Annotated in this window: 105 protein-coding genes, 3 tRNA genes, 1 pseudogene and 1 riboswitch (2 of these 110 running past the window's edge); of the genes and pseudogenes, 30 read left to right on the forward strand and 79 right to left on the reverse strand. The window is 72.1% G+C overall.

Annotated elements, in window-relative coordinates; translation table 11 throughout:
• From OG900_11235 to OG900_11250, 4 genes are all read right to left on the reverse strand, one after another.
• On the reverse strand, nt 1-1309 hold the 5' portion of the coding sequence (locus OG900_11235; GenBank protein ID WUH90613.1) for a site-2 protease family protein. 8 nt of this gene lie to the left of the window's left edge; only the first 1309 of its 1317 coding nucleotides appear in the window; its start codon is at nt 1307-1309; its stop codon lies off the left edge, out of view.
• Nucleotides 1306-2559, reverse strand: a complete 1254-nt coding sequence (dxr, locus tag OG900_11240; GenBank protein ID WUH90614.1) for a 1-deoxy-D-xylulose-5-phosphate reductoisomerase — start codon at nt 2557-2559, stop codon at nt 1306-1308. Before dxr ends, OG900_11235 begins: the two co-directional genes overlap by 4 nt.
• Nucleotides 2560-2638: 79 nt before the next feature.
• Nucleotides 2639-4561 (reverse strand): acyl-CoA dehydrogenase family protein, encoded by a 1923-nt coding sequence (locus OG900_11245; GenBank protein ID WUH90615.1) that lies wholly within the window; start codon nt 4559-4561, stop codon nt 2639-2641.
• Nucleotides 4562-4685: 124 nt separating this feature from the next.
• The gene (locus OG900_11250) at nt 4686-6140 is read right to left on the reverse strand and encodes an aldehyde dehydrogenase family protein (protein WUH90616.1); all 1455 of its coding nucleotides are present in this window, start codon (nt 6138-6140) and stop codon (nt 4686-4688) included.
• Nucleotides 6141-6368: 228 nt separating this feature from the next.
• Here OG900_11250 and OG900_11255 point away from each other — a divergent pair, with 228 nt between their 5' ends.
• Entirely contained in the window at nt 6369-6788 is a 420-nt protein-coding gene (locus OG900_11255; GenBank protein ID WUH90617.1) for a hypothetical protein, read from the forward strand.
• 30 nt (nt 6789-6818) lie between these two features.
• Here OG900_11255 and OG900_11260 read toward each other — a convergent pair whose 3' ends face one another.
• Both OG900_11260 and OG900_11265 read right to left on the reverse strand, forming a co-directional pair.
• On the reverse strand, nt 6819-8369 hold the full coding sequence (locus OG900_11260; protein ID WUH90618.1) for a PucR family transcriptional regulator: 1551 nt from the start codon (nt 8367-8369) through the stop codon (nt 6819-6821).
• 88 nt (nt 8370-8457) lie between these two features.
• Complete coding sequence (locus OG900_11265; GenBank protein ID WUH95707.1) at nt 8458-10590, reverse strand: ATP-binding protein; 2133 nt, start codon at nt 10588-10590, stop codon at nt 8458-8460.
• Between the two features lie 265 nt (nt 10591-10855).
• Between OG900_11265 and gabT the strand changes: the two genes are divergently transcribed.
• Together gabT and OG900_11275 are read left to right on the forward strand one after the other, a co-directional pair.
• Nucleotides 10856-12187, forward strand: coding sequence for a 4-aminobutyrate--2-oxoglutarate transaminase (gene gabT / locus OG900_11270; GenBank protein ID WUH90619.1), 1332 nt, complete (start codon nt 10856-10858; stop codon nt 12185-12187).
• Nucleotides 12188-12582: 395 nt separating this feature from the next.
• The gene (locus OG900_11275) at nt 12583-13251 is read left to right on the forward strand and encodes a phosphatase PAP2 family protein (GenBank protein ID WUH90620.1); all 669 of its coding nucleotides are present in this window, start codon (nt 12583-12585) and stop codon (nt 13249-13251) included.
• Here OG900_11275 and OG900_11280 read toward each other — a convergent pair.
• The 7 genes from OG900_11280 to OG900_11310 all read right to left on the reverse strand — a co-directional run bounded on the left by OG900_11280 (nt 13210) and on the right by OG900_11310 (nt 21213).
• A complete protein-coding gene (locus OG900_11280) occupies nt 13210-14718 on the reverse strand; it encodes a CoA-acylating methylmalonate-semialdehyde dehydrogenase (GenBank protein WUH90621.1) in 1509 nt (502 codons plus the stop codon). The genes OG900_11275 and OG900_11280 overlap by 42 nt on opposite strands.
• Nucleotides 14719-14983: 265 nt before the next feature.
• Nucleotides 14984-15433: a hypothetical protein gene (locus OG900_11285; GenBank protein ID WUH90622.1), complete on the reverse strand. Its 450-nt coding sequence runs from the start codon at nt 15431-15433 to the stop codon at nt 14984-14986.
• A gap of 137 nt (nt 15434-15570) precedes the next feature.
• Nucleotides 15571-16968, reverse strand: a complete 1398-nt coding sequence (locus OG900_11290) for an FAD-binding oxidoreductase (protein ID WUH90623.1) — start codon at nt 16966-16968, stop codon at nt 15571-15573.
• Nucleotides 16969-17017: 49 nt separating this feature from the next.
• The gene (locus OG900_11295; protein WUH95708.1) at nt 17018-17809 is read right to left on the reverse strand and encodes an ABC transporter permease; all 792 of its coding nucleotides are present in this window, start codon (nt 17807-17809) and stop codon (nt 17018-17020) included.
• Between the two features lie 14 nt (nt 17810-17823).
• Nucleotides 17824-18762: an ABC transporter permease gene (locus tag OG900_11300; GenBank protein ID WUH90624.1), complete on the reverse strand. Its 939-nt coding sequence runs from the start codon at nt 18760-18762 to the stop codon at nt 17824-17826.
• Complete coding sequence (locus OG900_11305; protein WUH90625.1) at nt 18759-19964, reverse strand: ABC transporter ATP-binding protein; 1206 nt, start codon at nt 19962-19964, stop codon at nt 18759-18761. The genes OG900_11300 and OG900_11305 overlap by 4 nt, the downstream gene beginning before the upstream one ends.
• Nucleotides 19965-19980: 16 nt before the next feature.
• Nucleotides 19981-21213, reverse strand: coding sequence for a spermidine/putrescine ABC transporter substrate-binding protein (locus OG900_11310; protein ID WUH90626.1), 1233 nt, complete (start codon nt 21211-21213; stop codon nt 19981-19983).
• A gap of 278 nt (nt 21214-21491) precedes the next feature.
• Between OG900_11310 and OG900_11315 the strand changes: the two genes are divergently transcribed.
• Both OG900_11315 and OG900_11320 read left to right on the forward strand, forming a co-directional pair.
• A complete protein-coding gene (locus OG900_11315; protein ID WUH90627.1) occupies nt 21492-22529 on the forward strand; it encodes an adenosine deaminase in 1038 nt (345 codons plus the stop codon).
• Nucleotides 22520-23239 carry a glycerophosphodiester phosphodiesterase gene (locus OG900_11320; GenBank protein ID WUH90628.1) on the forward strand — a complete coding sequence of 240 codons (720 nt, stop codon included), beginning with the start codon at nt 22520-22522 and terminating at the stop codon, nt 23237-23239. The genes OG900_11315 and OG900_11320 overlap by 10 nt, the downstream gene beginning before the upstream one ends.
• Before the next feature lie 97 nt (nt 23240-23336).
• On the opposite strand, the gene OG900_11325 is transcribed toward OG900_11320, so the two are convergent.
• Complete coding sequence (locus OG900_11325) at nt 23337-24770, reverse strand: gamma-aminobutyraldehyde dehydrogenase (protein WUH90629.1); 1434 nt, start codon at nt 24768-24770, stop codon at nt 23337-23339.
• A gap of 220 nt (nt 24771-24990) precedes the next feature.
• On the opposite strand from OG900_11325, the gene OG900_11330 reads away from it, so the two are divergent.
• From OG900_11330 to OG900_11350, 5 genes are all read left to right on the forward strand, one after another.
• Entirely contained in the window at nt 24991-25452 is a 462-nt protein-coding gene (locus OG900_11330) for an Lrp/AsnC family transcriptional regulator (GenBank protein WUH95709.1), read from the forward strand.
• Between the two features lie 2 nt (nt 25453-25454).
• Nucleotides 25455-26816, forward strand: coding sequence for an aspartate aminotransferase family protein (locus tag OG900_11335; GenBank protein ID WUH90630.1), 1362 nt, complete (start codon nt 25455-25457; stop codon nt 26814-26816).
• 169 nt (nt 26817-26985) lie between these two features.
• Nucleotides 26986-27714 (forward strand): ATP-binding cassette domain-containing protein, encoded by a 729-nt coding sequence (locus OG900_11340; protein WUH90631.1) that lies wholly within the window; start codon nt 26986-26988, stop codon nt 27712-27714.
• Between the two features lie 103 nt (nt 27715-27817).
• On the forward strand, nt 27818-28945 hold the full coding sequence (locus tag OG900_11345) for a hypothetical protein (protein WUH90632.1): 1128 nt from the start codon (nt 27818-27820) through the stop codon (nt 28943-28945).
• Between the two features lie 26 nt (nt 28946-28971).
• On the forward strand, nt 28972-30084 hold the full coding sequence (locus OG900_11350) for an LOG family protein (GenBank protein ID WUH90633.1): 1113 nt from the start codon (nt 28972-28974) through the stop codon (nt 30082-30084).
• A 21-nt stretch (nt 30085-30105) separates the two neighbouring features.
• On the opposite strand, the gene OG900_11355 is transcribed toward OG900_11350, so the two are convergent.
• The 7 genes from OG900_11355 to OG900_11385 all read right to left on the reverse strand — a co-directional run bounded on the left by OG900_11355 (nt 30106) and on the right by OG900_11385 (nt 37656).
• Nucleotides 30106-30585, reverse strand: coding sequence for a VOC family protein (locus tag OG900_11355; GenBank protein WUH95710.1), 480 nt, complete (start codon nt 30583-30585; stop codon nt 30106-30108).
• Between the two features lie 145 nt (nt 30586-30730).
• Entirely contained in the window at nt 30731-31747 is a 1017-nt protein-coding gene (locus OG900_11360) for an ABC transporter ATP-binding protein (protein ID WUH95711.1), read from the reverse strand.
• A 71-nt stretch (nt 31748-31818) separates the two neighbouring features.
• Complete coding sequence (locus tag OG900_11365) at nt 31819-33426, reverse strand: iron ABC transporter permease (GenBank protein WUH95712.1); 1608 nt, start codon at nt 33424-33426, stop codon at nt 31819-31821.
• 130 nt (nt 33427-33556) lie between these two features.
• Complete coding sequence (locus OG900_11370; GenBank protein WUH90634.1) at nt 33557-34672, reverse strand: thiamine ABC transporter substrate-binding protein; 1116 nt, start codon at nt 34670-34672, stop codon at nt 33557-33559.
• Nucleotides 34666-34795: riboswitch (TPP riboswitch) on the reverse strand. It overlaps the preceding gene by 7 nt.
• A 63-nt stretch (nt 34796-34858) precedes the next feature.
• Nucleotides 34859-35965: a 23S rRNA (adenine(2503)-C(2))-methyltransferase RlmN gene (gene rlmN / locus OG900_11375; GenBank protein ID WUH90635.1), complete on the reverse strand. Its 1107-nt coding sequence runs from the start codon at nt 35963-35965 to the stop codon at nt 34859-34861.
• Between the two features lie 348 nt (nt 35966-36313).
• A complete protein-coding gene (locus OG900_11380) occupies nt 36314-36829 on the reverse strand; it encodes a hypothetical protein (GenBank protein ID WUH90636.1) in 516 nt (171 codons plus the stop codon).
• A complete protein-coding gene (locus OG900_11385; GenBank protein WUH90637.1) occupies nt 36826-37656 on the reverse strand; it encodes an IS5 family transposase in 831 nt (276 codons plus the stop codon). The genes OG900_11380 and OG900_11385 overlap by 4 nt, the downstream gene beginning before the upstream one ends.
• A gap of 185 nt (nt 37657-37841) precedes the next feature.
• On the opposite strand from OG900_11385, the gene OG900_11390 reads away from it, so the two are divergent.
• From OG900_11390 to OG900_11405, 4 genes and pseudogenes are all read left to right on the forward strand, one after another.
• A complete protein-coding gene (locus OG900_11390) occupies nt 37842-38402 on the forward strand; it encodes a hypothetical protein (GenBank protein WUH90638.1) in 561 nt (186 codons plus the stop codon).
• Between the two features lie 149 nt (nt 38403-38551).
• Nucleotides 38552-39609, forward strand: a pseudogene (locus tag OG900_11395) (IS3 family transposase).
• Between the two features lie 153 nt (nt 39610-39762).
• Nucleotides 39763-41400: an IS1182 family transposase gene (locus tag OG900_11400; protein WUH90639.1), complete on the forward strand. Its 1638-nt coding sequence runs from the start codon at nt 39763-39765 to the stop codon at nt 41398-41400.
• 323 nt (nt 41401-41723) lie between these two features.
• Entirely contained in the window at nt 41724-42263 is a 540-nt protein-coding gene (locus OG900_11405) for a hypothetical protein (GenBank protein WUH90640.1), read from the forward strand.
• A 711-nt stretch (nt 42264-42974) separates the two neighbouring features.
• Here the strand turns inward: OG900_11405 and OG900_11410 are convergent.
• The 5 genes from OG900_11410 to rpsB all read right to left on the reverse strand — a co-directional run bounded on the left by OG900_11410 (nt 42975) and on the right by rpsB (nt 47488).
• Nucleotides 42975-43970 (reverse strand): phosphatidate cytidylyltransferase, encoded by a 996-nt coding sequence (locus OG900_11410; protein ID WUH90641.1) that lies wholly within the window; start codon nt 43968-43970, stop codon nt 42975-42977.
• Nucleotides 43971-44051: 81 nt separating this feature from the next.
• Entirely contained in the window at nt 44052-44609 is a 558-nt protein-coding gene (gene frr, locus OG900_11415) for a ribosome recycling factor (GenBank protein ID WUH95713.1), read from the reverse strand.
• A gap of 34 nt (nt 44610-44643) precedes the next feature.
• Nucleotides 44644-45426 carry a UMP kinase gene (gene pyrH, locus OG900_11420; GenBank protein ID WUH90642.1) on the reverse strand — a complete coding sequence of 261 codons (783 nt, stop codon included), beginning with the start codon at nt 45424-45426 and terminating at the stop codon, nt 44644-44646.
• A gap of 186 nt (nt 45427-45612) precedes the next feature.
• Nucleotides 45613-46449 carry a translation elongation factor Ts gene (gene tsf / locus OG900_11425; protein WUH90643.1) on the reverse strand — a complete coding sequence of 279 codons (837 nt, stop codon included), beginning with the start codon at nt 46447-46449 and terminating at the stop codon, nt 45613-45615.
• Between the two features lie 112 nt (nt 46450-46561).
• Nucleotides 46562-47488 (reverse strand): 30S ribosomal protein S2, encoded by a 927-nt coding sequence (rpsB, locus tag OG900_11430; GenBank protein ID WUH90644.1) that lies wholly within the window; start codon nt 47486-47488, stop codon nt 46562-46564.
• A 292-nt stretch (nt 47489-47780) separates the two neighbouring features.
• Between rpsB and OG900_11435 the strand changes: the two genes are divergently transcribed.
• Nucleotides 47781-48311 (forward strand): peptidoglycan DD-metalloendopeptidase family protein, encoded by a 531-nt coding sequence (locus tag OG900_11435; GenBank protein ID WUH95714.1) that lies wholly within the window; start codon nt 47781-47783, stop codon nt 48309-48311.
• 45 nt (nt 48312-48356) lie between these two features.
• Here the strand turns inward: OG900_11435 and OG900_11440 are convergent, their stop codons facing one another.
• From OG900_11440 to proS, 17 genes are all read right to left on the reverse strand, one after another.
• Nucleotides 48357-48938 (reverse strand): TetR/AcrR family transcriptional regulator, encoded by a 582-nt coding sequence (locus OG900_11440; GenBank protein WUH90645.1) that lies wholly within the window; start codon nt 48936-48938, stop codon nt 48357-48359.
• A 30-nt stretch (nt 48939-48968) separates the two neighbouring features.
• Nucleotides 48969-49805, reverse strand: a complete 837-nt coding sequence (whiG, locus tag OG900_11445; protein WUH90646.1) for an RNA polymerase sigma factor WhiG — start codon at nt 49803-49805, stop codon at nt 48969-48971.
• A 283-nt stretch (nt 49806-50088) separates the two neighbouring features.
• Nucleotides 50089-51402 carry a DNA-processing protein DprA gene (gene dprA / locus OG900_11450; GenBank protein WUH90647.1) on the reverse strand — a complete coding sequence of 438 codons (1314 nt, stop codon included), beginning with the start codon at nt 51400-51402 and terminating at the stop codon, nt 50089-50091.
• A complete protein-coding gene (locus OG900_11455; GenBank protein WUH90648.1) occupies nt 51399-53051 on the reverse strand; it encodes a YifB family Mg chelatase-like AAA ATPase in 1653 nt (550 codons plus the stop codon). Before OG900_11455 ends, dprA begins: the two co-directional genes overlap by 4 nt.
• Nucleotides 53051-53413: a YraN family protein gene (locus tag OG900_11460; GenBank protein ID WUH90649.1), complete on the reverse strand. Its 363-nt coding sequence runs from the start codon at nt 53411-53413 to the stop codon at nt 53051-53053. Before OG900_11460 ends, OG900_11455 begins: the two co-directional genes overlap by 1 nt.
• 227 nt (nt 53414-53640) lie before the next feature.
• Nucleotides 53641-53967 (reverse strand): DUF2469 domain-containing protein, encoded by a 327-nt coding sequence (locus OG900_11465; protein WUH90650.1) that lies wholly within the window; start codon nt 53965-53967, stop codon nt 53641-53643.
• Nucleotides 53968-54016: 49 nt separating this feature from the next.
• On the reverse strand, nt 54017-54793 hold the full coding sequence (gene lepB, locus OG900_11470) for a signal peptidase I (protein WUH90651.1): 777 nt from the start codon (nt 54791-54793) through the stop codon (nt 54017-54019).
• A 33-nt stretch (nt 54794-54826) separates the two neighbouring features.
• On the reverse strand, nt 54827-55828 hold the full coding sequence (gene lepB / locus OG900_11475; protein ID WUH90652.1) for a signal peptidase I: 1002 nt from the start codon (nt 55826-55828) through the stop codon (nt 54827-54829).
• Nucleotides 55818-56972: a signal peptidase I gene (gene lepB, locus OG900_11480; protein WUH90653.1), complete on the reverse strand. Its 1155-nt coding sequence runs from the start codon at nt 56970-56972 to the stop codon at nt 55818-55820. Before lepB (OG900_11480) ends, lepB (OG900_11475) begins: the two co-directional genes overlap by 11 nt.
• Nucleotides 56965-57684 (reverse strand): signal peptidase I, encoded by a 720-nt coding sequence (gene lepB, locus OG900_11485; GenBank protein WUH90654.1) that lies wholly within the window; start codon nt 57682-57684, stop codon nt 56965-56967. Before lepB (OG900_11485) ends, lepB (OG900_11480) begins: the two co-directional genes overlap by 8 nt.
• A 45-nt stretch (nt 57685-57729) precedes the next feature.
• Nucleotides 57730-58080, reverse strand: a complete 351-nt coding sequence (gene rplS, locus OG900_11490) for a 50S ribosomal protein L19 (GenBank protein WUH90655.1) — start codon at nt 58078-58080, stop codon at nt 57730-57732.
• A gap of 131 nt (nt 58081-58211) precedes the next feature.
• Nucleotides 58212-59033: a tRNA (guanosine(37)-N1)-methyltransferase TrmD gene (gene trmD / locus OG900_11495; protein WUH90656.1), complete on the reverse strand. Its 822-nt coding sequence runs from the start codon at nt 59031-59033 to the stop codon at nt 58212-58214.
• Between the two features lies 1 nt (nt 59034).
• The gene (gene rimM, locus OG900_11500; protein WUH90657.1) at nt 59035-59622 is read right to left on the reverse strand and encodes a ribosome maturation factor RimM; all 588 of its coding nucleotides are present in this window, start codon (nt 59620-59622) and stop codon (nt 59035-59037) included.
• A 130-nt stretch (nt 59623-59752) separates the two neighbouring features.
• Nucleotides 59753-59992, reverse strand: a complete 240-nt coding sequence (locus OG900_11505) for an RNA-binding protein (GenBank protein ID WUH90658.1) — start codon at nt 59990-59992, stop codon at nt 59753-59755.
• Between the two features lie 2 nt (nt 59993-59994).
• A complete protein-coding gene (gene rpsP, locus OG900_11510; protein ID WUH90659.1) occupies nt 59995-60438 on the reverse strand; it encodes a 30S ribosomal protein S16 in 444 nt (147 codons plus the stop codon).
• 148 nt (nt 60439-60586) lie between these two features.
• Nucleotides 60587-61177 carry a hypothetical protein gene (locus OG900_11515; GenBank protein ID WUH90660.1) on the reverse strand — a complete coding sequence of 197 codons (591 nt, stop codon included), beginning with the start codon at nt 61175-61177 and terminating at the stop codon, nt 60587-60589.
• Nucleotides 61178-61417: 240 nt separating this feature from the next.
• Entirely contained in the window at nt 61418-62830 is a 1413-nt protein-coding gene (gene proS / locus OG900_11520; GenBank protein ID WUH90661.1) for a proline--tRNA ligase, read from the reverse strand.
• Nucleotides 62831-63025: 195 nt separating this feature from the next.
• Between proS and OG900_11525 the strand changes: the two genes are divergently transcribed.
• On the forward strand, nt 63026-63868 hold the full coding sequence (locus OG900_11525) for an SAM-dependent methyltransferase (protein ID WUH90662.1): 843 nt from the start codon (nt 63026-63028) through the stop codon (nt 63866-63868).
• Between the two features lie 58 nt (nt 63869-63926).
• The gene (locus OG900_11530; protein WUH90663.1) at nt 63927-64430 is read left to right on the forward strand and encodes a DUF402 domain-containing protein; all 504 of its coding nucleotides are present in this window, start codon (nt 63927-63929) and stop codon (nt 64428-64430) included.
• 31 nt (nt 64431-64461) lie between these two features.
• Here the strand turns inward: OG900_11530 and OG900_11535 are convergent, their stop codons facing one another.
• From OG900_11535 to OG900_11560, 6 genes are all read right to left on the reverse strand, one after another.
• Nucleotides 64462-64977, reverse strand: a complete 516-nt coding sequence (locus OG900_11535; protein WUH90664.1) for a GNAT family N-acetyltransferase — start codon at nt 64975-64977, stop codon at nt 64462-64464.
• A gap of 36 nt (nt 64978-65013) precedes the next feature.
• The gene (gene ffh / locus OG900_11540; GenBank protein WUH90665.1) at nt 65014-66576 is read right to left on the reverse strand and encodes a signal recognition particle protein; all 1563 of its coding nucleotides are present in this window, start codon (nt 66574-66576) and stop codon (nt 65014-65016) included.
• 127 nt (nt 66577-66703) lie between these two features.
• Nucleotides 66704-69133 (reverse strand): [protein-PII] uridylyltransferase, encoded by a 2430-nt coding sequence (locus tag OG900_11545; protein WUH90666.1) that lies wholly within the window; start codon nt 69131-69133, stop codon nt 66704-66706.
• A gap of 28 nt (nt 69134-69161) precedes the next feature.
• Entirely contained in the window at nt 69162-69500 is a 339-nt protein-coding gene (locus OG900_11550; protein WUH90667.1) for a P-II family nitrogen regulator, read from the reverse strand.
• On the reverse strand, nt 69497-70828 hold the full coding sequence (locus tag OG900_11555) for an ammonium transporter (GenBank protein WUH90668.1): 1332 nt from the start codon (nt 70826-70828) through the stop codon (nt 69497-69499). Before OG900_11555 ends, OG900_11550 begins: the two co-directional genes overlap by 4 nt.
• 234 nt (nt 70829-71062) lie before the next feature.
• Nucleotides 71063-72520 carry a hypothetical protein gene (locus tag OG900_11560; protein ID WUH90669.1) on the reverse strand — a complete coding sequence of 486 codons (1458 nt, stop codon included), beginning with the start codon at nt 72518-72520 and terminating at the stop codon, nt 71063-71065.
• A gap of 351 nt (nt 72521-72871) precedes the next feature.
• Between OG900_11560 and OG900_11565 the strand changes: the two genes are divergently transcribed.
• Entirely contained in the window at nt 72872-73594 is a 723-nt protein-coding gene (locus tag OG900_11565; GenBank protein WUH90670.1) for a bifunctional DNA primase/polymerase, read from the forward strand.
• A gap of 133 nt (nt 73595-73727) precedes the next feature.
• Here the strand turns inward: OG900_11565 and ftsY are convergent, their stop codons facing one another.
• From ftsY to OG900_11590, 5 genes are all read right to left on the reverse strand, one after another.
• A complete protein-coding gene (gene ftsY / locus OG900_11570) occupies nt 73728-74933 on the reverse strand; it encodes a signal recognition particle-docking protein FtsY (GenBank protein ID WUH90671.1) in 1206 nt (401 codons plus the stop codon).
• 119 nt (nt 74934-75052) lie between these two features.
• Nucleotides 75053-76468, reverse strand: coding sequence for a sugar porter family MFS transporter (locus tag OG900_11575; protein ID WUH90672.1), 1416 nt, complete (start codon nt 76466-76468; stop codon nt 75053-75055).
• Nucleotides 76469-76562: 94 nt separating this feature from the next.
• Nucleotides 76563-80219 carry a chromosome segregation protein SMC gene (gene smc / locus OG900_11580; protein ID WUH90673.1) on the reverse strand — a complete coding sequence of 1219 codons (3657 nt, stop codon included), beginning with the start codon at nt 80217-80219 and terminating at the stop codon, nt 76563-76565.
• Nucleotides 80220-80441: 222 nt separating this feature from the next.
• Nucleotides 80442-80642 carry a hypothetical protein gene (locus tag OG900_11585; protein WUH90674.1) on the reverse strand — a complete coding sequence of 67 codons (201 nt, stop codon included), beginning with the start codon at nt 80640-80642 and terminating at the stop codon, nt 80442-80444.
• 365 nt (nt 80643-81007) lie between these two features.
• Nucleotides 81008-81289, reverse strand: coding sequence for an acylphosphatase (locus OG900_11590; GenBank protein ID WUH90675.1), 282 nt, complete (start codon nt 81287-81289; stop codon nt 81008-81010).
• A 138-nt stretch (nt 81290-81427) separates the two neighbouring features.
• On the opposite strand from OG900_11590, the gene OG900_11595 reads away from it, so the two are divergent.
• Together OG900_11595 and OG900_11600 are read left to right on the forward strand one after the other, a co-directional pair.
• Nucleotides 81428-82300, forward strand: coding sequence for a CAP domain-containing protein (locus tag OG900_11595; GenBank protein ID WUH90676.1), 873 nt, complete (start codon nt 81428-81430; stop codon nt 82298-82300).
• 111 nt (nt 82301-82411) lie between these two features.
• Nucleotides 82412-82819: a helix-turn-helix transcriptional regulator gene (locus tag OG900_11600; protein WUH90677.1), complete on the forward strand. Its 408-nt coding sequence runs from the start codon at nt 82412-82414 to the stop codon at nt 82817-82819.
• On the opposite strand, the gene mutM is transcribed toward OG900_11600, so the two are convergent.
• From mutM to OG900_11645, 9 genes are all read right to left on the reverse strand, one after another.
• Nucleotides 82792-83658, reverse strand: coding sequence for a bifunctional DNA-formamidopyrimidine glycosylase/DNA-(apurinic or apyrimidinic site) lyase (mutM, locus tag OG900_11605; protein ID WUH90678.1), 867 nt, complete (start codon nt 83656-83658; stop codon nt 82792-82794). The genes OG900_11600 and mutM overlap by 28 nt on opposite strands.
• Nucleotides 83659-84128: 470 nt before the next feature.
• On the reverse strand, nt 84129-84878 hold the full coding sequence (gene rnc, locus OG900_11610; GenBank protein WUH90679.1) for a ribonuclease III: 750 nt from the start codon (nt 84876-84878) through the stop codon (nt 84129-84131).
• Between the two features lie 19 nt (nt 84879-84897).
• Nucleotides 84898-85071, reverse strand: a complete 174-nt coding sequence (rpmF, locus tag OG900_11615; protein ID WUH90680.1) for a 50S ribosomal protein L32 — start codon at nt 85069-85071, stop codon at nt 84898-84900.
• Nucleotides 85072-85073: 2 nt separating this feature from the next.
• A complete protein-coding gene (locus tag OG900_11620) occupies nt 85074-85697 on the reverse strand; it encodes a DUF177 domain-containing protein (protein ID WUH95715.1) in 624 nt (207 codons plus the stop codon).
• Between the two features lie 150 nt (nt 85698-85847).
• The gene (locus OG900_11625) at nt 85848-86999 is read right to left on the reverse strand and encodes an ATP synthase F0 subunit B (protein WUH90681.1); all 1152 of its coding nucleotides are present in this window, start codon (nt 86997-86999) and stop codon (nt 85848-85850) included.
• Nucleotides 87000-87009: 10 nt separating this feature from the next.
• Complete coding sequence (coaD, locus tag OG900_11630; GenBank protein ID WUH90682.1) at nt 87010-87489, reverse strand: pantetheine-phosphate adenylyltransferase; 480 nt, start codon at nt 87487-87489, stop codon at nt 87010-87012.
• A gap of 23 nt (nt 87490-87512) precedes the next feature.
• Nucleotides 87513-88094 carry a 16S rRNA (guanine(966)-N(2))-methyltransferase RsmD gene (rsmD, locus tag OG900_11635; protein WUH90683.1) on the reverse strand — a complete coding sequence of 194 codons (582 nt, stop codon included), beginning with the start codon at nt 88092-88094 and terminating at the stop codon, nt 87513-87515.
• Between the two features lie 98 nt (nt 88095-88192).
• Nucleotides 88193-90403, reverse strand: a complete 2211-nt coding sequence (recG, locus tag OG900_11640; GenBank protein ID WUH90684.1) for an ATP-dependent DNA helicase RecG — start codon at nt 90401-90403, stop codon at nt 88193-88195.
• A gap of 39 nt (nt 90404-90442) precedes the next feature.
• A complete protein-coding gene (locus tag OG900_11645; protein ID WUH90685.1) occupies nt 90443-92821 on the reverse strand; it encodes a DAK2 domain-containing protein in 2379 nt (792 codons plus the stop codon).
• Between the two features lie 407 nt (nt 92822-93228).
• Here OG900_11645 and rpmB point away from each other — a divergent pair, with 407 nt between their 5' ends.
• Nucleotides 93229-93414 (forward strand): 50S ribosomal protein L28, encoded by a 186-nt coding sequence (gene rpmB, locus OG900_11650; GenBank protein WUH90686.1) that lies wholly within the window; start codon nt 93229-93231, stop codon nt 93412-93414.
• Nucleotides 93415-93535: 121 nt separating this feature from the next.
• Here the strand turns inward: rpmB and thiD are convergent, their stop codons facing one another.
• Nucleotides 93536-94348: a bifunctional hydroxymethylpyrimidine kinase/phosphomethylpyrimidine kinase gene (thiD, locus tag OG900_11655; protein ID WUH90687.1), complete on the reverse strand. Its 813-nt coding sequence runs from the start codon at nt 94346-94348 to the stop codon at nt 93536-93538.
• Complete coding sequence (locus OG900_11660; protein WUH90688.1) at nt 94345-95310, reverse strand: thiamine-phosphate kinase; 966 nt, start codon at nt 95308-95310, stop codon at nt 94345-94347. Before OG900_11660 ends, thiD begins: the two co-directional genes overlap by 4 nt.
• Nucleotides 95311-95468: 158 nt before the next feature.
• Between OG900_11660 and OG900_11665 the strand changes: the two genes are divergently transcribed.
• Nucleotides 95469-95702, forward strand: coding sequence for an Lrp/AsnC ligand binding domain-containing protein (locus OG900_11665; protein ID WUH90689.1), 234 nt, complete (start codon nt 95469-95471; stop codon nt 95700-95702).
• Between the two features lie 20 nt (nt 95703-95722).
• Nucleotides 95723-96205: a DUF3515 domain-containing protein gene (locus OG900_11670; GenBank protein ID WUH90690.1), complete on the forward strand. Its 483-nt coding sequence runs from the start codon at nt 95723-95725 to the stop codon at nt 96203-96205.
• Nucleotides 96206-96253: 48 nt separating this feature from the next.
• On the opposite strand, the gene OG900_11675 is transcribed toward OG900_11670, so the two are convergent.
• Genes OG900_11675 through OG900_11685 form a run of 3 tightly spaced genes read right to left on the reverse strand, consistent with a single transcriptional unit; the run spans nt 96254 to nt 99174 of the window.
• Nucleotides 96254-97441, reverse strand: coding sequence for a D-alanine--D-alanine ligase (locus OG900_11675; protein WUH90691.1), 1188 nt, complete (start codon nt 97439-97441; stop codon nt 96254-96256).
• Between the two features lie 12 nt (nt 97442-97453).
• A complete protein-coding gene (locus OG900_11680) occupies nt 97454-98455 on the reverse strand; it encodes an NAD(P)-dependent glycerol-3-phosphate dehydrogenase (GenBank protein ID WUH90692.1) in 1002 nt (333 codons plus the stop codon).
• The gene (locus OG900_11685) at nt 98452-99174 is read right to left on the reverse strand and encodes a 1-acyl-sn-glycerol-3-phosphate acyltransferase (GenBank protein WUH90693.1); all 723 of its coding nucleotides are present in this window, start codon (nt 99172-99174) and stop codon (nt 98452-98454) included. The genes OG900_11680 and OG900_11685 overlap by 4 nt, the downstream gene beginning before the upstream one ends.
• Before the next feature lie 128 nt (nt 99175-99302).
• On the opposite strand from OG900_11685, the gene cofC reads away from it, so the two are divergent.
• Both cofC and OG900_11695 read left to right on the forward strand, forming a co-directional pair.
• A complete protein-coding gene (cofC, locus tag OG900_11690) occupies nt 99303-99929 on the forward strand; it encodes a 2-phospho-L-lactate guanylyltransferase (protein ID WUH95716.1) in 627 nt (208 codons plus the stop codon).
• A 256-nt stretch (nt 99930-100185) separates the two neighbouring features.
• On the forward strand, nt 100186-100404 hold the full coding sequence (locus OG900_11695) for a hypothetical protein (protein ID WUH90694.1): 219 nt from the start codon (nt 100186-100188) through the stop codon (nt 100402-100404).
• Nucleotides 100405-100527: 123 nt separating this feature from the next.
• Here the strand turns inward: OG900_11695 and OG900_11700 are convergent, their stop codons facing one another.
• From OG900_11700 to leuC, 4 genes are all read right to left on the reverse strand, one after another.
• Nucleotides 100528-101133 (reverse strand): HU family DNA-binding protein, encoded by a 606-nt coding sequence (locus OG900_11700; protein ID WUH90695.1) that lies wholly within the window; start codon nt 101131-101133, stop codon nt 100528-100530.
• Between the two features lie 132 nt (nt 101134-101265).
• The gene (locus tag OG900_11705; GenBank protein WUH90696.1) at nt 101266-101490 is read right to left on the reverse strand and encodes a hypothetical protein; all 225 of its coding nucleotides are present in this window, start codon (nt 101488-101490) and stop codon (nt 101266-101268) included.
• Nucleotides 101491-101679: 189 nt separating this feature from the next.
• Nucleotides 101680-102273, reverse strand: a complete 594-nt coding sequence (gene leuD, locus OG900_11710; GenBank protein WUH90697.1) for a 3-isopropylmalate dehydratase small subunit — start codon at nt 102271-102273, stop codon at nt 101680-101682.
• A 5-nt stretch (nt 102274-102278) separates the two neighbouring features.
• The gene (gene leuC, locus OG900_11715; protein ID WUH90698.1) at nt 102279-103703 is read right to left on the reverse strand and encodes a 3-isopropylmalate dehydratase large subunit; all 1425 of its coding nucleotides are present in this window, start codon (nt 103701-103703) and stop codon (nt 102279-102281) included.
• Nucleotides 103704-103852: 149 nt separating this feature from the next.
• Here leuC and ndgR point away from each other — a divergent pair, with 149 nt between their 5' ends.
• Nucleotides 103853-104569, forward strand: coding sequence for an IclR family transcriptional regulator NdgR (gene ndgR / locus OG900_11720; GenBank protein ID WUH90699.1), 717 nt, complete (start codon nt 103853-103855; stop codon nt 104567-104569).
• A 136-nt stretch (nt 104570-104705) separates the two neighbouring features.
• Here the strand turns inward: ndgR and OG900_11725 are convergent.
• From OG900_11725 to OG900_11755, 7 genes are all read right to left on the reverse strand, one after another.
• Nucleotides 104706-104778, reverse strand: a tRNA-Glu gene (locus OG900_11725).
• A 67-nt stretch (nt 104779-104845) separates the two neighbouring features.
• Nucleotides 104846-104918: transfer RNA gene (locus OG900_11730), tRNA-Glu, on the reverse strand.
• A 16-nt stretch (nt 104919-104934) separates the two neighbouring features.
• Nucleotides 104935-105006, reverse strand: a tRNA-Gln gene (locus OG900_11735).
• Nucleotides 105007-105089: 83 nt separating this feature from the next.
• Nucleotides 105090-105809, reverse strand: coding sequence for an HAD family hydrolase (locus OG900_11740; protein WUH90700.1), 720 nt, complete (start codon nt 105807-105809; stop codon nt 105090-105092).
• Nucleotides 105810-105847: 38 nt separating this feature from the next.
• Complete coding sequence (gene gltX / locus OG900_11745) at nt 105848-107332, reverse strand: glutamate--tRNA ligase (protein WUH90701.1); 1485 nt, start codon at nt 107330-107332, stop codon at nt 105848-105850.
• Complete coding sequence (locus OG900_11750; protein WUH90702.1) at nt 107325-108134, reverse strand: fumarylacetoacetate hydrolase family protein; 810 nt, start codon at nt 108132-108134, stop codon at nt 107325-107327. The genes gltX and OG900_11750 overlap by 8 nt, the downstream gene beginning before the upstream one ends.
• A gap of 76 nt (nt 108135-108210) precedes the next feature.
• A complete protein-coding gene (locus tag OG900_11755) occupies nt 108211-108414 on the reverse strand; it encodes a hypothetical protein (GenBank protein ID WUH90703.1) in 204 nt (67 codons plus the stop codon).
• Nucleotides 108415-108999: 585 nt separating this feature from the next.
• Between OG900_11755 and OG900_11760 the strand changes: the two genes are divergently transcribed.
• The 4 genes from OG900_11760 to OG900_11775 form a co-directional block, all read left to right on the forward strand.
• A complete protein-coding gene (locus OG900_11760; protein ID WUH90704.1) occupies nt 109000-113115 on the forward strand; it encodes a nitrate- and nitrite sensing domain-containing protein in 4116 nt (1371 codons plus the stop codon).
• Nucleotides 113116-113124: 9 nt separating this feature from the next.
• The gene (locus OG900_11765) at nt 113125-113538 is read left to right on the forward strand and encodes a roadblock/LC7 domain-containing protein (protein WUH95717.1); all 414 of its coding nucleotides are present in this window, start codon (nt 113125-113127) and stop codon (nt 113536-113538) included.
• Nucleotides 113539-113633: 95 nt separating this feature from the next.
• Complete coding sequence (locus OG900_11770; GenBank protein WUH90705.1) at nt 113634-114047, forward strand: DUF742 domain-containing protein; 414 nt, start codon at nt 113634-113636, stop codon at nt 114045-114047.
• Nucleotides 114028-114600, forward strand: partial view of an ATP/GTP-binding protein gene (locus OG900_11775; protein ID WUH90706.1) — the 5' portion only. 33 nt of this gene lie beyond the right edge of the window; only the first 573 of its 606 coding nucleotides appear in the window; its start codon is at nt 114028-114030; its stop codon lies beyond the right edge, outside the window. Before OG900_11770 ends, OG900_11775 begins: the two co-directional genes overlap by 20 nt.

Consider the following 114600-nt stretch of genomic DNA (forward strand, 5'->3'; position numbering starts at 1 on the left):
TCAGTTTGACCGGGTTGACCACATCCGCGATCAGTACCAGCAAGGTGAAGGACACAAAGATTCCGGCCACGACATAAGCGACCGGCATGAGCTTGGCCACGTCGAAGGGACCGGGGTCGGGCTTGCGGAAGACCCGGGCGGTGTGGCGCCTGACGGACTCCCACAGGGCGCCGGCCACGTGGCCTCCGTCCAGCGGCAGCAGCGGCAGCATGTTGAACAGGAACAGCGACAGGTTGAAGCCCGCGACGAGCATCACCATCGTGGCGATCCGGTCGATGGCCGGCTCCTTGAGCGAGAAGACCTCGCCGCCGACCCGGGCCGCGCCGACCACGCCCATCGGGGAGTCCGCCTTGCGCGGGGCGCCGTCGAAGGTGGCCCGCCACAGGTCGGGGATGCGCTGCGGCAGCCGCAGCAGCGAGTCGAGGCCCTGCCGGGCCATGTCGCCCATGTGGCCGACCGAGCTGGTGAAGCCCTGCGGCTGGATGTGGCTGGCCGGGCTGAAGCCGAGGAATCCGGCGGTCACGGTGCCGTCCTCGACCTCGCCGTGGCTGTCGGTCTTCGCCACCACGTTCCGCGTGATGACCGGGTGCAGGGTGACCTGCTTGCCGGCCCTCTCCACCACGATGACGGCAGGGCCCACGCCGGTCCTGATGTCCTTGGACAGCGCGGCCCAGTCCTTGACCGGCCTGCCGTTGAAGGACACGAACTTGTCGCCGGGCTGGAAGCCGGCGGTCTTCGCGGGCGCGACCCGGTCGGTGGGCAGGCAGGGGTTGTCCGGGTTGCGCTTGGCGGTGTCGGCCTGCGAGATCACGCAGTCGCTGACCGAGCTGACGACGGTGGTCTGCTCGGCGATGCCGATGCCCATGAAGACCGACAGGGCCAGCGCGAAGGCCAGGATCAGGTTCATGAAGGGCCCGGCGAACATCACGATGACGCGCTTCCAGGGCTTGCGCGTGTAGAACAGCCGCGTCTCGTCGCCGGGCTGCAGCTCCTCGAAGGCCGCCGAGCGGGCGTCCTCGATCATGCTGCGCCAGGGCGAGGTGGAGCGGGCGGTGATCCTGCCGTCCTCACCGGGCGGGAACATCCCGATCATGCGGATGTATCCGCCGAGCGGGATGGCCTTGAAGCCGTATTCGGTGTCGCCCTTCTTGCGGGACCAGATGGTCGGGCCGAAACCCACCATGTACTGCGGCACGCGGATCTTGAACAGCTTGGCCGTGGAGAGGTGGCCCAGCTCGTGCCAGGCGATGGAGACCATCAGGCCCACGGCGAAAACCACTATGCCGAGGACCGTCATGAGAGCGGTCATACGCCTGTTGCCTCCGATGTCCTGGCCAGTTCCACGGCCCGAGCGCGTGCCCAGGCCTCCGCTTCGAGGACGTTCTCGACCGTCAGGGAAGTTCCCGGCTCGGGTGTGCCGTGTTCCTCGACGACCTTCGCGACCGTGTCCACGATCCCGGTGAACGCCAGCCGGCCGGCGAGGAAGGCGTCGACGCACTCCTCGTTGGCCGCGTTGAACACCGCGGGCGCGGTGCCCCCGAGGCTACCCACATGGCGGGCCAGCGCGACCGACGGGAAGGCGTCCTCGTCGAGCGGGAAGAACTCCCACGTCGACGCCTTCGACCAGTCGAAGGCCGGCGCGGCGTCCGGCACCCGGTCCGGCCAGCCCAGGCCCAGCGCGATCGGCATCCGCATGTCGGGCGGGCTGGCCTGCGCGATCGTGGATCCGTCGGTGAATTCCACCATGGAGTGGATGTACGACTGGGGGTGCACGACGACCTCGATACGGTCGAAGGGGACGTCGTAGAGCAGGTGCGCCTCGATCACCTCAAGACCCTTGTTGACCAGGGTCGCGGAGTTGACGGTGATGACCGGGCCCATGTCCCAGGTGGGGTGGGCGAGCGCGTCGGCGGGGGTGACCGAGGCCAGTTCAGCCCTGGTGCGGCCGCGGAAGGGGCCGCCGGACGCGGTGACGAGCAGCTTGCGCACCTCCTGGCGGCGGCCGCCCAGCATCGCCTGGAAGAGCGCGGAGTGCTCGGAGTCGACGGGCACGATCTGGCCGGGCTTCGCGAGGGCCTTCACCAGCGGGCCGCCGACGATCAGCGACTCCTTGTTGGCCAGGATCAGCACCCGGCCGGCCCGCAGCGCGGCCAGCGTGGGCCGCAGGCCGATGGAGCCGGTGATGCCGTTGAGCACGGAGTGGCACTCGAAGGCCGCCAGTTCGGTGGCGGCGCCGGGTCCCGCGAGGATCTCGGGCAGTGCGGCACCGGGCCCGTAGACCTCGGCCAGCGTCTCGCGCAGGGGGCCGACGGCGGCCTCGTCGGCGACGGCGACCGTGGTCACCCGCAGCTGGTGGGCCTGCTCGGCGAGCAGCCTGACCCGGCTGCCCGCGGCGGAGATCGCGGTGACGCGGAAGCGGTCCGGATTGCGGAGCACCACGTCGATGGCCTGGGTGCCGATCGATCCGGTGGAGCCGAGGATCACGATGTCGCGGGGGCCGCCCGCCGGGTCGCCGGCGAGGAGCGGGCGGTAGTGCGGGTCTGCGAGAGCGTCCGTCATGGAGCCATTGTGTCGTGCGGATGCCGTGCGCCGTCCACTGCCCCGCGAGGGCTGTGGACGGCGCATCACGCGCTGTGCCTCAGTGCACGGGCCGGTGCACGTCGGCGGTCTGCGACGGGCCGGGCTCGGCCTCGGCGATCCAGGGGCCCTCCCTGCTGGGGTCGATGATGCCCGCCTCGAGCCATTCGGCGCTGCCGCCCATCACCGCCTTGGTCAGTGAGCGGTCGGCGCTGTCGGTGTTGGTCCACAGCCGGGCGAAGAGCTCGTCGGTGCGCACCCGCGCCTGCCGGCAGAAGGTGTCGGCGAGCTGCCGCGCCTGCGGGCCGTGGTCGCCGCTGGACCCGAGGTGCTGTGCCCTGACGCAGGCGGCGCTCATCGCGAACAGCTCGGCGCCGATGTCGACGACGCGCGCGAGGAAGTTCTGCTTGGTCTCCATCCGGCCCTGCCAGCGCGACATGGCGTAGAAGGTGCAGCGGGCGAGCTTGCGCGCGCTGCGCTCCACATACCGCAGGTGGGTGGCGAGGCCGTCGAACTCGGCATACGAACTCGGCAGCTGCCCGGGTCCCGCGACGAGTTTGGGCAGCCACTTGGCATAGAAGCCGCCGGCCTTGGCTCCGGCCCTGGCCTTGTCGCCGAGGGAGGCGTCCGGGTCGATGAGGTCGCCAGCCACCGACAGGTGGGCGTCGACGGCCTCCCGGGCGATCAGCAGGTGCATGATCTCGGTGGAGCCCTCGAAGATCCGGTTGATCCGCAGGTCGCGCAGCAGCTGCTCGGCGGGTACGGCCCGCTCGCCGCGGGCGGCCAGCGAGTCGGCGGTCTCGAAGCCGCGGCCGCCGCGGATCTGCACCAGCTCGTCGGCGATCCGGCAGGCGGCCTCCGAGCCGTAGAGCTTGGCGAGCGCCGCCTCGATCCTGATGTCGTTGCGCTCCTCGTCGGCCATCTGCGAGGACAGGTCGAGCACCGCCTCCAGGGCGAAGGTGGTCGCCGCGATGTACGCGATCTTGGAGCCGACGGCCTCGTGCTGGGCGATCGGCTTGCCCCACTGCTCGCGGGCCGCGGACCACTCCCGCGCGATCTTCAGGCACCACTTGGCGGCGCCGACGCAGCCGGCGGGCAGCGAGAGCCGGCCGGTGTTGAGCGTGGTCAGGGCGATCTTGAGGCCGGCGCCCTCGGGGCCGATGCGGTTCGCGGCCGGCACCCGCACCTGGTGGAAGCGGGTGACGCCGTTCTCCAGGCCGCGCAGGCCCATGAAGGCGTTGCGGTTCTCGACGGTGATGCCCTCGGAGGCGGCCTCCACCACGAAGGCGGTGATGCCGCCCTTGTGGCCCTCGGAGGCGGGCACCCGGGCCATCACGACCAGCAGGTCGGCGACGACGCCGTTGGTGGTCCACAGCTTCACGCCGTCCAGCACGTAGTCGTCGCCGTCGGGGACCGCCGCGGTGGCGAGCCTGGCGGGGTCGGAGCCGACGTCGGGCTCGGTCAGCAGGAAGGCGCTGATGTCGCTGCGCGCGCAGCGCGGCAGGAACTCCTCCTTCTGCTCCTTGGTGCCGAACATCTTCACCGGCTGCGGTACGCCGATCGACTGGTGCGCGGACAGCAGCGCGCCGATCGCGGGGCTCGCGGTGCCGACCATGGCGAGCGCCTTGTTGTAGTACACCTGGGTGAGGCCGAGGCCGCCGTAGGCGGTGTCGATCTTCATCCCGAGGGCGCCGAGCTCCTTCAGGCCCCGGATCGTCTCGTCCGGGATGCGCGCTTCCCGGTCGATCCTGGCGCCGTCGATGGAGGTCTCGCAGAAGTCCCGCAGCCGGGCGAGGAATTCCTCGCCCCTGGCCGCCGCCTCGGGCGTCGGCATCGGATACGGGTGGATCAGGTCCAGCCGGAATCGGCCGAGGAAGAGCTCCTTCGCGAAGCTCGGCCTGTGCCAGTCCCGCTCGCGGGCGGCCTCAGCCACCTGGCGTGCTTCGCGTTCAGAGACCTTGCGTGTTGCAGCGGGTGCGGACACGGTTGCGTCACCTCCGGGTAGCCGGTTACCGACCGGTGCTACTTGTCCGTACTACCCGAATTCCGGCGACCCCACCAGACGAGCCGTCAGCGCCGGGCCCCTCGCGGCGGTCTGCGACCGCCTCTCACAGGTCGAGGCCGGTGAGCACCAGCACCCTCTCGTAGGTGTAGTCCTCCATCGCGTACTTCACACCCTCGCGCCCCGAGCCGGAGTCCTTGACGCCGCCGTAGGGCATCTGGTCGGCCCGGTAGGAGGGGGCGTCGCCGATGATGACACCGCCCACCTCCAGGTCGCGGTGGGCGCGGAAAGCGAGCTGCAGGTCGTGGGTGAAGACGCCGGCCTGCAGGCCGAAGCGGGAGTCGTTGACGGCCGCGAAGGCTTCCGCGGCGCCGTTGACCCGTTGCAGTGACAGGACGGGCCCGAAGGCCTCCTCGGTGGCGAGCACCGCGTCGGCCGGCAGGTCGGCCAGCACGGTGGGCGCGTAGGAGGCCCCGTCGCGGGCGCCGCCGGCCAGCAGCTTGGCGCCCTTGGCGACGGCGTCGTCCACCCACTGCTCCACGCGTACGGCCGCGGCCTCGTTCACCAGCGGGCCGACGTCGGTGGCCTCGTCGGCCGGGTCGCCGGTGGCCTGCGCGCGGACCGCCGCGACGACGCGCTCGGCCAGGGCGTCGTAGACCGCCGCGTCGGCGATGACCCGCTGCACCGAGATGCAGGACTGGCCGCCCTGGTAGTTGGCGAAGGTCACGATCCGGCTCGCCGCCCAGTCCAGGTCGGCGTCCGAGGACCAGTCGGCGAGCACCACGGCCGCCGCGTTGCCGCCCAACTCCAGGGTGACGTGCTTGCGCGGCACCGAGTCCGCGATGGCGTGGCCCACGGTGTCGGAGCCGGTGAAGGAGATCACCGGCAGCCGCGGGTCCTGCACCAGCGCCGGCATCCGGTCGTTGGGCACCGGCAGGACGCTCCACGCGCCGGCCGGCAGGCCCTCGGCCCCGGCCAGGATCTCGCCGAGCAGCAACGCGGACAGCGGGGTCGCGGGCGCGGGCTTGAGGATGATCGGCACACCGACCGCGAGGGCCGGGGCGACCTTGTGCGCCACCAGGTTCAGCGGGAAGTTGAAGGGCGCGATGCCCAGTATCGGGCCGCGCCCGAAGCGCCGGGTCAGCGCGAGCCGTCCGACCCCGCCCGGGTCGGTGTCGAGGCGCTGAGCCTCGCCGGAGTTGAAGCGGCGGGCCTCCTCGGCGGCCCAGCGGAAAACCGACACCGCCCGGCCGACCTCGCCCCGCGACCATTTCAGCGGCTTGCCGTTCTCCGCGGTGATGAGCCGGGCTATCTCCTCGGCGCGCTCGGCCAGCCGCTTCGAGACGTGGTCCAGCGCGGCGGCCCGCACATGCGCGGGCGTCGCGGAGAATTCCGCCTGCGCCGCGGCCGCCGCCGCGACGGCCGCCTCGACCTGCGCCTCGTCCGGCACGCTCACCCGGCCGACCAGGGCGCCGTCCCAGGGGCTGGTCACGTCGAAGGAGTCCGTGCCGGCGGCCTGCCGGCCGGCCAGCCAGAACGCGTACGGGGCTGCGGTCGTCACGGTTCTTCCGCCCATCTGTCGCGGGTCTGTCGCGGGTGTCGCTCCCTGCCACGGTAGGCACGGGCGGCACCCTGCCGAGTTGTCCACGGCGGAGCAGGCGTCGGCCCGCGCGCTACGCAATGGCCAGCGCCGCCGCCATGGGCCGGATGGGCCCGGTGGTCCGGAAGCCGCCCCGCCGGGCGCCCGGCGGCCCTATCCTGGCGCCCCGGCACGGGGAGGGACGGGCGGATGGCGCAGACGGTCACGATCGCACTGGACGACGGCTCGACGGTGGAGGCGGAGATCGTGGGCGAGGTGCCCTTCCAGCACCCCGACGACTCGGAGGGCTACGACGACGTCGGCGTACGCTCCCGGGCCGCGTCCATGGGCTCCGCCGTCACCCTGACCCTGGAAGGCGTGCGCGACACCGTGCGCAGCGTCGGCCGCTGGGCCGCGCAGACCATCACCGAGGGCGGCGCCGCCGGCTCCCCCGACTCCTTCGAGGTGGAGTTCGGCCTCAAGCTCGCCGTGAAGTCCGGCCAGCTGCTCGGCGTCATCGCGGAGGCCGGCACCGAGGCGGGCCTGACCGTGCGGATGTCCTGGGACCTCGCCGCCCGCCGGGCCGCCACCCCGCCGCCCGGCGGCACGGGGGCGCCACCGGCGCCGTAGGCGTCACCGCGAGGGCCTTCACCGCGAGGCTCAGGCGCCGGCCTCGGCCTCGGTCTTGAGGGCCAGCCACAGCTCCATGCGCACGTCGGGGTCGTCCAGGGAGCGGCCGAGGATCTCCTCGACCCGCCGCATCCGGTAGCGCAGCGTGTGCCGGTGCACCCCGAGGTCGGCCGCCGCCGCGTCCCACTGGCCGTGGTGGGACAGCCAGGCGTGCAGCGAGGCGACCAGGTCGCCGCGCGAGGTGGCGTCGTGCTCGCGCAGCGGCCGCAGCAGGCCCTCGGCGAAGGCCCGTACGGCGTCGTCGGCGAGCAGCGGCACCACCGACCCGGCGCCGACCTCGCCGTGCTCGACCAGGTTGCGGCCCCTGCGGACCGCGACCGCCAGCGCCCGCTCGGCCTGCCGGTTCGCCTCGGGCACCTCCTCGGGCGGCACCGCCGCCGACAGCCCCGCGGCCAGCGCGTCCTCGGCCTCGGCCAGGTCGGCCGCCGCCGCCAGCGCGGTGGCGTCCTGCGCGGCCAGCACGATCAGCCGGGCGTCCTCCTGGATCACCAGCAGCGGGTCGCCGGAGCGGGCGGCGGCCGAGTCCACCCGCTCGGCCAGCCGGGACAGCGCCTCCGGGCCGCGCTGGGCGTCGCTGGGCTCGGCGATCAGCACCCGCACCGGGTGGTCGAGCAGGCTGCGGTAGAGCGCGCCCGCGACACTGCGGGCATGGCCGGCCTCGCCGGCGAGCAGCATCCGCAGCAGGGCGGCGGCCAGCCGGGTGTGCGCGTCCTGGAGGGTGCGGGACTGCTCCAGCGACAGCGTCAGCAGGGCGACGGCGGCGTGCACCACATAGCGCGCCGAAGTGTCGAGGCGCTCCTCGGTGCCGACCGCGAGATAGCCGCGCGGGCGGCGCCCGGTGCCCAGCGACTGGATCTCGACCCGGTCCTCGCTGCCCGCGGGCCCCGCGACGGCGGCGCCGGCCGGCCCCTGGATCTCCCGCAGCCGGTCGATCTCGCCCGTCAGCCGGGCGGCGCGGCGGCCCGCCCAGTCGGGCGCGGCGGCCACCACGGCGCCCGAGGCGTCGTAGAGCGCCGCCCAGCCGTCGAGGTGGGCGGCGAGCCGGGCCAGCAGCGCGGCCGTGCCGTCAGGGGCGAGCGCCGCCCGGGTCAGCTCGCGCTGGGCGTCGAAACCCGCGGTCACCGCCTTGTAGCGCTCGGCGGCGAGCGCGGCGGAAACGGTCTTGCTGATCGCGATGAAGGGTGTCCTGCGCGGCACCTCGACCAGCGGCAGCCCGCCCCGCTCGGCGGCCGCCACCAGGGCCTCGGGCACCGTGTCGTGCCCGACCCCGACGCCGAAGCCCAGCCCGACGACCTTCGCGGCGGTCAGCCGCCGCACATAGCCGCGCATCGCCTCCGCGTCGCCGACCTCCAGCTTGAGCCCGGTGGTCAGCAGCAGCTCGCCGCCCTCCAGATACGGGCCCGGATCGTCCAGTTCGCTGGTGTGCACCCAGCGGACCTCCGGATCCAGCCGGTCCTTGCCGGCGAGGACGGTCAGCTTGAGCGCCGAGTGCTGCACGAGGGAGGCGAGGGTGAGCGGCATACGGACCAGATACCGGCAATCGCTGGATTTTGGCCGACCGGGAGTGGTCGCCCCCTCCAATTGTGCCGCACCGTACAGCCCGCCCCCCTCACCCCCGCAGATCCACCAGGATCGGCGGCGCGTGCTCCCCCGTCGTCGCCGTCAACGACACCACCGCATGCCCGGCGGGCACGGCATGGGCCAGATCCGAAGCGGACCACCGCTCCCGCTCGACCTCGCGGACGGTGACCGACTCGGTGGTGACCGCCTCACCGGTGAAGAGCTTCCGCACCCCGCGGCTGAGCCGCCGCGGAAGGCCGCCGGACTGGTCGGGGGTACGGGTGACGTCCCTGGTCTCCACCCAGGTGGTCCCCCACGCCTCCGCGAAGCGCTTGCCGTCCCAGGTGGTCACCCCGGACATCGCCATCCGGCAGCCCATCGCGCCGAGCAGCGCGGTGCGCAGGTCGTCGGGCACCTCGTCGAGCGTCCGCAGGGTCATGACGACCCCGGCGTTCGCCGAGCGCAGCCGGGCCAGCCCGCCGACCGACTCGGCGGTGACGGTGTGGGCCGCGTCGTCCAGGACCAGGCAGGCGAAGAGCGTCCGGTCGCGCCGCGCGGTGACGGCGGCCGTGAACTGCGCAAGCAGCAGGCGCACCAGGATCCTGGACGCCTCGATGTGTCCGTGCTCGGGCAGGTCGACGCGGACCCGCACCGGGTGTTCGAGCGCCCGCATCGAGAACGGGCGGGTGCGGCCTGTGACGTCGAAGAAGCCGGCGAAGGCCGGCCGGTCGAGCAGGGCGATCCGGTCGGCGAGCAGCGGGCCGATGTCGCCGCGCTGGCCCGTCTGCCGTTCGCGGGCGTCCAGCTCCCTGGCCAGCCCGGGGGCGCCGGCCGCGTCGAGCGCGTCCCGCAGTGCGGCGAAGGCGTGCGGGGTGCCGTCGAGCAGTTCGCGCAGCTCGGGGACCGCGGGGAAACGGCCCCGTGCGGTGCGGAAGGGGCCGAGGATCTGCCGCAGGGCGCTCGTCGCCCGGCGGGTGTCGGCGGCCCCGCTGTGGGCGTCGAGCAACGCTTCCGCGAGCGTTCCCGCCGCCACCTCCGGATCGTCGGTTCCGTAGAGGTCCAGGTCGTAGCGGGACGCCGGGTCGGCGAGTGCGATCACGACGTCGTAGGCGTCGGAGGGCCCGAGGTAGGAGCCCGCGGAGCCGACCGCCACCACCGCGGCCTGCCCCGCCAGCGCCTGAAGGCACAGCGATTCGGCGACGGGCCGCACCACCTGGCGGGTCTTGCCGGATCCCGAGGGGCCGACCACCACGAGCCCGGTGCCCAGCAGCGTCGGGTCGAGCGCGATGCCGGACCCTCGGTGCTGGTAGGGGTTGCGGTCGTCCTCGGTGCCGCGGCCGATCCGCACCTGGCGGGCCACCAGGTCATGCGGGGCGCCGCGGTGCGGCAGGTCACGGGCGCCGGACGGGTGGCCGCAGGCCGCGCCGCCGTCGCGCAGCACCCCGTCGGTGAAGGCGTCGAGCCGGCCGGGGTCGGTCACCGCGTTGCGCCACGCACTGCGGATCCGGGCGTAGTCGACGTCGTTCATCCGGCCGGTGCGCACCTCGGTGGTGAGCCGGTCGGCGAGCGCGTGCCGCTGGGCCGCCCGCAGCTCGGGCCAGACGACCGGGTCCTCGTCGGGGTCCGCGGGCGCGGCTCCCGGTTCCGGGGCGTCCACGAGCTTGCGCATCGCGGGCTCGCCGTATCGGCGCCAGACCTCCAGCCACTGGCCTTTGCGTCCGAGCATGAGCCCCAGCAGGAAGAGCACCACGGCGTATCCGGAGTAGCCGAAGACGGTCTCGAAGAAGAGGGTGTGTGTCCAGCTGTCGGGCAGGAAGATCCGCAGGATGTCGATGACCAGCTGGTAGGCGAGGTCGCCGCCGTTGAAGAAGAGCGACCAGAGGAATATCGCGGACAGCCCGGTCAGTGCGGCGAGCCCGAGCAGGTGGCGGCCCGACAGGCGGTTCGGGTCGGGCTTGGGGCGCGGGGTGTGCCCGAAGCCGTAGATGCCGGGCGCGTCGGCCGCACGGGGGGTGCGCAGCCAGATTTCCAGGGCCGACGCGGGCGGCGCCTTGGCAGGCATCGGCGGCGGCGCGGTGGGCCGGGGTACGGGGCTGGTGGGTTGGGGCGGTGCGGCCGAGGGGGTGGGCGGGCCGGTGCCCGCACGCCCGTGGCCGTAGCTCTGCGTGCCCTCGTGATCCATGGCATCCATGGCGCGTCTGCCCCTCGTCGCCGCCGATGCGCACAATGTAGTCGAGCCGCTACACCCAAAGAAAGGATCTTGGCCGGACGCCCGCCCCGGCCGGGCCGGGGGGCCCAGTGCGCCCGGGGCGTCGGCACTGGCCGATCCGGCGAAGAGGTGCCGGTCAGTGCGACCGATCGGCGTATGCGGGGGGTGGTTGGGGCGGCCTAGCCTCGGGGAAGGTCCGGATGGAGCTGGGTCGAGGAATTCGAGGAGAATGCCCGTCATGAGCGAATTGCCGCAGGAGCGCAGGCTGGTCACCGCCGTGCCGGGGCCGAAGTCGCAGGAGTTGTCGGCCAGGAAGTCGGCGGCGGTCGCGGACGGGGTGGGGGTGACGCTGCCGGTGTATGTCACGCGGGCCGGCGGCGGGATCGTCGAGGACGTGGACGGGAACCGGCTGATCGACTTCGGGTCGGGCATCGCGGTGACGTCGGTGGGGAACAGCGCGCCGGCGGTGGTCCGCCGGGCCACCGCGCAGCTGGCCGACTTCACCCACACCTGCTTCATGATCACGCCCTACGAGGGCTACGTGGAGGTCGCCGAGCAGCTCAACGCGCTCACGCCCGGCGACCACGCGAAGAAGTCCGCGCTGTTCAATTCCGGCGCCGAGGCGGTGGAGAACGCGGTGAAGATCGCCCGCTCCTACACCAAGCGCCCGGCGGTGGTGGTCTTCGACCACGGCTACCACGGCCGCACCAATCTGACGATGGCGCTGACGGCGAAGAACATGCCGTACAAGGAGGGCTTCGGCCCCTTCGCGCCCGAGGTCTACCGGGTGCCGCTGGCGTACGGCTACCGCTGGCTGACCGGTCCCGAGCACGCGGCGGAGGAGGCCGCGGCGCAGGCGATCGACATCATCACCAAGCAGATCGGCGCGGAGCACGTCGCGGCGATCGTGATCGAGCCGATCTCGGGCGAGGGCGGCTTCATCGAGCCGGCGAAGGGCTTCCTGCCGCGGATGGCGCAGTTCGCCAGGGACAACGGGATCGTCTTCGTCGCCGACGAGATCCAGACCGGCTTCTGCCGGACCGGGCAGTGGTTCGCGTGCGAGGACGAGGGTGTGGTGCCCGACCTGATCACCACCGCCAAGGCGCTCGCGGGCGGGCTGCCGCTGGCGGCGGTCACCGGTCGGGCCGAGATCATGGACGCGGCCCACACGGGCGGCCTGGGCGGCACCTACGGCGGCAACCCGGTGGCCTGCGCGGCGGCGCTGGGCGCGATCGAGACGATGAAGGAGCTGGACCTGGCCGCGCGGGCGCGGCGGATCGGCGAGGTCATGACGCCGCGGCTGCGTGCGCTGCAGGAGAAGTACCCGGCGATCGGCGAGGTCCGCGGGCGCGGCGCGATGATCGCGGTGGAGCTGGTGCGGCCCGGCACCAAGGAGCCGGACGCGGCGCTGACGTCCGCGGTGGCCAAGGCGTGTCATGCAAACGGCCTTGTGGTGCTCACCTGTGGGACGTATGGCAACGTGCTTCGGTTTCTGCCGCCGCTGGTCATCGGGGAGGATCTGTTGAACGAGGGCCTCGACATCATCGAGGAGGCCTTCGCCGGAGTGTGACCGACGGCAGGAGGCGGGGGCTCGTGAAGAACGTGTGGGGGCCTGATGGCGGAGGGGTGAGTGGACGCCTCGCGGCCTCCGGGGTGACGTACGGTTTCACCGGAACACCCCGCTCGCGGTCGGCTCTGTCGGAGTCGGCATCGAGTGACAACGGGCCGGTGATTCCCCATCACCGGCACGGCAGTGCCCTCGCGCACGCAACCACCGGGTCCGATGGTGGCCCCGGTACACCTCGCCGATCGATCGGCCGTTCGTCCCACACCCCCCGGGACGGGCGGCGCGGCGATCGACATGGCCGCCCCGGAACTGTCCCCCCTGTTCCGGGGCGGCGTTCTGCTGCCCGGCCGCTCAGCGCGCTGGGTGCGGTCTTCGCCGCCGGTGTCGCCCTTTTCGTCGTGCTCACCCGGCAGGTCTCTGACGGCGGTCCTCTGGTGGACCGGGACTGGTCGGTGCTCGGCTGGTTCCAGCGCGCCTCGGCGGCGCATCCGGCGCTGCGCGACCCGGCCCAGGTGCTGTCCGACGTGGGCAATGTGCAGGTCGCGGTGCCGCTGCTGCTGGCCGCGGTGGTCTTCGCGGCGCTGCGGGGCAGGGCCGCGAGGCGGCCGCTGTGGTGGCTGCCGCCGCTGACGGCCGCCCTGGCCATGGCGGTGCTGCCGCTGGTGGTGGGCGGGGTGAAGTCGGCGGTGGCCAGGCCGGCGCCCGGCAAGGTGCATCTGGGGCCGAACGGCTACGCGGGCTTCTTCCCCTCGGGGCACACCGCGACCTCGGCGGTCGCGATCGGTGCGGCGGCGCTGCTGGTGCTGCCCTTCGTGCGGTGGGCGGCGGTGCGCGCGGTGCTGGCCGCGGCGGCGGTGCTGCTGGCCGCCGCGGTGGGCGCGGCCCTGGTGTGGCACGGCTACCACTGGCCGCTGGACGTGCTGGCCAGCTGGTGCCTGGCCGGGGCGCTGCTGTCGGTGGTGGCGGCGGCGGGGGTGCTGGAGCGCGTGGTCGCGGGACGGCGTCCCCCCGCCGCCGGTGCCGGGTCAGCTGTTGGTGGGGAAGCCGAGGTTGATACCGCCGTGTGAGGGGTCGAGCCAGCGCTGGGTGACGGCCTTGCCGCGGGTGAAGAACCTCACGCCGTCCTCGCCGTAGGCGTGCGTGTCGCCGAACAGCGAGGACTTCCAGCCGCCGAAGGAGTAGTAGGCGACCGGCACCGGGATGGGCACGTTGATGCCGACCATGCCGACTTCGACCTCGTGCTGGAAGCGGCGGGCGGCGCCGCCGTCGTTGGTGAACAGCGCGGTGCCGTTGCCGTAGGGGTTGGCGTTGATCAGGGCCAGGCCGTCGTCGTAGGACGGGACGCGCACCACGGAGAGCACCGGGCCGAAAATCTCGTCGTCGTAGACGGACATGCCGGGCCTGACCCGGTCGAAGAGCGTCGGGCCGAGCCAGAAGCCGCTGCCTGCCGCGTCGTCGGACAGCGGGTGCTTGCGGCCGTCGACGGCCAGTTCGGCGCCGTCGGTGACGCCCGAGTCCAGGTAGGAGCTGACCTTGTCGCGGTGGACGCCGGTGACCAGCGGGCCCATCTGGGAGTCGGGGGCGCTGCCGGGGCCCACGGTGAGGCGGGCGATGCGCTGCTTGATCCGCTCGACCAGGTCGTCGCCGACCGGGTCCACGGCGACCAGCACCGACACGGCCATGCAGCGCTCCCCCGCGGCGCCGAAACCGGCGTTGACGGCGGCGTCCGCGGCCAGGTCCAGGTCGGCGTCGGGCAGGACGAGCATGTGGTTCTTGGCGCCGCCGAGCGCCTGGACGCGTTTGCCGTGCCGCGTCGCGGTCTCGTAGACGTAGCGGGCGATCGGGGTCGAGCCGACGAAGGACACCGCCTTGATGTCGGGGTGCTCGAGGAGCCGGTCGACGGCTGGCTTGTCGCCGTGGACGACGTTGAAGACGCCGTCGGGCAGCCCGGCCTCGCGCCACAGGGCGGCAAGGAAGTTCGCCGCGGAGGGGTCCTTCTCCGACGGTTTGACGACCACGGTGTTGCCGGCGGCGATGGCGAGCGGGAAGAACCACATCGGGACCATCGCGGGGAAGTTGAACGGCGAGATCACCGCGACAGGGCCGAGCGGCTGGCGCAGCGAGTAGACGTCGATGCCGCTGGAGGCCTGCTCGGTGAAGCCGCCCTTGAGCAGGTGCGGGATGCCGCAGGCGTATTCGACGACCTCCAGGCCGCGGGCGATCTCGCCGAGGGCGTCGGAGTGCACCTTGCCGTGCTCGGAGACGATGATCGCGGCCAGGTCCTCGCGGCGGGCGTTGAGCAGTTCGCGGAAGGCGAAGAGCACCGTGGTGCGCTTGGCGACCGAGGCGTGCCGCCACTGGCCGAAGGCGTCGAGCGCGGCGCCGACCGCCTGGTCGACGACGCCCGAGTCGGCGAAGTCGACCTGCCCGCCGACCTCGCCGGTCGCGGGGTCGTAGACGTCGCCGCGCCGCTCCGCGGTGCCGGTCCAGGGGCGGCCGGCGATCCAGTGGGTGATGTGCTGGGGGCTCGTCACGGGCTGACCCTTCCGTCGTCGTCCCGCAAGTGTCACCACGGGGGCCCCGGGCCACAAGCACCGCGCCCTCCGCGGGTGGCAGTGCTGTGACCGCAGAGGTTCGCCGGAAAGCTCGCGACGTCCGGTGCGGTGCATCGCAAGGCGCCGGATCAGCCTCGTAGCGGGCCTGCTCGGCCGATTCGGCAACGCCGCGAAGTTCCGCCTTCGGCGGGAGGTGTCCCCAGTGCCGGGCGTCGCGAGCCGGCGGACCTGTGCGGTCACCGCACTAGCCATCCGCCAGCTGCGCGGCCGCCTCGTGCATGGCCAGTTCGAGGACGACCGGGTCGGTGAGGTGGCCGGTGCCGTCCGGCGGGACCAGCCAGCGCACCCCGCGGGTGGGCCGGCCGGGGTAGGGCACCACGATCCAGGTGCCGCGGCCCACCGCCCGTACACCGGTGCCCAGCCAGCGGGCGGCGGTGCCGGGCGGCACGAAGAAGCCGATCCGCGCGTCGCCGAAGTCGGCGAGCACCGGTCCCGGCCGGTCCACCAGCCGGCTGAGGACGTCCAGGGTCGGGTAGCCCAGCGCGCTGCCGAGGACCAGCACGTCCCACTTGCGCCCGGCGGGCAGCAGCGTCACCCCGAGCGGGTTGTCCTCCCACTCCCGGCGGACGCCCTCCGGATCGTGCGCCACCGACGCCAGCCATTCGACCGCACTCATCGCCCCGGCGCTGCCCATGCCGACCCCTCCTTCTGCCCAGTGAGCACTGCTGTCACGGGGGAGAGGGCGCAGGCGGACGGTTATTACGCGGGTTTCGCCACTCGTCGGTAGTGAGACGGCTCACGCAGCACGGCCCGCACGCCCCCGGCGAGGGGTCAGCTGTCGAAGCCGAGCCCTGCCCGGTCCATGGCGCGCAGCCACAGGTTGCGCCGCCCCTGGGCGCGGTCGGCGCGGGCCAGCGACCACTTGGTCAGGCCGATCCCGGCGGAGGCGAGCGGCTCGGGCGGGAAGGGCAGCGGTTTCCTGCGCACCATCTCCAGCCGGGTGCGCTCGGTGTCGGCGCCGGCCAGCAGGTCGAGCACCACCTCGGCGCCGAATCTGCTGGCGCCGACCCCGAGCCCGGTGTAGCCGGCCGCGTAGCCGACCCGGCCGGAGCAGGCGGTGCCGAAGAAGGCCGAGAAGCGGGTGCAGGTGTCGATGGCGCCGCCCCAGGCGTGGCTGAAGGCGAGGCCTTCGAGCTGCGGGAAGCAGGTGAAGAAGTGCCGGGCCAGGGTGCGGTAGGTGGCGGGGCGGTGGTCGTAGTCGGCGCTCATCCTGCCGCCGCGGGGATATACCGCGTCGTAGCCGCCCCACAGGATGCGCTGGTCGGCGGTGAGCCGGAAGTAGTGGAAGCGGTTGGCGCTGTCGCCGAGGCCCTGCCGGCCGCGCCACCCGACCGCCTGGCGCATGGCGTCGGTGAGCGGCTCGCTGACCAGGGCGTAGTCGTAGACCGGGACGGTGTAGGGGCGGACCCGGCGGACCAGGGAGGGGAAGGCGTTGGTGCCGAGCGCGACCCGGTGGGCCAGCACCCGGCCGTAGGGGGTGCGTACGGCCATGCCGGCGCGGTGCCTGACCATGGCGGTGGCGGGGCTGCGTTCGTAGATCCGTACGCCGGCTTCCTCCGCGGCCCGCTGGAGGCCCCAGACGAGCCGGGCGGGGTTGAGCATCGCGACGCCGTGCCGGTCGTGGAGGCCGCCGTGGAAGGTGGGCGAGTCGACCTCGGCGCGGACCTGGTCGCGGTCGAGCAGTTCGACGTCGAGGCCGTTCGCCGTGGCAATTGCCGCGGCTTCGCGGAGCTCGGCATATTGGTACGGCTCGGTGGCCACGTCGATCTCGCCGGTGCGCTCGAAGTCGCAGTCGATGCCGTACCGCGCGACCGCCGCCTCGATGGCGTCGAGGTTGCGGTCGCCGAGGAGGCGGAGCGCGGCGAATTCCGCCGGCCAGCGGGCCAGGCCGTTCATGGCGCCGTGGGTGAGGCTGGCGGCGCAGAAGCCGCCGTTGCGGCCCGAGGCGGCCCAGCCGACCCTGGCCCCCTCGACGAGCACCACGTCGCGGTCCGGGTCGCGCTCCTTGGCCAGCAGCGCCGTCCACAGCCCGGTGTAGCCGCCGCCGACGACGAGCAGGTCGCAGTCCTCCTCGCCGGTCAGCGCCGCCCGCGCCGGGGGCCGCGCGGGGTCGTCGAGCCAGTAGGGCGTCTGCTCGGCGCCGGCGAGCGAACGGGCGGCCGGGTCCATGGCTCCTCCGGTGGAAGGTGGCGGCGGTGTCGGTGGTCCGGTGGCCGGGTCAGGTGCGCGCCCCTCTGCGGCGGCCGCCGACGAATTGCCCGGCCACCACCAGCAGCACCGCGACCGCGAACATCGCCGTACCGATGACGTTGACCTGCACCGGGGTGCCGCGCTGCGCGGAGCCCCAGACGAACATCGGGAAGGTCACGGTGCTGCCCGCGTTGAAGCTGGTGATGATGTAGTCGTCGAAGGACAGCGCGAAGGACAGCAGCGCGCCGGCCGCGATGCCGGGTGCCGCCAGCGGCAGGGTGACCCGCAGGAAGGTCTGGGCGGGGGTGGCGTAGAGGTCCTGGGCGGCCTGTTCCAGGCGCGGGTCCATGCTCATGATGCGGGCCTTGACCGCGACGACCACGAAGCTCAGGCAGAACATGATGTGCGCGATCAGGATCGTCCAGAAGCCGAACCGGATGCGCATGTTGAGGAAGAGGGTGCCGAGCGAGGCGCCCATCACGACCTCGGGCATCGCCATCGGCAGGAAGATCAGCATGTTGGTGGCGGCCCTGCCGCGGAAGCGGTAGCGGGCCAGCGCGAAGGCGGTCATGGTGCCGAGCACGGTGGCGCCGATGGTGGCGTAGACCGCGAGCCGCAGGCTCAGGGTGAGCGAGCCGCACATGTCGGCGACGCCGCAGGGGTGCTGCCAGGCGTCGGTGGAGAAGTGGTTCCAGGTGTAGTTGAAGCGGCCCTTGGGCTTGTTGAAGGAGAAGGCCAGGACGACCAGGTTGGGCAGGATGAGGTAGCCGAGCGCGAGGACTCCCGCGAGCACCACCACGTTCCTGCGCAGCCAGCGCATCGGACGCGTCTGCATCAGACCAGCTCCTCCGTCCCGGCCCTGCGGATGTAGACGGTGACGATCGCCAGGATGGCCGCCATCAGGATGAAGGACAGCGCGGCGGCCGTCGGGTAGTCGAGCACCCGCAGGAACTGCGACTGGATGACGTTGCCGATCATCTTCTGGTTGGTGGAGCCCAGCAACTCGGCGTTGATGTAGTCGCCGGTCGCCGGGATGAAGGTCAGCAGCGTGCCCGCGACCACCCCGGGCAGCGACAGCGGGAAGGTCACCTTGCGGAAGGTGGTGAAGGGCGTGGCGTACAGGTCGCCTGACGCCTCGTGCAGCCGCCCGTCGATCCGTTCGAGCGAGGTGTAGAGCGGCAGGATCATGAAGGGCAGGAAGTTGTACGTCAGCCCGCAGACCACCGCCAGCGGGGTGGCGAGCACCCGGTCGCCCTGGGTGACGTGCAGCCACGAGGTGACGTCCAGGACGTGCACGGTGTTCAGGAACGACACCACGGGCCCCTGGTCGGCCAGGATCGTCTCCCAGGCCAGGGTGCGGATCAGGAAGCTGGTGAAGAAGGGCGCGATCACCAGGACCAGCACCACGTTCCGCCAGCGCCCGGCCCTGAAGGCGATCATGTACGCCAGCGGGTAGCCGATCGCCAGGCAGGCCGCGGTGGCGATACCGGAGTAGAGCAGCGACCGCAGGAAGTGCGGCCAGTATTCGCGCAGCGCGTCCCAGTAGGTCGCGAAGTGCCAGGTGACCTTGAAGCCCTTGTCGAGCGACCCGGTCTGCACGGAGGTCGAGGCCTGGTAGACCATCGGGGCGACGAAGAAGACCAGCAGCCAGGCGGCCCCGGCGAGCAGCAGCAGATACGGCGTCAGCCGGCGCCGCCCGGCGGCCCGGCGCAGCGCCGCGGGTACGGCCGCCGGCCCCGGGGCGGTCGGCGGGGGCGCGGTGGCGGCGGTCATACGGCGGCCTCCGCGGCGGTGCCCGCGCCGTCCGGGGAGAGCGCCGCCTCGACCGCGTCGGAGTCGAGCCCGGCGTCGATGTCCTGGGTGGCGTCCAGGCCGAAGGTGTGCGCGGGGTTCCAGTGCAGGACGACGGGGGCGCCGGGGACGAGCCGGCCGTCGCGTTCGACGTTCGGCACGAAGACCTCGAGCTCCGGGCAGACCGGGCTGTCGATCACGTACTGCGTGGACACCCCGATGAAGCTGGAGTCGACGATCCGTCCCGGCACCCGGTTGCGCCCCTCGGGTATCGCGTCCTCGTCGTCCCGGTGGGCCAGCGCGATCTTCTCCGGGCGGACGCCGGCGAGCACCGTGCCGCCCGCGGTGACCTTGGCGCCGCACCTCGCGGCGGGCAGGGTGAGCCGCTGTCCGGCGGAGACCAGCTGGATGTCGCCGCCCGAGGTGCCGGTGACCTCGGCCTCGATGAGGTTGGAGGTGCCGAGGAAGTTCGCCACGAAGGTGGAGCCGGGGTTCTCGTAGAGGTCGGCGGGGGCGCCTAGCTGCTCGACGCGTCCCCCGTTCATCACCGCGACGGTGTCGGCCATCGTCATGGCCTCCTCCTGGTCGTGGGTGACGTGGATGAAGGTGATGCCGACCTCGGTCTGGATGCGTTTCAGCTCCAGCTGCATCTGGCGGCGCAGCTTGAGGTCGAGGGCGCCGAGCGGCTCGTCGAGCAGCAGCACCTCGGGCTTGTTGATCAGCGCCCTGGCCACGGCGACCCGCTGCTGCTGGCCGCCGGAGAGCTGGTGCGGCTTGCGGCGGGCCATGCCGCCGAGCTGCACCAGGTCCAGCATGTCGCCGACCTGCTGCTTGACCGACTTGATGCCGCGGCGGCGCAGCCCGAAGGCGACGTTCTCGTAGACGTCCAGGTGCGGGAAGAGCGCGTAGTTCTGGAAGACCGTGTTGACCGGGCGCTTGTAGGGCGGCAGGGCGGTGACGTCCTTGCCGCCGAGTGCGACGGAGCCCGTGCTGGGGTCTTCGAGGCCCGCGATCATCCGCAGGGTGGTGGTCTTGCCGCAGCCGGACGCGCCGAGCAGCGCGAAGAAGGACCCGGCGGGGACGGCGAGGTCCAGCGGGTGGACGGCGGTGAAGGACCCGTAGGTCTTGCTGAGCCCGGAGAGGCGGACGGCGTCGCCGGGCACTGCGGTGGGTTCGGTCGTCATGGCAGTTGTCCTCGGGTCAGGCGCCGATGAGCTTGGAGAACTTCTCCTCGTAGCGGGTGTCCTCGTCCTCGCTGAGGGAGCGGAAGCTGTGCGACTTGGCGTCCATCGCGGCGTCCGGGAGGATCAGCGGGTTGGTGGCGAGCGACGGGTCGATCTTCGCCAGGTACGGCTTCACCCCGGCCACCGGGCACACGTAGGCGATGTACGCCGACACCTGGGCGGCGACCTGCGGCTCGTAGTAGTAGTCGATGAGGCGTTCGGCGTTGGTCTTGTGCCGCGCCTTGGCGGGGATCAGCAGGTTGTCGGTCGAGAAGAGGAATCCGGCGTCGGGGAAGACGTACTCGATGTCCGGGTCGTCGATCCGCAGCTGCACCAGGTCGCCCGCCCAGGCCACGCAGGCCGCGATGTCGCCCTTGCTCAGGCCGTCGGTGTAGTCGTTGCCGGTGAATTTGCGGATCTGCTGGCTGTCGACGGCCTTCTGCACCCGGGCGAGCGCCGCGTCGTAGGTGTCGTCGGTGACCGTCTCCGGCTTGTGGCCCATGTCGAGCAGCGTCATGCCGATGGTGTCGCGCATCTCGGACAGCATCGCGACCCGGCCCTTGAGCGAGGGGTCGTCGAGCAGCTGCGAGATCGAGGTGACCGCCCGGCCCTTGGTGGCCTTCTTGTTGTAGGCGATGCAGGTCGCGATGCCCTGCCAGGGGTACGAGTAGGCGCGTCCCGGGTCCCAGTCGGGGCTGCGGAAGCGCTGTTCGAGGTTGGCGAAGGCGTGCGGCAGGTGCGCGGGGTTGAGCTGCTGCACCCAGCCGAGCCGGATCATCCTGGCCGCCAGCCAGTCGGTGAGCACCATCAGGTCGCGCCCGGTGTCCTGGCCCGCGGACAGCTGCGGCTTGATCTTGCCGAAGAATTCGACGTTGTCGTTGATGTCCTCGGTGTACTTGACCTTGATCCCGGTGCGCTTGGTGAAGGCCGCCAGGGTCGGGCGGTGCTTGCCGTCGTCGGAGACGTCGATGTATTCGGTCCAGTTGGAGAAGTCGACCGTCTTCTCCTGCGCCGAGTGGTCGGTGGACGCGGTGCCGTCGCCGGTGCGGCCCGCCGCGGGTATCCCGCAGGCGGCCAGGCCCGCCGCGCCGACCGCGCCGAGGCCGGCGGCGCGCAGCAGCGTCCGCCGGCCCATCGCGGCACGTCCGCCGCTCATACTGCGCCGCAGGGCCGCCCGCAGCGGCGGGGGCAGGGGCTCGTACTGCTCCATGGATGACGCCCTCCGGTCTCGGGGCCTTCGCGGGGGTTATCGGCGAGCGCTGCCCGGTCGCCCGACAGCGTGGCCGATGCCCGGATTGGTGGCTGATCCTGACAGAGGGGTCGTCCTCCAACAAGGGATTCCGTTGTTGCCATTTGGTTACGCGACGAAATCTGTGCCCGGGGCCGCCGATCCGCCGGTCCGGGGCGCCGCTGAGAGGCCGCCGGCGGCCGTTCTACGATGAAGGGCACCGCCCGTCGTATCCGCACCCTTGTCCAGGAGGACCCCGCATGCCCGACAGCGCTCCCGCAGGCGGCCTCGACGCCTTCATCGCCGGGCTGCCGAAGGCCGAGCTGCATGTGCACCACGTGGGGTCCGCCTCGCCGCGGATCGTGGCGGAGCTGGCCGCCCGGCACCCGGACTCGGCCGTGCCGACCGATCCGGCGGCGCTCGCCGACTACTTCAGCTTCCGGGACTTCGCCCACTTCATCGACGTCTACCTCTCGGTGGTCGACCTGGTCAGGGACGCCGAGGACGTACGGCTGCTCACCTACGAGGTGGCCAGGGACATGGCCCGGCAGAACGTGCGCTATGCCGAGCTGACGGTGACGCCGTACAGCTCGACCCGGCGCGGCATCCCCGACCGCGAGTTCATGGCGGCGATCGAGGACGCCCGCAAGGCGGCGGAGGCGGAGCTGGGCGTGATGCTGCGCTGGTGCTTCGACATCCCCGGCGAGGCGGGGATCGCCTCGGCGGAGGAGACCGCGCGGCTCGCGATCGACCTGCGGCCGGAGGGGCTGGTCTCCTTCGGTCTCGGCGGGCCGGAGATCGGGGTGCCCAGGCCGCAGTTCAAGCCGTACTTCGACCGGGCGCGCGCCGCCGGGCTGCACAGCGTGCCGCATGCCGGGGAGACCACCGGGCCCGAGACGGTCTGGGACGCGCTGCGCGAGCTGGGCGCCGAGCGGATCGGCCACGGCACCAGCGCGGCCGGCGACCCGCGGCTGCTCGACCACCTGGCCGAGCACCGCATCCCGCTGGAGGTCTGCCCGACGTCCAACATCGCCACCCGGGCGGTCGCCACGCTCGAAGAGCACCCGATACGGCAGATGGTCGAGGCGGGTGTGCTCGTGACGATCAACAGCGACGACCCGCCGATGTTCGGCACCGACCTGAACACCGAGTACGCGGTCGCGGCCCGGCTCCTGGAGCTCGACCACCTCGGGGTGGCGGGGCTGGCGAAGAACGCGGTCGAGGCGTCGTTCCTCGACGCGCCGGGCAAGGCGCGGATCGCCGCCGAGATCGACGCCTACGCGGCCGCATGGCACTGACCGTCGCCCACCGGGGCGATCCTTACGCGCACCGCGAGAACACCCTGCCGTCGGTGCGCTCCGCGCTGCTCAAGGGCGCGGACGCCGTCGAGGTCGACATCCGGGTGACGTCGGACGGGATGCCGGTGCTGCTGCACGACCCGTCGCTGGACCGCCTGTGGGGCCACCCGCAGGCCGTCGCGGGGCTGGCCTGGGACGAGGTCGTCGAGCTCACCGGCGGGGAGCTGCCGGCGCTGGGCGACGCGCTCGCGGAGCTGCGGCGCCACGCGCACGGCAGGATGCTGCTCGACCTGACCCACGCCGGACAGGTCGGCCCGACGCTGGCCGCGGTCCGCGCCGCGGGGGCCGAAGAGCGGGTCTACTACTGCGGCGGGGCGACCGCCATGCGTGCCGTGCGGGACGCGGACGCGGACGCGGAGATCGCGCTGACCTGGACGACCTCGGCATGGCCCGCGCCCACGCTGCTGGCCGAGGTGGCGCCGCGCTGGCTGAACCTGCGCTTCGGGCTGGTCGACCGGCCCACCGTCACCTACGCCCGCGAGCACGGCCTGCTGGTGGCGGCCTGGACCGCCGACTGGCCGCGCTCGATGCGCCGCCTGCTGGCGCTGGGCACGGACGCGGTCACCACGAACCGGCTGACCGCGCTCCAGCGCCTGACGGGGCGCCCCGCGCCGGGCGGCACGGCGAGCGGCCCGGCGGGGCGCCCCTGAGGGCCGGCCCTTGGGAGCTTTGCCCGGGGGCTGTCCCGCACTCCCCGGCGGGGGTGCGGCGACAGACCTGCGGCAGCAGTCCTCGGTCCAGCGACCCTCAGTCCAGCGACGTCATCACGTGCTTGATCCGCGTGTAGTCCTCGAAGCCGTAGCCGGACAGGTCCTTGCCGTAGCCGGACTGCTTGAAGCCGCCGTGCGGCATCTCGGCGACCAGCGGGATGTGGGTGTTGATCCAGACGCAGCCGAAGTCCAGACGCTTGGACATCCGCATCGCGCGGGCGTGGTCCTTGGTCCACACCGACGACGCCAGCGCGTAGTCGACGCCGTTGGCCCAGGTGAGGGCCTGCTCCTCGTCGGTGAAGGACTGCACGGTGATGACCGGGCCGAAGACCTCGCGCTGGATGATCTCGTCGTCCTGCCGCAGCCCGGAGACGACGGTGGGCGCGTAGAAGTAGCCCTCCTCGCCGACGCGGTGGCCGCCGGTCTCGATCCTGGCGTGCGCGGGGAGCCGCTCGATGAAGCCGCTGACCTGGTCGAGCTGGTTGGCGTTGTTCAGCGGGCCGTAGAGGACGTCCTCGTCGTCGGGCCTGCCGGTCTTGGTGTCGGCGGCGGCCTTGGCCAGGGCGGCGGTGAATTCGGCGTGGATCGACTCGTGCACCAGGACGCGGGTGGCGGCGGTGCAGTCCTGGCCGGCGTTGAAGAAGCCGGCCACCGCGATGTCCTCGACGGCGCGCGGGATGTCGACGTCCTCGAAGACCACCACGGGGGCCTTGCCGCCCAGTTCGAGGTGGACCCGCTTGAGGTCCTTGGCGGCGGATCCGGCGACCTCGATGCCGGCCCTGACCGAGCCGGTGATCGAGGCCATCGCGGGCACCGGGTGCTCGACCATCAGCCGGCCGGTGTCGCGGTCGCCGCAGATCACGTTGAAGACGCCCTTGGGGAGGTGCTCGCCCAGGATCTCGGCGAGCAGCACGGTGGACGCCGGGGTGGTGTCCGACGGCTTGAGCACCACCGTGTTGCCCGCGGCGATGGCGGGCGCGAACTTCCAGACCGCCATCATCATCGGGTAGTTCCAGGGCGCGACCTGCGCGCAGACCCCGACCGGCTCGCGCCGGACCATGGAGGTCATCCCCTCCATGTACTCCCCCGCGGAGCGGCCCTCCAGCATCCGCGCCGCACCGGCGAAGAAGCGGATCTGGTCGACCATCGGCGGGATCTCCTCGCTCGCGGTCAGGCCGATCGGCTTTCCGGTGTTCTCGCTCTCGACGGCGACGATCTCGGCGGCCCGCTTCTCGATCGCGTCGGCGATCCGCAGCAGCGCCTTCTGCCGGTCCGACGGCGTGGTGTCGCGCCAGCCGGGGAAAGCCGCGGCGGCCGCGGCCATGGCCGCGTCGACGTCCTCGGCGCCGGACAGCGGCGCGGTGGCATACGCCAGGCCGGTCACCGGGTTGACCACCTCGGTGGTGCGGCCGTCCGCGGCCGCGCGGAATTCTCCGTCGATGTAGTTGCGCAGGTTGCGGAGTTCGGTCACGGCGATTGCTCCCTGGTCGTCCGGATCACGGTGCTCTGTCGGATGTCCACGCACTGAGACAGCTCCCAGCTTAGCCGCAGAACTGCCGTATTCGACATACCCAACTCCCACCGACAACCGAATCGGTATCCAGGACGGCACTCGGCGACGAATTTCATCGTGCGGGGCTTGCGGGACCGTCGACCTCTCCTGCACAGTGGGGCGCGTGGCCACACGTGACATGAACGGCGGGTCGCCGTCGATAGACGCGGTGTCGAAGGCGATCATCGAGCAGCTCCAGGAGGACGGCCGCCGCCCCTACGCGGCGATCGGCAAGGCCGTGGGCCTGTCGGAGGCCGCGGTGCGGCAGCGGGTGCAGAAGCTGCTCGACCAGGGAGTCATGCAGATCGTCGCGGTCACCGACCCGCTCACCGTGGGATTCCGCCGGCAGGCGATGGTCGGCATCACCGTCGAGGGCGACATCGACCCGGTCGCCGACGCCCTGGCGGCGCTGGACGAGGTCGAATACGTGGTGATCACCGCGGGCTCCTTCGACCTGCTCGCCGAGATCGTCTGCGAGGACGACGACCACCTGCTGGAGCTGATCAACAAACGCATCCGCGCACTGCCCGGCGTGCGCTCCACCGAAAGCTTCGTCTACCTCAAGCTCCGCAAGCAGACCTACACCTGGGGAACCAGATAGCCATGAGCGCAGACCTGTCGAAGACGGCGTACGACCACCTGTGGATGCACTTCACCCGCATGTCGGACTACGAGAACGCACCCGTGCCGACCATCGTGCGCGGCGAGGGCACGTACATCTACGACGACCACGGCAAGCGCTACATCGACGGCCTGTCCGGGCTCTTCGTGGTCAACGCGGGGCACGGGCGGCACGAGCTGGCCGAGACCGCGTACAAGCAGGCGCAGGAGCTGGCCTTCTTCCCGGTGTGGAGCTACGCGCACCCCAAGGCCGTGGAGCTGGCCGAGCTGCTGGCGCACTACGCGCCGGGCGACCTGAACAAGGTCTTCTTCACCACCGGCGGCGGCGAGGCCGTCGAGACGGCGTGGAAACTGGCGAAGCAGTATCACAAGCTGACCGGCAACCACACGAAGTACAAGGTCATCTCACGGGCCGTCGCCTACCACGGCACCCCGCAGGGCGCGCTGTCCATCACCGGGCTGCCGGCGCTCAAGGCGCCCTTCGAGCCGCTGGTGCCGGGCGCACGCAAGGTGCCCAACACCAACATCTACCGGGCGCCGCTGCACGGCGACGACCCGGAGGCCTTCGGCCGCTGGGCCGCCGACCAGATCGAGCAGCAGATCCTCTTCGAGGGGGCCGACACGGTCGCCGCGGTCTTCCTCGAACCGGTGCAGAATGCGGGCGGCTGCTTCCCGCCGCCGCCCGGCTATTTCCAGCGGGTGCGGGAGATCTGCGACACCTACGACGTGCTGCTGGTCTCCGACGAGGTGATCTGCGCCTTCGGCCGGCTCGGCACGATGTTCGGCTGCGAGAAGTTCGGCTACGTGCCGGACATGATCACCTGCGCCAAGGGCATGACGTCCGGCTACTCGCCGATCGGCGCCTGCATCGTCTCCGACCGGATCGCCGAGCCCTTCTACGCGGGCGGCAACACCTTCCTGCACGGCTACACCTTCGGCGGCCACCCGGTGTCGGCCGCGGTCGCGCTGGCCAACCTCGACATCTTCGAGCGCGAGGGCCTCAACCAGCACGTCCTGGACACGGAGGCCGGCTTCTTCGGCACGCTGAACCGGCTGCGCGACCTGCCGATAGTCGGCGACGTCCGCGGCAACGGCTTCTTCTACGGCATCGAGCTGGTCAAGGACAAGGCCACCAAGGAGACCTTCACCGACGAGGAGACCGAGCGCGTCCTCTACGGCTTCCTGTCCAAGGCCCTCTACGACAGCGGCCTGTACTGCCGCGCCGACGACCGCGGCGACCCGGTCGTCCAGCTCGCCCCGCCGCTGATCTCCGACCAGGCGCTCTTCGACGACATCGAGGGCATCCTGCGCACGGTCCTGACGGAGGCCTGGGCGAAGCTCTGAGGCCGTCGGCCGCGCTCACCCGTACGGACGGATCGGCGCGGCCGGCCGACGCGCCTGCGGGCGTACGCGGCCACCGCCTGCCTACGGTGCCGGGGAGTGACCGCCCACTCCCCGGCGTCGGCGACACATCGCCGCCTGCCGCCGGGGGGACGACTCGCGGAGGAACGGCATGGTGGCCCCGCCCGACAACGACGTGCTCTTCGCCCGCACCCTGCGGCACTCCCACCGGGGCTCGCCGGCCCTGCTCGGCGTCTCGGTCGCACTGCGCGAGGGAGAGATCCTCGGTGTGGTCGGGCCGCGCGGCAGCGGCAAGACGACACTGCTGCGCTGCCTGTCGGGGCAGCTGGTGCCCGACCAGGGCGAGGTGTGGTTCAACGGCGCACCCGTCCACACGCTGGCCGCCGCCGCCCGCGACCAGCTGCGCAGGGAGCGCTTCGGCTGGGTAGGCAGCGAGCCCGACCTGCTGCCCGAGCTGACCGCGTGGGAAAACGCCGCGCTGCCGCTGCTGATGCGCGGCGTCAGGTCGCGGGCCGCCCGCGCCAAGGCCCAGGAGTGGCTGGAGCGCCTCGACGTCGGCCCCGCCGCCCGCAAGCACCCCGGCGCGCTGCTCCAGTCGGAGCGCCAGCGCGTCGCGGTGGCCCGCGCCCTGGTCGCGGTGCCCGCGGTGGTCTTCGCCGACGATCCGGCCGCCCCCCTGCACCACGCGGAGCGCGCCCAGGTGCTGCGCACCCTCACCAGCGCGGCCCGCTCCCACGGCATGACCGTGGTCCTCACCGGCACCGACCCGGGCACCGCCGCCTACGCCGACCGCACGCTGGCCCTGCGCGACGGCCGCTCCGACCCGGCGACGGCCCCCCAGGACCGCGAGACCCCCGACCCGGCCCCGGCGAACGCATGACCCGGCGAAGCGTCCACGGGCAGAGCCCCGTTCACGAGGCGGACCCCGGCAACGGCCACGAGGGCGGCCCGGTGCGCGGCTCCCACCACCCTCGGGCGGCGTCGTGCTGAGCTGGCGGATGGTGCGCGGGGCCCGGCTCGGAGCCATGGGCCGGTGGTTGACCGTGGTCGCCGCGGCGGCCGGTACGGGTCTGCTGCTGCTGTCCGCGCTCGGGTGGGCACTGGGGCACGCGCAGCCCGGCGCCGGGGCCGGGGCCGGGGCGCGGCTGGTGTGGTGCCTGCTGCCGGTCGCGCTGACCGTCCAGCTGGCCGCGGCGGTCGGCCGCGCGCAGCCGCTGGGGTGGCCGCGCTCGGGGCTCGCCGCGATCGGACTCGGCAGGACAGCGACCGCGATGATCGGCGCCGCAGGCGCCGCGCTGGCCTGCGCCGCAGGCAGCGCGGTCGCCCTGCTGCTCTTCCTCTACCTGCGCGGCGACCTGGACGGTGTGCCGTACGCGGGCTCCGCGTCCGGTGTGCTCGGCGCCGGGCACCGGCTGCCCGTCGCGGGCGCCGCGACGCTGCTGGCCGCGGTGCCGCTGGCAGCGGCCGGCGTCGCCGCCGCCGGGCTGTGGCAGCCGCGGGCGCCGAAGCCGGGCGCCGCGCCCGCGGGGCTGCCGTGGGGCGTCGCACTGACCGCGATCGGGCTCGCCGTGCAGGTGAGCGCGCAGCGCGGGGACACGCTGCCGCTGCCCAGCGGCCTCGGTTCCGTGTCGCCCGCCACAGCCGCGGGGTGGCTGGTGGCCTCGGCAGGCATGGTGGTCGCCGGGCCCGGCTTGGTGCACCTGTGCGGGCGGCTGCTGGCCCTGCACCGCCCCGGCGCGCTGCGGCTGCTGGCCGGGCGGGCGCTCCAGCAGGAGGCGCGCAGGATCGGCCGGCCGCTCGGCCTGCTGTGCGCGACGGCGACGGCGGCCGTGGCCGTCTACGACCTGCAGAGCGGCGCAGGACACCGGCTCGGCCCGCTGACGGTCTTCGCCGCCGCCCTGATCGGCGTGTGCGTGCTGGCCATCGCGGGCACCGCGACGCTGGAGGCCAGGGGCGCCAGGGCGCGCTCCACCACGGCGCTGCGCGACCTGGGGGCCTCGCCGGCCCTGCTGCGCGGCGCGCTCGCGCTGCGCGCCGGGGTGCTGCTCGCGGTCGCGATCCCCCTCACGGCGGTGGTCGCGGGGCTCGCGACCGTACCGGCCACCCGGTGAGCCGGCCGGCGGGCTATCGTGCAGGCGTGCCTGCCGACACCCCGCCCCCGCCCGCCCGTGAGATCGAGACGCTGGAGGAATTCGACCGGGTCGCCCTGACCGGCTCCTTCGCCGGATACCGCCTGCAAGCCGTCGACCTGACGGACCGTACGTTCGCGCTGCTGGTCGCCGACACCACGCAGGCGGTCTTCCTCGGCTGCCCGATGGAGCCGCAGGCGCTCGCGCATGTCAGGGCTGGCGGCGCGCTGGTCTTCCCGCCGGTCCCGCACCTGCCCTTCGACCCCTACCGTGCCACGCTGTACACCCCTCCGGAGCTGTACGCGGATCTGGCCGGCGGCTACGAGCACACGCCCGACGCCCGAGCCTACGACTGGTTCCGGTCGACCTCGGCGAGCGGCGACATACTCGCCTCGATGCTGCGCTCGATCCACGACGACGCCGTGACCGACGCCCTGGACGAGCATCTGGCAGGCGCCCGGGTGGTGGGCGTGATGGGCGGCCACGCCATGAAGCGCGGCACCGACGCCTACGCCGGGGCCGCCGGGCTCGGCCGTACCCTGGCCCGCGAGGGCCTGACGGTGGCCACCGGCGGCGGGCCCGGCGCGATGGAGGCGGCGAATTTCGGCGCCTACGCCGCGCCGCACGAGGACGTGATGCTCGGCAAGGCGCTGTCCGTGCTCGGCGGGGCGCCGTCCTTCCGCCCGTCGGTGGGCGCGTGGGCGCTGACCGCCTTCGAGGTACGGGAGCGCTGGCCGGAGGGCGGCACGTCGCTCGGGGTGCCGACCTGGTTCTACGGCCACGAGCCGCCGAACGCCTTCGCCTCGCACGTGGCGAAGTTCTTCGCCAACTCGGTGCGCGAGGACACCCTGCTGGCCCGCTGCAATGCCGGCGTGGTCTTCCTGCCGGGCGCGGCGGGCACCGTGCAGGAGATCTTCGACGCGGCGACTCCGAACTACTACTCCTCGCGCGGCGAGCCCGCGCCGATGGTGCTGGTCGACAGGGCGCACTGGACCGAGCAGCTGCCGGCCTGGCCGCTGCTGAGCGCGCTCGCGCGCGACCACCCGATGGCGTGGCGCATCGCGCTCGTCGAGTCGGTGGCCGAGGTGCCCGACGCGCTGGCCCGGCTGGCGGAGAAGTAGCCGGGCGGCAGCCGGCCCTGCTCACCCAGCGGCGGCGACGGCGTCCTCCAACTCCTTGACCACGATCTTCTTCATGGCCAGCATCGACTTCACGGCGGCCTCCGACCTGGCCGGGACGGGGTCGGCGATCAGCTCTTCGAGCCGCCGGGGCACGATCTGCCAGGAGACGCCGTAGCGGTCCTTGAGCCAGCCGCAGGGGCCCTCCTCGCCGCCCTTCTCGGTCAGCGCCGCCCACAGGCGGTCGACCTCCTCCTGGGACCCGCAGTCGACGGACAGCGACATCGCCTCGTTGAAGGTGAAGTGGGGGCCGCCGTTCAGCGCCAGGAAGCGCTGCCCGGCCAGCTCGAACTCCACCAGCATCACCGTGCCGGGCACGCCGGGCCCCGCGTCGCCGTACCGCTGCTCGCGGACGACGCGCGAGTCGTCGAAGAGCGAGGTGTAGAAGGCCGCGGCCTCCTCGGCCTTGTCGTCGTACCAGAGGAAGGTGGTGATCTTCTGCATGGTGTGCTCCCGGATCTCGTCGGCCTGAGGGCGTCCTCGCCCTTCCAGCAGATAGGACGGATCGGGGCGGCGAAACTCATCGGTGCCCATGCGGGTGGTTCCCACGGCGGTCCGGGCGCGGGCCGCAGCCCCGCCACCGCCCGGGTCAGCGGGGCAGGACGACGATGTCCTCCGGGTCGAAGGCGACGCCCACGGACTCGCCCTCCCGAGGGGCGGCCCGCAGCGCGCACTCCGCTTCGAGGAGCGGCCCGCGCTCGGGGCGCAGCCGCACCGCGACATGGCCGCCGCGGAAGGTGCGGGAGACCACCTCGCAGCGCAGGACGCCCTCCGCCGACAGCCGTACGCCGGTCGGGCGGACCAGCAGCCGGCAGGGCCCGTCGGGGGCACCGGCCGGGGCGGGCAGCCTGCCCCAGTCGGTGGCGGCGACACCGCCGGCGACCACCGCGTCGGTGATGGTCTCGAAGCCGAGGAAGCGGGCGACGAACTCGTCCGCCGGGTGCTGCCAGACCTCCAGCGGTGTGCCGGTCTGGGCGATCCTGCCGTCGCGCATCAGCACCACCCGGTCGGCCATCGCGAAGGCCTCGCCCTGGTCGTGCGTGACGGCCAGCACGGTGGTGCCGAGCCGGCCGAAGAGCTGCCGCAGCTCCACCACCAGGCGTTCGCGCAGCGAGCGGTCGAGCTGGCCGAGCGGCTCGTCCAGCATCAGCAGCCGCGGCTCGGGCGCCAGCGCGCGGGCCAGCGCGACCCGCTGCTGCTCGCCGCCGGACAGCGCGGCGACCGCGCGGGGCTGCGCGTCGGGCAGGCCGACCAGGTCGAGCAGTTCGGCGACCCGGCGCTGCCGCTGCTCGCGCGGCGCCTTGTGCATCCGGGGGCCGAAGCCGACATTGCCGCCGACGTCGCGCTGCGGGAAGAGCTGGTGGTCCTGGAACATCAGCCCGACCCCGCGGCGGTGCGCCGGCACGTCGCGCTGGTCGGCGCCGCCGAGCAGCACCCGGCCCGCGTCCAGGGCGGTGAGTCCGGCGACGGCCCGCAGCAGGGTGGACTTGCCGCTGCCGCTGGGGCCCAGCACACTGACGATCTCGTGCTCGGCGACGTCCAGGTCCACGGCGTCCAGCGCGGCCCGCGCCCCGAAGCGCACGGTGGCGGCGTCAAGGCGCAGCAGGGCGCCGTCCGCCGCGCCCTGCGCGGTAGGTGCTCCGGCGCCTGAGGCGGCTCCCGCGGTGGCTCTTGCGGTCACAATTCCCCCGATCCGGTGGTGCGCAGCGATTCGAGCGCCAGCAGCGAGGCGGCGCAGACCACCATCAGGACGGTGCTCAGGGCCATCGCCTGGCCGTAGTTGAGCGCGCCCGCCCGGCCCAGCAGCCGGGCGACGGCGACCGGCAGGGTGGGGTCGTCGGGGCGGGCGATGAAGACGGTGGCGCCGAATTCGCCCAGCGAGACGGCGAAGGCGAAACCCGCGGCAATTGCCACGGCCCGGGAGACCATGGGCAGTTCCACCTCGCGCCAGACCCGCCACGGCGAAGCGCCGAGCACCGCCGCGGCCTCGCGCAGCCGCTCGTCGACCGCCCGCAGCACGGGCAGCATCACCCGCACCACGAAGGGCGTGCCGACCAGTGCCTGGGCGAGCGGCACCAGCAGCCAGGAGTCCCGCAGGTCGAGCGGCGGCTTGTCGAGCGCGATCAGGAAGCCGAAGCCCACGGTGACGGCGGAGGTGCCCAGCGGCAGCATCAGCAGCGCGTCGAAGCCGCGGACCAGCCGGCCGGCCCTGCGCACCAGCGCCGCCGCGGCCAGCCCGCCGACGGCCAGCGCGATGGCGGTGGCGATGGCGGCGAAGCGCAGCGAATTGCCCACGGTCTCCCAGGGGGCGACGCTGAAGGTGCCGCCGTCGGTCGAGCCGAGCGCCCGGTAGAAGGCCAGGCCGTAGCCGCTGGGTGTGTCGAAGGAGCGGGCCACGAGCACCCCGAGCGGCAGCAGGATGAGCAGCCCGATCACGGCGAGCACACCGCCCAGCAACGTACGCTCCGCCGCCCCGCGCGGCCGGTGCGCGGTCAGGGCCGGGTCGACCAGCCGCAGCGCGGACTCGCGGCGGCGAACCGACCAGGCGTGCAGGGCCAGGATCGCGATGACCGCGACGAATTGCAGCAGGGTCAGCACGGCGGCGGTCGGCAGGTCGAAGACCTCCGCGGTCTGCCGGTAGATCTCCACTTCAAGGGTGGAGCGGGTCGGGCCGCCGAGGATCTGGATCACACCGAAGGAGGTGAAGGTGAAGAGGAAGACCATCAGAGCCGCCGCGGCCACCGACGGGCCGAGGGCGGGCAGTGTCACCCGGCGCCAGGCGGCGAGCCGGGAGGCGCCGAGCATCCTGGCGGCGTCCTCCTGCGCCGGGTCGAGCTGCGCCCACAGCCCGCCCACGGTGCGGACCACGACGGCGTAGTTGAAGAAGACGTGGGCGACGAGGATCGCCCACACGCTGGTGTCGAGCCGCACCCCGAGCAGCGAGTCGGTGAGGCCGTCGCGGCCGAGCAGGGCCAGGAAGGCGGAGCCCGCGACGACGGTCGGCAGCACGAAGGGCACCGTGACGACCGCGCGCAGCAGCCGCCGCCCGGGGAAGTCCAGGCGGGCGAAGGCGTAGGCGCCGGGCAGCGCGACCAGCAGGGTGAGCGCGGTGGACGCGGCCGCCTGCCAGCAGGTGAACCACAGCACATGGCGGATTCCGGCGTCGCCCAGGACGTCGGCGAAGCGGCCGAACTGCCAGTTGCCGCCCTGGTGCAGGCCGCGGGTGACGATCGCCGCCACCGGATAGGCGAAGAAGGCCGCGAAGAAGAGCAGCGGGAGCGCCATCAGGGCGGCGCGGACGGCCGCCCGGCGCCCGCCGCCGGTCCGGCCGGCGCCCGCGCGGGGGCCGCCGGCCTTGCGGGCGCCGCGGTCGTACGCCGTCCGCAGCGCGCTCACCGCGCGCTCGCTTCAGCGCTCACTTCAGGACGATCGCATTCCACGCGTCGACCCAGTCGTCGCGCTGGGCGGCGATCTTCGCCGGTGCGAGCGTCGTGGGGTGCTCGATCTTCGCGCCGTATTTGACGAAGACCGGCGGCTCGACCGCGTCCTTGCGCACCGGGTCGACGTACATCTGCAGCGGCATGTCCTGCTGGAAGGTCCTGCTCAGCATGAAGTCGATCAGCGCCTGGCCGCCCGCGGTGTTCTTCGCGCCGTGCAGCAGTCCGGCGAATTCGATCTGCCGGAAGCAGGTGCCGGTGGCCACCCCCACGGGTGACTGGGCCGGCTCGGGGGTGACGCCGACGACCTCGGCGGGCGGGCTGGAGGCGTAGGAGACCACCAGCGGCCGGTCGCCCTTGGCCTGCTTGCCGGCCGAGGAGCCGGAGAAGCGGTCGTTGTAGGCCTGCTCCCAGCTGTCGACGACCTCGACCCCGTTGCCCTTGAGCTGCTTCCAGTACGCCTGCCAGCCCGCGTCGCCGTAGGTGGCGGCGCTGCCCAGCAGGAAGGCCAGGCCGGGCGAGGACGTCGACACGTTCTCGGTGACCAGCAGGTTCTTGTACGCCGGCTTGACCAGGTCGGCGAAGGTCTGCGGCGGTGCCAGGTGGTGGGCGGTGAAGTAGGCCCGGTCGTAGTTGACGCAGACGTCGCCCGAGTCGATCGGGGTGACCCGGTGCTTCGCCGCGTCGAGCTGCACGTCGGCGGGGACCTGGCCGAGGTCCTTGGCCGTGTACGGCGTGAACAGGCCGTTGTCGAGCGCCCGGGAAAGCAGGGTGTTGTCGACGCCGAAGAAGACGTCACCGCGCGGGTGGTCCTTGGTGAGGATGGCCTGGTTCACGGCCGCGCCGGCGTCCCCGCCGCGCAGCACCTTGACCGTGTAGCCGGTCTCCTTGGTGAATTCGGCGAGCACGGACTTCGACGCGGCGAAGGAGTCGTGGCTGACCAGGGTGACGGTCTTGGAGCCGCTCCCGGCGGCACCGCTGCCCCTGGCGTCCTTGCCCTTGTCCTGCGAGTCGCTGCCGCAGGCGGCCAGCACGGTCGCGGCGGCGGTGGCCAGGACGAGCGCGCCGGCGGCACGCCGGGATGTGGTTCTCATCTGCGATGACTCCCTACGCCGGTATGACCCGGATCAGGTGGGAGGGTCTGCGGCCTGAGACCTCGCTTTCAGGTCCCTCGCCGCACTCTCAGCGCCGTCGCAGGCGCTCCCCTGTCGGAATGTTCTGTTGTACGACCGTATGAAGCCATGTCTTCCGCCGGTCGCCGACCGTACGCTATCAGCAGGTCAGCGCTCGGCTGCGGCCAGCTGCCCGCAGGCGCCGTCGATCTCCTGGCCCCGGGTGTCCCGCACGGTCACGGGCACGCCGTGCGCTTCGAGCGCGGCCACGAACGCCCGCTCGTCCTCGGGCCGAGACGCGGTCCACTTCGAGCCGGGCGTCGGGTTGAGCGGGATCAGGTTGACGTGCACCCGGTGGTTCTTCAGCAGCCTGCCCAGCCGGTCGGCACGCCACGCCTGGTCGTTCACGTCGCGGATCAGCGCGTACTCGATCGAGATCCGGCGGCCGGAGACCTCGGCGTAGTGCCAGGCCGCGTCCAGCACCTCGCGGACCTTCCAGCGGGTGTTGACCGGTACGAGGGTGTCGCGCAGCTCGTCGTCGGGGGCGTGCAGCGACACCGCGAGGCGGCACTTGAAGCCCTCGTCCGCGAAGCGGTACATCGCGGGCACCAGGCCCACGGTGGACACGGTGATGCCGCGCTGCGACAGGCCGAGCCCGTCCGGCTCGGGGTCGGTGAGCCGGCGGATGGCGCCGACGACCCGCTTGTAGTTGGCCAGCGGCTCGCCCATGCCCATGAAGACGATGTTCGACAGCCGGGCCGCGCCGCCGGGGACCTCCCCGTCGCGCAGCGACTTCATGCCGGCCACGATCTGGTGCACGATCTCGGCGGTCGACAGATTCCGGTCCAGGCCCGCCTGGCCGGTGGCGCAGAAGGGGCAGTTCATGCCGCAGCCGGCCTGTGACGAGATGCACATGGTGACCCGGTCCGGATAGCGCATCAGCACCGACTCGACGAGGGTCCCGTCGAAGAGCTTCCACAGCGTCTTGCGGGTGTCGCCGTCGTCGCACGACGCGTGCCGCACCACGGTCATCAGCTCGGGCAGCAGGTCCTCCGCGAGCTTCCCGCGGGCCGCGGCAGGTATGTCCGTCCAGGCGGCCGGGTCGTCGGCGAACCGCGCGAAGTAGTGCTGCGACAGCTGCTTGGCCCGGAAGGGCTTCTCCCCGAGCGCTGCCACCGCCTCACGTCGCTCGGCGGGCGAGAGGTCGGCAAGATGCCGCGGGGGCTTCTTGGCCCCACGCGGCGCGGCGAAAGTCAGTTCTCCGGCTACAGGCATGATGCGTCCCAGTGTCGCAGACCGCGCGGCACTGCCTGCTCAGAGCGGATCGGCGGGGGTCGTCGTTGGTCGTTGACGGTCACCGATGGCCAGCCTCGCACGGCCCACAGACGGCCCGGGAACCCAGTGGAACCGTGGTGAGGCTGCCGGTGAGGTACGGGTGAGTCAGTGAGTTCTCACTGCCTGCCTCACTCGGGCACCTCACCGGGTTGACCTGCGGAAGTGAGGCTGGTGACCCTGGTGACACCCCGCTGGGCAGCCTGTTTGGACCCTCAACGACGGGCTTTCGCGGGAGCGCCGCTGCCTCACTCACCAAGCCGACCGGGAGCTCCTGCAGGCGGGCGGAGGCTAGGGCAGAAATGAGAGGGCGGTAAGTGACGTACTGCCCGTTTCGCGCTTGCAGGTGGGGCTGTCGGGCTGGTGGTGGCCTCTTCGGGTGGCTATCGCCGTGGCTGGGTGAACAACCCCTGCTCGGACTCGATCAGGATCCCGCGTTCGACCAGCCGCTTCAGCTTCAACCGGACGTTGTTGACGTTGCTGGGCGCGATCTCCAGAGCCATCGCCTCGCAGACCGCCCGCGCCCGCAGCGGGGCGTCGGCCGCGGCGAACACCCGCCATGATCTGCCGGTAGGCCGGATGGTCCGGCAGCTTCGTGGCCGGTGGCGTCGGCGGGGACGGATCGGGCAGGGCCAGCAGCGTCTTGCGGGTGATGCGGACTTCTTCGGCGAGGCGGTCGAACTCCGCCAGTTGCGCGTTGAGTTCGGCGATGCGTCCCCGCGTGGTCTCGGCCTGCGTGGCGATCTCGCGCTCTTGCTCCTCCAGGCGCGCCAGCACCGCTCCCAAGGTCAGCTCGCTGCCGCTCACGCGCTGCGCCAGGTGGGGGTGGAGGTCGCGGTCAGTATCCGGGCCATCCGGTCGCTTATGGCCCAGTACACCCTCGACTCGGCAGAGGCGGGCCGGTGTTCGTAGTCCCGTACCAGCCTGCGGTGCAGCGTCATGATCCCGTTCACCTGCTCCACCACCCACCTCTTGGGCTGCGGGACGAACCCGCTGCCCTCCGGGTTACGCTCGACGACTTCGACGTCGATGCCCACCTTCCGCCCGTGGTCGATGACAGCGTTCTTGAACCCCTGGTCCACCAGGGCCTTCTGCACCGTGTCGGTGTCGGCGGCGACCTTGTCCAGCAAGGCGATGCCGGCGGCGTTGTCGTGCGCGGACGCGGCCAGCACCACCACCGCGATCACCAGACCGAGAACATCAACTGCCAGGCCGCGCTTGCGGCCCGGGACTTTTTTTGCCGCGTCCCTTCCGGTGGTGTCGGCGGGCACTCCGACGGCCGCGTGCAGGCTCTGGGTGTCGAGCACCACCAGGCTGGGGTCGGCCTTGCGCCCCCGGCTCTCGCGCACCTGCCAGCGCAGCAGGTCGTGGATGGTCTGGTCGGTGCCGTCATCGCGCCACGTGTAGAAGTAGTACTTCACCGCGCCGACCGGGGGCAGGTCGTGGGGGAGGTAGTCCCACTGGCAGCCGGTACGGGACTGGTAGAGTAGGGCGTTGACGATCTCCCGCATCGCGTAGGCGCCCTGGTGGCCGCTGACGGAGGGATGCCGAGCCTTCCAGGAGGCGATGACGGGCTCGATCAGGGCCCACCGCTCGTCGGACAAGTCGCTCTTGTAGGGCTGGCGGTCGCTCACGAAGAACACTCCAGCACGACAGAACTCCCCGATCAGCGCCGATGCCCCTGCGCCACACGTTCCAGCGACAACAAACGCGGCATCACGTCACATACCGCCCTCTGACACCTCACGGGCGCCTGCTCGCTGCGACGATGTATCGAGCGCCCCTCATAGGCAAGGCAAGCCGACCGTAGGGATGGCCCATGGACGCCAACACCGTCACCGCTATCTGCGCCACCGGAATCGCCACAGCATCGTTCGCCGTGACAATCATGGAAACCCGCGCCAACCGCCAGCACAACCGGCATTCCGTCGCTCCGATCCTGGAACTCTGGGCTCGGCGACGTGTGGGAGGGCCCACGGGCATCCTCATAGCGAACTACGGCCTCGGCCCGGCGATCATCACCCAGAGCCGAGCGTTTCTCGACGGAGTCGACCTCGGCCCTTGGGCAGAGGAAGCACTCGAAACCGTCCGTAGGGCCGTGCAAGAACGCCCTCACGGCATGGCACTCAACCATCGCGGGGTAACCATCCCAGCGGGCAACGAACGGTTCCTCCTATCCACCGATGCCTATGATCCCAGGCGCCACTCGGATCTGTGGGACCTGGTCTGGCGCCGCCTCACGCTCAAGATCGACTACGAGTCCCTGTATCGGACCGAAACTCTCAGCGTCTCCCTCCGGACTCACGACAGCCCCCCCTTCCTACCCGGGGCGCATCAGAGTGGGCCGGATGCCCCAGAAACCCATGCAGGGCGAGCGTGAAAGCCAGAGCGGGAAGCAGGAAGCGCGCCCGCCGAGCGGCGACTCTCAACACCGGGTCTGGTGCAGGGTTGGGTGACGGTTGACCTGCCCCACCTCTGAGGTTCCAGTTCTGCTGGCTAACTGACGGCCTTCACGAAAGGCTGTCGGACATGCCCCGCGCCTACCCTGCTGAGTTCCGCGCCCGCGCCGTTGCGTTGGTGCGGGCTGGAAAAGAACAGAAGCAGACCGCCGTCGACCTCGGCATCCATCCGGTCACGCTGTCGAAGTGGTTGCGCCAGGACGACATCGACAACGGCCTGCGCCCTGGCAGGGTCTCGGAGGAGTCCGCAGAGCTGCGTGCAGCGCGGCGACGAATCCGCGAGCTGGAAACCGAGCTCGAGATCGTCCGCAAGGCCGCCAAGTTCCTCGGCGAGGACAAGCCGGCCCCAAAAGGCTCTACCCGGTGATCGACCGTCTCGTCGATGCCGGGGCACCGGTCGACCGATGCTGCCGGATCCTCGGGGTCGCCCGGCAGAACTACTACAAGCACAAGCGCACCCCGACCACACCGCGGCAGCTGCGACGGGAGTGGCTGACCGGGCTGATCCGGGAGGTCCACGTCGCCTCACGCGGCACCTACGGCTACCGCCGCATCCACGCCGAGCTCACCCTGGGCATGGGCATCCAGGTGTGTTCCAGGACGGTGTCGGTGCTGATGACACAGGCCGGTATCCACGGACTGCCCGGACCGGTGCGGATCAAGCGCCTGCGGGGTGTCGTCACCGCCGATGACCTGGTCAACCGGAAGTTCCATCGGCTGCGACCCAACGAGCTGTGGGTCACCGACATCACGCAACACCGCACCAGAGAAGGGTGGGTGTACTGCGCGGCGGTCCTGGACGCGTTCAGCCGCAAGATCGTGGGCTGGTCGATCGACTCCAGACAGGACTCCGCCCTCGTGGTCAACGCGCTGGACATGGCCATCCGCAACCGGTGCCCCGAACCAGGCGGGATAGTGCACGCCGATCACGGCATCCAGTTCACCTCCTGGGTCTTCGGGGAAAGGATCCGCTCAGCCGGGCTCCTGCCGTCGTTCGGCACTGTCGGGGACGGCCTGGACAACGCGATGACCGAGTCGTTCTGGTCCTCGATGCAGATCGAGCTGCTCAACCGCAAACGGTGGAAGACCCGGGTCGAGTTGGCGAACGCGATCTTCGAGTACATCGAGGGACCCCGTTGCCCAATTGGGTGATGGCTTCTGATCTCGGCCTTGGCGGTTGGTTGAGGGGTGGAGCCTGAGGTCGGGGGCCTGAGTCGCGAGCCCGCCTCGATCTTGGGACGGAGGGGTTGGGTGTCGATGCGGGCGGACTCGGGTCGGGAGGTGCCTGAGGAGACGCGGGCGGTGGCCTGGGCGGCGTTTCCCAAGGGGTGTCTGGCGATGCGGGTGCGGGACGCGCTCGGTCCACTGTTCGATGACGAGGTCTTCAAGTCCACGTTCGGCGTGCGTGGCCGCCCCGGTGTCGCTCCGGGCCAGCTGGCGCTGGTCAGTGTGCTGCAGTTCGCGGAGAATCTGACCGACCGCCAGGCGGCCCACGCGGTACGCGCGAGAATCGACTGGAAGTACCTGCTTGGCCTCGACCTGGCCGATCCGGGCTTCGACTTCACCGTGCTGACGGGGTTCCGCGACCGTCTCCTGGCCCACAGTCTGGAGGAGAAGATCCTGGATCTGCTGCTGGAGCGGCTCAACGAACTGGGGCTGGTGTCCGGGCGGGGCCGGCAGCGTACCGACTCCACGCACGTGCTTGCCGCGGTGAGGGACCTCAACCGCCTGGAGTTCATCGGCGAGACGCTGCGGGCCACGCTGGAGGCGGTCGCCGTCGCAGCGCCCGAGTGGCTCGCCTCCTGGATGCCCCCGGCCTGGCAGCAACAGTACGGGGCCCGGGTGGACTCCTACCGGCTGCCGAGTGGTGAAAGCGAGCGGACGCAGCTCACCTGGCGTATTGCAGCTGACGGCTACCAGTTCCTCAATGCGTCCTTCGCGGCCAGTGCCCCGGCCTGGCTGCGGCAGGTCCCGGTTGTTGGCATCCTGCGGACGGTGTGGCTCCAGCAGTTCCAGCGCACGATCACCGACGGAGTGCAAGAGGTGTCCTGGCGGGGGAAAGACGATCTCCCGCCCAGCAGAGCACGGATCACCTCGCCCTACGACCCCGACTCCCGCAACGCCGTCAAGCGCGGCTCGGCCTGGGACGGCTACAAAGTCCACTTCAGCGAGACCTGCGACGCCCGGGAGACCGGCCGACCGCATCTGATCACCCACGTGGTGACAACGGACGCCACGGTCGGCGACCCCGTGGTCGTCGACGAGATCCATGACCGCCTCGACGCCAAGGGCCTGCTGCCGGGCGAACACCTGATGGATGCCGGCTACATCTCCGCGGAGCTCCTGTTGACGGCGCCCACCCAGAGAGGTGTCCGCGTGATCGGCCCGGTCCGGCCCATGACCCGCCGCACCGTCCAGGCAACCGGCTACGACAAGGCATCCTTCACTATCGACTGGGACGCTCATCGGGCGATCTGCCCCGACGGTGCCCACAGTCGTTACTGGACCGAGGGACTCGACAACAATCAGCGACCCGCGATCCGCATCCGCTTCGCCACCGAGACCTGCGCGCCCTGCCCGTCCCGCGGGCAGTGCACCAACTCAACACGTTACGGCCGACAGCTCACCGTCCGCCCACAAGATCAAGACGCCGTCCTCGAACGCGTCCGCGCGGAGCAAACCACCGAGGAGTGGAAGGCGGTCTATGCCCTCCGCTCCGGAGTGGAGGGCACGATCCACCAGGCGGTCATGGCCGCCGGCGCTCGCCGCACCCGCTACGCAGGACTGCGAAAGACCGCCCTCGCACACGTCCTTACAGCCACCGCCGTCAACCTCATCCGCCTCGATGCCTGGTGGACCGGGCAGCCACTCGCACCTACCCGAACATCACACCTCGCCGCCCTCGACCTCGCCGCATAGACAATTGGGCAACGGGGTCATCGAGGTCTTCCACAACCGACAGCGGCGCCACTCGGCACTGGGCTACCGCACCCCCATCGAGTACGAACTACTCTCCGAACAAGACAAAATCCCCGCCGCCAGTTAGCCACCGCAGCTGGAACCCAAACCGTGGGGCAGGTCACCGGGTGCCAGGCACCTACCAAGATGCCTACATGGACGCAGGAGTGGCTGCGCTCGCAGGCGCAGCAGTCGGAGCAGCGGGTACCGCTGTGGCTGCATGGTTCAGCGGCTTCTGGGCTCAGCGACAGACGGAGATCCAAGTAGCTGCCCAAAGCCGCCAAATGGAGCTCCAGATACGCGCCGAGCTCGCAAATCAGCTCAGGGAGCCACGCCGCAAGGCGTACGCGGATTTTCTGGTGGCTGCTGAGACGTCATCGGACCAGGTTGACGATGTCGTCCACGAGCTTGAGAAGGAACGCTTGGACCCGGCCCGGGTGCGGGACGTCATGGCGAGAGCCGCGGGATCATGGAACGCTCTTGAGAAGTCAGCCTCCGTGGCGAGGCTCGAAGGGCCAGAGGATATTGCTGAGGACGTCTCCGCCGTGCAGTTGGTGCTCAGCGAGACGATGCAACGTGCCTCAATGTGGTTCCTCGCCTACGAGGTAGGGGCTCCAGACGTCGAGTGGAGACCCATACCAGCGGGCGCACGAGCCAAGGTCGCTACAGCCCACCAGTACGTCACCACCTTCCGGCATCACGCTATGGACGCTATCCGCGCCGATGGGCTGGAAACAGAGGGAGACCAGGTCAGGCGCAGAAACCGTCTGGCCCCCCTGCCGCCTCGCGCCCCGGACACGGCGCAGGAGGCCCCTCTCAGTTAGCTGGGCTGGGAGCGCCTCGTGACCGAGGCCTCCGGAAGCTTCGTTGAATCGCAGGCGCTACCCGGGCGTACGCCTGCGGCGGTCTAGACCCATACCACCCTCGATCCCTTTGAATCGAAGGTCCGACAGGCCCTGACGGAGTCAACCCCTTGTTACGAGGGGACTGAATTTGCGAATCCATGGCAGGTAGGGAACAATCTGACGCGCGGCCAGGTCCGCCAGCCCAGCAAAAAGCCACCCGCCTGCTTGCACACATACGGGTGGCCTGGGTTCCCACTTCGAGAAGAAGAGGTACCAGGTTCATTATGAGCAAAGTCCCGTGCCAAAGCCAGCCGACCGCCACGCCCCCCTGGGGTGCCGGTCTCGCCTACGTCGGTGCTCTCGTCGGAGGAGTGATCCTGATCTGGGCCAGGCGTACCATCCCAGCGGAGGCATCCCTGTACGTGGCGCCGTTCCTGGCGGCCTACCGGTGGAGGCCGTCTCGTTGATCCGTAGGGTCGCTCGCCCTGCGACGGCCCCGAGGCGGCCCCACGTCTGAAGAGGAGCCCTCCCTTAGCCGCAAAACTGCTGGTGGGGGGCTCCTCAGGGGCGTGGTGAACCTAGTTCTCCGGCTACAGGCATGATTCGTCAAGTGTCGCATCCCGCGGGGCAAAGCTTCACCGGCAGCGGGCCCGGAGGCGGCAGGCGGCACGGCAGGCGGCAAAAAGAGGATCAGCCCTTGCCGACGAAGGCGACCAGGAGGAGCCAGACCACCGGGGCGGTCGGGAGGAGGCTGTCGAGGCGGTCCATGATGCCGCCGTGGCCCGGGAGCAGCGTGCCCATGTCCTTGATGTCGAGGTCGCGCTTGATCATGGACTCGCCGAGGTCGCCGAGGGTGGCGCTGACGGCGGCGGCCAGGCCGAGCAGCAGGCCCTGCCACCAGTGGCCGCCGTCGATGACGTACTGCATCAGCAGGGCGCCCGCGACCATGGCGAAGGCGATCGCGCCGAGCAGGCCCTCGCGGGTCTTGCCGGGGCTGATGCGGGGGGCGAGCTTGCGGCTGCCGAAGCGCCAGCCGACCGCGTAGGCGCCGGTGTCGCTGATCACGGTGAGCAGCAGGAAGACCAGCACCCGGCGGGGGCCGTCGTCCGCGGCGAGCATCATCACCACGAAGGTGGCGAGGAAGGGCACGTAGAAGGCGGCGAAGACGCCCGCGGTGACGTCCTTGAGGTAGTCGTGCGGGGGCTCGGTCATCCGCCAGACCAGGATGGCCAGCGAGGTCAGGGCCATCGCCACCCAGGCGCCGTCGGCGCCGCGCAGGTAGCCGGCCACCACTATGGCCACGCCGCCGACCGCGAGCGGGATCAGGGGGACGCGGATGCCCTTGCGCTCGGCGAGCCGCGAGGTCAGCTCCCAGAGGCCGACCACCACCGCGACCGCGACGACGCCGACGAAGACCGCCTTGACGATGAAGAGCGAGGCGATGATGATCACGCCGAGCCCGACCCCCACCCCTATCGCGGCCTGCAGATTCCGCCCTGCGGACTTCTTCGCGGGGGCGGGCTGCTGCGGCGGCTGGGGCGCCGAGGCCGGGGGTGGCGGTGGCATAGGAGGAGTCTTCCCCCTGGTGCCGGTTTCCGTGCCGGAACCCGCCGTGGCCGTGACCGTGTCCTCGGGCGCTCCCCAGTGACCGGCGCGTGGCGAAGCGCCCCAGGAAGAGTCGTTCACTGAGCTTCGCCTCGCGTCGTCGTCGGGGGTCGTGAGAGCCGGGGATGGGTCGGGCGGCAGATGCGGGGATCCAGCGGGAGGTCAGACCTCCAGCAGCTCCGCTTCCTTGTGCTTGAGCAGTTCGTCGACCTGCGCGACGTACTTCGAGGTGGTGTCGTCCAGCTCCTTCTCGGCGCGACGCACCTCGTCCTCGCCGGTGTCGCCGTCCTTGACGAACTTGTCCAGGGTCTCCTTCGCCTTGCGGCGGATGCTGCGGATGGAGATCTTGGCGTCCTCGCCCTTGGCCTTGGCGACCTTGATGTACTCCCGCCGGCGCTCCTCGGTCAGCTGCGGGAAGACCACCCGGATGATACGGCCGTCGTTGCTCGGGTTGACGCCGAGGTCGGAATTGCGGATCGCCTCCTCGATGTTGCGCAGGCTGCTGCTGTCGAAGGGGGTGATCACCGCCATCCGCGGCTCGGGCACCGCGAAGGACGCCAGCTGGTTGATCGGCGTGACGGCGCCGTAGTACTCGGCCACGATCTTGTTGAACATCGCCGGGTGCGCACGGCCGGTGCGGATCGCCGCGAAGTCGTCCTTGGCGACGACGACAGCCTTCTCCATCTTCTCCTCGGCTTCGAGGAGGGTTTCTTCAATCACCATGTGCTCCTGGTATTCAGATGGCGGGTTGCGGCTAGTCGCGAGTGCCGTGGGTGTTGACCAGTGTGCCGATCTTCTCACCCTTGACCGCCCGCGCGATGTTGCCCTCGGCGAGCAGCTCGAACACCAGGATCGGCAGCTTGTTGTCCTGGCACAGGGTGATCGCGGTGAGGTCGGCGACCCGCAGGTCGCGGGCGATGACCTCGCCGTACTCCAGTGCGTCGAACTTGACCGCGGCGGGGTTCAGCTTGGGGTCGGAGTCGTAGACGCCGTCCACCCCGTTCTTGCCCATCAGCATCGCTGCCGCGTCGATCTCCAGCGCGCGCTGGGCGGCGGTGGTGTCGGTGGAGAAGTACGGCATTCCCATACCCGCGCCGAAGATCACCACGCGGCCCTTCTCCAGATGCCGTACGGCCCGCAGCGGGATGTACGGCTCCGCGACCTGGCCCATGGTGATCGCGGTCTGCACCCGGGTCTCGACGCCCTCCTTCTCCAGGAAGTCCTGGAGCGCCAGGCAGTTCATCACGGTGCCGAGCATGCCCATGTAGTCGGAGCGGGCGCGGTCCATGCCGCGCTGCTGCAATTCCGCGCCGCGGAAGAAGTTGCCGCCGCCCACGACGAGGGCGATCTCGTAGCCGTCGGCGACGACGGCGGCGACCTCACGGGCGATGGCGTGCACCACATCCGGGTCGACGCCGAGAGCGCCGCCGCCGGCGAAGGCCTCGCCGGACAGCTTGAGCAGGAAGCGGCGGCGCGGGCCGCCGCTGCCCTCGGCGGCGGATGCGGTGGTCGGGGCCTGTTCGGCGCCTTCGTTCATGGAGGTCTCCTCGTGCACGTACAAAGGAGGCCATTGCCGTGGGTCCTTGTGGGTTCCCGGTACGGCAATGGCCTCCTTGTCACATCTGCGGCCGGCCGGCGGGCGGCCGACCGCATACGACCCTAGCGGGGCCGCCGGTCGCTCGCTGCCCGGTGGCAGCCGGTACCCGGCCTGCGGCCGTGGCGGTCAGACGCCGACGCGGAAGCGGGCGAAGCGCTTCAGCGTCACGCCGGCCTCGTCGAGCACCTTCTGGACGGTCTTCTTGGCGTCCTTGGCGAACGACTGCTCCAGGACCACGTTCTCCTTGAAGAAGCCGTTCACCCGGCCCTCGACGATGCGCGGCAGGGCGGCGTCGGGCTTGCCCTCCTCGCGAGCGGTGGCCTCGGCGACGCGCCGCTCGTTCTCGACGGTGTCCGCGTCGACCTCGTCGCGTGTCAGGTACTTCGGCGCGAAGGCGGCGATGTGCTGGGCGACGTCCTTGGCGGTCTGCGCGTCGGCCTTGTCCAGCTCGACCAGCACGCCGACCTGCGGGGGCAGGTCCGGGCTGGTGCGGTGCAGGTAGGAGGCCACGTAGCCGCCGTTGAACTGCGCGAAGCGGTCCAGCACGATCTTCTCGCCGAGGGTGGCGTTCGCCTCGTCGACGAAGGCCTGCACGGTCTGGCCGGGCTTGATCTCGGAGCTGAGCAGCACGTCGATGTCGGCCGGCTTGGTGCTCGCCACGTGGGCGGCGACAGCGTCGGCGACGGCGACGAACTTGTCGCCCTTGGCGACGAAGTCGGTCTCGCACTTCAGCTCGACAAGGACGCCCTCGGAGTTGTCGTCGGCGATCAGGGACACCACGGCGCCGTTGGAGGCCGAGCGGCCCTCGCGCTTGGTGACACCCTTCTGGCCCTTGACCCGAAGGATCTCGACGGCCTTGTCCAGGTCGCCTTCGGCCTCCACAAGGGCGTTCTTGCAGTCCATCATGCCCGCGGCGGTCAGCTCGCGGAGCTTCTTGACGTCAGCGGCGGTGAAGTTCGCCATGGGTTTGAGTCTCTTCCCGAATGGTCGGTGGATCTACGGGTGGACGGCGGGGGCATCGGCCCCCGCCGTCGTCACGCGTGGTGCCCGGCGGCTGTGCGCCGCCGGCCTCTGGTCAGGCCTGCTCGGTGTCGCCCTCGGCGGCGGCCGGCGCGTCCTCGGCCGGGGCCTCGGTCGCGGGGGCCTCGTCGGCAGGGGCCTCGGTGGCGGGAGCGGCCTCGGCCGCGGCGTCGGCGGCGGGCGCCTCGGTCGCGTCGTCGGCCTTCTTCTCGCCCTCGAGCAGGTCGCGCTCCCACTCGGCCAGCGGCTCCGCCGGGGCGCCCTCGGCCTTCTTGTCGCTCAGCGCGGCGCCGGAGCGGGAGATCAGGCCCTCGGCGACGGCGTCGGCGATCACGCGGGTGAGCAGCGTGACGGAGCGGATCGCGTCGTCGTTGCCCGGGATCTTGTAGTCGACCTCGTCGGGGTCGCAGTTGGTGTCCAGGATCGCGACCACCGGGATGCGGAGCTTGCGCGCCTCACCGACGGCGATGTGCTCCTTCTTGGTGTCGACGATCCACACCGCGCTGGGCACCTTCTGCATCTCGCGGATGCCGCCGAGGGTCTTCTCCAGCTTGTCCTTCTCGCGGGAGAGGACCAGCAGCTCCTTCTTGGTGAGGCCGGACGCGGCCACATCCTCGAAGTCGATCTCCTCGAGCTCCTTGAGGCGCTGCAGGCGCTTGTAGACGGTCGAGAAGTTGGTGAGCATGCCGCCCAGCCAGCGCTGGTTGACGTAGGGCATGCCGACGCGCGAGGCCTGCTCCGCGATGGCCTCCTGCGCCTGCTTCTTCGTACCGACGAACATGATGGAGCCGCCGTGCGCGACGGTCTCCTTGACGAACTCGTAGGCGCGGTCGATGTACGACAGCGACTGGAGCAGGTCGATGATGTAGATGCCGTTGCGCTCGGTGAAGATGAAGCGCTTCATCTTCGGGTTCCAGCGACGGGTCTGGTGCCCGAAGTGGACGCCGCTCTCGAGCAGCTCCCGCATCGTGACGACGGCCATGGCCGTACTCCTTGATGTACTCGGTTACCGCGGCCGCCGGACGGCGGTCGCGCCTGACGCCCCGACGCGCCGTGCCACGAGGGACCGAGGGGCGCGGCCACCGTCCCGGAGAAGGGGGTGGGTGGCGGGGCGTGCGAAGTCGACCCGGTGACCCGGATCGCCAGAGAAAGTGTACGGGACCGGTGGAGCCACCGGCGACACCCGAGTTATCCACAGGCCGCGACCATGATCATCTTTCGCCGGCGAAATGCGGGATCGTCATGTCATGGCATTCACGACGATGTGGTTCACGATGATCGCGGCGCTGCTGGCCGGCGCAGGCGGGCTGCCTTCCGCCGCGTCCGGCGGCGGCTCCGGCGAGCGGAGCTGGCCCGTGTCGGGGCAGGGGCCGCGGGGGCGGCCGGTGGTGCTGCGGGCCTTCGAGCCGCCCGCGACGGCGTGGGGGGCCGGGCATCGCGGGGTCGACCTGCGGGCGGGCCCGGGGGCGGCGGTGCGCGCGGCGGCGCCGGGCGAGGTCGTCTTCGCCGGGCGGGTGGGCGGCACGGGCGTGCTGGTGGTGCGGATCGGGCCCGCCCTGCGGATCAGCTACGAGCCGGTGCGGGCGACGGTGCCGGTCGGCGCCCGGGTGGCCGCCGGGCAGCGGGTCGGCGTGCTGGACGGCGGGCTCGCGCACTGCCCGGGAGGCTGCCTGCACTGGGGGCTGCTGCGCTCGGGGCCGGCCGGTGACGCCTACCTGGATCCGCTGTCGCTGCTGCCCGCGTGGATACGCCGCCCGGGTCCGTCGCGGCTGCTGCCCGTCTACCGCGCCGCGGTGCCGGGGTGAGCCGCCCCCGCATGCGGGCGGGGCGCGGCGGCGGGAGGGGCGGGGTCAGCCGGTGACGCCGTGCAGGGCCATGGTTATCGCGGCCCGGGTGATCCGCTCGGGGTCCTCGGCGGCGCCCAGCTCGATCCTGCGGACGGCCGCGTCGACCACGCCCTGCAGCAGCATGGCGGTCAGCCGCGGCTCGTCGTGGCCGAGGTCGGACAGGGCCTCGACCACCATGGCCACCAGGCCGCCGTGCGCGGCGCGGATCTTCTCCCGGGCGCCGGGGTCGAGCTCGCCCGCGGAGATCGCCGCGACCGCGCGGTGCCTGCGGTCCCCGACCAGGGCCAGCTGGCTGCGGACGTAGGCCTCGATACGGCCCTCGGCGCTGTCCGCGGTCTCCATCGCGGCCTCCACCTCGGCCGCCCAGACCGGGAAGTCGACCGCGCACAGCTCCTCGACCACGGCGGCCCGGGAGCGGAAGTACTCATAGACCGACGAGCGGGCCAGCCCGGTCCGCTCGGCCAGGGCCGGGAAGGTCAGCGCGTCGGTGCCGCCCTCGGAGAGGAGGGATCGGGCGGCGTCCAGCAGGGCCCGGCGCTGCATCGTGCGGTGTTCGGCCACCGAGGCCGCTCGAATCCTGGGCATCCCACCACTGTAGACAGTGCGAAGGCGCGCTCACCGGCCGACGTCGGCGAGCTTTGCCCGCAGTTGAAGCACCGACTTGGTGTGGATCTGGCTGACCCTGCTCTCGGTGACGCCCAGCACCTGGCCGATCTCGGCCAGCGTCAGGCCCTCGTAGTAGTAGAGGGTGACCACGGTCTTCTCGCGCTCCGGCAGGGTGTTGACGGCGCGGGCGAGCAGCCGGCGCAGCTCGCGGTCCTCGGCGACCTCGACCGGGTTGTCGGCGCCGGTGTCCTCCAGGGTGTCCACCAGGCTGAGCCGGTCGCCGCTGTCGGCGCCGACGTGCAGCAACTCCTCCAGCGCCACCACGTTGGCCAGCGACAGCGCGCTGAAGACGCCGTGCAGCTCCTCCAGGCCGACGCCCATCTCGGCGGCCACCTCGGGCTCACTGGGGGTGCGGCGGAGCTTGGCCTCCAGGGTGGCGTAGGCGCGCTCCACCGCCCTGGCCTTCTGCCGCACCGAGCGCGGGATCCAGTCCAGGGCCCGCAGTTCGTCGATCATGGCGCCGCGAATCCGGGTGATCGCGTAGGTCTCGAACTTGATCGCCCGGTCCGGGTCGAACTTCTCGATCGCGTCGATCAGCCCGAAAACCCCGGAGGACACGAAGTCGGCCTGCTCGACATTGGCCGGAAGTCCCACACTGACCCTGCCCGCCACGTATTTCACCAGCGGCGAGTAGTGCAGGATCAACTGCTCGCGCAGCCGCACGTCCCCCGTGGACTTGTAGGTCCGCCACAGCTCGTCGAGCGACGTGGGGGCGGCGGGCCGAGGGGTGGCGGGGGCGGTGGTCGCGGCCGCCGCCCGTTCGGACCCGGGGGTGTACTGGGGCATGCGTCGTTGTGCGCCGTTCTGCCGTGACATGGACGGGAAATCGAGCCTCCGAGAGCGTAGCGTGACCATAGTGTCGCTTATTGCTACATCATCCGTATGGGACATGCGCAGATACGTTCCTCTACGGGTACGCGGGCGCCGGGCCGGCTCACGGGGTCCGGCACAGGGGCCGCCGAACGTCCGCATCCGGCCATCATGGTGCGCGGCCGGGGCCCGAACTCCGCTCCCCGCGATCACCGCAGGTCATGGACTTCCCTTGTCACCTGATGGTGTACCGGTCACGTCAACCCGTGTGCCCTGCACGGTCATCCCGTGCGGTACGGACCAATTGCCACCTCCCGTCCTGCCGTTCGACGAAGCCGAGCGCCTGCAATTCGTAGAGCCTGCTCAGCGTGTCGTCGCAGGTGGCCCCGGCGGCGTCGGCGATCTGCCGCCCGTCCGCGGCGCCCCGGCCCGGCATCGCTTCGAGCACCCGGGCCGCCGCCGCGCCGAGCAGGTCGCGGGGCAGCACCGGGCCGCGCCGCCGCGGCGCGAGGTCGGCGCCGATCTCGCCGACCAGCTCCACGACTTCGGCCGCGTCGGTCACCACCGCCGCGCCCCCGCGCAGCAGTTCGTGCACCCCTTCGGACAGCCCGCTGGTGCACGGCCCCGGCACCCCCATGGTGACCCGGCCCATCGCCGCCGCCCGGCGGGCGGTGATCAGCGAGCCGCTGCGGTAGCGGGCCTCGACCACCACCGTGCCGCGGGTCAAGGCGGCGATGACCCGGTTGCGCAGCACGAAGCGGCTTCTGGTCGGGTGGTCGCCGGGCGGCAACTCGCCGACCAGCAGCCCGCTTTCGGCGATCCGCCCGATCAAGTCGGCATTGCCCGGCGGATACGGCACGTCCACCCCGCACGCCACCACCCCGATGGTGGCGCCGCCCGCCGCCAGGGCACTGCGGTGCACCACGCCGTCCACCCCGTAGGCGGCGCCGGAGACCACCACCCAGCCCGCCCCGGCCAGCCCCGCGCCGAGCCCGGCCGCCATGTGGGCCCCGTAGTCCGTGCAGGCCCTGGCGCCGACCACCGCGACCGACCGCAGCGCCCACAGCCGCAGCGACGGCCGCCCCCGCACCCACAGCCCGAAGGGGCGCTGCGGCCCGAGGTCGTCGAGCTGCCCCGGCCAGTCGCCGTCCCCGGGGCAGACGAAGCGCGCCCCCGCCCGATGGGCCGCGGCCAGATCGACCGCCGGGTCCGTACGGGCGGCCCGCCGGGCATAGGTCGCCGTCCGCCGCGGGCCGGCCCCCGGCAGCGGCCGCCCACCACGCGCGGCCCGCAGCGCCCCCTGCACCCCGCGGTCCCGCACCGCCAGGCCCATCACCTCGTCCCCCGGCTCGGCGATCCGCGTCAGCGCGGCCCTGCCCAGCCGCTCCTCCCACCCGATCCACTCCCCGAGCCCCTGTGCGGCCGCCGCCCCGTCCTCTCCCCCGCTCCCGTAGAACCGCCGGAGCGCTTCCGTCAACCCCTCCGGATCGGGCGCGGGCCCCGACCCCGCCGGCCGGCCGACGCGACCCCCGCCCGTCGACGCGTCCAGGTCGGACGCCGGGCCCGGTGTCATCGGCTCACCGCCGGGGCCGGGCCGCGGCTCACGCCGGTGCGGAGCTGGAGTGCCGCTCTGACGTCGTCGGCTTCCGGGCGGGGGTGTCCCGCCAGGTCGGCCAGGGTCCAGGCGACGCGCAGCACCCGGTCGAGGCCCCGGGCGGTGAGCAGGCCGCGCTCCATGTCCCTCTCGGCCGGGTGCATCGCGCCGGGGGCGACCGGCCAGCGGGTGCGCAGCTCATGGCCGGGGATGTCGCCGTTGGCCCGCCACGGGGTGCCGGCATAGCGCACGGCGGCCCGCTCCCTGGCCTCCCGCACCCGGGCGGCGACCACCGCGGTGCTCTCCGCCGGGCCGCGGCCGATCAGCTCGGAGCGGCTGACCGCCTCGACCTCCACCCGCAGGTCCACCCGGTCGAGCAGCGGCCCCGACAGCCTGGCCTGATAGCGGCGCACCGCCGTCGGTGAGCACTCGCACCCCGCGCCCAGCAGGGAATGGCGCCCGCAGGGGCACGGATTCGCCGCCAGCACCAGCATGAAGCGGGCCGGCAGCCGCATCACGCCCGCCGAGCGGGCCACCACCACATGGCCGGACTCCAACGGCTGCCGCAGCGCTTCGAGTGCTTTCACGGTAAATTCTGGTGCTTCGTCAAGAAAAAGCACCCCGCGGTGGGCGAGCGACACCGCTCCCGGCCTGGGCAGTCCGCTGCCGCCGCCGACCAGGGAGGGCATCGTGGCCGAGTGGTGCGGTGCGCAGAAGGGCGGGGTGTCCACCAGCGGGCGGCCCGCCGGGAGGATGCCGGCCACCGAGTGGACCGCGGTGACCTCAAGGGACTCCTGGCGGGTCAGCGGCGGCAGGATGCCGGGCAGCCGCTCGGCCAGCATGGTCTTGCCCGCCCCCGGCGGGCCCTTGAGGTAGAGGTGGTGGGCGCCGGCCGCGGCGACCTCCAGGGCGAGCCGGGCGGCGGACTGGCCCGCCACGTCGGCCAGGTCCGGGCGGACCGCCCGGCCGGCCTCACGTCCGGCGCCGGACGAGCCGCCGCCGAGGCTGGTGGCCAGGCCCGCGCCCATCCCGCCGCCGGGCACGGTCAGCCCGGCCAGCATCGAATCCGGCCGGCCGTCCCCGTAGGGGCCCTCGTCCTCCTCCTCGGGGACCGGCTCGTCGTTGAGCACCGCGACCAGCTGGCGCAGGCTGCGCACCCCGAGGACCGCGACGTCCGGGACCAGCGACGCCTCCGCCATCGTGCGCTCGGGGACCACCACATGGCGATATCCCGCCTCGGCCGCCGCCAGCACCGCCGGGAGCACGCCCCGCACCGGGCGGACCCGGCCGTCGAGGCCCAGCTCGCCGATCATCATCAGGTCGGCGATGGACTTGGGGGCGATCCGCTCGTTGGCGGCGAGCAGCGCGCACGCCACGGCCAGGTCGAATCCCGAGCCGCCCTTCGGAACGGACGCCGGGCTCAGGCCGACGGTCAGCTTCTTCTGCGGCCAGGTCTCACCGCTGTTCACGATCGCGGCGCGCACCCGGTCCCGGCTCTCGACCAGGCTCTTGTCGGGCAGGCCGACCAGGGTGAATGCGGCGAGGCCCGGCTCCAGGTCCGCCTGGACCTCCACGACCACGCCCTCGACGCCGATCAGCGCGACCGAGCACGTACGGGCGAAGCCCATCACGCCACCCCCCGCACATGCTCCACCGCGGGGGCGCCGCGGTCGGGGAGGATCACGCCGACCAGGTCGATCCGCACCCCGCCCGGCGGCGCCCCGCCGTGCTCGGCGGTCCATCGCTCGGCCAGGGACCGCAGCCGCTCCAGCTTCGCCGGGGGCAGCGCCTCCATCGGGTGCTGGAAGGGCCCGGCCCGCCGGGTCTTGACCTCGCAGACCACCAGGGCGTCACCCTCGGTCGCGAGAATGTCGATCTCACCGCGGCGGCCGTGCCGCCAGTTCCGCCCGAGCACCGTCAGGCCCGCGGCCTGCAGGGCGCGGACCGCGACCTCCTCGCCGTACCGCCCCAGCGCACCTCGTGCGTTCATGCGTACCACCTCCGTCACTCACTGTGACAGAGGTGGACCCACCCAAGATGATCTTGCTCGCCGACCTGTGGATAACTTTCGAGCCCCGAGCCCCGCGCCCCGAGCCCCGAGCCCCGCGCCCCGAGCCCCGCGCCCCGCGCCCCGCGCCCCGCGCCCCGCGCCCCGGGCTCCGCGCCCCGAGCCCCCGCCACGGCGACCCGACCCCGCCGGGCCCGGCCCCCGCGACCTCAGCTGTTGAAGCCCGAGTCGTCCGACGGCAGGTCGAGGTCCGCCTTGTTCAGCTCCTCGATATTCACGTCCTTGAACGTGAGCACCCGCACCTGCTTCACGAAGCGAGCCGGCCTGTACATGTCCCAGACCCACGCATCGGCCATCGAGACCTCGAAGAACACCTCGCCCTGCACCGAGTGCACCTGCATCTCGTAGTCATTGGTGAGGTAGAAGCGCCGCTCGGTCTCGATCACGTACTTGAACAGGCCGACGACGTCGCGGTACTCCCTGTAGAGCTTCAGCTCCATCTCGGTCTCGTACTTTTCGAGGTCCTCGGCGCTCATCGTGTGTTCCCCTTCAGCCGTGCGTGCCCCCATTGTGCGTCACACGGTCTCACGACCGCGCGGAACTTCTCCGCACCAGTTTGGCCACCGGGTCGTACGCGGCCCCGCCCACGATCAGCACGGCTCCGGCGATGACCGCGATCGTCAGCGGGCCGAGCGGCCCCACCCCGGGCGATCCGCCGCCGGGGACCACGTGGAAGGCGGAAGTGCGTGCCAGCAGGCCCATCCGGGACGAAGGCCAGGCGACACCGTCCACCCGGGCGCGGACGTCGCCGGCGGGGACCGAGCCGCCCTCGGCGTCGGCCAGGTGGATGCGGGAGTCCTCGGAGACGGCGCGGTTGTCGCCGAGCAGGAATATCTGGCCGGCCGGGACCCGGGTGCTGAACGGCTCGAACGAGGCCGGGCCGCCGCCCTTGAGGTACGTCTCGTCGACGGCCTTGCCGTTCACCGTGAGCCGGCCCTTGGCGTCGCAGCAGGCGACCACGTCACCGCCGACCCCGACGACCCGCTTGACGAGCGGCTGGTCGCCCCACAGCTTGTCCTTGAAGACCACCACGTCACCGCGGTGCACTTCGGAGCCCGATATCTTCTGGGCCAGCAGCCGGTCGCCGGGCTGCACGGTGGGCACCATGGAGTTGGTCGGCACCGTGTAGGGGCGGTAGACCAGGGCGGCCCAAGCGGCGCCGCCCAGGAAGAGGACGCAGCCCAGCGCGATGACCGCGCCGGACAGCCGGTGGCCGATCCCGCCTCTGCCACCGGCTGTGCCGCGTCGTACGGTGCCGCTGCTCCCTGTGGTGCTGGTCATCGCACCGCTGCTGCTGCTCATGGACCGGAACCCTACCGGGCGGTACGCCCCAGGTCAGCAGTCTCCCGCGGTCTCCTGCACCGGCTCCGCCCTGGACAGCAGCCGCCGCCTGCGCCACATCACCAGCGGCAGGGCGCCCGCGAGGCCCGCCCCCACCGGAATGGCCGCACCAGCCGCACCAGCCGCATTGATGCCGGGCTGCGAGAACGTACCCGGGATGGACAGCACGTCCCAGCGGGTCACCGGCCAGGCCACCACGAAGGCGCGGCCGACCACGTCGCCGTCGGGCACGGTGCCGCCACCCGGGAGCGTGGTGTGGAAGCGGGAGTCGAGCGAGTCCTGGCGGTGGTCGCCCATCACCCAGATCCTGCCCTTGGGCACGTGCACCGTGAAGGGCACCTCGGGGCTGCACGCGGTGTTGCCGGGGAAGATGTACGGCTCGACCAGCGCCTTGCCATTGACCATCAGCGGTCCTGTGCCCTTGCACGACACCGTGTCGCCGCCGACCCCGATCACCCGCTTGATCAGGTCCTTCTCGTCGGCCGACGGCATCAGGCCGATGAAGCTGAGGCCCTTCTGCAGGCCGCGCACCACCGCATTGCTGCTGGGCGACGGATTCTCCGGCAGCCAGCCGCCCGGGTCGTGGAAGACGACGACCTCGCCGCGGCTGGGCGTGGAGCCGAACCAGGGGGTGAGCTTGTCGACCAGCACCCGGTCGCCCTTGAGCAGGGTGTTGTTCATCGAGTCCGACGGGATGGAGAAGGCCTGCACGAGGAACGTCTTGATCAGCAGCGCCAGCACCAGGGCGATGCCGATCAGCAGCGGCAGCTCCTTCCAGAACGACCGCTGCTTGCCGGCGCGAGAGGGCCGCTCGGCCTCCTCGTCGTCGTCCGGGTCGCGCTCCGGCTCGGCGGGGCCCACCGGGCCCGCGGGGTCGCCCGGGGCGCCGCCGGCCATCGCCGGGATGCCGTTGCCGGGCAGCGCCATACCCGGCGCCGGGTCCGTGGCCCATCCGCCGTTCACCGCGCTGCCGCCGGGTGCCTGGTCATGCTCCACCGGAGTCGCTCCCGTGCCGTTGTCGTAGGCCGGCCCGGCCGGGGGCCGTCCGGGGACCGCGGCTTCTGCCGCCGATTCGTCGGCCGGGGGCACCTCGGCATCCCGCTTCTCGGGCTCGCCGGGTCCAGACCGTGCGCCGACCACCAGGTCCCCCACATCCACTCCTCACTCCAGACCGCCGCCTGCGCCGCCTCCGGCGCAGGCCCGCCACTCCCATAACGAGCGAGAGTTCCGCAGGAGTCGGTAGCTGGTTCGTCCTTTGACCGTTGTTGGCCGAGCCCACAGTAGTGGGCTCAGCTGTGACTCCTCCGTCGGCCGACCCCGGCGCCGGGACCGCGCCGAAGGTCGCCGGCTCCTTCAGGCGCTGCCAGTGGCCGATCGGCCAGCCGATCACAAAAGCCCGTCCGACCACCAGACTCTCCGAGATGGTGCCGCCGCCGGCCTGGTCGGTGTGGAAGCGCGAGTCGGCCGAGTCCGAGCGGTGGTCGCCCATCACCCACAGCCGTCCCGGCGGCACATGGTCGACGAATTTCATCAATGAGGGTGGATTGCCGGGGTACAGATAGGGCTCGTCCAGGGGCTTGCCGTTGACGAGCAGCCGCCCTTGGGCGTCGCAGCACTCGACGGTGTCGCCGCCGACCCCGATCACCCGCTTGATCAGATCCTGCTCGCCGGTGGCGGGCAGCAGCCCGATGAAGGTGAAGAACTGCTTCACCTGCTTGACGACCACCGGGTCGGGCTTGGGCGCGGGCTCGCCCTGGAGCCAGCCGCCCGGGTCCTTGAAGACGACCACGTCCCCCCGGTGCGGCTGGGCGCCGAACCACGGGGTGAGCTTGTCCACCAGCACCCGGTCGCCGATCTTGATGGTCTGCTCCATCGATCCGGACGGGATCACGAAGGCCTGGAGCAGGAAGGTCTTGAGCACCAGCGCGATCACCAGGGCCACCACGATGAGCAGCGGCACTTCCCTGGCCAGGGAGCGCCGCCGCCTGCGGCGGACCTTGCGGGCCAGCCGGCGCCGCTCGATCCTGGTGTTGCCGGGAAGTCTGGGCGGCAGGCCGTCGTCCTGCGCCGGCTCCCGCGCGGCACCGACGTCCGCGCCCGCCCTGCCGGAGGCCGAGCGTGCCTTGCCGCGGTTACCCATGCGGGCCGGCCGGCACGGGCACGGCGGCGAAGGTCGCGGGGCGGCGCAGCCTGGTCCAGTGGCCGACCGGCCAGCCGATCCAGTCGGCGCGGCCGATCACCCGGCCGACCGGGACGGTGCCGCCGCCGGGATCGCCGAGGTGATCGCGCGAGTCACGCGAGTCGTCGCGATGGTCGCCCATCACCCAGAGTCTTCCGTCCGGAACCACGATGTCGAACGGTACCTGGGAAGGTGTGTTTCCGGGATAAAGGTAAGTCTCGTCCAGCGGGTGGCCGTTGACCATGAGCCGGCCCCGCGCGTCGCAGCAGGTGACCCGGTCGCCGCCGACGCCGATCACCCGCTTGACGAAGTCCGTGCCGCCCGCCTGCGTGAACGACCCGTCGCCGTCGAACACGATCACATCCCCCCGCCGCGGTGTGCCGCCGAAGCGGTACGCCAGCTTGTCCACCAGCACCCGGTCACCGATCCGCAGCGTGCCCTCCATCGAGCCGCTGGGCACCTGGAAGGGCTGTACCACGAAGCTGCTGACCAGCAGCAGCGCCGCCACACCGGAGAGCGCGAGCAGGATCGTACGCCGCCAGTCGGCCCACCACAGCGGCAGCGACCGCGCCAGTCGCGCACGCAGCACAACGGAACGCGACCGCTCCTCCGGTTCCGCCTCGTCGGCGGCAGAGGAACGGTCGCGTTCCGGTACGGCTGCTTCGGTGTCCATCGAGGCCAGAGCTTATCCGGCCGCTCCCTGGATACCGCTACGCGATCAGTTGTCGCGCTTCTCCTTGATCTTCGCGGCCTTGCCGCGCAGTTCGCGGAGGTAGTACAGCTTGGCGCGGCGCACGTCGCCGCGGGTGACGACCTCGATCTTCTCGACGATCGGGGTGTGCACCGGGAAGGTGCGCTCGACACCGACGGAGAAGCTGACCTTGCGGACCGTGAAGGTCTCGCTGACGCCCGCGCCCTGGCGGCGGATGACGACGCCCTTGAACTGCTGCACACGGGAGCGGTTGCCCTCGATGACGCGCACGTGGACGTTGACGGTGTCGCCGGGGCGGAAGGCCGGGACGTCGGTGCGCAGCGAGGCGCTGTTGAGGCCCTCGATCAGGTTGGTCATATGGTTCTGCTTCCTCGCCGATGCCACAGGTCATCGACGGAACGTGGTGGTTCGTCATGGGGTGCGCGGCCGGTGCCGGCGGGCGTCGTTCCCCCTGTGGCAGGGGCGCGCGCCGGACGGGCAGCAGCCGCTCATTCTTCCACGGCGTAGGGGCTCGGCCCAAATCGCCCGTCGGGGCCGGGCTGCCAGCCCAGGATGCTGAGCATCTCGCGGTCGCGCCGGTCGAAGACGGACGGGTCGCAACGCCGCACCAGGTCGGGCCGGTTGGCGACCGTGCGCCGCAGCGCCTCGTCGCGCCGCCAGCGGGCGATCCTGCCGTGGTGGCCGCTGAGCAGCACCTCGGGGATACCGCGGCCGCGCCACTGCGGCGGCTTGGTGAAGACCGGGCCCTCCAGCAGGTTCGCCATCGCGCCCGGCGCGAAGGAGTCGTCGCGGTGCGACTGCGCATTGCCGAGGACGCCGGGCAGCAGCCGGGCCACCGCCTCGGTGATGACGAGCACCGCCGCCTCGCCGCCGGCCAGCACGTAGTCGCCGATGGAGACCTCGTAGACCGGCATCCTGGTGCGGTATTCGGCGGTGACGCGGCTGTCGATGCCCTCGTAGCGCGCGGGCGCGAAGACCAGCCAGGGGTGCGCGGACATCTCCGCGGCCAGTTCCTGGGTGAAGGGCCGCCCGCTCGGGGTGGGCACGACCAGTGCGGGCCTGGAGGCGCCCGCCTCGTAGCCCTCGGCCATGGTCTCGTCCAGTGCCTCGCCCCACGGCCCGGTCATCATGACCATGCCGGGGCCGCCGCCGTACGGGGTGTCGTCGACGGTGTTGTGCCGGTCGTGGGCCCACTCGCGCAGGTCGTGCACCCGGACGTCCAGGCGTCCCGCCGCACGGGCCTTGCCGACCAGCGAGACCTTCAGCGGCTCCAGATACTCCGGGAAGATCGTGACGACGTCGATCCGCATCTCAGCCGCCGTCCCTGGGAGCGGCCGCCGTGCCGGCCTCCCCGGGAGCTTCCGCCGTCCCGTCGAGGTCCGCGGCGGCCTCCTCGTCCAGCAGCCCGGGCGGCGGGTCGATCACCGCGCGCTGCTCCTCCAGGTCGATCTCCGGCACGAACTCGGTGACGAAGGGGATCAGCACCTCGGTCTCGTCCGGGCGCCGGACGACCAGCAGGTCCTGGTAGGGCAGGTGGCTGATCTCGGCGATCCGGCCGATCTCGCGGCCGTCGACGGTGACCACGTCGAGGTCGATGAGCTGGTGGTCGTAGAACTCCTCGGGGTCCTCGGGGGTCTGCGCCGGGTCCACCTCGGCGATCAGCAGCGTATTGCGCAGCGCCTCGGCGCCGGTGCGGTCGCTGACGCCCTCGAAGCGCAGCATCAGCCGCCCGCTGTGCACCCGCCCCGCGGCAATGGTGAGCGGCCCGGTGGCGGCCGGATCCGTGGCCAGGACGGCGCCCGGCGCGAGCCGCAGCTCCGGCTCGTCGGTGCGCACCTCGATGCTCACCTCGCCCTTGATGCCGTGGGCGCGGCCGATCCTGCCGACTACCAGCTGCATGGAGCGCTTCACCTCTCGTACGTGGTCCGGTTCGTACGACATCCAGGTCGTACGGCATACGGCTCGGGCCGGGAGCGGCATCGCCACCCCCGGCCCGAGCCGGTCTTCCGTGCGGTACTACGGCCGGTGCTCAGCGCGCCTGGTCGACGTCGACCAGGTCGACGCGGATACCACGGCCGCCGAGCGCACCCACGACCGTGCGCAGTGCGCGGGCGGTACGGCCGTTGCGGCCGATCACCTTGCCGAGGTCGTCGGGGTGCACCCGGACCTCGAGCACACTGCCGCGGCGCAGGGTGCGCATGTCCACCTGCACATCGTCGGGATTGTCGACGATGCCCTTCACGAGGTGCTCAAGAGCCTCCTCAAGCACGCTCAGGCCTCGGTGGACTCAGCCGCGGCCGGGGCCTCGGCGGTGTCGTCGGCCTTCTTGTCGGCCTTCTTGGCCTTCGGGGTGATCGCCTCACCCTTGGGCTCGTCGGCGCTGTCCTTGGCCGCGGCCTCGAACAGGGCGCGCTTGTCGGCCTTCGGCTCGGCGACGAGCAGCGGCGCGGGGGCCTCAAGGCCCTTGTGCTTCTGCCAGTCACCGGTGAGCTTGAGGATGGCCAGCACGGGCTCGGTCGGCTGGGCGCCGACGGAGAGCCAGTACTGCGCGCGGTCCGAGTCGACCTCGATGCGCGACGGGTTCTGCACCGGGTGGTACAGGCCGATCTCCTCGATGGCCCGGCCGTCACGGCGGGTACGGGAGTCGGCGACGACGATGCGGTAGTGAGGCGAACGGATCTTGCCCAGACGCTTCAGCTTGATCTTGACTGCCACGGGAGTGGATTCTCCTGGTGTTGACGTGTTTGGGCACGACGAGCTTCCACGTGGGGTTGCGGGAGTCGTGCGCCCGATGGACGCGTCAGCCGAAGGAGAGAGGGTTCCTGCACGGCTGTCGAGTTCTCAGCTGGACATTCTGCCACACTCAGGCGACGCCCACGACCTCAGGGATGCGGAAGGGCTGCCCGCAGGCCCCGCACATGATCGGCGCCTGGGCCAGCACGGACGGCACCACGCGCACATTGCGCCCGCAGTCGCAGACCGCCTTGACCCGCACACCGCCGCCCGAGGAGCCGTGGCGCGCGGCCGGCCCGCGGAAGGAGCTGGCGGTGTCCGCCGTGGTGGCCACGGTGTGGGCCTTGAGGGCGCGCTGCAGACGGTCGATGGTCACCCGATATCGCTTGCGGGTGTCGGGGCGCATCACCACGAGCGAGAACCCGCTGCTGGGATGCGGCTCCTCGGCATGGTCGAGGCCCATCTCGTCGGCAATGGCCAGGAAACGGCGGTTGTGGTAGCGGCCGGCACGCGAGGTGTCACGGATGCCGCGTGCTGCGGCGATCCCGTGCACGGCCTCGTGCAGCAGCCTTTCGAAGGAGAGGGCGTTTCCGCAGGCGGACGACGACTCTCCGATCAGGGACTCGGGGGCGGCCAGATCGGGCAGCTCGGGGTGGTGCCGTTGAATATCGGCCCACGCGACTGCCAGCTCGGCGGCGAGAACAGGTGGTGTCGTGCTCACGCCGTGACAACGAGCCGGGCGCTCCCGGTGTTCCGATTCCGGGCCAGCCCAATTAATTTGCACTGATCGGTCAGTTCCGGATGATGCGCATTGGATGGGCCTGGATGGGCGTGGATGGGCATGACGCAGGGCGGGTGCGGAGGACAGTGGAGAACCCGCGCACCCGCCCCATCGCTGGACGAACCACGTATTACGTACATCGGTTTTCGGTCAGCGGACGCCGCGGGCGTCCGCGGGCGGTCAGTACGCCCGTGCGACGATCGCGAGCGTGCCGGGAGCGTCGTCCGAGTCCGGCACCCCGCCGTCCTTCGTGACCAGGCAGCGCACCGAAACGCCCTGCTGGGCGAGCTCCTCCTCGCCCACCGGGCCGAGGTCGGCCCACGGGATGCGGGCCCAGCCGGTCGCGGCGGCCGCGACGGCCTCCTCGATGGTCGAGACGTCCACAGTGCGGGATTCCCGGCGCTCGCGGGACTCCCGCAGCAGCTGCGCCTGGTCCTCCTCCAGCACCGCGGGCAGCAGCTCGGCGAGGCCGTCCAGCGCGACCGGCGTCTTGCCGCCGGGGATGCGCCGCGCCAGCATCGCGGTGCCCGCCTCCAGGTCGCGCGGGCCCACCTCGACCCGCACGGGCACGCCCTTCAGCTCCCAGTCGACCGCGCGGCGGCCGAAGGGGGTGTCGGTGCGGTCGTCGACCACGACCCGCAGGCCCGCGGCCTTGAGCCGGTCGCCGATCTCCCGGACCTTGGCCACGACCTCGTCGTCGCCCTTGATCGCCAGCACCACGACCTGCACATGGGCCAGCCGCGGCGGCACCCGCAGCCCGTTGTCGTCGCCGTGCATCATCACCAGGGCGCCGATCATGCGGGTGGTGCTGCCCCAGGAGGTCTGCCAGACGTGCTCCTGGGCACCGTCCTTGGACAGGTACTGCGTGTTGAAGGCCTTCGCGAAATTCTGGCCCAGCTCGTGGCTGGTGCCCAGCTGCAGCGCCTTGCCGTCGCCCATCATGCCTTCGAGGGTGAGGGTGTTGATCGCCCCTGCGAAGCGCTCCTTGACCGTCTTGCGGCCCAGCACGACGTCCATCGCCAGCACGTTGGTCATGAAGTCGGCGTAGACCTCGCGCTGGATCCGCGAGGCGTAGTCGCGCGCGTCCTCGTAGCTGGCGTGCGCGGTGTGGCCCTCCTGCCAGAGGAATTCGGTGGTGCGCAGGAACAGCCGGGGGCGCAGCTCCCACCGCACCACGTTCGCCCACTGGTTGATCAGCAGCGGCAGGTCGCGGTAGCTCTGCACCCACTTGGAGAAATACTCATTGATGATCGTCTCCGAGGTGGGGCGCACCACGATCGGCTCTTCGAGCTCCTTGCCGCCCGCGTGCGTGACGACCGCCAGCTCCGGCGCGAAGCCCTCGACGTGCTCGGCCTCCCGGGTCAGGTAGGACTGCGGGATGAAGAGGGGGAAGTACGCGTTCTGCGCACCGGCCTCCTTGATCCGCAGGTCCATGTCCTGCTGCATCCGCTCCCACAGGCCGTAGCCGTACGGCCGGATGACCATGGTGCCGCGGACCGGGCCGTTGTCGGCCAGCTCTGCTTTGTTGATCAGGTCCTGGTACCAGCGCGGGAAGTCGTCCGCCTGGGGGGTGAGAACGGGAGCCTTTGCCATGCAGGCGATGGTACGTGCCGAGGCGGCCGCAGCGTGAATCGATAACGCCCGCGGGACCGGCCGCGGAACGGATGAAAAACAGCTCCCCAGGCCCCTGGACGGCACGGGCAAACAGCAGTTGTCTGGCTCTCGGGGACGAAAGCGGCACACCTTCCCACGGGGGCACACAGCGAGGCGTGGCTGATTGGGGCTTCGATGGCACCTACCCTCTATCGCGGATCCAGGCCGGCGACGGCGCACCAGGGCCGGGCACGGGACTGGGCCGAGATCCAGGAACGCATGCTCGTACCGCTCTACGACACCGTGCACGACCGGCTCGACGTCGGCCCCGGCACCCGGCTCCTCGCCCTCAACTGCGGTTCGGGCCTCGCCCTGCTGCTCGCCGCGGCCCGGGGCGCGGCCGTCACCGGATACGACGCCGACCCCGAGCGGCTGCGTCTTGCCGCGGAAAGGGTCGCAGTACGCCGAAGGCCCGGCACATTACCGCGCGGAGCGCCCACGCACCCCGCCGCGGCCTCCCTGCGCGCCGGCGCACCCGGAAAGTCCGACCTGCGCGACGGCGGCTACGGCGTGGTCACCGCCCTCGACCCGGCCACACCCGCCGGTGCCCTGCGCCCGGCGCTGTCCGCCGTCGCCGCCGGGGCCCGCCCGGGCAGCGCGGTGGTGCTGGCCGGCTGGGGGCCGCCGGAGCGCTGCTCGGCCGCCCGGGTGCTGAAGGTCGCCGCCCGGCTCGCCGAGCCCCGCGTCCCGGCCGGGCCCGCGCCGCGGCTCAGCGGCCGGGACGACCTGGAGGACCTGGCCAGGGACGCCGGGCTGCGGCCCGACGGCTCGGGGCGGGTGTCCTGCCCGTTCGGCTACCAGGACAAGGCCAGCGCCGTCAGGGGCCTGCTGTCGACCGGCCTCTTCGACGCGGCGGTGGCCGCCACCGACCAGCAGCAGGTGGAGAAGGAGGTCGCCGAGGCCCTGCACCCCTACCGGCGCCCCGACGGCACCGTCCGGATGGAGAACGTCTTCCGCTACCTCGTCGCCCGCGTCTGACTCCGCCAGGCCGAGAAACCCGGTGGCCGCCGGGCATGGCATCGGCAAGGGTGAGGGCATGCCCACCACTCCGCTGCCGCCCGGCGCCCCGGCGTCCGTACGCCTGGTCAAGGCCGGGCGCGAGAAGGTCTCCTACCCCGCCACCGTGGTCGCCGACGACGGCGTCCGCGTGACCGTGACCGCGCCCTGGTCGCTGCCGCACGTCCGCGACTTCGGCTTCGTCCGCTTCGAGCCCGGCGACCTGTTCACCGAGCACTACTGGCGCGACCGGTGGTACGCGGTCAAGGAGGTGCGCGACGCCCGCGGTGTGCCCAAGGGCTGGTATTGCGACATCGCCCGCCCGGTCGCCGTCGCGGACGGGGTGCTCACCTCGGAGGACCTGGACCTCGACTTGTGGGTGTCGGCCGACGGCACCGAGGTGCTGCGGCTGGACGAGGACGAATTCGCCGCGAGCGGCCTCGCGGTGCGCGACCCGGACGCGGCCGGGCGCGCGGTGCGCGCGCTGGACGAACTGGAGGCGCTGGCCCGCCGCGACGGCGGGCTGGCACCGCTGCTCGGCTGAACCGCGGGGCGGGGGCCCGGCCCCTGCCCCGTCACAGGCCGGGCCATTCCTCCACGGTCAGGGCGAAGCGCTCGTGGTCGCGCCAGGCGTCGTTGATGTACAGCATCCGCGGCGAGAAGCCCTCGTGCCGGAAACCGAGCCGCTTGGCCATGGCCACCGACCTGATGTTGTCCGGCTGGACGCTGATCTCCAGCCGGTGCAGGCCGAGGCCCCCCGGCTCGGCGCTGAAGCAGCGGTCCACCACCAGGCGCAGACCCTCGCTCATCCGCCCGGTCCCGTTGTAGGGCACGTAACTGTCGTAGCCGAGCGCGCCGTTGCGGAAGCGGGACATCACGATGTTGGCGACATTGCACTTGCCGACGATGCCGCCGTCCTCGTCGTTGACGATCAGGAAGGTCCGCAGTCCCTCACCCTGCCGGCGCAGCAACTCCGGCAGGCCGTCCGGCTCCACCGGATTCCACGGAGCGAGGTGCTCGACGGAGCGCAGCACCGCGCTGCGGTGCGCCTCGGCGTCACTGGACATGGGTTCTCTGATCGATACACGCATGGACCCATCATCCCCGGACGCCGGAAGGCACCCGCATCAGCCCATGAACTTCTTGAACTCGTCGGGCAGTTCGAAGTCCTGGCCGCCGGCAGGCAGCCCGAAGGGGCTGTCGCCGCCCTCGCCGGGCCCCTGGCTCTGCTGCTCCTCCCGGCGGGCGGCCGCCGCGGCGGCGTCGGCCTTGCGCTTCATCGGGTTGCCGCTCTGCCGCTTGCCCTTGGCCTGCTTCTGCTGCTTCTTCTGCCGGCCGGCACCGCCGCCCATGCCCGGCATCCCCGGCATCCCCGGCATGCCGCCGCCCTGCGCCATCCGCGACATCATCTTGCGCGCCTCGAAGAACCGCTCCACCAGGCTCTTGACCGCGCTGACCTCGACACCGGAGCCCTTGGCGATACGGGCCCTGCGCGAGCCGTTGATCAGGTGCGGGTCGGCGCGCTCGCCCGGCGTCATGGACTTGATGATCGCGGCGGTGCGGTCGACGTCCTTCTCGTCCAGGTTGTTGATCTGGTCCTTGATCTGGCCCATGCCCGGCAGCATGCCGAGCAGCTTGGAGATCGAGCCCATCTTGCGGACCTGCTCCATCTGGGCCAGGAAGTCGTCCAGCGTGAATTCCTTGGGACCCTTCGCCAGCTTGGCCGCCATCTTCTCGGCCTCGGCCTGGCTGAAGGTCTGCTCGGCCTTCTCGATCAGCGACAGCATGTCGCCCATACCCAGGATGCGGGACGCCATCCGGTCCGGGTGGAACGCGTCGAAGTCGTCGAGCTTCTCGCCGTTCGACGCGAACATGATCTGCTTGCCGGTCACGTGCGCGATCGACAGGGCCGCGCCGCCACGGGCGTCGCCGTCGAGCTTGGAGAGCACCACGCCGTCGAAGCCGACGCCGTCGCGGAAGGCCTCCGCGGTGTTGACCGCGTCCTGGCCGATCATCGCGTCGACGACGAAGAGGATCTCGTCGGGGTCGGTCGCGTCGCGGATGTCCGCGGCCTGCCGCATCAGCTCCTGGTCGACGCCGAGGCGGCCCGCGGTGTCGACGATCACGATGTCGTACTGCCGGGACTTGGCGAAGTCGATGGAGTCCTTGGCGACCTTGACCGGGTCGCCGACGCCGTTGCCAGGCTCGGGCGCGTAGACCGCGACGCCGGCGCGCTCGGCGACGACGCTGAGCTGGTTGACGGCGTTGGGACGCTGGAGGTCGCAGGCGACCAGCAGCGGGGTGTGGCCCTGGCCCTGCAGCCACTTGCCGAGCTTGCCCGCCAGCGTGGTCTTGCCGGCGCCCTGGAGGCCCGCCAGCATGATCACGGTCGGCGGCTGCTTGGCGAAGCGCAGCCGGCGGGTCTCGCCGCCCAGGATGGTGACCAGCTCGTCATTGACGATCTTGATGACCTGCTGCGCGGGATTCAGCGCCTGCGAGACCTCGGCGCCCGAGGCGCGCTGCTTGACGTTGGCGATGAAGGCACGAACGGCGGGCAGCGCGACGTCCGCTTCGAGGAGCGCGATCCGGATCTCGCGCGCGGTGGCGTCGATGTCCGCCTCGGACAGACGGCCGCGCCCCCGGAGGGTCTTGAAGGTATTCGCGAGGCGATCAGACAGAGTGTCGAACACGGTGGTCGCAGATCCTCGGGGTCGGGAGTGGAAACGTCGCCTCCCAGAGTATCCGTCCGGACAGAAAGCTGTTCTTCCCAGCCCGAAGCTGTCCCTGCCCGCCGGAAGGCAGCGGGCAGGGACAGCTTCAGCGCAGCGCCGCCTCCACCTGGCGGGCCACCTCGGCCGCTCGCGGCGGCGGGAGCACCTTGCCGTCCTTGCCGACGACGTAGAAGGCGTCGACCGCGTTGGAGCCCAGGGTGGAGATGCGGGCCGAGCGTACGGTCACGCCGGTCGCGGTCAGGGCCAGGCCGATGCGGTGCAGCAGGCCCGGGGCGTCATGGGCGCGCACCTCGATCACGGTGGCGGTCTGCGAGGTGTGGCCCGGGGCGACGGTGACCCGGGGTGGCGGCGGGGTGACGCCGCGCCGCCTGGGGTAGGCGGCCTCGCGCTCGGCGAGCCTGGACTCGATGTCGAGGGTGCCCTCGAAGGCCCGCGCCAGGTCGGCCCGCAGCCTCGCGGTCTCGGGCAGCGCGCCGTATTCCGCCGAGACCCGCCAGCTGAGCAGGGCGACCGGGCCCTCGCCGATCGGGTCGACGGCCCGCAGGTCGGCGGCTCTGACGCCGAGCCGGTGCAGCGCGAGCACCCCGGCGGCCTGGGCGAGCAGCCCGGGGCGGTCCGGGACGGCGAGCAGCAGCTCCACGCCCAGCGCCTCGTCCAGGGCCTCGCCCTCGCCGTCGGGCTCGGCGTGGGCGTGCAGGGCCAGCACGGGGCCGTGGGTGCGGGCGGCCTCGATGGCGAGCCGCTCCTCCTCCGCGGTGGAGTCGCGGTCGGCGGCCTCGGGCAGCGCACCGGTGTCCAGCGCCCCCGCGACCCGGTCGACCAGGTCGGCCAGCAGCGAGGCCCGCCAGGTGCTCCAGGCGGCAGGGCCGGTGGCCAGGGCGTCGGCCTCGGTGAGCGCTGCCAGCAGCTCCAGCGTGGAGGTGTCCCGTACGGTGCCGGCGACCGCGCGTACGGTCTCCGGGTCGTCCAGGTCGCGCCGGGTCGCGGTGTCGATCAGCAGCAGGTGGTGGCGTACGAGCAGCGCCAGCGTGTCGGCGTCGGCGCTGTTGAAGCCGATCCTGGTGGCGACATCGCGGGCGATGACCTCGCCGGCCTCGCTGTGGTCGCCCGGCCAGCCCTTGCCGATGTCGTGCAGCAGGGCCGCGGTCAGCAGCAGGTCGGGGCGGCCGACCCGGCGGGTCAGGCCCGCGGCCTGCACAGCGGTCTCGACCAGGTGCCGGTCGACGGTGAAGCGGTGCACGGCATTGCGCTGCGGTCGGCAGCGGACCCGCTCCCAGTCCGGCAGCAGCCGGGTGATCAGTCCCTCGGCCTCCAGCGCCTCCCAGACCTGCACGGTGGACTCGCCGGCGCCGAGCAGCGTGACCAGCTGCTCACGGGCCTCGGCGGGCCAGGGTTCCGGCAGCGGGCGGGCGGCCGCGGCCAGCCTGCGCACCGCGTGCAGCGAGAGCGGCAGGCCCGCCTGCGCGGCGGCGGCTGCGGCCCGCAGCGGCAGCACGGGGTCGCGGTCGGGCTTGGCGGCCAGCGCCAGCACCGCCTCGCCCTCCTGCTCCACGACGCCGTCCGCCAGCGGTACGCGCTCGGGTGTGTTGCCGGCCGGGGTGCTCCTGCTGCGGCCGAGCAGCCGGCGGCGGGGCCGGGAGTCGCGGGCCCGCAGCACCCGGGCGACCTCGCGCCAGGTGACGTCGGAGGCGTAGGAGATCCGCCGGGCGGCCTCGTAGACCTGGCGCAGCAGGGTGTCGGCGTCCAGCAGGCCGAGGGCGGCGGCGACCTGGTCCTGCTCCTGGAGCGCGAGCCGGTCGGTGGCCCGCCCGGTGACCAGGTGCAGGGCGTCGCGGGCGTCGAGCAGCCTCGTACGGGCCTCCTCCAGGCCCTCGCGGGGCGCGTCGGCCAGCCAGGACGCGGCGACGGCCCGCAGCGCGGTGGCGTCCCGCAGGCCGCCACGGGCCTCCTTGAGGTCGGGTTCGAGCAGGTAGGACAGCTCTCCCTGGCGCTCCGCGCGCTCCTGGCACAGTTCGAGCAGCGCGGGCAGCCGCTTGGGCGCCTGGTTGCGCCAGTCGGCCAGCACGGCGGTGCGCAGGGTGGAGCTGAGTGCGGTGTCGCCCGCGAGGTGGCGGGCGTCGAGCAGGCCGAGCTGGACCTTGAGGTCGTCGGCGGCCGTCTTGCGTGCCTCGTCGGGGGTGCGCACCGAGTGGTCGAGGGCGAGGCCCAGGTCCCACACCGGATACCAGAGCCGGTCGGCGAGGGCGCCGACGGATTTCTCCGAGTCGTGCAGCAGCACCAGGTCCAGGTCGCTGCGCGGGGACAGCTCGCCGCGGCCGTAGCCGCCGACGGCGATCAGTGCCCAGCCGCCGGTCCCGGTGGCCTCGGCGGCGTCGGCCGCCAGGCCCGCGAGCCAGCGGTCGGTGAGTGCGGCCAGGGCCGCGCGGCGCGGCGGCCCGGACCGCGCCTCCTCGTTGAGGAGGCGCAGCCGGGCCGCCGCGTAACTGTCGTCCTGCGCTTCGACGCTGTCGCTCACTCGTTCTCCAGCGCTGGGGGTTCGGGTGTCAGAGCGCGTCGGGTCCGCGCTCGCCGGTACGGACCCGGACGGCCGTGTCGACCGGGATGCTCCACACCTTGCCGTCTCCGATCTTGCCGGTTCTGGCCGCTTTCACCACGACTTCGATGAGCTGGTCGGCGTCCGAGTCCTCGACCAGGACCTCTATCCGGATCTTCGGCACCAGGTCGACGGTGTACTCGGCGCCGCGGTAGACCTCGGTGTGGCCGCGCTGTCTGCCGTAGCCGCTGGCCTCGGTCACGGTCAGGCCGTGCACGCCGAACGCCTGCAGGGCTTCCTTGATCTCGTCCAGGCGGTGTGGCTTCACGACCGCGGTGATGAGCTTCACGCGTCCACCTTCTTGCTCGTCTCGTTCCCGACACCCGCGGGTGCGGCCGCGTGTCCCGTGCTGCCGATGCCGGCGAAGTCGTACGCGGTCTCCGCGTGCTCGGCCTGGTCGATGCCGCTGATCTCGATCTCCTCGGGGACCCGGAAGCCCATCACCATGTCGATGGCCTTGGCGAGGATCGCGGAGACGACCAGGGAGTAGCCCAGGACGGAGAAGACACCGATGGCCTGGATGCCGAACTGGTGCCAGCCGCCGCCGTAGAAGACGCCCTTGACGTCCTGGCCGACGCCGCCGGTGGCCAGGAAGCCGATCAGCAGCGAGCCGACGATGCCGCCGACCATGTGGACGCCGACGACGTCGAGCGAGTCGTCGTAGTTGAAGCGGTACTTCAGGCCGACCGCGGCGGCGCAGATCACACCGGCGATGACGCCGACCGCGATGGCGCCCAGCGGGCTCACCGAGGCGCAGGACGGGGTGATGGCGACCAGACCGGCGACCGCGCCGGACGCGGCACCCAGGGTGGTGAAGGAGCCGTGCCTGACCCGCTCGTAGAGCAGCCAGCCGATCATGGCGGCGGCGGTGGCGATCTGGGTGTTGATGAAGACCGTGGACGCGACACCGTCGGCGGTGATCTCGGAGCCGGCGTTGAAGCCGAACCAGCCGAACCACAGCAGACCGGCGCCGAGCATGACCCACGGCATGCTGTGCGGGCGCATGGGGTCGCGCTTGAAGCCGACCCGCTTGCCGATCACCAGGATCACACCGAGGGCGGCCGCGCCCGCGTTGATGTGGACCGCGGTACCGCCGGCGAAGTCGATGACGCCCTTCTTCATCAGCCAGCCGCCGCCCCACACCCAGTGGGCCACGGGGAAGTAGACCACCGTCGCCCACAGGGCGATGAAGACCGACCAGGCAACGAACTTGACGCGGTCGGCGAGTGCGCCGCTGATCAGCGCGGGGGTGATGATGGCGAACATCAGCTGGAAGGCGGCGAAGGCGAATATCGGCGTACCGGTGGCCCCCCACAGGTCATCGGGAGCGATGTCGCGCAGGCCGAGCCAGTTGGTGCCGCCGATGAATCCACCGTGGTCGCTGTCGAAGGCGAAGCTGAATCCGTAGCCCGTCCACAGCAGGGTGATGATCCCCAGGCTGATGAAGCTCATCATCAGCATGTTCAGGGCGCTTTTCACCCGGACCATGCCGCCGTAGAAGAACGCCAGCCCCGGTGTCATCAGCATCACCAGCGCGGAGCTCAGAAGCAGAAACGCGGTATTGCCGGAGTCGAGCTTGGGCGCATCTGCGGCCAGTGTGAAGATGGCTGGTGCCATCGGCGTCTCCTCTTCGTCCGAACGGCCCGGGCGGGGCGGTGCAGGGTGGGCCGGTTTTCGCCATGAGATTGGCTGAGCCGGGTTTCCGCCGATGCCGCAAGGTGTTTCGCCGCCGTGACGAAGAAGTCGGGTGTGTTACGTGGAGATGAACCGTCCCCCGGTTCGGTGAAAGATGTATACGGGTGGGGTAAGAGATCGCCGGGGGTCGTGCACTTCACTGCCCGCGGCCGTACGTCAGGCGGTCTCTGCGACCTCGTGCAGTTCGGCGGAGAGGCGCTCCGCGAGCGTGACGACGGCAGGCACATCGCCGAAGTCGCGGACCGCGGTGTCGGTGGTTTTGCGGATACGGGTGTTCACCCGCTCCGACCGTACCCTTTTGGCGACCGTCAGCGCCTGATCGGTGAAATGCGCCGCCTGTTCGGGTTCGCGCTGGAGCAGGTGGACGCTGGCCAGGCCCACCAGGTTCAGCGCATAGGCGCGCTGGTGGACGCCGTCGTTGCTGAATCCCTCCACGGCCTTCTCCATCACCGGGTGGGCGAGCGAGGCGTAGGCCGGACTGCGGCCCGCGACATAGGCCAGGTCGCGGTAGGAGTGGGCATTCTCGGCGTGCAGCTCGGCCAGGTTGAAGAAGCTGATCCAGCTCGGGTCCTCGTCGGGGCGGGACTCGATGAAGGTGTCCTCGGCGGCCCGGACGGCCCGGTGGCACTTGTTGACCTGGCCCATGTTGGCATATGCCCGCGCTTCCAGGGCGTGCAGCATGGCCTGGGTGGTGGCACTCGCCGAATCGCGGCTGCCGTACTGCGCCAGATGGATGAGCTCCAGCGCGTCGTCGGGCCGGTCGAGGTGGATCATCTGGCGGCTCATCGAGGACAGGATGAAGGCGCCCAGCGGGCGGTCGCCGGCCTCCTTGGCCGCGTGCAGCGCGAGCACCAGGTACTTCTGGGCGGTGGGCTGCAGGCCTATGTCGTAGCTCATCCAGCCGGCCAGTGCGGCGAGGTCGGCGGTGACGCGGTAGAGGCGGCGGCCGACGGTCTCGGTGTGCGACTCCTGCAGCAGGTCGGTGACCTCGTGCAGCTGGCCGACCACCGCCTTGCGGCGCAGGCCGCCGCCGCACTGGTTGTCCCACATGCGGAACATCTCGGCGGTGGACTCCAGCAGCTGCAGCTCCTGCTCGGAGAGCCGCGACGGCCGCCCGCCGCCGTCGCGGGGCATGGGCACCAGGGCCTGGAGGCCGGCCGGGGAGGTGGGCACCAGCCAGCGCTGCATGGGCTCGATCAGCGCGGGCCCCGCGGACAGCGCCAGGGAGCCGCCGAGGAAGCCGCGGCGGCCGAGCATCAGGTCGCTGCGGGAGAACTCGCTGATCAGCTCGACGGTCTGCGGGCCGGCCCAGGGCAGGTCCACGTCACCGCCGGCCTGCGGCTGGTGCGCGGAGCGCAGGCCCAGGTCCTCGACCGGGACGACGCAGCCGAAGCGCTCGGAGAACAGCTCGGACAGGATGCGTGGTATCGGTTCGCGCGGCTGCTCGCCGTCCAGCCAGCGGCGCACCCGCGAGGTGTCGGTGCTGACGTGGTGCGCGCCGAGCTGGCGCGCCCTGCGGTTGACCTGCCGGGCCAGCTCGCCCTTGGACCATCCGCTGCGCACGAACCACGAACTCAGCTGCGCGTTGGGCTGCCTCTCTGCTGCGCCGCCCACGGTCAAGCCCCCATCCCGGTCTCGCTCGACCCGTCGACCCAGTGATTACCAGGGCAGGTCGGGTCCTGTCCGCCGGTTGCCGAAAGTGACGGCGGCCGGGCCGGTGGCCATGGACCGGACGATGGTGCCTGCGGCACATGCACAGGATGCGAACGGTTCACTGCCATGAACTCATGAACTGAAAGTAGTCCCACTCTCACTCGTCCGGCGACCACGTGTGGGGAAACGCCACCATTCGCCACCCCTTCGAATGAACTCGGCCGCGACTCCAGGCGATTCACTTGACACATGCCGGTCGCACGAGCAGGGACGGGCGCGTAACCATCGCGGCGGGGATCCGTTGGAGGTGTCATGGTGTTCACGATCGGCAGCATGCGGGAGTCGCGGCAGCAGCGGAACGGCGTACGGGAGGTCTCCAGAGCGGTGGCACGACCCGGTGCGCGGACCGGCGTGCGCCGGCGGACGCACGCCGAGGTGTGCACCACTGTCGGTGACTACGCCTGGCGGTGCGGCTGGGCGGTGGTGCCGGGGGCGCGGGTCGCCCGCGGCGGCGGGCCCTGCTCCTGCGGGGACGCCGGCTGCGGGGAGCCGGGCGCGCATCCGCTCCCCTTCGCCGACGAGATCCCGGCCGGCGCCGCACCGGACGGCGCCGCGCAGGCGTGGGCGCGGGTGCCGGGCGCGGCGGTGCTGCTGCCCGCGGGGCGGTCCTTCGACGTCATCGAGGTCGCCGAGGCCCCCGGCCGGCGGGCGCTGGTGCGGCTGGAGCGGATGGGGCTGCGGCTCGGTCCCGTACTGCTGACGCCGGCGGGGCGCGCGCAGTTCTTCGTCGCGCCGGGCGCGGCCGCCGAGCTGCCGCATCTGCTCTACCGGATGGGCTGGGACGACGCGGAGCTGGACCTGCGCTGCCTGGGCCCCGGCGACCATGTCACCGCTCCCCCGTCGGACCTCGGCGGCCTCGGCCCGGTGCGCTGGCTGCGCGAGCCGCTGCCTGACAGCGCCCCGCAGGTCCCGGAGGCCAGGCTGCTGCTGGGCACTCTGGCGTTCGTCTGCCACCGGGACCGGGCGTACGCCTGAGGCGGCGCGTGCGCGGAGAGCCGCGCCCGCCGCAAGGGCGGCGTACGTGTGAGGCGGCGTCCATGGCGACGCCTCCGTATGTGTAAGGGGCGCCCGTCAGGACGGGCGCCCCTTACGTACGTGTCGCGAGCGGCTAGTCGCCGATCAGCGCGTCCACGAAGGCCTCGGGCTCGAAAGGCGCCAGGTCGTCGGCGCCCTCGCCCAGGCCGACCAGCTTGACCGGGACGCCCAGCTCGCGCTGGACGGCGATCACGATGCCGCCCTTGGCGGTGCCGTCGAGCTTGGTCAGCACGATGCCGGTGATGTCCACCACCTCGGCGAAGACCCGCGCCTGGATCAGGCCGTTCTGACCGGTGGTGGCGTCCAGGACCAGCAGCACCTCGTCCACCGGGCCGTGCTTCTCGACGACCCGCTTGACCTTGCCCAGCTCGTCCATCAGGCCGGTCTTGGTGTGCAGCCGCCCCGCGGTGTCGATCAGGACGGTGTCGGCGCCCTCGGCGATGCCCTCCTTGACGGCGTCGAAGGCGACCGACGCCGGGTCGCCGCCCTCAGGGCCGCGTACCGTACGCGCGCCGACCCGCTCGCCCCAGGTCTGCAGCTGGTCGGCCGCGGCGGCGCGGAAGGTGTCGGCGGCGCCGAGGACGACGCTGCGGCCGTCGGCCACCAGCACCCGGGCGAGCTTGCCCGTGGTGGTGGTCTTGCCGGTGCCGTTGACCCCGACGACCAGCACGACCGCGGGGGACTCCTCGTGGCTCTCGGTGTGCAGCACCCGGTCGAGGCCGGGGTCGACCAGGGTGAGCAGCTCCTCCTTGAGCAGGGCGCGCAGCTCTGCGGGGGTCCTGGTGCCGAGCACCCGCACCCGGGTGCGCAGCCGCTCGACGAGCTCCTGGGTCGGGGTCACACCGACGTCGGCGGTGATGAGGATGTCCTCGACCTCCTCCCAGGTGTCGTCGTCCAGGCGCTCCCTGGACAGCAGCGTCAGCAGGCCCTTGCCCAGCGTGTTCTGCGAGCGGGACAGCCGGGAGCGCAGCCGGACCAGCCGGCCCGCGGACGGTTCCGGCTGCTCGACGGCCGGCGGGAGCTCCACCTCCTCCAGGGCCTCGGGCGCTGCGGTCGCCCCCGGCAGGGGCACCTCTTCGACGGTCCTGCGGGGTTCCTCCCGCGGGGCCTCGGCCTCGTCCCCGACATGCGGTTCCGCGGGGGGCGCGGTGACCTTCGGGGGGCTCGGCGGCGCGGTCGGCGGCAGCTGCTTCTTCTTGCGGCGGCTGCCCACCACCAGTCCACCGGCCCCGAGGATCACGACCAGGGCGATGACTACGACAAGGATGACGATTTCCATAACCCCCCCAGTATCGGGTACGCGCGCCGCCGGACCGGCCCGATGCCCCAGGACCGCTCCCGCGTGCCTGCCGGACACCGCCGGCCGGGCGGGACGCGCGGGACGCGCGGGACAAGGGTCTAGCCCATCTCCTCCAGGCTCTTGCCCTTCGTCTCCTTCACGAAGATCAGCACGAAGGGGATGGAGAGCACCGCGAAGCAGGTGTAGATGACGTAGGTGCCCGACAGGTTCCAGTCGGCCAGTGTCGGGAAGCTCGCGGTGATCGCCCAGTTGGCGATCCACTGGGCGGAGGCGGCCACGCCGAGGGCGGCGGCGCGGATCCTGTTCGGGAACATCTCGCCGAGGAAGACCCACACCACGACGCCCCAGGACAGGGCGAAGAAGAGCACGAAGACATGGCCGGCGACCAGGGCGACGGTGCCCTGGGTGTGCGGCAGGGTGGAGCCGCTCTTGGAGGAGAAGGCCCACGCTTCGAGGGCGAGCGAGACGGCCATGCCGCTCGAACCGATCAGCGCCAGCGGGCGGCGGCCGATCCGGTCCACGAAGACCATCGCGATGGCCGTACCGATGATGTTCACGATGGAGGTGGTGAAGGAGTAGAGGAACGAGCTGCTCGGGTTGATGCCGACGGACTGCCACAGGGTCGCTGAGTAGTAGAAGGCGACGTTGATGCCGACCAGCTGCTGGAAGACCGACAGGCCGATGCCCACCCAGACGATGGGCAGGAAACTGAAGCGCGAGGCGAGCAGGTCGGAGAAGACCGACTTGTGCTCGCGGCGCATCGCGGTCCGGATCTCGTCCACCCGCCCGTCGAGGTCGGCGGACTCGCCCTCGACGTCGGCGAGCACGGCCCTGGCGTCCGCGGTCCTGCCGACGGAGAGCAGGAAGCGCGGCGACTCGGGGATGGTGAAGGACAGCAGCCCGTAGACCACCGCGGGGATGACCATCACGCCGAGCATGAGCTGCCAGGCCTCCAAGCCGATGATCTTGCCGCGCTGGTCGCCGTTCGCGCCCTGCAGGATGCCGTAGTTCACCAGCTGCGACACGGCGATGCCGAGCACGATCGCGGCCTGCTGGAAGGAGGCGAGCCGGCCGCGGACGGCGGGCGGCGAGACCTCGGCGATGTAGGCCGGGCCGATGACCGACGCCATGCCGATGGCGAAGCCGCCGATGATGCGCCAGAGGGCCAGGTCCCACAGGGCGAAGGGCAGGGCGGAGCCGACCGCGCTGATGGTGAAGATCACCGAGGCGATCCGCATGCAGCTGATCCGGCCGATCCGGTCGGCTATCCGCCCCGCGGTGGCGGCGCCGATGGCGCTGCCGATCAGGGCGATCGCGATGACCTGGGCGAGCGTGGCCGAGCCGATGTCGTACTTGTCGCGGATCGCCTCGACGGCGCCGTTGATGACGGAGCTGTCGTAGCCGAAGAGGAAGCCGCCCATGGCCGCGGCGGCGGTGATGAAGATGACATGGCCGAGGTGTTCCGGCAGTGGTGCCCGGTCGCCTGTCCCGGAGTCGTGTGCAGTGGTCGTCACATCGGCACCTCGTACCCGGCTTCCGGCCCTCCATGGGGGCTGGATCTCCAGGAGTCCCGGCCGGCTCGGAGCCCGCCACCACTCGGAGGGGCCGTCAGGCGGTACGTTGCCGGCCGTTGCGCAGCCGCTGGCTGATCACCTTGGACACGCCGTCGCCCTGCATCGACACCCCGTAGAGGGCGTCGGCGACCTCCATCGTCCGCTTCTGGTGGGTGATGACGATGAGCTGGGAGCTCTCCTGCAGCTCCTCCATGATCCGGATCAGCCGCTGCAGGTTGGTGTCGTCGAGCGCGGCCTCGACCTCGTCCATCACGTAGAAGGGGCTCGGCCGGGCCTTGAAGATCGACACCAGCATCGCGACCGCGGTCAGCGAGCGCTCGCCGCCGGACAGCAGCGACAGCCGCTTGACCTTCTTGCCCGGCGGCCTGGCCTCGACGTCGACCCCGGTGGTGAGCATGTTGTCGGGGTCGGTGAGCAGCAGCCGCCCCTCGCCGCCGGGGAAGAGCCGGGAGAAGACGCCCTCGAACTCGCGGGCGGTGTCGTGGAAGGCGGCGGTGAAGACCTGCTCGACCCGCTCGTCCACGTCCTTGATCACCTGGAGCAGGTCGGCCCTGGTCCTGCGCAGGTCCTCCAGCTGCTCGGTGAGGAATTTGTGCCGCTCCTCCAGGGCCGCGAATTCCTCCAGGGCCAGCGGGTTGACCTTGCCGAGCTGGGCATAGGACTTCTCGGCCGCCTTGAGCCGCCTCTCCTGCTCGGGGCGCGCATAGGGGCGCGGCATGTTGCGCGGGTCCTGGGGGTCCTCGGGCAGCGTCTCGCCCTCGGCCGGCAGCGACGGCGGTACGAGCTGGTCGGGGCCGTACTCGGCGACCAGGCCCGCCGGCTCCATGCCGTGCTCCTCCAGCGCCTTGGCCTCCAGCTGCTCGATCCGCAGCCGCTTCTCCGCGCCGAGCACCTCCCCCTTGTGGACGTCGCCGGTGAGCCGGTCCAGCTCGCTCTTCAACTCCCGGCCGCGGCGGCGCTCCTGGCCCAGCTCCGCCTCGCGCTCCGCCCTGGCCTGCTCGGCGGCCACCCTTTCGGCCTCGGCCCTGGACAGCGACACCTGGACGCAGTCGAGCAGCCCGCGGGCCCCGTCCCGCACCGCGGCGGCGACCGACGCCTCGTAGGCCAGCCGCAGCCTGCGCCGCTCGGCCCTGGTCCTGGTCTCGCGCTCGGCGCGGGCGGCCCGGTCCAGGCCGTCCGCGCGGCCCGCCAGGCCCTTGACCCGCTCCTCGTGCGTACGCAGCTGGAGCCGCGCCTCCATCTCGGTCTGCCGGGCGTTGGCGCCGTCGGCGGCGAGCCGGTCGCGCACCGAGGTGTCTGGCTCCTCCTCGCCCGGCTCCTCCTGGGCCTCGCTGAGCCGGTAGGACAGCTCCTCGAACTCCTCGCGGGCCGCGGCGAGCGACTCCTGGCTGCGGCCGACCGCTGTGGCGGCCCGGTCCGCCTCGCCCGCCGCGGCGCGGGCCTGGCCGCCGAGCCGGCCGAGCTGCTGGGCGACCGACGACTTGGCCTTCTCGGCGGCCCTGCGCCGCTGCCCCAGCTCGTCGACCGCCCTGGCCGCGGCGGACCGCCGCTCCTTGGCCTCCTGCTGGCGGTCCGCCAGCTGGGCGCACTGCTCTTCGAGCCGGGCCAGGTCCGCGGTCGCCTCGTCCACCTGGGCCTGCACTTCGAGCAGGCTCGGCGCCTTGGCGCTGCCGCCGACGGCGGTGTGCGCGGCCAGCAGGTCGCCCTCCGCGGTCACCGCGGTCAGCTCGGGCCGCGCGGTGACCAGGACCTCGGCGTCCTCCAGCGACTCCACCACGACGACGCCCCGCAGCAGCAGCCCCACCGCGGGCGCCAGCTCGTCGGTGGCGCTCACCAGGTCGGCGGCATAGCGGGCACCGCCGGGCAGCCGGGCCTCCCCCCGCTCCCCCGTGCCGCTGTACGAGTCCGTGCCGCCGTACGTTCCCGCGCCGGTCCGTGGCCCGGCCTCCGGCGCCCCTCCGAGCAGCAGCGCCGCGCGTCCCGCGTCCTCCTTGCGCAGCAGCCGCAGCGCCTCCGCGGCGGCCGGCAGGCCGCTGACCGCGACACCGTCGGCGGCGGCGCCCAGCGCGGCGGCGACCGGGATCTCGTAACCCAGGGCGACCCTCAGCAGCGTGGCGGCCGGCCCGAGGACTCCGGCGAGCGGGCCGCCCGCGGCCGTACCGTTCCCGCCGCCGGACAGCAGCGCGCCGCTGCCGTCCTTGCGGCGCAGCGCCGGGGCCAGCGCGTCGCGGCGGGCGGCGACCGCGGCCCGGCTGCGCTCGGCGGCGGTCGCGGCCTCGCGGGCGGCGGTGAAGTCCTCGTCGGCGGCGGCCTGGTCGGCGCGGGCCGCCTCGAAGCGGGCCTCCAGCTCGGAGTCGTCGGCGTCGAGGCCCTCGACCTCGGCGCGCAGCTCCTCGTATTCGGCCTGGGCCGACTCGGCGCGGTCGCGGGCCTCGTCGCGGGCGGCGGCGAGCCGGCCGATCTCGGCCTCGGCGGAGGCGGCCTTGGAGCGGGCCGCGTTGACCTGGCCGTTGAGGCGGGCCAGGCCCTCGCGGCGGTCGGCGATGGCGCGGGCGGCGGTGCGCAGCCTGCCCTCCTCGTCGGCGAGCCGCCGCTCCAGCTCCGCGCGGTGGTCGACGGTGTCGTCCAGCGCGCGCTGCGCCGCGTCCAGGGCCTCGGTCAGCTCGGCCTCCTGCTCGCGGATGCGGGCGGCCTCGCGCTCCATGTCCTCGGGGTCGCGGCCGCGCCGCTCCTCGGCGGGCTGGCTGGTGGCATGGCGGTGGCGCTGCTCTGCCAGGCCGACGGTGCCGCGGACCCGTTCGGTCAGCTGGGACAGGGCGTACCAGGTGGCCTGCGCCTCGTTGACCCGCGGGGTCAGGTCGCGCACCTGCTCCTCCAGGCGGGCCTCGCGGCGGACGGCGTCGGCCAGTTCCGTCTCGACGGCCTCCTTGCGCTCCTTGAGCGCGGCCTCGTCCGCGACCTCGGCGCTCAGCGCCTCGCGCAGGGTGACCAGGTCGTCGGCGAGCAGGCGCAGCCGGGCGTCGCGCAGGTCGGCCTGGATGACGGCGGCCCTGCGCGCGACCTGGGCCTGCCGGCCGAGCGGTTTGAGCTGGCGGCGCAGCTCACCGGTGAGGTCGGTGACGCGGGCGAGGTTGGCCTGCATCGCGTCCAGCTTCCGCAGCGCCTTCTCCTTGCGCTTGCGGTGCTTCAGGACGCCGGCCGCCTCCTCGATGAAGGCGCGGCGGCCCATCGGGTCGGCGTGCAGCACCGAGTCCAGCTGGCCCTGGCCGACGATGACGTGCATCTCGCGGCCGATGCCGGAGTCGGACAGCAGTTCCTGGATGTCGAGCAGCCGGCAGGTGTCGCCGTTGATCTGGTATTCGCTGCCGCCGTTGCGGAACATGATCCGCGTGATGGTGACCTCGGCGTACTCGATGGGCAGCACGCCGTCGCTGTTGTCGATCGTCAGCGACACCTCGGCGCGCCCCAGCGGGGGCCGCCCGGTGGTGCCGGCGAAGATGACGTCCTCCATCTTGCCGCCGCGCAGCGACTTGGCGCCCTGCTCGCCCATGACCCAGGACAGCGCGTCGACCACATTGGACTTGCCTGATCCGTTGGGGCCGACGACACAGGTGATTCCGGGTTCGAAGCGCAGCGTCGTCGCCGAGGCGAAGGACTTGAAGCCGCGCAGCGTGAGGCTCTTGAGATGCACGCCCGCCGACTCTACTAGCCGCCTGCGGTTTCACCAGGGAATGTGCAGGGCACATCAGACGGTAAGGAGCGGCGCAGGGCCGGTCTTGAGGGGGAGGGTGCCACGACGAAGGGACGCCGAAGCGTCCCTTGCGGTTTCTGCAGTTGCCGTGATGTCAGCCTGTGAGCTGCTGCACAGTCTCAGGCGGTGTCGTGCACACCGGATCAGGCGGGGGACGCCGGATCAGGCGAGTACGGGCTCCGCGTGAGCCACGTCGATGCTGAGCAGCGACTCTTCGTGCGACGCGACAGTCAGCGCGTCGTTCTGGGCCTGCATCCGGATCAGCTCGGATTCCAGGTCCTGAACACGCTGCTGCAGCCTTCGCATCTCGGCGAGGAGTCGCGGGTCGGGACCGCCGACGTAACCGAGAAGCGCCTTTGCCATGATGGATGGTCCTCCACGCTGAGTGACCGACCGAAAGCGGTTTGGGTCGTGGGTGAGGGGTACGCACCCGCGCAGGGTGTATGCCGTGACCGCCGCTGAACAATCCTTGGAGCCACGATGCGCGGGGCTTCCAGCGTCTCACCAAATAAGGGGACGGTCAACACGATCACAGCCCAGTCGTCGGGTGCGCCTCAGAAAACACGGCGCAAAGGCGCCGCGGGCCGCCCGCGTGGCGTCGAGATCATTCTCGATGGGGGCAGCCTGACACGACATCCGCCGTATGGCAACCGGTCGTGCCCATCGGATCGCAAAACCTCGGCCACCCCGGTGACGCGCCTCCCCGGCCGCCGAATCGCCGGATCGGGTCAGCGGATCTCGAAGCCGTCGTATCCGCCGCGCGGCACCGACCAGATTTCGGTGACACCCTCCGCACGGCCGGGCGTGTCGCCGTGTCGCAGCCAGTCGAGCAGCCGCTCACACTGGGAACGGTCACCCTCGGCGACGACCTGCACACGCCCGTCGCCCAGGTTGCCCGCGTAGCCGGACAGGCCGCCGATCTCCAGCGCGGTGGCCCTGGTCCACCACCGGAAACCGACACCCTGCACCCGGCCCCGCACCCAGGCGGTGAGCCGGACATTTTCGTTCATGCGGGGAGGTTATCCGGTCGGCCGTACACCGGTTGCGACCGGAGCACGGCGCCGACGGTCACGATTCGCTACAGTCGCCCCGCAGCAGGACTTCACTCGAACGGGTGAAGCACCGTGAAGCATTGAGGAGCGCACCCGATGGGCCGACACAGCCGTCAGGCGCAGCCCGCCGCGTCGCAGCCCGGCCCGCCGCACAGCCACCGCGGCCGCCGCAAGCACCACCCGGTACGCACCGGGCTGCTGACCACGTCCGCGGTGATGGCGGTCGGCGCGGTCGCCGCGTCGTCCGGGCTGCTGTCCGCGGTGACCGGCGGCCTGACCTACGACGGCGGCGGCAAGGGCAGCACCCAGGCCGACGCCCCGACCGGATCGGTGCGGGCCGGCAGCGACGAGCCGTCGCCGCAGGGCAGCACGGACGACGCGATCCCCGGTTCGAGCAGCAGCCCGTCCCCCTCGCGTACGGCCGCGCCGTCCGCGACCACGCCCTCGGTCCGCGCCGGTTCCGCCACACCGGCCGCCACCAAGCCGTCGGCGACGGCTTCCGCGACGCCGACCCGTACGCTGCTCGCGCCCACCACCCCGGTCCACACACCGACCACCAAGGCGCCGGCCACGACGCCGAGCAGCGACACGCTGACCACCGCCAGGGCGGCCATACTGTCGCTGGTCAACAAGGAGCGGGCCACCGCCGGGTGCAAGCCGCTGACCGCCAGCTCCTCCCTGGACGGCCTGGCCCAGGCCTTCAGCGACGACATGGCCGCCCGCGGCTTCTTCGACCACACCGACCCGGACGGCCACACCCCCTGGGACCGCGCCAAGGCCCGCGGCATAACCAACCTCGGCGGCGAGAACATAGCCCGCGGCCAGGCCGACGCCGAAGCGGTGATGACGGCCTGGATGAACAGCCCCGGCCACCGGGCGAACATCCTCAACTGCGACTACACGACTCTCGGCGTCGGCATCCACTTCGGCACCGGCGGCCCGTGGTGGACGCAGGACTTCGGCTTCTGAGGACGCTCACGAGGCTCGCGAGCGCAGACGGGCGCGCACGGTCGCTCGCAGGCGCTCACGGAACGAAAGCGCCATCCGCTGGGCAGCGCTGTGCCGCGGTAGGCTCCCGCCATGGCTGAGGTGATCGAGGAGGCCGCGCGTGCGGGCGGCGAGGACGTGTTCGACGTCTTCGCGAAGGACTGCCCCTCGCGCACCACGCTGGCGCATGTGACCGGGCGCTGGGGAAGCCTCACGCTGGGCGCGCTGCGGGAGGACACCCTGCGCTTCAACGAGCTGCGGCGGCGGGTCGACGGGGTCAGCGAGAAGATGCTCTCCCAGACGCTGCACGCGCTGGAGCGCGACGGCCTGGTCGTCAGGGACGCCCGGCCGACGAATCCGCCGCACGTCGAATACCGGCTCACCGAACTCGGCGCGGACACCGCGGACCGGCTGCTCGCGCTGATCGGCCTGGTCGAGGAGCGGATGCCGGACGTGCTCGCCGCCCAGCGGGCCTACGACGCGGTGCGCGGCACCGGCTGACAGCGCGGGCAGAAGTAGCTCGACCTGTTCATCCACGCGCGGCGCCTGATCGGCGTACCGCAGCGGCGGCAGGGCTCGTCCTCCCGGCCGTACGCGTCCAGCGACCGGTCGAAGTAGCCCGACTCGCCGTTCACGTTGACATACATGCTGTCGAAGCTGGTGCCGCCGGCGGCCAGCGCGTCGCCCATCACCTCGCGGATGTGCCGGACCAGCTCCGCGGTACGGGGGCGGGTCAGGCCGGCGGTCGGGCGCTCGTAGTGCAGCTTGCTGCGCCACAGCGCCTCGTCGGCGTAGATGTTGCCGACCCCGCTGATCAGGCTCTGGTCGAGGAGCGCGCGCTTCACGGTGGTGCGCTTGCGGCGCAGGGCCGCGTGGAAGGCGTCCTCGTCGAATTCCGGGTCCAGCGGGTCCCGGGCGATGTGGCTCAGCGCCTGCGGCAGGCCTTCCGGGTCCCCCGGCACCGTCTCCTGGAGCGACAGCCCGCCGAAGGTCCGCTGGTCCACGAACCGCAGGTCCGTACCGTCGCCGTCGGCGAAGGTGAACAGGACGCGCAGGTGCGGTTCCGGCGGCGCGTCTGCCGGGCGGATCAGGAACTGCCCGCTCATGCCCAGGTGGGCGAGCATGGCCGCGTCTCCCGTGACCGGGAGCCACAGGTATTTGCCCCTGCGGTGCGGCTCGCCGAGTTTCGTGCCGCGCAGCCGGGCGGCGAAGTCCTCGGCCCCCGCCGCGTGGCGCCTGACGGCACGCGGATGCAAGACCCGCACCGTCTCGACGGTGCGGCCTGCGGCCCAGCTCGCCAGTCCCCGCCGCACCACTTCCACTTCCGGCAGCTCCGGCATGCCCTTCCCTCCACGAAAACGGCCCCCTTCCGGGGGTGCCCTTCCGGGCCAGCGGTGCCTCTGCGGTCCCCTCCCGCGAGGGGATGCCCCCAGGGGCGCGGGGAACTGCGCGCTCAGCCACCCACCGGCCGGTGATCCCGAGCGTAGCGAGATGGGGGTACCCCCAGGCGAAGCTCTGGGGGAGGACCGAACAGCCCCTTCGGGCCGGTGACGACCCGCGCGCCCGGTGGGGGCTTGTCGCGCAGTTCCCCGCGCCCCTAAAAAGCACCGCCCTACGCAGAGGCACCGCTGGACCCTCACAGCGCTGAAAAGCGCCGCCTTAGCCGGCGACAAGGCAGATTCTCCGCGCCCAAAGGCGCAACCCCCGCCGCGGCGGAGCCGCAGAACCCCCGCGCCCGGAGGGGCGCCGCCCGACGCGGAGGCACCGCGGGACCCCCGCGGCCGGGGGCGCACCCCGGGAGGGGATGCGGTCAGCTCGCGGCGGCGGAGGTTTTGCGGATGGAGCGCCAGGCGGCCTCGGCCGCCTGCTGCTCGGCTTCCTTCTTGCTGCGGCCGGTGCCGGTGCCGTACTCGACACCACCGACGCGGGCGGCAGCCGTGAAGGTCTTCTCGTGGTCGGGGCCCGACTCGGAGACGACGTATTCGGGTACGCCGAGGCTCTCGCTCGCGGTCAGCTCCTGGAGGCTGGTCTTCCAGTCCAGGCCCGCGCCCAGGTTGGAGGACTCCTCGATGAGCGGGTCGAAGAGCCGGTGGACCAGCTCGGAGGCCGCTTCGAGGCCCTGGTCGAGATAGATGGCACCGATCACCGCTTCGAGGGTGTCCGCGAGGATCGACGCCTTGTCCCGCCCGCCGGTGCCCTCTTCGCCACGGCCCAGGCGGATGAACGCGCCGAGGTCGAGACCCCGGCTGACGCCCGCGAGCGCTCGCGAGTTGACCACCGCGGCCCGCAGCTTGGCCAGTTGGCCTTCCGGCAGGTCGGGGTGGGTGCGGTAGAGGGTGTCGGTGACCACCAGGCCGAGCACGGAGTCCCCGAGGAACTCCAGGCGCTCGTTGGTGGGCAGCCCGCCGTTCTCGTACGCGTACGAGCGGTGGGTGAGCGCACGCACCAGAAGGGCGGGCTCGAGGTGATACCCGAGCCGCCCTTCCAGAAGCGTGTGGGACGAGGCTGTTTCCGTCGCGGCGTCCGTCGCGGCCTGCTTCGGCGCTGAGGCGTCTGACATGGAGCCTGTCACCTGCCGATCAGACGTCGAGGACCTGACGGCGGTTGTAGGTGCCGCAGTTGGGGCACGCGATGTGCTGCAGCTTGGGCTCGTGGCAGCGCTCGCACGCCACCAGGCTCACGGGCGCAGCCTTCCACTGCGAACGGCGGTGGCGCGTGTTGCTGCGCGACATCTTCCGCTTGGGAACAGCCACGGCTACTTCTCCTGATCGTCGTCGGAGCCGTTTCCGGCACCGTTCTGCTGGGTCGTCGGATCCACGGTGAGATCCTGCAGGGCCGCCCACCGGATGTCGGTGACCGCGTGGTGGTGGTCCGGGTCGTCGGCGAGCCGGGCTCCACAGGTGGAGCACAGGCCCGCGCAGTCCTCCCGGCACACCGGCTGCATGGGCAGTGCGAGCACCACCGCGTCTCGCAGCACGGGTTCGAGGTCGAAGAGATCGTCCTCTAGTTCGAGCGCGTCCTCGTCCTCGGCGTCGTCACCGGCTTCGTCCCTGCGGGCGGTCCGGGTGTCGGCGTCGGGGTAGGAGAACATCTCCTGGAATTCCGCGTCCAGCTCGCGCTCGACGGGCTCCAGACACCTTACGCACTCCCCCGTGACCGGTGCATGGGCGGTGCCGGTGACCAGCACACCCTCCATGACCGACTCCAGGCGGAGGTCCAGCTCCACGGTCGCGCCCTTGGGCACCCCGATGACGTCGGCGATGCCGAGGTCGTCGGGGGCCGGCACCGAGCGGGAGACCTTCTTCATCGCGCCCGGACGCCTGCCCAGCTCGTGTGTGTCGAACACGAGCGGGTTGCGGTGGTCAAGGCGGGTGTTCAGGGCTCCTGCTTTCCTCGGTTCACGGCCTGCCGCGTCCCTTGCGGGCGGGCAGGCAGAAGCGCCGGCGATTCACACGGCTGGAAGTGACAGGATACTGGACGCGCAGCCCCCGCCCAAACGGAGCAGGGCGGGGCTGCCGCGGCGGGCCGGTCAGCGGCCCTGTTCCAGCTCCCGCAGCCGGTTGAGGTCGATCATCCCGGTGTCGAAGAAGCTGGTCTCGTCCAGCGCCGCGGCCGGCTGCGGATATCCCTGGCCCTGCTGCTGGTACGGGATCTGCGGCGGATACTGCTGCTGGTCGTAGCCGGGCTGCTGCTCGTAGCCCTGCTGTCGGCCGTAGTCGTAGCCCTGGTCCTGGCCGTAGCCCGGCTGCGGGGCGTACGGGTCCGCGTAGCCGGCCTGCTGGGCGTATTCCTGCTGCTGGTAGCCGTCGCCGGTCTCCTGGACGTAGCCCGGCTGCGGGTAGGCGTCCTGCTGGTAGCCGTAGGCCGGCTCCTGCTGGGGCTCGGCGGGCTGCTGCTGCGGGTCGTAGCCGTACTGCGCCAGGTCGGCCTGCTCGGGCGCGGGGGCGGCGAGGCCCGCCAGGTAGTCGGCGTCGGACTGCTGGTGGTGGTGCTGCGGGTCGGCGTCGACACCGTCGGCCGCGGCGATCTGCGCGGCCAGGTCGTCGATCGGGTTGTGCCCGGTGAGCTTGAGCCGGCCGCGGCCGACCGCCTCCAGTGTCTTGGTGAGCACCGCCTCGAAGGCGCCGAGCTTGGTGTCGACGTAGTCGTCGGCGCGGCGGCGCAGCGTCTCGGGGTCGGTGCTGCGCTCCGGGGCGTCCGGGTCGTCCTCGGCGTAGCCCTGGTCGTCGAAGTCGGGGTGGCGGCCGAGCAGCTTCTCGCGGCCGCGGTCGACCGAGCCGATGGTCTTGGTGAGGACCACCTCGAAGTTGGCGAGCTTGCTGTCGACGTAGTCGTCGGCCTCGGCGCGGATCTCGTCCGCCTCGCGGCGGGCCTCGGCGACGATCCGGTCGGCCTCGTCCTTGGACTGCCGGGCGACATGAGTGTCGGAGACCAGCGAACCGCGTTCGGCGTGGGCCGACTCGATGATCCGCCGGGCCTCCGCCCTGGCCTGTTCGACCATCTGCTCACGGTCGCCGAGCAGGTCCTCGGCCTGGGCGAGGGAGTCGGGCAGCGCGGCGGACACCTCGTCGAGCATGGCGAGCAGCTCGGCCCGGTTCACCACGCAGGAGGCCGACATCGGCATCGACCGGGCGTTCGCCACGGTGGCCGCGATCTCATCGAGCTTCTTCTGGACGTCCACGCCGAAGACTCTAGCGCTGACGCAGCTTGGTGTTCAGTGCCTCGAGGACCGGGGACGGCACCAAGTGCGAGATGTCCCCGCCCCATTGGGCGACTTCCTTCACAAGGGACGAGGACAGGAAGCTGTAGGCGGGATTGGTGGGCACGAACAGCGTCTCCACGCCGGACAGGCCGATGTTCATCTGCGCCATCTGCAGCTCGTAGTCGAAGTCGCTGACCGCCCGCAGGCCCTTGACGATGGCCGGGATGTCGCGCTGCTTGCAGAAGTCCACCAGCAGCCCGTGGAAGGACTCCACCTCCACATTGCCGAGGTCCGCGGTGACCTCCTGGATCAGCGCGATCCGCTCGTCGACGGCGAAGAGTCCCTGCTTGGACTGGTTGATCATCACCGCGACATGCACGACGTCGTACAGCCGGGAGGCACGGGCGATGATGTCGAGGTGTCCGTTGGTGATCGGGTCGAAGGACCCGGGACAGACTGCGCGGCGCATTGCTGGCTCCTCGCTCTGCGGGCTCATGACCCGGCGGTAACTTGGGCGGCGCGACCGTACCAAAGAGTCGCCTCGCCGTACCGCCGGGAGCGCAGCTCCTCGAAGCCCGCCGGCCAGTCGAAGTCACCGCCCCTGGTCCTGCGTTCCACGGTGACCAGTGTGTCGGGCGCGAGCCAGCCGCCGGCCAGGAGTGTGAGCAGAATCTCCCGCAGGTCCTCGCCGGGGGTGTCGTAGGGCGGGTCGAGGAAGACCACGTCGTACGGCTCGGCGGGCGGCGGTCCCGCGACCACCTTCTCGGCCTTCCCGGCCCGCACCTCGGCGCCCGGCAGGCCGATCGCCGCGGCATTCTCCCGGATCGTACGGGCCGCCCGCGGGTCGGCCTCGGCCAGCAGCACATGGGCGGCGCCGCGCGACAGCGCTTCGAGGCCGACCGCGCCGGAGCCCCCGTAGAGGTCCATGACCCTGGCGCCCGCGAGGGTGCCGCGCAGCGACTGCAGCGTCGAGAAGAGGCCTTCCTTGGCCCGGTCCGAGGTCGGCCGGGTGGCGGTGCCGGGCGGTACGGCAAGCCGCCGGCCGCCGGCCGCTCCGGCGATCACGCGCGTCATCTGCTGCCCACCCTTCGCCTTCGCCTCACCCTTCGCACCCTATCCGGCCTGGGGCGGTCGGCTCCCGCGGCGGCCCGCCTCCCGTCCCGGGCCGTGCCTCAGCCCTTGTCGAGGTACTGCTCGCGGTCGGCGTCCAGCAGGCTGTCCAGGGCGCTGCGCAGGTCGGGGTGGGCGGCCAGCTCGGGGTCGGCGGCGACCACGGCGACGGCCTCCTGCCTGGCCTGCTCGATGACCTCCCGGTCCTCGATCACCGTCAGCATCCGCAGCGACGACCGGCTGCCGGACTGCGCCTGGCCCAGCACATCGCCCTCGCGGCGCTGCTGGAGGTCGATCTCGGACAGCTCGAAGCCGTCCAGGGTGCCGGCCACCGCGTCGAGCCTGCCGCGCGCCGGGCTCGCCTCGGGCGCCTCGGAGACCAGCAGGCACAGGCCGGCGGCGGAACCGCGGCCGACCCGGCCGCGCAGCTGGTGCAGCTGCGAGACGCCGAACCGGTCCGCGTCCATGATCACCATGGCGGTGGCATTGGGCACGTTCACCCCGACCTCGATCACCGTGGTGGCCACCAGCACGTCCACCTCGCCGGCCGCGAAGCGCCGCATCACGTCGTCCTTCGCGTCCGGGGCCATCCGCCCGTGCAGCACCTCGACCCGCAGCCCGCTCAGCGGTCCCGCGGCGATCTGCTCGGCGATCTCCAGCACCGCGAGCGGCGGCCTGCGCTCGGCGTCGTCGGCCTTCTTCGCCGCGGCCTTGGCGTCCTCGTCGTCGCCGATCCGCGGGCACACCACATACGCCTGGTGCCCGCCCTCGACCTCCTCGCGCAACCGCTCCCAGGCCCGGCTGAGGAAGTGCGGCTTCTCCGCCGCCGGTACGACATGGGTCGCGATCGGCGAACGCCCGGCGGGCAGCTGGTCGAGCACCGAGGTCTCCAGGTCGCCGAAGACGGTCATCGCGACCGTCCGCGGGATCGGTGTGGCGGTCATCACCAGCAGATGCGGCGGCTGCGGCGCCTTGGCCCGCAGCGCGTCGCGCTGCTCGACGCCGAAGCGGTGCTGCTCGTCCACCACGACGAGCCCCAGGTCGTGGAATCTGACCTTGTCCTCGATCAGCGCGTGGGTGCCCACCACGATCCCCGCCTCGCCCGTCACCAGGTCGAGCAGCGCCTGCCGGCGGGCGGCGGTGCCCATCGAGCCGGTCAGCAGCACCACCTTCGTGCCCAGCTCGGAGCCGCCGAGCATGCTCGCGGGCTCCGCCAGCTCGCCCATCATCTCGGTGATCGACCGGTGGTGCTGCTGTGCGAGCACCTCGGTCGGCGCCAGCATCGCGGCCTGCCCGCCCGCGTCGACCACCCCGAGCATCGCGCGCAGCGCCACCAGGGTCTTGCCGGAGCCGACCTCGCCCTGGAGCAGCCGGTGCATCGGGTGGTCGGTGGCCAGGTCGGCGAAGACCTCGTCGGACACGGTGTGCTGGCCGTCGGTGAGGGTGAAGGGCAGCTTCGCGTCGAAGGCGGCGAGCAGCCCGTCGGCGGCCGGGCGGCGCGGCACCGCGGGCAGCGCGGACTCCGCGGCCCGCCGCCGGGCCAGCGCCACCTGGAGCACGAAGGCCTCGTCCCAGCGCAGCCGGTCCCTGGCCGCGGCGATGTCGGCCTTCGACCGCGGCCGGTGCACCTTCTCCAGCGCCTCGGGCAGCGGCGCGAGACCGCGTGCCGCGCGCAGCTCCTCGGGCAGCGGCTCGCCGACGCCCGCCCAGCCGGTGGCCGCCAGCGAGTTGAGCGCGGTCTCGACGGCCTGCGCGATCTTCCACGAGGTGATCTGCTTGCACGCCGGATACAGCGGGATCAGCCGGTTGGCGAAGGCGTCGACCGCCGCCTCGCCCGCGTCGTCCGCGTCGTCCGCGTCCAGCAGCTGGTAGTCGGGGTGGGCGAGCTGCCGGGTCCGGTTGAAGACCGACACCTTGCCGGAGAACATCCCGCGGCGGCCCGGGATCAGCCGGTGCGCGTGCGCGTGGGCGGCCTTGCTGAAGAAGACCAGCGTCAGCGACCCGCTGCCGTCGCTGACGACGACTTCGAGGCGTACGCCCGAGCCGCCGCCGTACGTCCGCTTGTCGGCCTTGGAAATCTGCGCCACCACGGTCACGTGCTCGTCGACCGGGAGGTCGGCCAGCCGCGTCAGCTCCCCGCGCTCGGCATATCGGCGCGGGTAGTGGTGCAGCAGGTCACCTGTGGTGTGCAGGTCGAGATGCTCGCCGAGCACCTTGGCGGTGCGGTCGCCGACGAGCTTGCGCAGCGGTTCGTCCAACGGGTTGCCAGTCATCGCCTCCCATCTTGGCGCACGCCCCTGACAAACCGGCGGCTACTCCACGCCGATCAGCAGCGGGCAGGACGCCTGCCCGCCGTCGTACGTCACCGTGTCCACCGCCAGGTGCCGGTCGCGGACGTGCGACTCCAGGCGGACCGCGAGCCCCGGCGGCGCGGTGGCGCCCAGCACGAGGGTGACCATCTCGCCGCCCGCCGCCAGCATCCTGTCCAGTACGTGGACGGCGGTGTCCACGACGTCGGCGCCGATCACGGCCACGTCGCCGTCGATCAGCCCGAGGACGTCGCCGGCCTGGCAGACGCCCGCCATCGTCCACGACTCGCGCTCGGCGACGGTCACCTCCGCGTAGCGCGTGGCGCCGGCCGCGGACGTCATCGCGACGACGTCCTCGTCGAAGCGGCGGGACGGCTCGTGGACGGCCAGCGCGGCGATCCCCTGGACCGCGGACCGGGTCGGGATCAGCGCGACCCGCACCCCGTCCGCACGGGCCTGCTCCACGGCGGCGGCGGCCGCGTGCCGCAGCTCCGTGTCGTTCGGCAGCAATATCACTTCGCGTGCGTGCGCCCGACGGATCGCGGCGGCGATCTCACCGCTCGCCAGCTGCTCACCAGCCCGCAGGGCGACCACGGTGGCGCCGGCCTGCGCGCACAGCTCCGCCATCCCGTCCCCCCGCACGACCGCCACGATCGCCCGCTCGTGCGGCCCCGCCCCGCGGCGCACCTGCTCCCCGAAATGCGTGACGCGAATCCGGTACGGCCGCCCGGCCTCGATCCCCGCCTCGATGGCGGCCCCCACGTCGTCGACGTGCACATGCACATTCCACAACCCGTCCCCGCCGACCACGACGAGCGAGTCCCCGAGCCGGTCGAGCCGGGCTCGCAGCCGAGCGATTTTCGCGGCGTTCGCCGCTTCGAGCAGGTAGATCACCTCGTAGGCGGGCCCGCCTACGGCCTGGCAGTCCTCTGGCCCGCCGGCCGTGGCGACTCGGGGGGGCGCGCCCCCCGGGGCCCCTGCCGGGGCGGGGCGGTGGGGTGCGCCCACCGGGGCGCCTGCGGCACCCGCGTCCGCCGCGGAGGCCGTCCGGCCGCCCGGCAGGTCGGGGGCGGGCGGTGCGCCCGCGCCGGTGGCGGCCGTTGGCCTGCCGGCCTGGGCGGGGCGGTGGGGGGCGCCCACCGGGGCGCCGACGGGATCCGCGTCCGCCGCGGAGGGCGCCCGGCCGCCCGGCAGGGCGGGGCCGGGGGGTGCGCCCGGGGCGCCGGTGGCGGCCGGTGGGCTGCCCGCCTGGGCGAGGCCGGGGGGTGGGCCCGGTGGGGCGCCGACGGTGCCCGAGTCTGTAGCGGAGACTGTCCGCCCGCCCGGCGGGGTGGGGGCGGGCGGTGCGGCCGCGCCGGTGGCGGCCGTTGGCCTGCCGGCCTGGGCGGGGCCGTGGGATGCGCCCGGTGGGGCGCCTGCGGCACCCGCGTCCGCGGCGGAGGCCGTCCGGCCGCCGGGCGGGGCTCCGGCGGGATCCGAGTTCGTTGCGGTGGCCGCCGTACGCCTACCCGTCTGGGCGGAACGGGGTGGTGTGCCTGCCGGGGCACCCGCGTCTGTGCCCAAGGCGGCCGGTGGCCCGCCGGCCTGGGCCGGGGGGCGGGGCGCGCCAGTCGCCAGGATGCTGGTGGGATCCGCGTCTGCGGCGGGGGGCGTCCACTCGGCGCCCGCCGTGGGTGGGGTCGTGCGGAAGGATGTGCCGGCTCCCGGGGTGGTGGCCGTGTGCATCGGGGTGTCGCCCGTTACCGCGTCGGACAGGGCCGCCAGTACGGCGACCAGGCCGAGGCCGCCGGCGTCCACGACGCCCGCGCTGCGCAGGACGCCGAGTTGGCCGGGGGTCGCCGCCAGGGCCGCGCGGGCGCCGGTGTGGGCCGCGCGCACCACCTCGGCGAGGTCGCCGACCGTCGCTTCCGCCGCGCTCGCCGCGGCGCTCGCCACGGTGAGCATCGTGCCCTCGGCGGGGTGGGCGACAGCCTCGTACGCCGAGTCCGCGGCCGACCGCAGCGCGCGGCGCAGCGCGTTGGCGTCCGGGCCGCCGGCGGCCTCGGCCAGCGGTTCGTTCATGCCGCGCAGCAACTGCGCCAGGATCGTGCCGGAATTGCCGCGGGCACCGATGAGGGCGCCGTGGGACATCGCCCGGAAGGCCTCGGGCAGCGTCGGACCGCCCGCCGTACCCGCGGCCGGGTCGGCCGTCGCGTGGGCGTCGAAGACGGCTTCCACGCTTTGCGCGGCCGACTCGACGGTCAGGTAGAGGTTCGTGCCGGTGTCGCCGTCGGCGACGGGGAAGACGTTGATCGCGTCGATCTCTTCGCGGGCGCGGCCCAGTGCGGCGAGGGTGAGCCGGCACCAAGTGCGCACCGTGGGTGCGTCGAGCGAGGGCGGCACGAATCCTCCTGCGGAGAGCGATTTCTCCGCCCGAGCGTAGTCGTCTTCGGGGTGCCCCCGGGTCTGCCCCGTTCCCGGGGCGCCGGGACCCTTCCCGGTGGGGCCGGTCTCGCGGTTCCCCGAGCCCCTGAGGGCCTGCGCCCTGCGGCGCGTTGCTCGGCCGCGGCCGCGTCGTGGCTTGGCGCGCAGTTCCCCGCGCCCCTGAGGGCCTGCCCCTTGCGGCGCGTTGCCTGACCGCCGCCGCGTCGTGGCTTGGCGCGCCCCCGGAAAACGCTCGCCATGGGGAAAGGGCGGGGTGGGAGCGTGGTAGTTTCGTGGCATGGGAGCAGTCGTTGTATGCTGCTCCGGTTGCCTGGGGCTCTCCCGGGCTTTTCCTCGTAAATGTATCTGAAGTCTTGGAGTGTCCCGTGGCTGCCAACTGCGACGTCTGCGGCAAGGGGCCGGGCTTCGGCAACAGCATTTCCCACTCGCACCGCCGTACCCCGCGTCGTTGGAACCCCAACATCCAGCGGGTGCGTGCAGTCGTGGGGAAGACGCCGAAGCGGCTCAATGTCTGCACCTCGTGCATCAAGGCCGGCAAGGTCTCGCGCTAGCGAGTGACCCCCCTCCGCCCTCAGGGGCGGAAGGGACCCGGTCCGCGCTGACGCGTCATCTCGCAGCGGCGCAGCCTTCCGGCTCCGGAGAAGCCGGTCCACCTTCGGGTGGGCCGGCTTTTCAGCGTGCTCTGAAGGCGTGGCCGTGGTCGACAGGGCCGATGCCGGCGCCCAGGGGGAAGCCGGCCGCGATGGCAGCGGTGACGTAGGTCTTCGCCAGGCCGACGGCGGTGGGGACGTCGTGGCCGAGGGCGAGGTACGAGGCCAGCGCGCTGGCCAGCGTGCAGCCGGTGCCGTGGGTGTGGCGGGCGGGGTGGCGCGGGGCGCGGAACCAGCGCTCGGTGCGGCCGTCGGAGAGCAGGTCGGCGGACTCGGCGGTGCCGGGCAGGTGGCCGCCCTTGATCAGGGCCCAGCGCGGGCCGCAGGCCAGGACGGCGTCGGCGGCGGCCCGCATGCCCTGCTCGTCGGTGACGGTGACGCCGGTGAGCCGGGTGACCTCGTCGAGGTTGGGTGTGGCGACGGTGGCCAGCGGCAGCAGCCTGGTGCGTACGACGTCGGGTGCGTCGCCGCGCAGCAGGGCGTCGCCGTGCTTGGAGACGCCGACCGGGTCGACGACGACGGGGGCGTCGAGGCCGGTGAGCAGGTCGGCGACGGTGCCGGCCAGTTCGGCGGAGGCGAGCATGCCGGTCTTGACGGCCTGCACCCCGATGTCGTCGACGACGGCCCTGAACTGGGCGCGTACCGCTTCGGGCGGCAGGTCCCAGGTGCCGTGCACGCCGAGCGAGTTCTGCGCGGTCACGGCGGTGATCACGCTCATGCCGTGGACGCCGAGGGCGAGCATCGTCTTGAGGTCGGCCTGGATGCCGGCACCGCCGCCGGAGTCGGATCCGGCGACGGTGAGCACGCGCGGGGGCGCGGCGGGCGGGATGCTCACGCGTCGTCGCCGAAGTGGTCCCAGCCGCCCGCCTTCTCCCAGGGCGCACCGTCGACGGTGACCTGCGGGGTGCGGCCTGCCGGTGCGGTGACCTTGCCGATGACCCGCCAGCGGGCGGGCAGTTTCACGTCGGGCGGGAAGGCGGCGACGATGGCGTGGTCCTCGCCGCCGGTGAGCACCCAGTGCAGCGGGTCGACGCCGACGGCCTGCCCGATGTCGGTCATCTGCGCGGGTACGTCGACGGCGGCGGACCGCAGGTCGATGTCGGCGCCGCTGGCGGTGGCGATGTGGCCGAGGTCGGCGACCAGGCCGTCGCTGACGTCGGTCATGGCGGTGGCGCCGAGTTCCGCCGCCGCGGGGCCCGCGTGGTAGGGGGGTTCGGGGCGGCGGTGGGCCTCGACGAAGGCGCGCGGAGAGCGGAAGCCGCGGGACAGGACGGCGAGTCCGGCGGCGGACCAGCCGAGCCAGCCGGTGACGGCGATGACGTCGCCGGGGCGGGCCCCCGACCGGGTGACGGCGGCCCGGTTGCGGAGGTCGCCGAGGGCGGTGACGGCCACGGTGATGGTGTCGCCGCGTACGACGTCGCCGCCGACGACGGCCGCGCCGGCGACCTGGCACTCGTCGCGGATGCCGTCCATCAGCTCGATCGGCCAGGTGGCGGGGAGTTCGGCGGGCACGACGAGGCCGAGCAGCACGGCGGTGGGGACGGCGCCCATGGCGGCGATGTCCGCAAGGTTCTGCGCGGCGGCCTTGCGGCCGACGTCGTAGGCGGTGGACCAGTCGCGGCGGAAGTGCCGGCCCTCGACCAGGATGTCGGTGCTGGCCACCACCCGCCGATCGGGCGCGGTGATGACGGCGGCGTCGTCACCGGGGCCGATTTTCACGGCCGGGGTCGAGGTGAGGCGGGAGGTCAGTTCCCTGATGAGCCCGAACTCCCCCAACTCGCCCACAGTCCCCTTCATCTCATCGTCCCCTTAGGTCTCGGCATTCGCCGGTTCTGCTGAGTGTTTCCCGTCAATACGGGGGTCAGGTACCGCGCGGGTCTCCCCGCTGTGCGCGACGACGCGATAACGTGGCGTCCCCCTTCCCACATGATCCTCGTAGCCGCCCTGGAGGTTCCGTGGTACAGGCCTACATCCTGATCCAGACCGAGGTCGGCAAGGCCTCGGCAGTAGCGGAGGTGATCTCCAAGATCGACGGCGTCATGCAGGCCGAGGACGTCACGGGCCCCTATGACGTGATCGTCAGGGCCCAGGCGGACACGGTCGACGAACTCGGCCGGATGGTGGTCGCCAAGGTTCAGCAGGTGGACGGCATCACCCGAACCCTCACCTGTCCCGTCGTCCATATCTAGCCCCCCGATATGCTCGCCCGGTGGCGCTGTATCACCGGGTCGTCCTCATCAACGTGTCCGCCGTCGCGTGCCTTGCCGCGGCGGCGGCCTACGGTTTCGCCATGTCCGGAGGCGGCGACGGCACCGTCGCCGTGCCGGTTCCCGACGCGCGGACGGCCGGCTACTGCCGTGCGCTGCACGACGCGCTGCCGCAGCAGGTGGTGGGGCTCTCCCGGCATGACCTGCGACCGCGCTCCGAGCTGATCACCGGATGGGGGGACCCGGCGATCGTACTGCGCTGCGGGGTGCCACGACCGCTGGTGGACAACAATCCCGAGGCCGACGGCGTCGATGTCGACGGGGTCGGCTGGTCGGTCGAGCACGGCTCAGGCGGGTCGCTGCTGCTCACCACGACGCTGCGGCAGGCGTACGTCGAGGTGTCGCTGCCGCAGGAGTACGCCGGCGATCTCGGTCCGCTGACCGATCTCGCCGGCGCCGTCAAGAAGACGATCCCGGAGCTGTGACCTGCCGCCTCGGGCGGCGCGCAGCCGCTGCCGTGCCGCAGGGACGTTTCAGCGCAGTCCGGTGGAGCGGCGCAGTGCCGCCTGGATGAGCCGGTCGACCAGTTCGGGGTAGTCGACGCCGCTCTCCTGCCACATCCGCGGGTACATCGAGATCGGGGTGAAGCCCGGCATGGTGTTGATCTCGTTGATCACGAACTCGCCGCTGTCGAGCAGGAAGAAGTCCGCGCGCACGAGTCCCTCGCAGGAGGCGGCCTCGAAGGCGGCGACGGCGAGCCGCTGCACCTCGGCGGTCTGCTCGGGGGTGAGCGGCGCGGGCACGATGCCCTCGGCCGAGTCGATGTACTTCGCCTCGAAGTCGTAGAAGGCGTGCGTGGTGACCGGCGGGATCTCGGCGGGCACCGAGGCCCGCGGCCCTTCCTCGAACTCCAGCACCCCGCACTCGATCTCGCGGCCGCGCAGCAGCGCCTCGACGACGAGCTTCGGGTCGTGCCTGCGGGCCTCGGCGATGGCCGCGTCCAGCCCTTCAGGACCGTCGACCTTGCTGATACCGAAGGAGGAGCCGCCGCGGGCGGGCTTCACGAACAGCGGCCAGCCGTGTTCCGCGGCGAAGCCGACGAGGCGGTCGCGGACCGCGGCCGGGTCGCGGTCCCACTCCCGCGGGCGGACCACGGTGTAGGGGCCGACGGCCAGGCCGAAGGAGGTGAAGATCCGCTTCATGTACTCCTTGTCCATGCCGACGGCGGAGGCGAGCACGCCAGCGCCGACGTAAGGGACGCCGGACAGTTCGAGCAGCCCTTGCAGGGTGCCGTCCTCGCCGTAGGGGCCGTGCAGCAGCGGGAAGACGACGTCGACCTCGCCGAGTGCCTTGGGGACGGCGCCGGTCTCGGTGTAGACGACCTCGCGGTTGGCCGGGTCGACGGGGAGGACGACGGCGCCCTCCTCGTCGGTGACCTGCTCCACGGTGGGCATCGTGCGGTCGGTGATGGCCATCCGGTCGGGGGCGTCGGCGGTGAGCGCCCAGCGGCCCTCGCTGGTGATGCCGATCGGCAGGACGTCGTATTTGGTGCGGTCGATGGCGCGCAGCAGGCTCGCCGCGGTCACCACCGAGACACCGTGCTCGGAGCTGCGGCCGCCGAAGACGACGGCGACCCGCGGCTTGCGTGCGTAACCGGACGGCGCCGGGCGGGCGGCGCTCTCGTCGGGTCCCGGACTCTGGGAAGAAGGCAGGTTGCTCATGTCGCGTTGACCTTACCTTTCGGACTTCGCGGAGCGTGACATCAACTCCCGCACGGCCACGACCGGCGGTTTTCCGTTGTGCACGATATCGACCACGGTCTCAGTGATCGGCATGTCCACGCCGTGGCGGCGGGCGAGATCGGCCACCGATTCGCAGGACTTGACGCCCTCCGCGGTCTGCCGGGTGACGGCGATCGTCTCGGTGAGGCTCATGCCGCGGCCGAGGTTGGTGCCGAAGGTGTGGTTGCGGGACAGCGGTGACGAGCAGGTGGCGACCAGGTCGCCCATGCCGGCCAGGCCCGCGAAGGTGTGCGCGTCGGCGCCCATCGCCAGGCCGAGCCTGGTGGTCTCGGCCAGGCCCCGGGTGATCAGCGACGCCTTGGTGTTGTCGCCGAGCCCCATGCCGTCGGCGATGCCGACGGCCAGGCCGATCACGTTCTTGACCGCGCCGCCGAGTTCGCAGCCGACGACGTCGGTGTTGGTGTACGGGCGGAAGTACGCGGTGTGGCACGCGGTCTGGATGCGGCGGGCGACGGCGTCGTCCCGGCAGGCGACGACGGAGGCGGCGGGCTGCCGGTCGGCGATCTCCGGTGCCAGGTTGGGCCCGGACAGCACGGCGACCCGGTCCGGCCCGGTCTTGGCGACCTCCTCGATCACCTCGCTCATCCGCTTGGCGGTGCCGAGCTCGACGCCTTTCATGAGGCTGACCAGCACCGCGTCGCCGCGCAGCAGCGGCGCCCACTCGGCGAGGTTGCCGCGCAGGGTCTGCGAGGGCACGGTGATGAAGACCAACTCGGCGTCGTGCGCGGCCTCTGCCGGGTCGGCGGTGGCGGTGACGGACGCGGGCAGTTCCAGGTCGGGGTGGTATTCCGGGTTGCGCCGGGTGGTGTTGATCGCGTCGACCAGGGCCTGCCTGCGGCCCCACAGCGACACCTGGCATCCGGCGTCGGCGAGCACCATCGCGAAGGCGGTGCCCCAGGAGCCGGTGCCGTAGACCGCGCAGCGCGCCGTCACTTGCCCTCCCGTGCCCTGCGCGGGTCGTAGAGCCCGGCGGGTGCGGGCTCGCCGCGCAGCTCCGCGAGCAGTTCGGTCACGCTGCGCATGATGGTCTCGGTGACCGCGCGCAGCGTCTCGGCGGTGGGCTCCTGGCCGTAGAAGGCGTCGAGGTCGACGGGCGGTCCCGCCAGCACGCGCAGCGTCTTGCGGGGGAAGAGGCGGAACTTCTTCTCCTTGGCATACGGCGGCATTGCCTCGTTGGCGCCCCACTGGGCGACCGGGATAACGGGGGCCTTGGTGAGCAGGGCGACCCGGGCGATTCCGGTCTTGGAGACCATCGGCCACATCTCGGGGTCGCGGGTGAGGGTGCCTTCCGGGTAGAAGGCCACGCACTCGCCGGCCTCGATCGCGGCGACCGCGGCGCGGAAGGCGTTGGCGGCGTCGGTGGTCTCCCGGAAGACCGGGATCTGGCCGGTGCCGCGCAGCATCGTGCCGACGAAGAACGGCTTGAACAGTGCGGCCTTGGCCAGGAAGCGCGGCACCCGGCCGGTGTTGTACTGGAAATGCGCGTACGACAGCGGGTCGAGGTACGAGTTGTGGTTCACCGCCGTGATGAATCCTTCGTCGGCGGGAATGTGTTCCATTCCCTGCCAATCCCGCTTGAACAGCACAATGAGCGGCGGTTTCGCGATGACAGCCGCCAGGCGGTACCAGAAACCGATTCTGCGGCGGGACACCCGGACTCCTCTACGTTGCGATGGCGCTGCCGCTCAGCATCGCGGCTACCAGAGACTAACGCCAGGTCTCGGGCCGCCGGGGGGCACCTCTGACACTCGGTGACAATGGTGGGGTGGATCTGACGGCGATGTGGTCGCTCGTGGTGCCGCTCAAGCCGCTGGCCGTGGCCAAGAGCAGGCTGGCGGAGGCGGCGGGGCCGGTACGCCCGGCGCTGGCGCTGGCTTTCGCGCTCGACACGGTGGCCGCCGTGCTGGCGTGCGCGGAGGTGGCGGATGTCACGGTCGTCACCGACGATCCGACGGCGGGCGCCGAAGTGGCGGGGCTGGGGGCCTTCGTGGTGGCCGACGTGCCGGCGGCCGGGCTGAACGCGGCGCTGCGGTACGGCGCCGGCCTCGTACGGCAGCGGCGCCCGTCGGCGTGGGTCGGCGCGCTGAACGGCGATCTCCCGGCCTTGCGGCCCGCCGAGCTGGGCGAGGTGCTCAGGGAGGCCGCACGGCTGCCGGGGCGGGCATTCCTGGCCGATACGGCCGGTCCCGGGACAACCTTGCTCACCGCGTCGCCCGGCGTGGCGCTCTCCCCCGGCTTCGGCGGCGCCTCGCGGGCCCGCCACCTGGCGTCGGGGGCACGCGAGATCACGCTTCCGGGGGTGTCTTCCGTGCGGCAGGACGTGGACACCGCGGCGGACCTGGACGCGGCGCGCGCGCTCGGCCTCGGCCCGCGGACCGCGCTGCTCTTCCCGGCCCGCACCGCGTGACGCCGGGCGGCACCGTGTGACACCCGCCGGCGCCCGCACCGCCCGGCACCGGAAGCCGGTACGCCAGGCCCAAGCCCTCAGGGCTGTCCCGCTGATCCCCGGCGGGCGCGCGACGACATCTACGGCACCTCGCCGCGTTGTCGGGCTCGCCCGAACACGACCCGGTATGAGGGCGACCCTTCGCCTTGCGATGTACCGCATCTGACGCCGCGCGCTGGTCCACCGCGGATTACGGGACAGCCCATAGGCTGGTGCCATGCAAGCGACGGCGTTCACCTTTGACCCCGGCACCCGGGCGGGCAGTGTGCTGCTGGACGACGGGACGCCGGTGGCGTTCGACGCCGCGGCCTTCGACGCGGGCGGCCTGCGGCTGCTGCGGGTGGGCCAGCGGGTGCGGATCCGCACCGAGGGCGAGGGCGACGCGCGGCGGGTGGTCTTCGTGACGCTGCAGACGTATCCGGACCCGGGCGCCTAAGCGCGGCGCGGGCGCGTCGGCCCGGTCCGGGACCGGGCGCGCGGCCGGCGGGAGAACGGCGCGGGCCGGTCCACCCCTTGCGGGGTGCCCGGCCCTTCGCGGCCGTCCGGCGGCGCCGGAGGTCTAGCTGGCGGCGGCCCGCTTGGCAGTGGTCTTGCGCGCCGCGGTCTTCTTGCCCGGCGTCTTCTTGGCGGTGGCCTTCTTGGCCGGGGCCTTCTTGGCCGCGGTCTTCTTCGCCGCCGCCTTCTTGGTGGTGGTCTTCTTGGCCGCGGTGGTCTTCTTCGCGACGGCCTTCTTCGCGGTGGTGGCCTTCTTGACGGCGGCCTTGCGGGCCGTGGTGGCCTTCTTGGCGGCGGCCTTCTTGGTGCTGGTCCGCGCGGTGGTGGAAGCACCACCGCTCAGGCTGCCCTTGGGGGCCTTCTTGACCGCGACCTCCCCGCCGCGCGGGAGCTTCTTGGCCCCGCTGACCAGGTCCTTGAAGCCCTGGCCCGCGCGGAACCGCGGCACGGAGGTCTTCTTGACCCTGACCCGCTCCCCGGTCTGGGGGTTGCGGGCGTAGCGGGCCGGGCGTTCGACCTTCTCGAACGAACCGAATCCGGTGACCGAGACCCGATCGCCGGAGACCGTCGCGCGGACGATCGCGTCGAGAACCGCGTCAACCGCGTCCGCGGCGGCCTGCCGGCCGCCCACCTTGTCGGCAATCGCTTCTACGAGCTGCGCCTTGTTCACGTCTTCCCCTTCGGAAACTTGCCCGGCGAATGAGTGCGGGCCTTTTCGCACGCTAGGCGGATATATACCGCAAATCAAATACGAAACGGGCGAATCACCCTTGTGCCGCAACGAACTCGGGGGCCTGCGTGATCAGCGATCGGGGATTCCGAGGTCGTCCAACTCGGCCGTCAACACGTCCAGACGGCGTGCCGCGTCGGCGAGATCGTGCTTCGCCGTGGCGGTCACCGCGAGCAGCCTGCGAGTCAACTCCCGCCTGGTCTCATCAGGGACTTCGGGATTGGCCACCCGCGTGTGCGCCTGCTTCAGACGCGCGGCGAGAACCCCGTAGAGCTGGAGTTGGCCGTCGCGTTCCATGGGTCGATTGTGCCATCTGCGGCGAGTTGTCGGCGGTGACAGGGCCAACCGGGTGTTCCGGGGGCCTTCCACCGGGCTTTTGGACGACCGGGAGAGCTCGTCCGACGTACGGGAATCGCCGCGGCGCGCGCACGCGGAAAGCGCCCCCCGCGAGTTCGCGAGGGGCGCTTCATGGCCTGGTGGGACGGGTCAGGCCCTGACGGTGCTGGGCTTGTGGGACGGCCGGTGGCTCTCGAAGGCGGCGATGTCCGCCTCGTTGGCCAGCGTCAGGCTGATGTCGTCCAGCCCTTCGAGCAGCCGCCAGCGGGCGTTGTCGTCCAGCTCGAACGGCGCGGTCACGCCCTCGGCGCGGACCTCGCGGTCCACCAGGTCCACGGTGACCTCGGCGGTCGGGTCGGCCTCGGCCAGCTGCCACAGCTGCTCGATGACCTCCTGCGGCAGCACCACCGTGAGCAGGCCGTTCTTGAGCGAGTTGCCGCGGAAGATGTCCGCGAAGCGAGACGAGAGCACGGTCTTGAAGCCGTAGTTCTGCAGCGCCCACACCGCGTGCTCGCGGGACGAGCCGGTGCCGAAGTCGGGTCCGGCGACCAGGACGGTGGCGCCCTTGCGCTCGGGGGCGTTGAGGACGAAGGACTCGTCCTTGCGCCAGGCCTCGAACAGCCCGTCCTCGAAGCCGTTGCGGGTGACCTTCTTGAGCCAGTGCGCCGGGATGATCTGGTCGGTGTCGACATTGCCGCGGCGCAGCGGCACGGCCCGGCCGGTGTGGGTGGTGAAGGCTTCCATCGGGCTCAGACCTCCGTCAGGACAGGGGCGTCGGACAGGTCGGCGGGCGAGGCGAGGTGGCCGAGCACCGCGGTGGCGGCGGCCACCTGCGGCGAGACCAGGTGCGTACGGCCGCCCTTGCCCTGCCGTCCTTCGAAGTTGCGGTTCGAGGTGGACGCGGAACGCTCGCCGGGCGCCAGTTGGTCGGGGTTCATACCCAGGCACATCGAGCAACCCGCGTGCCGCCATTCGGCGCCGGCCTCGGTGAACACCTTGTCCAGGCCCTCGTGCACGGCCTGCAGCGCGACCCGTACGGAACCGGGTACGACCAGCATCCGGACGCTGTCGGCGACCTTGCGGCCCTGCACGACGGACGCGGCGGCCCGCAGGTCCTCGATCCGGCCGTTGGTGCACGAGCCGACGAAGACGGTGTCCACGGCGACCTCGCGCAGCGGCTGCCCCGCGGTCAGGCCCATGTACTCCAGCGCCTTCTCGGCCGACAGCCGGTCGCCGGGGTCGGCGAAGGACGCCGGGTCGGGCACGGCCGCGCTCAGCGGCGCGCCCTGGCCGGGGTTGGTGCCCCAGGTGACGAACGGCGCCAGGCCGCCCGCGTCGATCCGCACCTCGTGGTCGAAGACCGCGTCCTCGTCGGTGTGCAGCGTCTTCCAGTACGCGAGCGCCGCGTCCCAGTCCGCGCCGGTGGGGGCGTGGTCGCGCCCCTCCAGGTAGTCGAAGGTGATCTGGTCGGGGGCGATCATGCCGGCCCGCGCGCCCGCCTCGATCGACATGTTGCAGATGGTCATCCGGGACTCCATCGACAGCTTCTCGATGGCGGAGCCGCGGTATTCGATGACATAGCCCTGGCCGCCACCGGTGCCGATCTGCGTGATCACTGCGAGGATCAGGTCCTTGGCGGTGACGCCGTCGGGCAGCTCGCCGTCGACGGTGACGGCCATGGTCCTGAAGGGGGCCAGCGGCAGCGTCTGGGTGGCCAGCACGTGCTCGACCTGGGAGGTGCCGATGCCGAACGCCAGCGCGCCGAAGGCGCCGTGGGTGGAGGTGTGGCTGTCGCCGCAGACCACGGTGGTGCCCGGCTGGGTCAGGCCCAGCTGCGGTCCCACCACGTGCACGACGCCCTGCTCGACGTCGCCGAGCGGGTGCAGCCGCACCCCGAACTCGGCGCAGTTCTTGCGCAGCGTCTCCAGCTGCGTGCGCGAGACCGGGTCGGCGATCGGCTTGTCGATGTCGAGGGTCGGGGTGTTGTGGTCCTCGGTGGCGATGGTGAGGTCCGTGCGGCGCACCTGCCGGCCGTTCATCCGCAGCCCGTCGAACGCCTGGGGGCTGGTCACCTCATGGAGGAGGTGGAGATCGATGAAGAGCAGATCGGGCTCGCCTTCGGCGCGGCGGACGACATGGTCGTCCCAGACTTTTTCCGCGAGTGTCCTACCCATCGCTGTCCCTCCGGCCCCGGCCTTCTTCGCCCCGGGCCAACTCGGTGTGTGTTCCGTTCCGCGCTGTGGTTCGCGCCGTGCTCCCAGCCTGACGGCTTCCGGGGAAAATTGAACTTGCGTTTCACAGTGTGAGACGCGAATATCGTTGCATGGACAACTCTAGCGGCGTCGGCGTTCTCGACAAGGCTGCTCTGGTGCTCAGCGCACTGGAGTCAGGACCGGCCACCCTGGCCGGACTTGTCGGCGCCACGGGCCTCGCCCGCCCCACCGCGCACCGGCTGGCGGTCGCGCTCGAACACCATCGCATGGTGGCCCGCGACATGCAGGGCCGCTTCATCCTCGGGCCGCGGCTGTCCGAGCTGGCCGCCGCCGCGGGCGAGGACCGGCTGCTCGCCACGGCGGGTCCGGTGCTCACGCACCTGCGGGATGTGACCGGCGAGAGCGCCCAGCTCTACCGCCGGCAGGGCGACATGCGGATCTGCGTGGCGGCCGCGGAGAGGCTGTCCGGACTGCGGGACACCGTGCCGGTGGGCTCCACGCTGCCGATGAAGGCCGGCTCGGCCGCCCAGGTGCTGATGGCCTGGGAGGAGCCGGAGCGGCTGCACCGCGGCCTGCAGGGCGCGCGCTTCACCGCCACCGCGCTGTCCGGAGTACGCCGCAGGGGCTGGTCGCAGTCGATCGGCGAGCGCGAGCCGGGCGTGGCGTCGGTGTCCGCGCCGGTGCGGGGCCCGTCGAACCGGGTGGTGGCCGCCGTGTCGGTGTCGGGGCCCATCGAGCGGCTGACCCGGCACCCGGGCCGTATGCACGCCCAGGCCGTGGTGGACGCCGCCGCCCGGCTCTCCGAGGCGCTGCGCCGCTCCAGCTGACCGATCGGCCCGTTCCTCCCGGCCCGCGCCGTCCCCGCGGGCCGGGAGGAACGGGCACTCGTGGCATTGGGCCGGGAACGCCGGAAGCCCGTCGCGAATGCGACGGGCTTCACATTTTCCGACTTCCGCGGATGCGTACCCCCGACCGGATTCGAACCGGCGCTACCGCCTTGAGAGGGCGGCGTGCTAGGCCGCTACACAACGGGGGCGAGCTTTGGCGATCCTCGCGTCGTCACGCCCGGGAGCGACCCGGAGGGGACGGAAAGAAAGGATCTGTACCCCCGACCGGATTCGAACCGGCGCTACTGCCTTGAGAGGGCAGCGTGCTAGGCCGCTACACAACGGGGGCTTGCAATACACATGCGCTGGGGTACCAGGACTCGAACCTAGAACAACTGAACCAGAATCAGCCGTGTTGCCAATTACACCATACCCCACCAAAACGCAACCCCTGCGGGTCTTGTTCGGCTCGCGCTCCCGGCCGGGCCTTTCGGCCCTCTCGGGCGGCGCAGGAAGAACATTACCCGATCAGGGACACCGCTCCAAAACGGGTATCGGAGCGCAGCAGTGCGGGGAGCTCGCCGAGCCCGGTGATCCTGGCCAGCTCCGGCCGGCCGCCGGCCCCGTGCCGGTCCAGCCAGATGCCGAGCAGGCCCGCCTCGGCCGCGCCGCGGGCGTCGATGTCCGGCTCGTTGCCGACGTAGGCGACCTCCGCGGGCGCCAGGTCCAGCGCCCGGCAGGCGGCGTGGAAGGCCTCGGCCGCGGGCTTGGAGATCCCCAGCTCCGCCGCGCACAGCAGCACCTCGAAGCGGTCCCTGACGCCCAGCAGGCGCAGCTTGCGGTCCTGGTGGGCGAAGGCGGAGTTGGACAGCACCGCGTGCCGGTAGCCGTCGGCCAGGCCGTCCAGCGCGGGCAGCGTGTCGGGGAAGAGCGCCCAGGCGGACTCGTAGTGCACCTTGTGCCGGTCGAACCACTCCTCGGCCTCGGCGTCGGTCAGCGGCAGCCCCAGGAAGTCCCGCACCCGCGCCCTGCGCTGCCCCTCGAAGTCGCACTCGCCCGCGGCGAAGCGCCGCCAGTGCTCGACGGTCAGGTCCCGCCAGTGGTCGAGGGCCCGCTCGACGCTGTCACAGCCGTCGGGCAGGCCCTCATGGTCGAGATGGCGCCGCATGCCGGTGCGCTCGGCGCTCCCGTAGTCGAAGATCGTGTCGTCGATGTCCCAGAGCACCGCACGGATCGCCATACGGCCAATCTAGCCGGAGCGGCCGCCCCGGCCCCGGCTCAGCCCGCCAGCCGGGCCAGCGCGCTGTCGATGCGGGCCAGGGCGCGGTCGCGGCCCAGCACCTGGAGGGACTCGAAGAGCGGCAGGCCGACGGTGCGGCCGGTGACCGCGACGCGGACCGGGGCCTGGGCCTTGCCGAGCTTGAGGCCGTGGGCCTCGCCGGCGGCCAGGACGGCCTCCTTCAGCGCCTCGGGGCTCGACCAGTCCGCGGCGGCCAGCTTCTCCCTGGCGGTGGCCAGCAGCGCGTCGGAGCCCTCCTTCATGGCCTTCGCCCAGGACGCCTCGTCGGCGGCCGGCTCGGGCAGGAAGAGGAAGTCGACGTTGGCGGTGATGTCGGACAGCACCGTCAGCCGGGTCTGCGCGTAGGGCGCGATGGCCTGCCAGGCCGCCTCGTCGAAGTCCTCGGGCGCCCAGGGCGCGTGCGGGGCCCGCAGCCACGGGGTGCAGGCGTCGGCGAAGGCGGCGGGGTCGAGCAGCCGGATGTGGTCGGCGTTGATCGCCTCGGCCTTCTTCAGGTCGAAGCGCGCCGGATTGGCGTTGACGTCGCCGATGTCGAACTTGGCGACCATCTCGGCCGGTGTGAAGACGTCCCGGTCGGCGGAGTAGGACCAGCCAAGCAGCGACAGGTAGTTCAGCAGCCCCTCGGGCAGGAAGCCGCGCTCGCGGTAGAGGTTGAGCGAGGACTCCGGGTCGCGCTTGGACAGCTTCTTGTTGCCCTCGCCCATCACGTACGGCAGGTGCCCGAACTCCGGGATCTGCTTGGCGACACCCAGGCCGATCAGCGCCTCGTAGAGGGCGATCTGCCGCGGGGTGGAGGACAGCAGGTCCTCGCCGCGCAGCACGTGCGTGATGCCCATCAGGGCGTCGTCCACCGGGTTGACCAGGGTGTAGAGCGGGGCGCCGCTGGCCCGGACGATGCCGTAGTCCGGCACGTTCTCCGGGGTGAAGGTCAGCTCGCCGCGCACCAGGTCGGTGAAGGTGATCGCCTTGTCCGGCATGCGGAAGCGCACGATCGCGCCGCGGCCCTCTGCCAGGTAGCGGGCCGTCTGCTCGGCGGTCAGGTTGCGGCAGTGGCCGTCGTAGCCGGAGGGGCGGCCGGCGGCGCGGGCGGCCTCCCGGCGGGCGTCCAGCTCCTCGGTGCTGCAGTAGCAGTCGTACGCGTGCCCGGCCTCCTTGAGGCGGCGGGCCACATCGGCGTAGACGTCCATCCGCTGCGACTGCCGGTAGGGCGCGTGCGGGCCGCCGACCTCGGGGCCCTCGTCCCAGTCGAGGCCGAGCCAGCGCAGCGAGTCCAGCAGCGCCAGGTAGGACTCCTCGGAGTCGCGGGCGGCGTCGGTGTCCTCGATCCGCAGCACCAGGGTGCCCTGGTGGTGCCGGGCGAAGGCCCAGTTGAAAAGAGCGGTGCGGACCAGGCCCACGTGGGGGTTGCCGGTCGGCGAGGGGCAGAAGCGGACGCGTACGTCCGTGGAGGGTGCGCTAGCCACGCGAGATCACCTTGTTGGTGAGAGTGCCGATGCCTTCGATGGTGACGGCGACCTCGTCGCCGGGGTGCAGCGGGCCGACCCCGGCCGGGGTGCCGGTGAGGATGACGTCGCCGGGCAGCAGGGTCATCGCCTCGGTGATGTTGACGATCAGGTCCTCGATGCGGTTGATCATCTGCCCGGTGCGGCCGGCCTGCCGCAGTTCGCCGTTGACGGTCGCGGTGATCGCCAGGTCGGCGGCGCCCGCCAGGTCGATGCCGGTCTCGATCCAGGGGCCGAGCGGGCAGGAGGAGTCGAAGCCCTTGGCCCTGGCCCACTGCTTCTCGGTCTGCTGGGTGTCGCGGGCGGTGACGTCGTTGGCGCAGGTGTAGCCGAGGATGACGTCCTTGACCCGTTCGCGCGGCACTTCCCTGCACAGCCGGCTGATGACGACCGCGAGCTCCGCCTCGTGGTGGACCTCGCGGGAGAACGACGGGTAGACGATGTTGTCGCCGGGGCCGATGACCGAGGTGGACGGTTTGAAGAAGGCCCAGGGCGCGGCCGGCACCTCGTTGCCCAGCTCCGCGGCGTGGGCGGCGTAGTTGCGGCCGATGGCGACGACCTTGTTGGGCAGGACCGGCGGCAGCAGGCGGACCTTGTCCAGCGGCACTTTCGTGCCCGACAGTTCGAAGTCGGCGAAGGGGACGCCCTTGATGATGTCGAGGACGAGGCCGTCGAAGCCGCTGGGGCCGCCGGTGCCGGTCGGGTCGCCCTCGACCGCGCCGAAGGCGACATTCCCGTCGATGGAGAACCTGGCGATGCGCATGGGCCCAGCTTAGTAGTCCGGCACCGCTCCGCCCGCCGCCGCGTCGCCGCAGGTCAGGCCGCCACAGGAGTGGGGCTCAGCCCTCGACGTGGGACTTCGGCAGCTCGTTGAGGACCGTGCGGCGCGGGTTCGCGGTGGACTGCGGCAGCTCGCGGACGGCGGCGGCGTCGGTCTCCGGCGCGGGCGGGGCGACCCCGAGTTCCGTCGCGTCCTTCAGGTGGGCGAGAGTGGTACGCCGCGGGTTGGCGATCATCTGCCGGAACATCAGGGTGGTCTTCATCGGCCGTCGGGACCTCGGGGGCTCGGCGGACCGCGCGAGGCGGGCCGCGGTTGACAGAAGTGCGCTTCGTGTAAACCACCACGCTAGCGGCGGCCATTCCCCTCGCCCGGCGTCCCAGACGTCTGACGGGTTGTGATTTTGCTCACCAAGTGAGCGGCAATTCCGTCATTACGGGCACACCTCCTCGGTGCCCTATTCGGACATCCCACTCCGACCACCGGAAAACACCCACGCATGACCGGTCCCGAGCGACCGGTGCGACCTGTGCAAGCTTGACCCCAAGGTCCGTATTACCCCGATTTCGGGGAATCCTAGATCGACGGAACGTGCGGACCGCTGGACAGTCAGTCACGGAATCCAACAGGTCGGCTACGGGCCTTGTTGGGAGATCCAGCACTGTGCTGGAATTCCCCGGACCGCCGCATCACATCGAGCCGGCGCGCAGGGGGCGCGTACGAGCACCGAGCGGCGGTGAAGGGCTACAACGGCCTCCTCGCCATTCGGGGCGGCCCCGGCCCCCATGAACTCGACACCGTCCTGTCCGCTTCACCGCGGGGGACGCCTGGTCCAGAGGTTGCGACGCTAGTGCAGGGACGTTTCAAGAGGGACAGCGGCACGGCGGGCGACCCGGAGCAGCAGCCCGGCGGGACCGGCAACGGTCCTGCCCAGGCGGCAGGCGACTCCGGGGGCGCCACGCCGGGAACGGCTGCGGCCACCGGACGGACGAGCACGCCCAGCGGTATCGAGGCGGGCCGGATCACCGGCCTGGACAGCAAACCGGGACCGCGAATAGCGATGCGCAACTGGCGCATCAGCACCCGCCTGGTCTCGCTGCTCGCCCTACCGGTGGTCACCGCCGGCGCGCTCGGCGGCCTGCGCATCCACAACTCGCTGCAGAACATCAACCAGCTGCAGCGGATGAACTCGCTGACCGACATCGCCGAGCACGCGACCGACCTGGCCGACGCCCTGGCCGAGGAGCGGGACAGCGCGGCCGGCCCGCTGAGCGCCGGCAGCCCCACCGACTCGGTCGCCGCCACCCGGCAGACCACGGACCGCGAGTACAAGCTCTACCGCGACGCGAGCGACAACATCTCGTCGAGCGACTCGCTGTTCACCGGTGTGCGCTCCAGCCTGATCGCGATCGACACCCAGCTGACCCAGCTCAGCCAGCTGCGGGACCAGGCCTTCACCAGCCAGTCCTCGATCGCCCAGACCGTCAACTCCTACGACGGCCTCATCCAGTCCCTGCTGGGCCTGTCCGTCGACATGGCGCAGGCCACGCAGAACTCGGAGATGGTGACCTCCACCCGTGCGCTGGCGGCGTTCTCGTCCGCCAAGGAGTACGAGTCCATCCAGCGCGCGGTGATCAGCGCCGCGCTGGCCAAGGGCAGGCACCTCGACGGCAGCGACTACCAGTCGGTGAAGTGGGGTGCCGCCAACGAGGACATCAGCATCACCCGTTTCCAGACCCTCTACGGCACCACGAGCGCCGAGCTGCTCAAGCCGATCCAGGGCGGCAACGACACGATCACCGCGCACGACGTGATGCGCGAGCGGATCGCCGGCACGCCCGACGCGATCAACGGCGTCACCATCTCCTACCTGGACTGGGACGACGCCGCCAAGGCCAAGATCGACGCGATGAACCGCATCGAGCGGTCGCTGCTGAACGAGCTGCGGCAGAAGTCGCTCGAACTGCAGAGCACGGCCAAGCAGGACGCGCTGATCGCCGGTGCGATCATCCTGCTGGTCCTCGGTGTCGCCGTCGTCGGCGCCTTCGTCGTCGCCCGCTCCATGATCCGCTCGCTGCGCAGGCTGCAGCAGACCGCGCAGGACGTCGCCCAGAAGCGGCTGCCCGACCTGGTCAAGCAGCTGTCGGACACCGACCCGCAGGACGTCGACACCTCGGTCGAGTCGATCGGCATCAACAGCCGCGACGAGATCGGCCAGGTGGCCCGCGCCTTCGACGAGGTCCACAGCGAGGCGGTCCGGCTGGCCGCCGAGCAGGCGCTGCTGCGAGGCAACGTCAACGCGATGTTCACCAACCTCTCCCGCCGCAGCCAGGGCCTCATCCAGCGCCAGCTGTCGCTGATCTCCGAGCTGGAGTCCCGCGAGGCCGACCCGGACCAGCTGTCGTCGCTGTTCAAGCTGGACCACCTCGCGACCCGTATGCGCCGCAACGGTGAGAACCTGCTGGTCCTCGCCGGTGAGGAGCCGGGCCGCCGGTGGACCCGCCCGGTCCCGCTGGTCGACGTGCTGCGCGCCGCGGCCTCCGAGGTGGAGCAGTACGAGCGCATCGAGCTGACATCGGTGCCGTCGGCCGAGGTCACCGGCCGTATCGTCAACGACCTCGTCCACCTGCTCGCCGAGCTGCTGGAGAACGCGACGTCGTTCTCCTCGCCGCAGACCAAGGTGCGGGTCACCGGTCACGCGCTGCCGGACGGCCGGGTGCTCATCGAGATCCACGACACCGGTATCGGCCTGTCGCCCGAGGACCTGGCCGACATCAACGAGCGGCTGGCCAACCCGCCGACCGTCGACGTCGCGGTGTCCCGCCGCATGGGCCTGTTCGTGGTCGGCCGGCTGTCCCTGCGGCACGGCATCCGCATCCAGCTCCGCCCGTCGGACTCCGGCGGTACGACCGCCCTGGTCATGCTGCCGGTCGACGTGACGCAGGGCGGTGCGGGCGCCAAGGGCAACACCATGGGCGGCCCCCGCGCCGGCGCCACTCCCCCGGCGGCGGCCGCAGCCGCGGCCGGCGGCGGCATCGCCGGCGCCTTCGGCAGCGCACCGGCCTCGACGCCGGTCCCCAGGGCCCCGCAGCGCGGCCAGGTCGGCGGCGGCGCGCAGCGCCCGGCGCTGGCCCCGGGCGCGGGACGGCCCGGCGGCGCACCGCAGCAGCCGGGGACGCCCCGCTGGGCGGCCCAGGACGGCTCGCAGGGCTTCCCCGCCGACGACCGCGGCATGCAGGACACCCCGCGCGGCCACGAGGACGTCGAGGCGGCTCCCGCTTTCGACGCCTTCGACGGCAGCGGGCCCGGCCAGGGGCAGGACACCGGCGCCAGGGCGGACTTCCGGCAGGGCGGCGACGACTCCTACGGCGGCCAGCAGGGCAACCGGCAGTTCCCGCCGCCGCAGCAGCAGGGCACCGGGCCGAGCGGCTTCCGCTCCGACGTCTTCGGCGGCCGTCCCGGGCCGCGACAGGGCGGCGGCAACGACCAGCAGCGCCCGCAGGGCGGCCCCGGCGACACCGCGCAGTTCCCGCCGGTGCGCGACGACTTCCCGCAGCAGGGCGGCACCGGGCAGTTCCCGGCCCAGCGCGGCAACGACGGCCAGGACTTCGGCCGCGCGCCCCGCAGCCCGCAGGAGACCTACGGCACCGGGCAGTTCCCGGTCCAGGGCGGCCCCGGCGACACCGGACAGTTCCCGCGCCCCGGCCAGGAGCGCACCGACGGCACCGGACAGTTCCCGGTCCAGGGCGGCCCCGGCGACACCGGACAGTTCGCCCGACCCGGCCACGGACGCACCGACGGCACCGGACAGTTCCCCGTCCAGAACGGTCCCGGCGACACCGGACAGTTCCCGCGCCCCGGCCACGGACGCACCGACGGCACCGGGCAGTACCCGGTCCAGGGCGGCCCCGGCGACACCGGACAGTTCGCCCGACCCGGCCACGGACGCACCGACGGCACCGGACAGTTCCCCGTCCAGAACGGCCCCGGCGACACCGGACAGTTCCCGGTGCCGCAGCCGCCCGGCCAGGGGGGTCCCGGTGACACCGCGCAGTTCCCGGCCGTCCGCGCCGACGACACCTTCGGCGGCGGGCAGTACGCCCCGCCCGCCGGCGGCCGTCCGCAGGGCGGGCCCGGCTACCGCGACGGCGGCGCACCGCAGCAGCCGTACGACACCGGCCGGCAGCAGATGCCGGGCCAGGAGCGTACCGACGTCACCGGGCAGCACCCGATGGCACCGCAGCCGGGTGGGCAGGGCGGCCACGGGCCGTTCCAGCAGCGGCCGGGACAGCAGCCGCCGCAGCAGCCCGCGGAGCCGATGGCGCTGCCGCCGGCGCAGACCAGGGGCGACGAGCCCACGCCGATCTTCTCGGCGATCGAGTCCGACTGGTTCCGCACCGGCCAGGCGGAGCGAATGCAGCAGATCCACGTCGAGCAGAGCGCGCGCGGCCAGCAGCAGGCCCCGCCGGCGCCCCGCCCGGTGGGCCGCACCGCACCGCCGCAGCGGCCGCGTACCGAACGCCCGACCCCCGCGGGTCCGCAGCGGCCCGGCACCAGCGCGCCGCAGCAGCAGGCGCCCGCGCCGACCGCGCCGGGACCGGCTGCTTCGCCCGCCGCCTCGGCGGCGGCGCCGCCCGCGCCCTCGGCAAAGCCGTTGCCGCGCGAGACGCCGAACTGGCGCACCTCGCCCAACGACGCGCTGCGCCAGCGGGCCGAGGCGGTCCGCGAGCCGTCGGCAGGCGGGGTCACCCCCTCCGGGCTGCCGCGTCGGGTGCCGCGGGCGAATCTCGTCGCCGGTGGTGCGGCCCAGGCGCCGCAGCCCCAGCAGGGCGGTCCCCAGGTCTCCCGTTCGCCCGACGACGTCCGCGGGCGGCTGACCAATCTCCGGCGGGGTATCCAGCAGGGCCGGGAGGCCGGCGGCACGACCGATGGCCGCGGTTTCGGTACGAATCATCAGGAGCGTTAGTTGAGTGCGATGAGCCAGGCGGCACAGAACCTGAACTGGTTGATCACCAACTTCGTGGACAACACCCCCGGGGTGTCCCACACCGTGGTGGTCTCCGCCGACGGCCTGCTGCTCGCGATGTCCGACGGATTCCCCCGCGACCGCGCCGACCAGCTCGCCGCCGTAGCCTCCGGCCTGACCTCGCTCACCGCCGGAGCCTCCCGCATCTTCGAAGGCGGCAGCGTCAACCAGACCGTCGTCGAGATGGAACGCGGCTTCCTCTTCATCATGTCCGTCTCCGACGGCTCCTCCCTGGCCGTACTCGCCCACCCCGAGTGCGACATCGGCCTCGTCGGCTACGAAATGGCCCTGCTCGTCGACCGCGCAGGCACCGTCCTCACCCCCGACCTCAGGGCCGAACTCCAGGGCAGTCTCATGCACTGAAGCCCATCCCGGCCCCTGCCCGGTTTCCCCCATCCGCCCGTTTGTTCCCGTTTTTCCGCACCGCAACACGCACTGCCCGGACACGGAGGACCCTCATGACCCCGCCACCCGCCTCGCCGGGCCAAGGCCCGTACGGCGCGTCCCACCACGCGCCGTACGGAGTGGAAGGTGATCAGCCGCTGGTGCGGCCGTACGCCATGACCGGTGGCCGGACCAGGCCGCGCTATCAGCTCGCGATAGAGGCGCTGGTCAGCACGACAGCCGACCCGGCGCAGTATGCGGGACTGCTGCCCGAGCACCAGCGGATCTGCCACCTGACGCGGGAGATCAAGTCGGTGGCCGAAATCTCGGCGCTGCTGGCCATCCCGCTGGGTGTGGCCCGGATTCTCGTGGCCGACCTCGCCGAGGCCGGCATGGTCGCCATCCACCAGCCCGGCAGCGGCGAGGCCGGCGGCCAGCCTGATGTGACACTGCTTGAGAGGGTGCTCAGTGGACTTCGGAAGCTCTAGGGCGCAGCCGCAGCCTGCGTACGGTGCGCCGCCGGCGCGTTCGACCACCTCCGCGAAGATCGTGGTGGCCGGCGGGTTCGGCGTGGGCAAGACGACCTTCGTCGGTGCCGTGTCCGAGATCAACCCGCTGCGTACCGAAGCGGTGATGACCTCGGCGTCGGCCGGGATCGACGATCTGAGCCACGTCCAGGACAAGACCACCACGACGGTGGCCATGGACTTCGGCCGGATCACGCTCGACGACGACCTGATCCTCTACCTGTTCGGCACCCCGGGCCAGGACCGCTTCTGGTTCATGTGGGACGACCTGGTGCGCGGCGCGATCGGCGCCGTGGTGCTGGTCGACACCCGGCGGCTCGCGGACTGCTTCCCCGCCGTGGACTACTTCGAGAACAGCGGCCTGCCGTTCGTGATCGCGCTCAACGGCTTCGACGGCCACCAGCCCTACCGGCCCGAGGAGGTGCGCGAGGCCCTGCAGATCGGGCCCGAGGCACCGATCATCACCACGGACGCCCGCCACCGCGGCGAGGCGAAGAGCGCGCTCATCACCCTG

Source organism: Streptomyces sp. NBC_00433, from assembly GCA_036015235.1.
In the GTDB taxonomy this organism is placed as follows: Bacteria; Actinomycetota; Actinomycetes; order Streptomycetales; family Streptomycetaceae; genus Actinacidiphila.

Bases quoted from the DNA above. Each gene is read 5' to 3' on its own strand.
- OG900_11260 (WUH90618.1), bottom strand. From the start codon at position 8,369: ATGCCGCTCACCCTCGCCTCCCTCGTGCAGCACTCGGCGCTCAAGCTG.
- OG900_11535 (WUH90664.1), bottom strand. From the start codon at position 64,977: ATGCGTGTATCGATCAGAGAACCCATGTCCAGTGACGCCGAGGCGCAC.
- OG900_11585 (WUH90674.1), bottom strand. From the start codon at position 80,642: ATGGCAAAGGCGCTTCTCGGTTACGTCGGCGGTCCCGACCCGCGACTC.
- OG900_11675 (WUH90691.1), bottom strand. From the start codon at position 97,441: ATGAGCAACCTGCCTTCTTCCCAGAGTCCGGGACCCGACGAGAGCGCC.
- OG900_11695 (WUH90694.1), top strand. From the start codon at position 100,186: ATGCAAGCGACGGCGTTCACCTTTGACCCCGGCACCCGGGCGGGCAGT.
- OG900_11405 (WUH90640.1), top strand. From the start codon at position 41,724: ATGGAGCTCCAGATACGCGCCGAGCTCGCAAATCAGCTCAGGGAGCCA.
- OG900_11285 (WUH90622.1), bottom strand. From the start codon at position 15,433: ATGGGCAGCGCCGGGGCGATGAGTGCGGTCGAATGGCTGGCGTCGGTG.
- leuC (WUH90698.1), bottom strand. From the start codon at position 103,703: ATGGGTAGGACACTCGCGGAAAAAGTCTGGGACGACCATGTCGTCCGC.
- OG900_11705 (WUH90696.1), bottom strand. From the start codon at position 101,490: ATGGAACGCGACGGCCAACTCCAGCTCTACGGGGTTCTCGCCGCGCGT.
- OG900_11300 (WUH90624.1), bottom strand. From the start codon at position 18,762: ATGACCGCCGCCACCGCGCCCCCGCCGACCGCCCCGGGGCCGGCGGCC.
- OG900_11525 (WUH90662.1), top strand. From the start codon at position 63,026: ATGGCACCTACCCTCTATCGCGGATCCAGGCCGGCGACGGCGCACCAG.
- ndgR (WUH90699.1), top strand. From the start codon at position 103,853: ATGGACAACTCTAGCGGCGTCGGCGTTCTCGACAAGGCTGCTCTGGTG.
- OG900_11255 (WUH90617.1), top strand. From the start codon at position 6,369: ATGGCGCAGACGGTCACGATCGCACTGGACGACGGCTCGACGGTGGAG.
- OG900_11565 (WUH90670.1), top strand. From the start codon at position 72,872: ATGGTGTTCACGATCGGCAGCATGCGGGAGTCGCGGCAGCAGCGGAAC.
- OG900_11530 (WUH90663.1), top strand. From the start codon at position 63,927: ATGCCCACCACTCCGCTGCCGCCCGGCGCCCCGGCGTCCGTACGCCTG.
- OG900_11320 (WUH90628.1), top strand. From the start codon at position 22,520: ATGGCACTGACCGTCGCCCACCGGGGCGATCCTTACGCGCACCGCGAG.
- OG900_11340 (WUH90631.1), top strand. From the start codon at position 26,986: ATGGTGGCCCCGCCCGACAACGACGTGCTCTTCGCCCGCACCCTGCGG.
- OG900_11755 (WUH90703.1), bottom strand. From the start codon at position 108,414: ATGAAGACCACCCTGATGTTCCGGCAGATGATCGCCAACCCGCGGCGT.
- recG (WUH90684.1), bottom strand. From the start codon at position 90,403: ATGACTGGCAACCCGTTGGACGAACCGCTGCGCAAGCTCGTCGGCGAC.
- OG900_11600 (WUH90677.1), top strand. From the start codon at position 82,412: ATGGCTGAGGTGATCGAGGAGGCCGCGCGTGCGGGCGGCGAGGACGTG.
- dxr (WUH90614.1), bottom strand. From the start codon at position 2,559: ATGACGGACGCTCTCGCAGACCCGCACTACCGCCCGCTCCTCGCCGGC.
- OG900_11590 (WUH90675.1), bottom strand. From the start codon at position 81,289: ATGAACGAAAATGTCCGGCTCACCGCCTGGGTGCGGGGCCGGGTGCAG.
- leuD (WUH90697.1), bottom strand. From the start codon at position 102,273: ATGGAAGCCTTCACCACCCACACCGGCCGGGCCGTGCCGCTGCGCCGC.
- OG900_11305 (WUH90625.1), bottom strand. From the start codon at position 19,964: ATGACGACCGAACCCACCGCAGTGCCCGGCGACGCCGTCCGCCTCTCC.
- tsf (WUH90643.1), bottom strand. From the start codon at position 46,449: ATGGCGAACTTCACCGCCGCTGACGTCAAGAAGCTCCGCGAGCTGACC.
- OG900_11390 (WUH90638.1), top strand. From the start codon at position 37,842: ATGGACGCCAACACCGTCACCGCTATCTGCGCCACCGGAATCGCCACA.
- OG900_11265 (WUH95707.1), bottom strand. From the start codon at position 10,590: ATGGATCACGAGGGCACGCAGAGCTACGGCCACGGGCGTGCGGGCACC.
- rsmD (WUH90683.1), bottom strand. From the start codon at position 88,094: ATGACGCGCGTGATCGCCGGAGCGGCCGGCGGCCGGCGGCTTGCCGTA.
- rplS (WUH90655.1), bottom strand. From the start codon at position 58,080: ATGACCAACCTGATCGAGGGCCTCAACAGCGCCTCGCTGCGCACCGAC.
- lepB (WUH90653.1), bottom strand. From the start codon at position 56,972: ATGGGTAACCGCGGCAAGGCACGCTCGGCCTCCGGCAGGGCGGGCGCG.
- OG900_11595 (WUH90676.1), top strand. From the start codon at position 81,428: ATGGGCCGACACAGCCGTCAGGCGCAGCCCGCCGCGTCGCAGCCCGGC.
- OG900_11770 (WUH90705.1), top strand. From the start codon at position 113,634: ATGACCCCGCCACCCGCCTCGCCGGGCCAAGGCCCGTACGGCGCGTCC.
- OG900_11295 (WUH95708.1), bottom strand. From the start codon at position 17,809: ATGCGCTGGCTGCGCAGGAACGTGGTGGTGCTCGCGGGAGTCCTCGCG.
- OG900_11555 (WUH90668.1), bottom strand. From the start codon at position 70,828: ATGGCACCAGCCATCTTCACACTGGCCGCAGATGCGCCCAAGCTCGAC.
- OG900_11355 (WUH95710.1), bottom strand. From the start codon at position 30,585: ATGCAGAAGATCACCACCTTCCTCTGGTACGACGACAAGGCCGAGGAG.
- OG900_11765 (WUH95717.1), top strand. From the start codon at position 113,125: ATGAGCCAGGCGGCACAGAACCTGAACTGGTTGATCACCAACTTCGTG.
- OG900_11455 (WUH90648.1), bottom strand. From the start codon at position 53,051: ATGGGCTTCGCCCGTACGTGCTCGGTCGCGCTGATCGGCGTCGAGGGC.
- OG900_11330 (WUH95709.1), top strand. From the start codon at position 24,991: ATGAACGGCGGGTCGCCGTCGATAGACGCGGTGTCGAAGGCGATCATC.
- OG900_11740 (WUH90700.1), bottom strand. From the start codon at position 105,809: ATGGCGATCCGTGCGGTGCTCTGGGACATCGACGACACGATCTTCGAC.
- lepB (WUH90651.1), bottom strand. From the start codon at position 54,793: ATGAGCAGCAGCAGCGGTGCGATGACCAGCACCACAGGGAGCAGCGGC.
- pyrH (WUH90642.1), bottom strand. From the start codon at position 45,426: ATGAACGAAGGCGCCGAACAGGCCCCGACCACCGCATCCGCCGCCGAG.
- whiG (WUH90646.1), bottom strand. From the start codon at position 49,805: ATGCCCCAGTACACCCCCGGGTCCGAACGGGCGGCGGCCGCGACCACC.
- coaD (WUH90682.1), bottom strand. From the start codon at position 87,489: ATGCGCCGCGCAGTCTGTCCCGGGTCCTTCGACCCGATCACCAACGGA.
- gabT (WUH90619.1), top strand. From the start codon at position 10,856: ATGAGCGAATTGCCGCAGGAGCGCAGGCTGGTCACCGCCGTGCCGGGG.
- OG900_11435 (WUH95714.1), top strand. From the start codon at position 47,781: ATGATCGCGGCGCTGCTGGCCGGCGCAGGCGGGCTGCCTTCCGCCGCG.
- OG900_11290 (WUH90623.1), bottom strand. From the start codon at position 16,968: ATGGACCCGGCCGCCCGTTCGCTCGCCGGCGCCGAGCAGACGCCCTAC.
- cofC (WUH95716.1), top strand. From the start codon at position 99,303: ATGTGGTCGCTCGTGGTGCCGCTCAAGCCGCTGGCCGTGGCCAAGAGC.
- rnc (WUH90679.1), bottom strand. From the start codon at position 84,878: ATGTCAGACGCCTCAGCGCCGAAGCAGGCCGCGACGGACGCCGCGACG.
- trmD (WUH90656.1), bottom strand. From the start codon at position 59,033: ATGCGGATCGACGTCGTCACGATCTTCCCGGAGTATCTGGAGCCGCTG.
- OG900_11310 (WUH90626.1), bottom strand. From the start codon at position 21,213: ATGGAGCAGTACGAGCCCCTGCCCCCGCCGCTGCGGGCGGCCCTGCGG.
- OG900_11440 (WUH90645.1), bottom strand. From the start codon at position 48,938: ATGCCCAGGATTCGAGCGGCCTCGGTGGCCGAACACCGCACGATGCAG.
- dprA (WUH90647.1), bottom strand. From the start codon at position 51,402: ATGACACCGGGCCCGGCGTCCGACCTGGACGCGTCGACGGGCGGGGGT.
- proS (WUH90661.1), bottom strand. From the start codon at position 62,830: ATGGCAAAGGCTCCCGTTCTCACCCCCCAGGCGGACGACTTCCCGCGC.
- OG900_11750 (WUH90702.1), bottom strand. From the start codon at position 108,134: ATGCGCATCGCCAGGTTCTCCATCGACGGGAATGTCGCCTTCGGCGCG.
- OG900_11335 (WUH90630.1), top strand. From the start codon at position 25,455: ATGAGCGCAGACCTGTCGAAGACGGCGTACGACCACCTGTGGATGCAC.
- mutM (WUH90678.1), bottom strand. From the start codon at position 83,658: ATGCCGGAGCTGCCGGAAGTGGAAGTGGTGCGGCGGGGACTGGCGAGC.
- rimM (WUH90657.1), bottom strand. From the start codon at position 59,622: ATGCAGCTGGTAGTCGGCAGGATCGGCCGCGCCCACGGCATCAAGGGC.
- OG900_11365 (WUH95712.1), bottom strand. From the start codon at position 33,426: ATGGCGCTCCCGCTGCTCTTCTTCGCGGCCTTCTTCGCCTATCCGGTG.
- OG900_11465 (WUH90650.1), bottom strand. From the start codon at position 53,967: ATGAGCGCCGAGGACCTCGAAAAGTACGAGACCGAGATGGAGCTGAAG.
- rpsB (WUH90644.1), bottom strand. From the start codon at position 47,488: ATGGCCGTCGTCACGATGCGGGAGCTGCTCGAGAGCGGCGTCCACTTC.
- OG900_11460 (WUH90649.1), bottom strand. From the start codon at position 53,413: ATGAACGCACGAGGTGCGCTGGGGCGGTACGGCGAGGAGGTCGCGGTC.
- lepB (WUH90654.1), bottom strand. From the start codon at position 57,684: ATGGACACCGAAGCAGCCGTACCGGAACGCGACCGTTCCTCTGCCGCC.
- ftsY (WUH90671.1), bottom strand. From the start codon at position 74,933: ATGGAAATCGTCATCCTTGTCGTAGTCATCGCCCTGGTCGTGATCCTC.
- rlmN (WUH90635.1), bottom strand. From the start codon at position 35,965: ATGCCTGTAGCCGGAGAACTGACTTTCGCCGCGCCGCGTGGGGCCAAG.
- OG900_11315 (WUH90627.1), top strand. From the start codon at position 21,492: ATGCCCGACAGCGCTCCCGCAGGCGGCCTCGACGCCTTCATCGCCGGG.
- OG900_11660 (WUH90688.1), bottom strand. From the start codon at position 95,310: ATGAAGGGGACTGTGGGCGAGTTGGGGGAGTTCGGGCTCATCAGGGAA.
- OG900_11370 (WUH90634.1), bottom strand. From the start codon at position 34,672: ATGAGAACCACATCCCGGCGTGCCGCCGGCGCGCTCGTCCTGGCCACC.